Raw genomic sequence first — 112,266 nt, 5'->3', positions numbered from 1 at the left:
AGGACAACCGCCCATGGAGAAGACTGACGATATGCCGGCGGCCTCCCCCGCTGACTCCTTGAGCGGGCTGCGCGCCGAGATCGACCGTATCGACGCGCACATGCATGCGCTGCTGATCGAGCGCGGCGAGATCATCGACCGGCTGGTCGAGGTCAAGCGCTCGCGGGGAGCGGAGAGCGGCTCGGCCTTCCGCCCGGCGCGCGAGGCTTCCATGATGCGGATGATCGTCGACCGCCATCGCGGTATCCTCCCCGTCGATACGGTGGAAGGCATCTGGCGCGTCATCATCTCGACCTTCACCTATGTGCAGGCGCCCTATGCGGTGCATGCCGACCTCTCCTCCGGCGAGGCGCCGATGCGCGACACGACGCGCTTCCATTTCGGCTTCACCGTGCCGCTGGCCACCCATATGGGCGCGGCGGGCGTGGTGGCGTCGGTGGCGAGTTCCAAGGGCGATCTCGGCCTGGTGCCGGCCTTCTCCCCGCCCGGCGGTCATGCCTGGTGGACCGCGCTGGAAGGCGAGAGCGCGCCCAAGATCATCGCCCGCCTCCCCTTCGTCGAGCGCGCGGACCATCCCGCCGGCCTGCCGGTGTTCTGCATCGCCCATCCGGTGACCGAAGGCGCGGCGGCGGAGGTCGAGACCTGGAGCGTACGCGTCGCCGGCTGGAACGCCCATGCCGCCCGCGCCATCGCCCCGCTGGCGGACGTCATCGCGGTGCCAGATCGCGGGCTCGACGGCGCGGCGCTGCTGGTGTCGATCCCGCTTCAGCCGCCCGGCGGGCTGGAAGCCGTGCTCGGCGCCTTGCGCGCGTCCGGCGCCTCGGTGCGTTCGGCGGCCCTCGTCGGCAGCCACGCCAGCCGCTATACCCATTCGCCGCAGGGTTGAACCCACCCCGCCGCGCCTGCCCTTTCCCCATCTGGAGCCGTTTGATGTCCTCCGCCATGTCCTCCGCCGCATCCGTCCCGTCCCGTCCCGTCCCGCGTCCGGGCGTGCTGGCGATCGAGGCTTATGTGCCGGGCAAGGCGCATGCCGGCGGCGCGGCCAAGGTCTACAAGCTCTCCGCCAATGAGAACCCGCTCGGCCCGAGCCCGAAGGCGGTCGCGGCGTTCCACGGTGCCGACGCACTGGAATTCTATCCCGACGGCAGCGCGACCAAGCTGCGCGAGGCGATCGGCAAGACCTATGGCCTCGATCCCGCCCGCCTCGTCTGCGGCACCGGCTCGGACGAGCTGATCACGCTGCTGGCTCTGGCCTTTGCCGGTCCCGGGGATGAGGTGCTGTATTCGCAATACGGCTTCCTGGTCTACCGCATCGCCACGCTGGCCGCAGGCGCGACCCCGGTGATCGCCCCCGAGCGCGACTATCACAGCGACGTCGACGCCCTGCTGGCGGCGGTGACGCCGGCGACGCGCGTGGTGTTCCTCGCCAACCCGAACAACCCCACCGGCACCTATCTGCCCTTCGACGAGATCAAGCGGCTCCAGCAGGGCCTGCCGCCCAACGTGCTGCTGGCGCTCGACGCCGCCTATGCCGAATATGTGCGCCGCAACGATTACGAGGCCGGCATCGAGCTGGTGGCGACCTGCCAGAACGTCGTCATGCTGCGCACCTTCTCGAAGATCCATGGGCTCGCCGCGCTGCGCGTGGGCTGGATGTACGGGCCGGCCGAGGTGATCGACGCGGTGAACCGCGTGCGCGGCGCCTTCAACGTGTCCGCCGCCGGCATCGCCGCCGCGACCGCCGCGATCGAGGACGCCGCCCATGTCGAGGCGGCGGTGGCGCATAATGAGCGCTGGGGTTCGTGGCTCACCACCGAGCTGATCGCGCTGGGCCTCAAGGTGACGCCGAGCGTCGCCAATTTCCTGCTGGTGCATTTCCCGCTGGAGCCGGGCAAGACCTCGAAGGAGGCCGACGCCTTCCTGATGGAACGTGGGCTGATCCTGCGCCGGGTGGATTCCTACGGCATCCCGACCGCGCTGCGCCTGACCATTGGCACGGAAGAGGCCAACCACGCGCTGGTCGCGGCGCTGCGTGACTTCATGGGTGGTTCCCATGGTACTTGATCCGCCGCTGCCGCGCCCGCTGGTCGGCCGGCTGGTCGTCATCGGCATCGGGCTGATCGGCTCCTCGATCCTGCGCGCGGTGCAGGCCCGCGCGCTGGCGGGGGCCGCCGTCGCCTATGACGCGAGCGAGCCGGTGCGGGCCCGCGTCGCCGAGCTGGGCGTTGCCGACGAGGTCGCCGTCACCCCCGCCGAGGCGGTGACGGGGGCCGATCTGGTCATATTGTGCGTGCCGGTCGGCGCCATGGCCGCGGTCGCGCAGGCGATCGCCCCGCATCTGAAGCCGGGCGCCATTGTCTCCGATGTCGGCTCGGTGAAGGGCGCGGTGCTGAAGGCACTCTCCGCCCATCTGCCGGAAAACGTGCACATCGTGCCGGCGCATCCGGTCGCGGGCACCGAATATTCCGGCCCCGATGCCGGCTTCGCCACGCTGTTCCAGAACCGCTGGAGCATCGTCACCCCGCCGGACGGCGCGGATGAGGTCGCGGTGGCGGCGGTAAGCGCGTTCTGGCAGGCCATGGGTGCCAATGTCGAGACCATGAGCGCCGAGCACCATGATCTGGTGCTCGCCATCACCTCGCATGTGCCGCATCTGATCGCCTACAACATCGTTGGCACGGCGGCGGACCTCGAAGAGGTCACCCAATCCGAGGTCATCAAATATTCCGCTGGCGGCTTCCGCGACTTCACCCGCATCGCGGCGTCCGACCCGACCATGTGGCGCGACGTCTTCCTCAACAATCGCGAGGCGGTGATCGAGGTGCTCGGCCGCTTCACCGAGGATCTGATCGCGCTGCAGCGGGCGATCCGCTGGAATGAGGGCGACACGCTGTTCGACCTGTTCACCCGTACCCGCGCCATCCGCCGCTCGATCATCGAGATCGGTCAGGAAACCGCTGCGCCTGACTTCGGCCGCGAGCGCAAATAGGGGCGTCGACCTCAATGGTTGGCGTGCCCTCCCCGTGAGGAAGAGGGCACGCATGCCTCACCCGCCATTCGCCGCATAGACCCGGAGCCGGTGGCCGTCGGGATCGAGCGCGACGAAGGAGCGGCCGAAGTCGAGGTCGGTGGGCGGCAGCGCGATCGGCACGCCCTTGGCGGCCCAGCACTCATAGGCGGCATCGACCGCTGCCCGGTCCTCGACCGCGAAGCCGATCTCGTTGCCGCCGGCGCGCAGATGCGGCGTCGGCTTCACCCCGTCGCGCCGCCACAGGCCGAGCTGAACACCGGGCGCCAGCGGGAAGGACACGAAATCCGGGCCGGATTCGATCGGGTCACGCTCCAGCACATTGCCGTAGAACCGGGTGCTGGCGCGGGTATCGCTCACATAGAGCAGAATTTTGCTGGCGTGCTGCATGAAGAGGTCCCCTTGAAGAGGGGAACATATCGCGCCATGCTGCCAGAAACTGTCAGCAGTCAACGGTGCCTTATTCCTGACCGTGGTCCGGCATGTCGTGCTTCACGAGCTTCCATTGCCGGATGAGCTCCGGCCGCCGCGTCGGGTAGCGGAGCGGGGCCATCTCGGCGCTGGCAATGCGGTCGGTGCGGAAGCTGCGGAACGCGCCGCGCAGCTCGCACCAGCCGATCAGCAGCCGCACCTGATCGAAGAAGGCGAGGGCGAAGGGCCAGATCACGCGCTCGCTCGGCGTCCCGGCGGCGTCGCAATAGGTGAGCTGCAATTTGTGCTCGGTGCGGATCGCCTTGCGCAGCAGCGCGGCGTCGATGATGTCGGCCGGAATGTCAGGTCCGGGAACGATGAACAGCGAATTGGCGTCCATCTCTTCGCGCAGATCGGCCGGCAGCACCGCGCCGATGCGCGCCAGCGCCGAGCGGGCGGCTTCCGCCAGCGGGCCGTCGCCGCGCCCCGCTACCCAGCGCGAGCCGAGCACCAGCGCCTCGATCTCTTCCGGGGTGAACATCAGCGGCGGCAGCAGGAAGCCGGGGCGCAGCACATAGCCGACGCCCGGCTCGCCCTCGATGGTCGCGCCCTGCGCCTGCAGGCTGGCAATGTCGCGATACAGCGTGCGCAGGCTCACCCCGATCTCGGACGCGAGCACGCGCCCGCTCACCGGATGGCGGTGGCGGCGCAGCACCTGCACCAGGTCGAAAAGCCGTTCGGAACGCGACATGGCGCGAGGATAGCACGGCTACTGACGGAAACTGGCAGCGGAAAAGCCATGTTCGGGTGCGATAGCGACCGTTCCCGCCACAGGAGACACGCCATGACATTTTCCGCCCGTTCTGCGGCCCTCGCCCTGCCGCTCGTCGTCAGCGCCGCGCTGGCGGTGCCGGCCTTCGCGGTGCCGGCCGAGGCGAAAACCGAGGTGACGCAGGCGCTGGTCGGCCGGGTCTGGGTCGAGGAGAAGCCCGGCAACGGCCTGCCGGGCGTGATGCGCATCTTCCTCGCCGACGGCACGCTGGTCATGGATTCGTGCTGGGAGACCTACACGCTGCGCAAATGGCAGCGCACCGGGCCGGACAGCCTCGCCTGGGACGAGGAAGGCGCGCGGCTGACCGCGAAGGTCGCGATGCCGGCAAAGGATGTGCTGGTGCTGAAGGTGAAGGCCGGGCGCGACACGCTGGAGCAGCGCTATGTCGCCGCCACCGCGCCCTATCTGTGCCCGGATATGAAGCGTTGAGCGCGGCACCGGCGAGCTTCGAGGCCGGCCGGCGCCCTCGCATGACGCAGGGATGCGGAAGATCGTCATCCCGGCCCGGCCGCCTCGGCCGTCCGGGATGACGCGTTTCAGCGTTGGGCGATGTCACCCCGTGGTCGGCATCACGAACTGGGCGCCCTCGCGGATGCCGGTCGGCCAGCGGGCGGTGGTGGTCTTCATCTTGGTGTAGAAGCCGACGCCCTCCATGCCGTAGACGTTGCGGTCGCCGAACACCGAGCGCTTCCAGCCGCCGAAGGAGTGGAACGCCACCGGCACCGGGATCGGCACGTTGATGCCGATCATGCCGGCCTTGGCGTCGCGGTCGAAGGCGCGGGCGGCGTCGCCGTCGCGGGTGAAGATGGCGGCGCCATTGCCGTATTCATGGTCGTTGACCAGCTTGAGCGCGTCGTCATAGCGGTCGACGCGCACCACCGAGAGCACCGGGCCGAAGATCTCTTCCTTGTAGATCTTCATGTCCGGGGTGACGTTGTCGAACAGGCAGCCACCGAGAAAATAGCCGTTCTCGTAGCCCTGCAGCTTGAGGCCGCGCCCGTCCACCACCAGCTCGGCGCCCGCCGCCACGCCGTCATCGACATAGGCCGAGACCTTGGCGAGGTGCTCCTTTGTCACCAGCGGGCCCATCTCGCTGTCCTTGTCGAGGCCGGGGCCGACCTTGAGCGAGCGCACCTTGGGAACGAGCTTCTCCATCAGCGCGTCGCCGACGCCGCCCACCGCCACGGCGACCGAGACCGCCATGCAGCGCTCGCCGGCCGAGCCGTAGCCCGCGCCCATCAGCGCATCGACCGTCTTGTCGAGATCGGCGTCCGGCATCACCACGAGGTGGTTCTTGGCGCCGCACAGCGCCTGGGCGCGCTTGCCGTTCGCGCAGGCGGTCCGGTAGACATATTCGCCGATCGCGGTGGAGCCGACGAAGCTCACCGCCGCCACATCCTTGTGGGACAGCAGCGCGTCGACCGCCACCTTGTCGCCCTGCACCACGTTGAACACGCCGGCCGGCAGCCCGGCCTCGGCCAGCAACTCGGCGAGCATCAGCGAGGGGGTCGGGTCCTTCTCGGAGGGCTTGAGCACGAAGGCGTTGCCGCAGGCCAGCGCCACCGGGAACATCCACATCGGCACCATAACCGGGAAGTTGAACGGGGTGATGCCGGCGACCACGCCTAGAGGATGGCGGGCCGAGAATACGTCGACGCCGCGCGCCACCTGCTCGGTGAAGTCGCCGCGCATGAGATGGGGAATGCCGCAGGCGAACTCCACCACCTCGATGCCGCGCATCACCTCGCCCTTGGCATCCTCGAAGGTCTTGCCGTGTTCCTTGGTGATCGCGGTCGCCAGCGCGTCGATGTCGCGCTCCAGCAGGCTCTTGAACTTGAACATGATGCGGGCGCGGGTGAGCGTCGGCGTGTCGGCCCAGGCCGGGAACGCCCTGGCCGCAGCGGTCACGGCCTCGTCCACCGTCGCCCCGGTGGCCAGCAGCACCTCGCCCGACTGCGCGCCGGTCGAGGGATCGAACACCGGCGACGAACGCCCGGCGGTGCTGAGGGCGGTGGTAACGATCTTGCCGTCGATGTAGTGCCCGATGACCGCCATGCGCTGCTCCCGCTTGCCTGAAGGCGTGATTGTGTGACGCTGTTGTGCGTTGTGAAACTTCCCACTTCAACGGCCAGTTTCACCCATCCGTTGTGCAGCCATGCCGGAACTGCTATCGGCCGGGAATGGATTGGGATCATCTGCGCATCTTCCTCGCGGTGGCGCGGGCCGGCCAGATGCTGGCGGCGGCGCGCCAGCTCGGGCTGGATCACGCCACGGTCGGCCGCCGGCTTGCCGCGCTGGAGGCCGGGCTGGGGAGCAAGCTCATCGAGCGCCGCACCACCGGCAGCGCATTGACCCCTGCCGGCGAGCGGCTGCTGCTCCATGCCGAGCGGGTGGAGACCGAGATGCTGCAGGCGCAGTCCGCGCTCGGCAATGTCGACCTCGCGCTGGCCGGCACGGTGCGGATCGGCGCGCCGGACGGCTTCGGCACCTATTTTCTCGCGCCCCGCCTCGGCGCGCTGGCGGAGGCGAATCCCGGCCTCACCATCCAGCTCGCCCCGCTGCCCCGCAGCTTCTCCCTGCCCAAGCGCGAGGTGGACATCGCGGTCACGCTCCAGCGCCCCTCCGAGGGCCGGCTGATCGCGAGAAAGCTCACCGATTACAGTCTGGGGGTCTATGCCAGCGGCGATTATCTGGCCCGCACCGGGCCGGTGGAGAGCCTCGCGAGCCTGAAGGACAGGCTGCTGGTCACCTATGTGTCCGATCTCGTCTATTCACCGGCGCTGGATTATTTCGAGGCGTTCCGCGAGGTCGAAGCGCGCCGGCTGGAGTGTGCCAGCGTGGTCGGGCAGATGGAGGCGGTGCGCGCGGGAGCCGGCATCGGCATCCTGCACGACTATGCCGCGCGCGGACATGACGAACTGGTGCGGCTGCTCCCGGAACTGAGCTTCCGCCGCGCCTACTGGCTGGTCACCCATGCCGATATTCACGACCTCCGGCGTATCCGCGAGGTCGAGAACTTCATCGTGGAGGCGGTGCGCGCGGCGCGCGGCCGGTTCGTCAGTGCCGAAGACGGCGGGCCATAGGCTGGCGTCAGCCGAACCGATACTCCGTCACCTGCCGGTAGGTCTCGCCCGGCCGCAGCCAGGGCGAGGGGAAGCCCGGCTGGTTCACCGCATCGGGAAAGTTCTGCGCCTCGAAGCAGATGCCGGCGTGTGGCCCGTGGGTCAGCCCGCCGAGGCCATGCGCGGTGGTGACGAGATATTGCCCGTCATACATCTGCAGTCCCGGCTCGGTGGTCCAGACTTCCATGGTGCGCCCGGTGACGCTGCTGCGCGCGCGGGCGGCGAAGCGCGGCTCGGCGCCGCCCGCCGTGCCGTCGAGCACGAAGTTCATGTCGTAGGCGGCCGGGTCGGCATCGAGCCGGCGGGGGCGGCGGAAATCGAAGGCCGTGCCCGCGACCGGGGCGATCTCGCCGGTCGGAATCTTCAGCTCATCCACCGGCGTGTAGCTCGCGGCGGCGATCTCGACCTCCAGCTCGCGCACCGAGGTCTCGGGGTCGAGCGTGAAATAGGAATGGTGCGCCAGATTCACCGGCGTCGGCGCGTCGGTGGTCGCCTCCATCACCACGCGCAGCGTGCCGGGGGCGATCAGCGAATAGGTGCAGCTTGCGGCAAGCGTGCCGGGATAGCCTTCCTCGCCGTCGCCGGAGCGATAGGTGAGGGTGACGCTGGCGGCGTCGAGCGCGCCGATTTCCCAGGCCCGGCGCGAGAAACCGCGCCAGCCGCCGTGAAGATGGGTGACGCCGCGCTCGTTGAGGCCGAGCTGGTGCTCCTGTCCGTCGAGGCTGAAATGACCGGCGCGAATCCGGTTGGCGACGCGCCCGCAGGTGGCGCCGACCGAAGACAGGTTGGCGAGATAGGAATCGAGGTCGTCATAGCCGAGCACGACCCGGCGCAGCGTTCCGCCGGCATCCGGCACCTCAAGGTCGCGCAGCACCGCGCCGAATGTGAGCACCCGCGCCCGCGCCCCGGACGGGCCGGCCAGGGCGATGTCGTTGATCGGCACGCCGTCGGCTTCGCCGACCTGCCGCGCTTCTCCGGGAGCGGGTGATCCGGCCGCCAGGGAGAGGATTTCGTTCATCGCGTGCCTTTCCCCATATGGCCGCCCGCCATATCGCGCATGGCCGTATCGCCCGTACCCGTATCGCCAGCGTCCACGTCGCCGTGCCGGGTCTCGCCCGCGCGTTGCCGGTCGAGGAAATCGAGCAGCGAATCGCAGGCTCCGAGAATATGGTCGCGGGTGAGCCTTGCCGCCAGCGCGGCGTCGCGCGCGATGCACGCGTCCAGAATGCCCTGATGCTCGCGCCGGGCCCGATCCATGCCGGCGGTGAGCACCAGCTGGGCGCGCAGATAGCGGTCCACCCGGTCGAGCGCGGTCGAGATGGTCTGGAGATAATAGGGCCGGCCGGCTTCTTCATAGAGCGCGTAATGAAAGCTGCGGTTGAGGTCGCCCCAGCGCGCGCCGTCGGTCTCGGTCGCGAAAGCGCGGGCGAAGCGCCGCGCCTTCTCCAGCGCGTCGTCGGTCATGCGGGCCACCGAATAGCGCAGGATCTCCGGTTCCAGCAGCGCGCGGAACTCGAAGATTTCGCGGATTTCGTCGATGGAAAGCCGGGCGACCACGGCGCCACGGTAGCGCTGGGTCGAAACCAGACCCTGTTCTTCAAGCCGGGTGAGGGCCTCGCGCACCGGGATGCGGCTGACATTGAACATGCGGGCGATGTGGTCCTGACGGAGCGCCTCGCCCTCTTTCACGTCGCCCTGGGCAATGGCCTCGCGCAGCGCCTCGAAGATCACTTCGGACGCGGAGGCCATCTGGCCGATATCGGTTGCCTTGAGCTTCATGCTTTCCCCTTCCGCCTCGCCTGCCCGTAGAACAGAACGCGGCGATACGGATTCTTGCCCGCTCGCGAAGGAATCCGCAACGGATTGGCAAAAAGGATATTGCAAATTGGATCCAAAAAATAGATGCTCTCGTCAACCGCGGGCTGCCCTGATCTGAGATGCGGGCCGGCCGATCAACCGACAGGAGCTGCTGCCATGTGGTCTGGTGTCCTTCCCGCCGTCACCGCCAAGTTCACCGAGGACGACCGGCTCGACTTCAAGGAAATGGAGCGCTGCTTCGCGCTGCAGATCGCGGCCGGCGTCGACGGGCTGATCGTCAACGGCTCGCTCGGCGAGGGGCCGATGCTCTCCCATGACGAACGGCTCGACGTGCTCCATGTCGCGCAGTCCGTCGCCGGCGGCCGGCCGGTGCTGATGACCATTGCCGACGCTTCCACCCGCGACTGCGCGAGCCTCGCCGCCCGCGCCGCAAAGGCCGGCGCTTCCGGTCTGATGGTGGTGCCGAGCCTCGTCTACCACACCAACCCGAAGGAGACGGTGGCGACGCTTTCCGCGGTGGCCGCCCGCGCCGATCTTCCGGTGATGATCTATTCCAACCGCATCGCCTACCGGGTCGACGTGACGCTGGAGATCATGGAGCAGTTGGCGAAGGATGAGCGCTTCGTTGCGGTGAAGGAATCCTCCGACGACATCCGCCGCACCGTCGAGATCCAGAACCGCTTCGGCGACCGCTTCGACGTGTTCACCGGCGTCGACAATCTCGCCTTCGAGGCGCTGGCGCTCGGTGCCGTGGGCTGGGTCGCCGGCCTCGTCATCGCCTTCCCGGAGGAGACGGTCGCGATCTACCGGCTGATGAAGGCCAAGCGCTATGACGAGGCGCTGGCGATCTATCGCTGGTTCCGCCCGCTGCTCGACCTCGATGTCTCCACCTACTTGGTGCAGAACCTCAAAATGGTCGAGGCCATGGTGATCGGCACCAATGAGCGCGTGCGCGCCCCCCGCCTGCCGCTGGAAGGCGAGCAGCGCGCCAAGGTGGAGCAGATCGTCCGCGAGGCGCTGGCGACCCGCCCGCAGCTCGCCAAGGCCGCCTGACCGCATCGCTCTTCCCCCCCGCGCTCGAATCGGGTCAATCGCTCGATTCCCGCGCCGGGTCGCGGCGCGATGACGGGCGAAGGAGACAAGGCCGCATGAATGAGGACGTCGCCATTGTCGGGGCCGGCATTGTCGGCCTCGCGATTGCCCATCACCTGCAGAATGAAGGGCGGCGGGTGCGGCTGATCGAGCGCGGCGGGGTCGCGGAAGGCGCGAGCTTCGGCAATGCCGGCGCCTTCGCCTTTTCCGACATCATGCCGCTGGCCTCGCCCGGCATCCTGCGGCAGGCGCCGAAATGGCTGCTCGATCCGCTCGGCCCTCTGGCGATACCTCCCACCTACCTGCCGCGGATCCTGCCCTGGCTTGCGCGGTTCTGGCGCGCGAGCCAGATGGACCGTTTCCGCCAGTCCATCACCGTCCAGAGCGCGCTGATGCGCGTCGCTTCGCAGGCGATGGAACTGATGGTGCGCGATGCCGGCCTGTCGGCGAAGGTGCGGACCGACGGCAATCTCCAGCTTTATGAGAGCGAAGCCGAGCTTGCCGCCGCGCAGCCGGGCTGGGAGATTCGCGCGGCCGAGGGCATTCCGTTCCAGCATGTGCGCGGCGTGCGGCTCGCCGAGCTGCAGCCCGGCCTGTCGCCCCGCTTCATTGCCGGCACCTTTACGCCGCACTGGAAGACAGTCGACGATCCCTATCATTTCGCCCTCGCGCTGTTCGATCAGGTCATGGCGCGTGGCGCGGCCATCGAGCCCGGGGAGGTGGTGCGCATCGAGCCATCGGGCGCGACGGTGCGGCTGCATCTGGCGGACGGCGCCCATCTCACCGCCTCCCGTGCGGTGATCGCGGCCGGCGCTTGGTCGCGCCCACTGGCGCGGCAGCTCGGCGACGCCGTCCCGCTGGAGACCGAGCGTGGTTACAACACCACCCTGCCGCCGGGCGCCTTTGATCTGAGGCGCCAGCTCACCTTCGGCGGCCATGGCTTCGTGGTGACGCCGCTCTCCACCGGCATCCGCGTCGGCGGCGCGGTGGAGCTGGGCGGGCTGAAGCTCGCGCCGAACTACAAGCGCTCGGCCGCCATGCTGGCCAAGGCGGCCGCGTTCCTGCCGGGGCTGAACACCGAGGGCGGGCGGCAATGGATGGGCTTCCGCCCCTCGCTGCCGGATTCGCTTCCCGTCATCGGTCCGTCCAGCGCGTCGAGCCGGGTGCTCTATGCGTTCGGCCACGGCCATCTCGGCCTGACCCAGAGCGCGGCGACGGGACGGCTGATTGCCGATATCATTGCCGGGCGCACGCCGCCTTTCGACCTCTCCCCGCTACGGGCCAACCGCTTCTAGCCCCTCACGAGCACTCACCATGGCGCGACACAGCTTCTTCTGCATAGACGGCCACACCTGCGGCAACCCCGTGCGTCTCGTGGCCGGCGGCGGTCCGGTACTTCAGGGCGCGACCATGATCGAGAAGCGCGCGCATTTCCTCAAGGAGTTCGACTGGATCCGCACCGGCCTCATGTTCGAGCCGCGCGGCCACGACATGATGTCCGGCTCGATCCTCTATCCGCCGACGCGGCCGGACTGCGATGTCGCCATCCTGTTCATCGAGACGTCGGGCTGCCTGCCCATGTGCGGCCACGGCACCATCGGCACGGTGACCATGGCGATCGAGCACGGCCTCGTCACCCCGAAGACGCCGGGCGTGCTGATGCTCGACACGCCGGCCGGCGTGGTGAAGGCGGAATACCGGCAGGAGGGGCAATATGTGGAGGAGGTGCGCATCACCAATGTGCCCGGCTTCCTCTATGCGCAGGGCCTCACCGCGCAGTGCCCCGGCCTCGGCGAGGTGAGCGTCGATGTTGCTTATGGCGGGAATTTCTACGCCATCGTCGAGCCGCAGGACGCCTTCCGCGACATGGCGGATTTCACCGCCGGCGAGCTGATCGGCATGAGCGGCGCGCTGCGCAGGGCGCTGAACGAGAAATACGAGTTCGTGCACCCCGAAAAGCCGGAGATACGCGGCCTCTCGCACATCCTCTGGACCGGCGCGCCGGAGCACCCCGAGGCTCATGCCCGCAACGCGGTGTTCTATGGCGACAAGGCGATCGACCGCTCGCCCTGCGGCACCGGCACCTCCTCTCGGATGGCCCAGCTCGCGGCCTTGGGCAAGCTCAAGGTCGGCGACGAGTTCATCCATGAGAGCATCATCGGCTCGCTGTTCAAGGGCCGGGTCGAGGCGGCCGTGAAGGTGGGGGATCGCGACGCCATCATCCCCTCCATCGGCGGCTGGGCGCGCATGACCGGCTACAACACCATCTTCATCGACGACCGCGATCCGTTCGCGCATGGTTTCGTCGTCGTGTGAGGACCGACGTCGGCGGCGATAGATAGCCGGCTCATTCCCAGCGGGATGATGAGCGCCACGGCGCCCGTGAGGGAGGTTCCCATGCGTTCCACGAAAATCATCCACATCGTGGGCTGCCATGCCGAGGGTGAGGTCGGCGATGTCATCGTCGGCGGCGTCGCGCCCCCGCCCGGCGAAACCCTGTGGGCGCAGTCGCGCTTCATCGCCCGCGACCGGCGGCTGCGCGATTTCGTGCTGCAGGAGCCGCGCGGCGGGGTGTTCCGCCATGTGAACCTGCTGGTGCCGCCGAAGGACCCGCGCGCGGACGCCGCCTTCATCATCATGGAGCCGGAGGATACGCCGCCCATGTCCGGCTCCAATTCGATCTGCGTCGCCACCGTGCTGCTCGACAGCGGCATCGTGCCAATGACCGAGCCGGAAACCCGGCTGACGCTGGAGGCCCCGGGCGGGCTGGTCGAGGTCGTGGCGCAGTGCCGCAACGGCAAGGCGGAACGCATCCGCGTGGTCAACCATCCCTCCTTCGTCGATCGGCTGGGTGCTGCGCTGGAGGTGGAGGGGCTCGGCACGCTGACCATCGACATCGCCTATGGCGGCGACAGCTTCGTTATCGTCGACGCGCAGGCGCTCGGCTTCTCCATCCGTCCCGACGAGGCGAAGGACCTCGCCGAGACCGGCATGCGGATCGTGAAGGCGGCCAACCAGCAGCTCGGGTTCCGCCATCCGGTGAATGCCGACTGGAATCACATCTCGTTCTGCCAGTTCGCCGCGCCGCTGACCTATGAGGACGGCGTGGCGGTCGGTGCCAATGCGGTGGCGATCCGCCCCGGCAAGATCGACCGCTCGCCCACGGGCACCGGTTGTTCGGCGCGCCTCGCCGTGCTGCATGCGCGCGGCATGCTGAAGACCGGCGACGCCTATATCGGCCGCTCGATCATCGGCTCGCAATTCCACTGCCGGATCGAGGGCGAGACCCGGATCGGAGATAAGCCGGCTATTATTCCCTCGATCGAAGGCCGCGCCTGGATCACCGACACCCGCCAGCTCCTGCTCGACCCCGCCGATCCCTGGCCGGCGGGTTATCGCCTCGCCGACACCTGGCCGTTGTGGCGGGAGGGGTGATCCCGGCCTCCGCGAACGGTGTCACACCATGCGGTGGTGCGCGCATTTGCCGTGATCGGCGAGGATGTCGATCACCCGGCACTCGCCGACATGCCCGTGCGAACAACCCTCAACCATGCGCTCCAGCTCGGCGCGCAGCGCGGAGAGGCTGGCAATGCGCCGCTCCACCTCGATCAGCCGCTCGCGGGCGATGGCGTCGGCGGCGGCGCAGGACTGGTCCGGGGTTTCCTGCAGCGCCAGCAGGGTGCGGATCGCATCCACCTCGAAACCCAGCTCGCGGGCGTGGCGGATGAAGCTGAGCCGGTCGAGATCGGCCCGGCCATAGGAGCGCCGCCCGCCCTCGGTGCGCGGCGGAGGCGGCAGCAGGCCGATCTCCTCATAATAGCGGATGGTCGGCACCTTGACGCCGCTCGCATTGGCGGCGTCGCCGATGGTGAATTGCGCGTCCGGCATTTCGCCCTTGCTCCTCTAGTCGCTAGAGGAAGTAGGCTCGGCCCCGACATCTAGCAAGAGGGCCTGTCATGTCGACGCTGAAGAGCCGCTACCGGATCGAGGGCATGGATTGCGCCTCGTGCGCCGCCAAGATCGACACCGCGGTGCGGCGGGTGGCCGGGGTGGAGGAGGTGGCGGTTTCGGTTACCGCCGGCATCATGACCGTGGATCACGAAGGTGCGGACCTCGCTTTGGTGGAAAAGCGCGTCTCCAGCCTCGGCTACCGCATCGTCGCGCTGGCCGCGGCGCCCGCCCCTGCCCTGGCCGGGCACGCGCCGCACCATGAGCACGGCCCGTGCAGCGGGCACGATCACGACGACCACCACCACGCCCATGAGCATGCCCATCATGATCATGACCATGCTCATGGTGACGCCCACGAGCATTCCCCCGCCGCGACGCCGCCGACAGCGCAAGGCCATGACCACGCCCATATGGAGCCGATGGAAGGCGGCTGGTGGCGCACCGCCAAGGGCCGGCTGACTATCGGCTGCGGCGCGGCGCTGGTGCTGGCCTATGGCGTCGGCCATCTGTTCCCCGGCCTCGATTTGTGGGTGTTCACCGCCGCGATGCTGGTCGGGCTGGTCCCGATCGCCCGGCGCGCGATCATGGCCGCGCTCAACGGCACGCCGTTCTCCATCGAGATGCTGATGACCATCGCCGCCATCGGCGCCGTGTTCATCGGTGCCGGGGAGGAGGCCGCCATGGTGGTGTTCCTGTTCCTTGTCGGCGAACTGCTGGAGGGCGTCGCCGCCGGGCGTGCGCGCTCCTCGATCCGCGCGCTGACCGCGCTGGTGCCGAAGACCGCGCGCCTCATCGAGAACGGCCAGACCCGTGAGGTGCCGGCCGAGAGCCTTGCCGTCGGCGCGACGCTGCTGGTGCGCCCCGGCGAGCGCATTCCCGCCGATGGCGAGGTGCTGGAGGGCGCCGGTTCTGTGAACGAGGCCCCGGTCACCGGCGAAAGCGTGCCGGTCGCCAAGCAGGCGGGCGATCCCGTCTTCGCCGGCACGGTGAATGGCGAGGCGGCACTGACCATCCGCTCCACCACCGCGCCGTCCGACAACACCATCGCCCGCGTGGTGCGCCTCGTGGAGGAGGCGCAGGAAAGTAAGGCGCCGACCGAACGCTTCATCGACCGCTTCTCGCGCTGGTACACGCCGTTCGTGGTGGTGCTGGCGGCGCTGGTCGCCACCGTGCCGCCGCTGGCCTTTGGCGGGGCGTGGGACGAGTGGGTCTATAAGGGCCTCGCGATACTGCTCATCGGCTGCCCCTGCGCGCTGGTCATCTCCACCCCGGCGGCGATCGCGGCGGCACTGGCGGCGGGGGCAAAGCGCGGCCTGCTGATCAAGGGCGGCGCGGTGCTGGAGAATCTGCGCGGCGTCGATGTCGTCGCGCTCGACAAGACCGGCACGCTTACCGAGGGCAAGCCGGTGGTGACCGATATCATCGCTTTTGACGGTTTCGACGCGGCCGGCGTGCTGCGCCTCGCCGGGGCTCTGGAAGCGGGCTCGACCCATCCGCTCGCTGCCGCCATCCTTGGCGAGGCCGCCACGCGGGGCCTCGCTTTGCCGGCGGTGCAGCAGGCCGGCGTGGCGGGCGGCGAGGGGGTGAGCGGCGCCGTCGAGGGCCGCGCTTTGTTCCTTGGTTCGGCTAAAGCCGTGCAGGCCCGCGCCGGTCTCTCGCCCGCCCAGCAGGCCGCGATCGATGCCGCCACCGGCGAGGGCAAGAGCGTCTCCGTGCTGCTCGCCGACGGCGTGCTGGCCGGCGTCATCGCCATGCGCGACGAGCCGCGCGCGGACGCCGCCGCCGGCCTGCGCGCGCTGGGCACGCTCGGCCTGCGCACCATCATGCTCACCGGCGACAATCCACGCACCGCGGAAGCGATCGGCCGCGATCTCGGCATCGAGGTCCGCGCCGGGCTGATGCCGGCCGACAAGCAGCGCATCGTCAGTGAGTTGCAGGCGCAGGGATTGAAGGTCGCCAAGGTCGGCGATGGCATCAATGACGCGCCCGCGCTCGCCGCCGCCAATGTCGGCATCGCCATGGGCGGCGGCACCGATGTCGCGCTGGAGACGGCGGACGCCGCGATCCTGCACGGGCGCATCGGCGACCTCGCCGCCATGGTGAACCTCGCGCGCCGCGCCATGGCCAACATCCACCAGAACATCGCCATCGCGCTCGGGCTGAAGGCGGTGTTCCTCGTCACCACGCTGCTCGGCATCACCGGTTTGTGGCCGGCGATCCTTGCCGATACCGGCGCGACGGTGCTGGTGACGATGAACGCGCTCCGCCTGCTCGGCAGCGGCGGCAAGGCCTGAGGCGCGGCCGCTTCCCTTGGTGTCCCGCTCTTCACGCGGCGGGCAAACCGCGCTAGCAGCGGAGTATGACAGCCAGGAATGCGACGATGTTCGAGACGGCAGCGACCCCGACGGCGGCGATCGACCGGCTGGAGGCGCTCTATCATGAGGCCCGCGAGGCGTTGCGTGCCGATCTGCAGCGCTTCTTCGAGACCGGCCGATCGCCGAGCCCGGCCGAGCGCGCGCGCTACCGCTACCCGCTGCTGCGCGTGATTTATGAGCCGAACGGCGCCCGCCCGCTCGGTGCCCAGCGCGGCTATGCCAAATTCGCGGTGGCCGGCCTGCACCAGACCACGGTGACCCAGCCCGGCGAGTTCCGTGCCTATCTGCTGGACCAGCTCACCCCGCTGGTCGAGGAATATGGCGCGCGGATCGAGACCGGCCTCAGCGAACAGGAAATTCCCTACCCTTATGCCCTCGACGGCGGCGACGAACTCGGCCGCGGCGCGGTGACGGCCACCGAGCTCGCCCGGCATTTCCCGACGCCGCTGCTGTCTCTGGTTGGCGACGAGATCGCCGACGGCACGTTCGATCTGGTGGAGGGCGAGCCGCGCCCGCTCTCGCTGTTCGATGCGGTGCGCACCGATTTCTCGCTGCGCCGACTGGTGCACTATACCGGCACCGATTGGCGGGCGTTCCAGCCCTGGATCCTGCTGACCAATTACCACCGCTATGTTGACCAGTTCGTCCGGCTCGGGCTGGAGGAGGTAGCGGCGGGTACGGCACAGGCGCTGGTGGCGCCCGGTGGCGTGCGGATCGACCGCGACAGTCTCGACACCGGCGCGGTGGAGCGCGTGATGACCGCGCCGTGGCACCGCTACCAGATGCCGGCCTATCATCTCGTCCGCGCGGGTGGTGCCGGCGTGACGCTGGTCAATATCGGCGTCGGCCCGTCCAACGCCAAGACCATCACCGACCATCTCGCGGTGCTGCGTCCGCATTGCTGGCTGATGGTTGGCCATTGCGGCGGGCTGCGGCTGACCCAGACCATTGGCGATTATGTGCTGGCCCATGCCTATCTCCGGCAGGACGGCATTCTCGACGAACTGGTGCCGCCCGACATCCCGATCCCCGCGCTGGCCGAGGTGCAGGTCGCGCTGCAGCAGGCGGCGGGCGAGGTGACGGGGGAGGAGGGCGACCAGCTCAAGCGCCGCCTGCGCACCGGCACGGTGGTGACGCAGGACGACCGGAACTGGGAACTGCGCTGGACCCAGGAGCGCCGCCGCATCAACCTGTCGCGCGCCATCGCGGTCGATATGGAATCCGGCACCATCGCCGCGCAGGGCTACCGGCTTCGCGTGCCCTACGGCACGTTGCTCTGCGTCTCCGACAAGCCGCTGCATGGCGAGATCAAGCTGCCCGGCGCCGCCAACGCCTTCTATGAGCGCGCGGTGAGCGAGCATCTCAAGATCGGGCTCGCGGCGCTGGAGAAGCTCAAGGCCGCCGGCGCGATCATCCATTCGCGCAAGCTGCGCTCCTTCGATGAGCCCCCGTTCCGATGAGCGTGCGCCCGATCCTGCGCTGGCCCGATCCCAAGCTGCGCCTCAAGGCGGCGCCGGTGACGGCGTTCGACGCCGACCTGCGGGCGCTGGCCGACGATCTTCGTGACACCATGCGCGCCGCGCCCGGTATCGGCATCACCGGCCCGCATATCGGCGTGATGGCCCGCGTGGTGGTGCTGGAGCTTTCCGAGGCGAGCGGGGTGCGGGTGTATGTGAACCCGGTGGTGGAATGGACCTCGCCGGAGCAGACCCGGCACCCCGAGGGCAGCGTCTCCATGCCCGGCGTCACCGAGGAGGTGGAGCGCCCCGCGCGGGTGCGGATCGCCTATCAGGACCTTGATGGCGCGGCGCGGGTGGAAGAGGCCGACGGGCTGCTGGCCGTCTGCCACCAGCACGAGATCGACCAGCTCGACGGCATCTTCTGGCTGCACCGCCTCTCGCGCCTGAAACGCGAGCGGGTGATCAAGCGATTCGAGAAGCTGGGGCGCGCTTGACCATCATCATCCCGGAACGGCCGTCCGGCCGAATCCGGGATCGCTGCGGATTGACCCGTCATCCCGGCTCGTCGCTATGCTCCGGCCGGGATGACGACAGGCCGTGAAGCTTCACCCCTTCGCCAGCTTCTTCAGCCAGCCCTTGGCCTGCGCGCGCACGTTCTTGGGTGCGGTGCCGCCATAGGAGACGCGGCTTGCCACCGATTTCGTGACGGAGAGCACGCCGAACACCTCGTCGGTGATGCGCGGCTCCACCTCCTGCATGCGCGCCAGCGCCACCTTGTGCAGCGGCAGGCCATCCGCGCTCGCCAGCGCCACGATGCGGCCGGTGACGTGGTGCGCCTCGCGGAACGGCAGGCCGAGCACGCGCACCAGCCAGTCGGCGAGGTCGGTGGCGGTGGAATAGCCGGCGCCGGCGGCGTCCTTCATCTTCTTCTCGTCGGGCACCATGTCGCGCACCATGCCGCTCGTCGCCGCGATCATCAGCGAGAGCGAGGAGAACGCGTCGAACGCGCCTTCCTTGTCCTCCTGCATGTCCTTGGCATAGGCGAGCGCCAGGCCCTTCATCACCATGAGCAGCCCGGTGAAGGCGCCGGCGATGCGGCCGATCTTGGCGCGCACCAGCTCGGCGGCGTCGGGGTTGCGCTTCTGCGGCATGATCGAGGAGCCGGTGGTGAAGCGGTCGGAGAGCTTGAGCAGGCCGGTGAGCGGCGAGGTCCAGATCACGATCTCCTCGGCGAAGCGGGAGAGGTGCATCGCGCAGATCGCGGCGGAGGACAGCGCCTCCAGCACGAAGTCGCGATCCGAAACCGAATCCAGCGAATTCGCGGTCGGCCGGTCGAAGCCGAGCGTGCTGGCGGTGGCGAAGCGGTCGATCGGGAACGAGGTGCCGGCCAGCGCGGCGGCGCCGAGCGGGCATTCGTTGAGCCGCTTGCGGGCATCGGCGAAGCGCCCGCGATCGCGCGCGATCATCTCGACATAGGCCAGCAGATGATGGCCGAAGGTCACGGGCTGCGCGGTCTGCAGATGGGTGAAGCCGGGCATCACCGTGCCTGAATATTCGAGCGCCTTCTCGGCAAGCGCGCGCTGCAGCTCGGCGAGCTGGCGGTCCAGCGTGTCGAGCGTGTCGCGGACATAGAGCCGGAAATCGGTCGCCACCTGGTCGTTGCGCGAGCGCGCGGTGTGCAGGCGCCCGGCGGCGGGGCCGAGCAGCGTGGCGAGCCGGGATTCCACGTTCATATGGATATCTTCCAGCGCGCGCTGGAAGGTGAAATCGCCGGCCTCGATTTCTGACAGGATCGTGTCTAGACCGGCGACGATCTTTTCGGCATCAGAGGCGTCGATGATGCCCTGTGCCGCCAGCATTGCCGCATGTGCCTTCGAACCGGCAATGTCCTGCGCGTACAGGCGCTGGTCGAAGCCGATGGAGGCGTTGATCTCCTCCATGATGGCATCCGGGCCGGTCTCGAACCGGCCGCCCCACATCTTGTTGCTCATGCTCAGCTTTTCTCCGCGAGGACGGCCATGACCGAACGATCCCAGGACAACCCCGAGGATCGCCCCGGACCCCATGACGGGGCAGGGCGGGCAAGGCGCGGGCGCCTCGTCCTTCTGGTGGCGGGCGCCCTCGTCCTCGGCGCCGCCGCCGGGCTTGCAGGCGTATACGGGATCAACGGGGCGCCGCGCAACGCCGATGCCGGCGCGTCCGATGTGGCCGATGCGCCGACGCCGGTCGCGGCGGCGGGAGAGGCGGCGCAATGCAAGGCTGCCAGCGAGACCGCGCGCCGTATCGCGGCCCTGGCGACCGGGGAACTGGCGGCCTTCGCCCCGACCCTGACACCGACGCGGATTCCCGATCTCGCCTTCCTCGATCCCGAGGGCAAGCCGCTTCGCCTTGCCGACACCGGCGGCGAGGGCGATGGCAAGGGTTTGCGCCTCGTCAATATCTGGGCGACCTGGTGCGTGCCGTGCCGCACCGAGATGCCGGCGCTGGACGAGCTGGAGGGCACGCTCGGCGGCAAGGATTTCAGCGTGGTGGCGATCAATATCGACACCCGCGATCCTGAAAAGCCCAGGAAATTCATGGCCGAGACCGGCATCAAGCATCTCGCGCTCTACACCGATCCCAAGGCCGCCGCCTTCCAGGAGCTGCGCACGGTGGGGCGCGGCTTCGGCCTGCCGACCACCATGCTGATCGATGGCAATGGCTGCGAAATCGGCCACATCGCCGGCCCGGCGGAATGGGCGAGCCCGGATGCGGTCAAGCTGATCCGCGCCGCGCTGGGGCAGGAGGGCGCCGCGCCCTGACGCGCCGACCGGCCAATTCGGCGCGCCGCCGGCGGGTGATCGGACATGCATCAGCACAATCGATCGATCCCATGCCGAATATTCATGGCCGGATCGGGTGGCACCGGCAGGCGCGAGGCCGTAGATGGCGTCTTCCCGCGTGAGGAGCCGTCATCATGTCCGCCGCCAACGCCCGGTCCATCCCCGCAGGGCTTCAGCCGATGGGGCCGATGGACTGGGCCGCACTGGGACTGCTCTCGCTGATCTGGGGCGCGTCCTTCTTTTTCGGCAAGGTGGCGGTGGCGGAAATCCCGCCCTTCACCATGGCGTTCGGCCGGGTCGCGATCGGTGCGCTGGCGCTGTTCGTCATCGCGCGGGCGCGGGGCATCGGGTTCCAGCTCACGCCGCGGCTGGCGGCCGAGTTCGGTCTCATGGCGGTCATCGCCAATATCATTCCCTTCGCCTGCATCGCCTGGAGCCAGCAGCATCTGCCGAGCGGGCTGTCCTCGATCCTCAACGCCGCGACGCCGCTGTTCACGGTGCTGGTGGCGCAGGGCTTTACCCGCGACGAGAAATTCACCACCGGCAAGCTCATCGGCGTGGTGCTCGGTTTCATCGGGGTGGCGGTGATGATGGGTCCGGCGCTGCTCGGTCAGCTCGGCGGGCACAATCTGCCGGCGCAGCTCGCGGCGCTGGCGGCGACGATTTCCTATGGCTTCGCGGCGGTCTATGGCCGGCGCTTCCGCGGGCTGCCTTCGGTGGCGGTGGCGATGGCGCAGCTCACGGCGTCGAGCCTGATCATGCTGCCCTTCATCCTGGCGCTGGACCGACCCTGGACGCTGCCGGTGCCGTCGGCCCCTGTCATCGGCGCCTTTCTCGGGCTCGGCGTGCTCTCCACCGGCATCGCCTATATCCTGTATTTCCGCATCCTGGCGCGGAACGGGGCGACCAATATCTCGCTGGTGACGTTTCTCGTGCCGGTCAGCGCGATCCTGCTGGGCGCGCTGGTGCTCGGCGAGGCGCTGGAGCCACGCGAATTTGCCGGCTTCGGCCTGATCGCGCTGGGGCTGGCCGCGATCGACGGGCGGCCGGCGCGGTGGGTGGCGCGGGTTGCTTAGCCCCGCGGGGCCTGAGACCATCCTGGTTCCTCAACCGGGGATGGCTCCATGGCGACGATGAATATCCGGCTTCGCAGCATTCCCGATACCCACGCCGCCCTTGGCTGGGCCGGCGGGCACACGGTGGTGGTCGACCGCGCGCCGGGCAAGGCCGGCGGCATGGGGCTGGGTTTCAATGGCGGGGAGCTGCTCGGCCTCGCCATCGGCGGGTGCCTTTGCAATGATTTGCAGTATGTTGCCGCCGGGATGGGCATCGAGATCGTCTCGATCGAGGTCGATGTCGAGGTGAGCTTTTCCGGCGTCCCCCTGCTCGCCACCCATGCCGCCGTGCGGGTTCAGGTCGCCGCGACTGATTCTCAGGCCGATGTCGATGCGCTGATCGAGCGCGCCAAGGCCGATTCGACAGTGAGCAACTCGATCCAGCGCGGCGTCACCGTCGAGGTGGCGCGGGCCTGATCCGCCTCTACCGCGTCGGCACCGGCTTTTCGCCGCGATAGTCGTAGAAGCCGCGCTGGGTCTTGCGGCCGAGCCAGCCGGCCTCGACATATTTCACCAGCAGCGGGCAGGGGCGGTACTTGCTGTCGGCGAGCCCCTCATGCAGCACCTGCATGATCGACAGGCAGGTATCCAGCCCGATGAAATCGGCGAGCTGGAGCGGGCCCATCGGGTGGTTGGCCCCGAGCCGCATCGCGGTGTCGATGGCGTCGACCGAGCCCACGCCCTCATAGAGCGTGTAGATGGCCTCGTTGATCATCGGCAGTAAAATGCGGTTGACCATGAAGGCCGGGAAATCCTCGGCCACCGCATAGGTCTTGCCGAGCCGGGTCACGAAACCCTTGGACAGCTCGAAGGTCTCGTCCTCGGTGGCGATGCCGCGCACCAGCTCGACGAGCTGCATGATCGGCACCGGATTCATGAAGTGGATGCCGATGAAGCGCTCCGGCCGGTCGGTGGTGGCGGCCAGCCGCGTGATCGAGATCGAGGAGGTGTTGGTGGCGAGGATGGTCTCGGGCTTGAGATAGGGGCAGATGGAGGCGAAGATCTTGCGCTTGATCTCCTCCTTCTCCACCGCCGCCTCGATCAGCAGGTCGACATCGGCCAGCGAGTTCGGCTGGTCGGAGCCGGTGATGCGGGCGAGCGCGGCCTGCCGCTCCTCGTCGCTGTACAGGCCCTTGGCGACCTGGCGCACCATGTTGCCGTTGATGGTGGCGAGGCCGGACTTGATGCGGTCGGCTTCGAGATCGTTCAGAACGACGTCATAGCCGGCGAGGGCGCACACATGCGCGATGCCGTTGCCCATCTGGCCGGCACCGATGATGCCGATGCTCTTGATCTCGAAACTCATGGTCCGGCGGTCCTGCCCCTCGCTGATGCCACCACTATAGAGCGGCCTCAGCCTTTTGCCTTAGCTATTTCCGCCGTCAGTTCCGGCACGATCTGGAACAGGTCGCCCACCAGGCCGAAATCGGCGATCTGGAAGATCGGGGCATCCTCGTCCTTGTTGATGGCGACGATGACCTTGGAGTCCTTCATGCCGGCGAGGTGCTGGATGGCGCCGGAAATGCCGACCGCGACATAGAGGTCGGGCGCCACCACCTTGCCGGTCTGGCCGACCTGCCAGTCGTTCGGGGCATAGCCGGCATCGACCGCCGCGCGCGAGGCACCGACCGCCGCGCCGAGCGCATCGGCCAGCGGCTCGATCACGGCGTGGAAATTTTCCTGCGAGCCGAGCGCGCGCCCGCCCGAGACGATGAGCCGGGCGCTGGCGAGTTCCGGCCGGTCGCTCTGGGCGATGTCCTCGCCCTTGAAGCGCGACAGCGCGGGGTCGGCCGCCACGGCAACCGGGCGGACCGCGGCGGAGTTGCCCTCGCCCGCCGCCGCGAAGGAAGCGGTGCGCACGGTGATGACCTTCGTCGCCTCGCCCGAGCGCACGGTCTGGATCGCGTTGCCGGCATAGATCGGGCGCTCGAACGTGTCGGGCGCCACCACCTTGATGATGTCGGAGACCTGCATCACGTCGAGCAGCGCAGCGACGCGCGGCAGCACGTTCTTGCCGACCGCGGTGGAGGGGGCGAGGATCGCGTCGTAATCGCCGGCGAGTGAGACGATCAGCGCGGCCACCGGCTCGGCGAGGCGGTGGGCATAGAGCGGGGCGTCGGCCAGCAGCACCTCGGCCACGCCGTCGAGCTTCGCGGCGGCCTGCGCGGCGGCGTCGGCACCCGCGCCGACCACCAGCACATGCACAGGGGCGCCGAGCGCCAGCGCGGCGGTCAACGCGCGGGCGGTGACGGGATTGAGCGTGGCATCGTCGTGCTCGGCCAGCAGCAAGGTCGCCATGTTCAGAGCACTCCCGCCTTCTTGAGGTTGTCGACCAGTTCAGTGGCGGAGGCCACCTTGATGCCGCCGCTGCGTCCGGCGGGCTCGGTGGTGGAGAGCACGGCGAGCCGCGGCGCGATATCGACGCCGAGTTCGGCCGGGGTGGTCTCGGCGATCGGCTTCTTCTTGGCCTTCATGATGTTGGGCAGGCTGGCATAGCGCGGCTCGTTGAGGCGCAGGTCGGTGGTGACGATCGCCGGCAAATTGAGGCTGACCGTCTGCAGGCCGCCATCGATCTCGCGCGTCACCTCGACCGTGCCGTCAGCGGGCGCGACCTTGGAAGCGAAGGTACCCTGCGGCCAGCCCAGCAGCGCGGCCAGCATCTGGCCGGTCTGGTTGCAGTCGTCGTCGATCGCCTGCTTGCCGAGAATGACGAGGGCGGGACCTTCCTGCTCGACGATCTTCTTCAGCAGCTTGGCGACGGCGAGCGGCTCGATCCCGGCCTCCTCGGTCTTCACCCAGATGCCGCGATCGGCGCCCATGGCGAGGGCGGTGCGGATGGTCTCATCGGTCTTGGCGGGGCCGACCGAGACGGCGACCACCTCGGTGGCGGTGCCGGCTTCCTTGAGCCGCAACGCCTCCTCGACGGCGATCTCGTCGAACGGGTTCATCGACATCTTGATATTGGTCAGCTCGACACCCGAGCCGTCCGCCTTGACGCGGATCTTGACGTTGTAGTCGACCACCCGCTTCACGGGCACAAGGATCTTCATTTTTCACTCTCCCGCCCACCGGCAGGAGCCGGGGTGGGCAGCCGCAATGTCTGAGCCTGGCGATGCCGCCGCGTGCGCACCGGCGAGAGGGAAGTCCGCGCGAAGCATCGACCGTCGGAAAACGCGGGGAAACTATGGACAGGCCCCAGTCGTGTCAACGTGGCCGTTGGTCGTTCCGGCGGGTGGAATCGTCGCCGCCCGCGCCGGGTCCCGCTTCAGACCGGCGGCGTGCCGCGGGGCGAGCCGTCGCGCGTCATCACCCAGAGCGGAACGCCGCGCCGGCGCATGAAGATCACCAGCACCGCGCCGGCGGCGAGTCCGCCAATATGTGCCCACCAGGCGGTTTCCGGGTCGGTGGTGGTGGCGAGGTTCCAGAGCTGGAACGCGATCCAGGCGCCGAGCGGCCAGATCGCGGGAATCCGCAGCGGCACGCGCAGGAACATCAGCACCCAGATCCGCACATTGGGGTGCAGCATGAGATAGGCGCCGACCAGGCCGGATATGCCGGCCGAGGCGCCCACCAGCGGCGAGGCCGAGTCCGGCATGGCCAGCGAATGGGCGAGCCCGCCGGCTATGCCGCACAAAAGGTAGAACACGAGGAAGCGGGCATGGCCGAGCGCGTCCTCCACATTGTCGCCGAACACCCAGAGGAAGGCCATGTTGCCGATGAGGTGCAGCCAGCCGCCATGCAGGAACATGTAGGAGACCAGCGTCAGCTCGGGCGGCAGCTTCACATATTCGGCCGGCAGCACGGCGGCATGGTTCACCACGGCCGGGATAGCGCCGTAGCCGAAGGCGGTGGCGATGTCGATCTCCGGCCGCCAGCCCTGCTGCACCAGCACGAAGACGAGGACATTGGCCGCGATCAGGCCCCAGGTCACATAAGCGTGGGTGATCTCTTCCAGCGGGTTGTCGTCGTTGATCGGCAGCAGCATGGCGGCCTCTAGCCCCCGCGCCCGGCCGCCGGCACCCAGAGCACATCGCCGCCCGCCGCCGCATTGGCGACCCGGCTCATGACGAACAGAAGGTCGGAGAGCCGGTTAAGATATTTCACCGCGGCGGGCGAGACGATCTCGCCGGGCTGGCCGGACAGCTCCACCACCAGGCGCTCGGCGCGCCGGCACACGGTGCGCGCGACGTGCAGATGCGCGGCGGCGGGGCTGCCCGCCGGCAGCACGAAGGAGCGCAGCGGCTTCAGCCCGGCATTGAGCCGGTCGATGTCGCGCTCGATCAGCTCGACCTGCGCGGGCACGATCCGCAGCGGCTCATAGGCGAGGGCCTCGCCGGTCTCGGGGGTGGCGAGGTCGGCGCCGAGGTCGAACAAATCGTTCTGGATGCGCGCCAGCGGGGCGTCGATCGCCGCCAGCGCGCCGGTGTGAAGCCGGGCGACGCCGATGGTGGCGTTGGTCTCGTCCACCGTGCCATAGGCGCTCACGCGCAGATCATATTTGCGCCGGCGCTCGCCGGTGCTGAGCGCGGTGGTGCCGTCATCGCCGGTGCGGGTGTAGATGCGGTTGAGAACGACCATGACGGCCCCCGGTACTCGGTTCCTGCCCTCAGCCCAATCGCATCAGGACGATGACCAGCAGCGCCACGCACAGCGCCACCGCCTGCAGCAGCACGCGCCACTGCATCAGCTTCTGCGAGCGCAGCGGCGAGCCGCCCCGTGCCATATTGGCAAGGCCGAGCACCAGTACGACCGCCACCGAGCCCATGGCGAGCGGCAGCACGGCGAATTTGGCGATGGTGAGCATGTCCATCGGGAAACGGTACCTTCAGAAAGCGGCGGCAGCCGGGCACGACCTCAATTGATCTGCCGGCTCAGTTCAGCCCGAGAATGGCAGCATTCAGCGCGGTCGCATAGGAGACCCACAGCAGATAGGGAGCGAGCAGCACCGCTGCCATGCGGTCGATGCGCATGCAGGCCAGCATGGTGGCGAGAATCGCCGTCCACAGCGCGAGGATCACCACCAGCGCCGCGCCGATCGCTTCCAGCCCGAAGAACACCGGCGACCACAGCGCGTTGAGCGCGAGCTGGAGGAAGAACAGCGTCACCGCCTGCCGCCGCTGCGGCGAGGGCGCGTGGAGCTGCCACAGCCGCCACAGCACCACGGCCATCAGGACGTACAGCGTGGTCCAGGCGATGGGAAACACCCAGTCCGGCGGCGTCCAGTCCGGCTTGGCAAGCGTCGCGTACCAGGTCGGGATCTTCGGCGTGGTGACCATCGATCCCAGCGCCCCGACGCCGAGGCACAGGCCGACCGCCAGCACGAGGCGGAAAAAGGAGAGCGTCTTCATCGGGTCTCCAGAAAGGTGGCGTTGCCTGTCAGTATGACCGAAACCGCGCGGGCGATCATCCCGTCGCCGCGCCACTCTGCCACGGAGCGCCGCGCCGGGCCTCGCCCCGGCCCGCCAACTCGCGGAACGAGGCGGAGGCACCATCGAGCCGGGCCGTCCATTGCGGGTCCGGCACCTGTCCGGCGATGGCCCGGTCATAGGTCTGCAGCAGGCAGGCAATGGAGATCGGCTCGATCAGCGCGCGCTTGAGGCTCCAGGCGAGCACGGCGGCAAAGGCCACGCCGAAGCCGGAAAGGCCCCCCGGCATCGCATAGGCCAGCGCGATCGCCGGGCCGAGCAGCAGCAGGAAAATCAGGATCGCGAGGGCGTATTCCATCAGCGCGATCCAGATGCCGTTCTTGAGCAGCATCCCCGCATTCTGGGCGTAGAGCACCAGCGCGTCGCGGGCGCTCTCGCCCGGCGGGGCCTCGCCATGGCGGATGATGTAGGCGAGGATCACCTCGTCGACGAGGCCGAGGCTGACGCGCAGCACCGCATGGATGAAGCGCGAGAGCTGGCCGCCGTCGGGCACCCAGAACAGCAGCAGGCCGGCCAGCCCCACCAGCGCGGCAATGGCGCCGCGGAGCAGTATGTCGAGCCCGAACAGCAGGTTCACCTCGATGAAGCGCGCCTTCACGATCCCGATGGCATGGCCGATCTGGCCCTGCCCCGCCGGCAGGCCCTGCCCGCGCAGCCGGGCATCGAGCGCGGCGACATGGCCGGCCTTCACCAGATAGAGGATATAGGCGCGCACCCACCACAGCACGCCGGCCACCATGAAGAAGCCGGCGAAGCCGCCGAGCGCGGCCCCGGTCAGCGCGCCGTCGTCGAAAGCCGAGCCGATGCCCCAGCCGGCGCCGATGCCGAGCCCGGCGCCCAGAACATAAAAGACGGCGATGCCGAGATAGACCGCGAGGCGCAGCAGCACGAAGGGCAAGGTGCGCGCCACCAGCGCGAGACTGGTCCGAAACGAGAAGTCCCACATGGCGGTTCGCGCTCCGGGCGGCGGGTGGTGGCGCATCGTCGCCGCCCGGCGTGCGGCAGGCAAGTCCCTGCCGGCAGAACGGCCGGCGGCCGATGCCTGCCGGCCGTTCACACCCGCCGGAGGGTCAGGCCGCCAGCAGTTTCTCGATCTCGTAGACTGGCAGCTTCACCATGTCGCGGTCGATCTCGGCGAGGATCGCCTGCTTGACGCCCTCGCCATAGAGCGGGCGCAGCATGCCGAGCGCGCGGGGCGAGGCGACGAGGATGAGCGCGGAGGTCTCGCCGCCGGCGATGGCGGCATCGAGCCGGCCGGCGACGCCGCGCAGGAATTCGCGCTCCGCCTCGTCGTGCCAGTCCGTGGTCTCGACCGAGGAACGCGCGGTGCCGACCGACTGATGGACGCGGCCGGGCGCGTCGGTGCCCTGTTCGCTGGCCGGCGGGTTCTCCTGCTCGTGCACTTCATGGGTGCGCAGATTGGGGAAGGTGGCGTCGCCCTTGTTGCACAGGATCAGCGCCTTGCGGCCGTCGCACACCACGACCCAGGTTCCCGCGGCGATCTTCATCCTGTCATAGCCGGTGCTCATGCGATCCTCCTCTTGCGTGTTGTCGCGCGTGTATTGGGCGCCGATCGCGGCCCGCGCGCCTTGAAGAAGATCAAGACGCAGGGAGCGGTGCGGGTTCCCGACGCGCGGTCACAAGCTGACGATGAGAGGAGGCTGCGGCTCAGTAATGGCCGTGGCGGTAGCGGCGGATCGCGGCGTTGAGTTCGCCGCCATACACGAAGATCGAGGCGGTGGTGTAGAGGAAGATCAGCGCGATCATCACCGAGGCGAGGCCGGCATACATGGTGACGTAATTGCCGGCGAATTCCGCCAGATAGCGCCCGAACGCCGCGCCCGCCGCCAGCCACAGGCCGAGCGTGACCAATATGCCCGGCAGCACGTCCGCCAGCTTCCGGCGGCCGGAGGGTAGCCACATATGCGCGACCACCAGCGCCACGATCAGGATCACCGACGTCGCGCCATAGCGCAGGAAGGTGATGATCCAGCCGAACGGCTCCAGAGCCGGCATCCAGCGCACCGCCGTCAGCCACAGCACGGGGCCGAGCACCACGAGGAAGGACAGCGCCAGCAGCCCCGCCGCGCCGACCAGCACATAGCCGATCGATTCAAGGCGCAGCCAGTACCAGGAGCGCATTTCCTTGACGCCATAGGCACGGTTCAGCCCGATGCGCAGGCTCTCGATACCGTTCGAGGAGAAGTAGATCGCGAGCAGCACGCCGAGCGTCAGCACGTCGGTGCGCACCTGGGTCAGCACGTTCTTGATCTCGCCGCCAATGGGCGCGGCAACCTGCGCCGGCCAGGCTTCCAGCATCAGCTCGACCGTCTCGTCGGCCAGATTCTTGAAATCGAAGAACGCGGCGAGCGAGGTGACGAAGATCAGGAACGGGAACAGCGACATCAGCGCCGAGAGCGCGATGTGGCTGGAAATCGCCCAGCCGTCATCCTCGACGAAGCGCCAGAATGCATCCCATGCGATGTCCCAGACACGCAGCACGCGCGACCATCTCCCCGGGTATTGACCGTTCCGTTCGACGTGACATCGGATGTCGCGCGGCAAATGGCAAGCTCGATCGGGCGGCGTGGTAAAGCCCGGAGGTAAAAAGCCCGCCGCGCCTTCCGGCGGATCGCGCTTCAATGGGCCGGCTGCAATTGGATTTGGCGCTCCGCCTTCCCATTGTGGTAGATAGGGCGCCTTCCGGTGCCGGGAAGCCGGCGCCGCACCTTGTGACCGCAGCCTTCGAGTCGAGCCGATGTCCGCCACCACGCTTCGTGCCGTATCCACCTCCCCCGACAATGTGAGCGCCGTGATGGCCGAGATCGGGCGCCGCGCCCGTGCCAGCGCGCGCCGGCTCGCGCTCGCGCCGCCGGAGGTCAAGCGGCAGGCGCTGCTCGCGGCGGCCGAGGCGATCCGCCGCAATGCGCCGGCCATCCTCGCGGCCAATGCGGAGGACGTCGCGAGCGCGAAGGCCGCCGGCATCAGCGGCTCGATGCTCGACCGGCTGACGCTGAACACCGCGCGGCTGGAAGCCACCGCCGCCGGCGTCACTGAGATCGCCGAGCTGACCGATCCGGTCGGCAAGATCACCGAGAGCTGGCAGCGGCCGAACGGGCTGGTGATGGAGCGCGTGCGCACCCCGCTCGGCGTGGTCGGCGTGATCTATGAGAGCCGGCCCAACGTCACCGCCGATGCCGGCAGCCTGTGCCTCAAGGCCGGCAACGCGGTGATCCTGCGCGGCGGGTCGGACAGTTTCCATTCCAGCCGGGCGATCCATGCCGCCATGGTCGAGGGCCTGGTCGAGGCCGGCCTGCCCGCCGATTCGATCCAGCTGGTGCCCACGCGCGACCGCGCGGCGGTGGGCGCGATGCTGGCCGGGCTCGACGGCAATATCGACGTGATCGTGCCCCGCGGCGGCAAGAGCCTGGTCGCCCGCGTGCAGAGCGAGGCGCGGGTGCCGGTGTTCGCCCATCTCGAAGGGCTGGTGCACATCTATGTCGACAAGGCCGCCGAACTCGCCAAGGCGCTTGAGGTGGTGAAGAACGCCAAGATGCGCCGTACCAGCGTGTGCGGGGCCGCCGAGACGCTGCTGGTCGACCGCGAGGCCGCCGGCGTGCTGCTGAAGCCGCTGGTGACCATGCTGCTCGACGAGGGCTGCGCGGTGCGCGGCGACGAGGCGGCGCAGGCGGTCGATCCGCGTGTCACCCCGGCGACCGAGGAGGACTGGCGCACCGAATATCTCGATGCGGTGATCGCGGTGAAGCTGGTGGACGGGCTGGACGCCGCCATCGAGCATATCGAGACCTATGGCTCGCACCACACCGACGCCATCCTCACCGAGGATGAGCAGGCGGCGTCGCGCTTCCTCGCCGAGGTGGATTCCGCCATCGTGGTGCATAACGCTTCGACCCAGTTCGCCGACGGTGGCGAGTTCGGCTTCGGCGGCGAGATCGGCATCGCCACCGGGCGCATGCACGCGCGCGGGCCGGTGGGCGCCGAGCAGCTCACCTCGTTCAAATACCGGGTGCGCGGCACCGGCCAGATCCGCCCATGACCGGACGCCTCGCGGCGGGCGCCGCGCCGCCGGAGGCGCTGCGTCTTCCTCCCGTCGCGCCGCGCATGCGGATCGGGCTCTATGGCGGCACCTTCAACCCTGCCCATGCCGCCCACCGCGCCGCGAGCCTGCTGGCGCTGAAGCGGCTGCGGCTCGACAAGGTGTGGTGGCTGGTCACGCCCGGCAATCCGCTGAAGGACAATAGCGGCCTGCCTCCGCTCGCCGGGCGCATCGAGCAGGCCCGCGCGGTCGCCCACCATCCCGCCCTGGTGCCGACCGGCTGCGAGGCGCTGCTGGGCACGCGCTACAGCTACGACACGGTGGCCGCGCTGGTGCGGCGCTTTCCGCAGGTGGATTTCGTCTGGCTGATGGGCGCGGACAACCTCGCCTCTTTCCATCGCTGGCAGCGCTGGCGGGCGCTGGCCGAACTGGTGCCGATCGCGGTGATCGACCGGCCGGGCTCCACCTTCCGCGCCATGGCCTCGCCGGCGGCCAGCGCACTGGCGCCGTGGCGGCTCGACGAGCGTCAGGCGCCCCGCCTCGCCGGCCTTCAGGCCCCGGCCTGGCTGTTCCTCCACGGGCTGAAATCGCCGCTTTCCTCAACCCTGTTGCGCGAGGCTGCGGGGCGGAATGACGTTCCATCGGGTGCGAATGCCCCTAAATGCGCCACGACGGTTGAAAAACATGCCGTTTCGGCATTATCTTAAAAGGGCATGAACGGCGCGGAGTATCCGCTGCCCGCTATGCATGTTGACGAGAGGATTCGGACCCCTGTCCACCATGGCGCTCTCAGCGGCCGCCTCCAGCCCGGCGACTGCCCCTGTCTCCGAGCCGCGCTACGACGCGGAGGAGATACTGGCTCTTGTGCTCACCCGTCTCGACGAAGACAAGGCCGAGGACATCATTTCCATCGAACTGCGCGGCAAGACCACGATCGCCGACTATATGGTCGTGGCGTCTGGCCGTGCGCAGCGTCACGTCGGCGCCCTTGCCGAGCACCTCGTCGAGGCGCTCAAGGGACGCGGCGTGAAGAACATCCGCGTCGAGGGCTTCCCGGCCTGCGACTGGGTGCTGATCGATGCCGACGATGTCATCGTCCACATCTTCCAGCCGGAAGTGCGGAGCTTCTACAATATCGAGAAGATGTGGTCCGGCGCCCATGCCGACGCGTCTTCCAAGATGCCGCGCGGCTGAGCCCGAAGGGTGCGGCTTCTGGTCTGTGCCGTGGGCCGGCTCAAAGCCGGACCCGAACGGGAGTTGTGCGCGCGCTATATCGAGCGCACCCGCAAGGGTGGCCGGGCGCTCGGCCTGAGCGGCCCGGACATCGCCGAGATCGGCGAAAGCATGGCGCGGCGCGCCGATGACCGCATGAGCGAGGAAGGCACGGCCCTCCTCGCCGCGCTTCCCGAGGAAACCGCGGTGCTCGCGCTCGACCCGCGCGGCACGGAACTCTCCAGCGAACAGCTCGCGGCCGATGTCGCCGCGCTGCGCGACCGGGGCGTGCGCGCGCTGTCCTTCCTGATCGGCGGCGCGGACGGGCTGAGCCCGGAGGTGCGCGAGCGGGCCGACCGGCTGGTCGCCTTCGGTCGTGCCACGTTTCCGCACCAATTGGTGCGTGTGATGCTCGCCGAGCAGATCTATCGCGTGACGACGATCCTCGCCGGCCATCCCTATCACAAGGCCTGAGCCGGATTCACATACCGCGTCACGGCGCTGAGACACGACTTGCCACCCGAACCGCCTGCCGGCAATGTCCGCGCAGCAGGATACGAGCCCGATCATGATGAAGAACCCCAGCAAGGCCGCTGCCGGCCGCATGGATGATCTCGGCCGCGCAGGCCTGTTGAGCCGCCGCTCGTTCCTTGCCGGCTCCGCCCTCGGTCTGGGCGCGCTGGGGCTTGGCGGCTGCGCGTCGATGGACGGCATGAGCCTTGCCGAGGCGCAGAAGGTCTACGGGCCGCTGCCGGAGGAGAAGTTTCCGATCCCCGGCGTCGATCTCTCCAAGGTGGACCGGAAATATTTCCGCCGGACCGTCGCCTATGCCTCCGACGAGGAGCCGGGCACGATCATCGTCGACCCGGCCAATTACTACGTCTACCGCATCGAGGGCGACGGCAAGGCGACCCGCTACGGCGCCAATGTCGGCCGCGACGGGTTCCGCTGGACCGGTGACGCCTATGTCGGGCGCAAGAGCGAGTGGGCGACCTGGACGCCGCCGAAGGAAATGATCAAGCGCCAGCCTGAAGCGGCCAAATATGCCGGCGGCATGCCCGGCGGCCTCGACAATCCGCTCGGCGCGCGCACGCTTCATCTCTATCAGAACGGCGTCTACACGCTCTACACCATCTACGCGACCAGCGCGCCCGAGACGATCGGCTCCGGCATCACCAGCGGCTGTGTCGGCCTGCTCAGCCAGGACATGATCGATCTGTATGACAAGACCCCGGTCAAGACGAAGGTCGTCGTCCTGCCGGCGTGACGATCCCGATCCGGCGCGCTCGGCGGTGCCGGCCTCCGGGCGGGAGAACGCCGGACGACCTGAACGAACGCGCCTTCCGTTAAGCGGCCATTAACCGACGCAGCCTCTCCTGATCCGATGCTCTTCCCGCCCGCCCGCCTGCGCTTCCCGCCGCCCCGCCGCCCGCGCCCGCGTGGCGGCCGAAGGGTCGTGCTGGCGCTTGCCCTCATCGCCGCATGGTCAAGCTTCGCGGCGGCTCAGGAGCCGGGCGCGACCTCCGGCGAGACGGACGCCGCCCGCGCCCAGCGGGAGCGCATCGAAAAGCTCGACGCCGACATGAAAGGCAGCGCGGCCGAACAGGCGCGGCTGCAGCAGGAAATCGCCGCGCTGCGCGGCGACCGCGCCAAGCTCACCAGCGCGCTGATCGACACCGCGGTGCGGGTGCGCGAGGTCGAGGAGAAGCTCGATGCCAGCGAGCAGCGCCTGGTGATTCTCGGCCGCGAGGCGCAGGACATCCGCGAATCGCTCGATGCCCGCCGCTCGACCCTCGCCGAGGTGCTGGGCGGGCTGGTCCGGCTTGGCCGCCTGCCGCCGCCCGCGCTGCTGGTCCGCCCCGATGACGCGCTGGATTCGGTGCGCTCGGCCATGCTGCTCGGCGCGGTGCTCCCGGAACTGCGGGCCGAGACCGATCTTCTCGCCGTCGAACTCGCCGCGCAGGAGCGCGTGCGCCGCGAAACCGCGAGCGCGCGCGACGCTCTCGCAGAATTGAAACTCTCGCTCGCCGAGGAACGCCGGCGCACCAGCGCCCTGATCGAGGAGCGCCAGGCCTCGCTGGCGGCCGGCGAGGCCGCGCTGGCCGAGGAGAAGGCGCGGGCCGAGCTGCTGGCCGCCGAGGCGGGCAATGTGCGCGAGCTGATGGCGCGCATGGAGACCGAAATCAAGGCCGCGCGGGAGGCCGCGGAGGCGGCACGGGCGGCGATCGCCAAGGAAAATCAAGGGCCTGCTGACAAGTTGGCTGCCCTGTCCAATCCGGGGCGCCTGACGCCGGGCATTCCGTTCGAGGAGGCCAAGGGCCTGCTGCACCAGCCGGCGGGCGGCACCGTGCTCAAGCAGTTCGGCACGCCCGATGCATATGGCGGGGCGGAGAAGGGGACGTCCTTCGGCACCCGCCTGCAGGCCCAGGTCTCGGCGCCGAGCGACGGCTGGGTGGTCTATGCCGGCCCGTTCCGCTCCTACGGACAGCTATTGATCATCAACGCGGGCGGCGGATACCATATATTGCTGGCGGGGATGGATAAGATAACGGTCGGTCTGGGTCAGTTCGTGCTGGCCGGCGAACCGGTGGCTGTGATGGGCAATGGCCCGCAGCTGGTTTCGTCGGTCGGCCTTGGAACCGCCCAACCTATTCTTTACGTCGAGTTCCGTAAGGACGGAAATTCGATCGATCCCACGCCCTGGTGGGCGACGAGCGAGAGCGAGAAGGTTCGCGGATGATGCGTAGGACGTCAGTATTTCTCATGGGTGTGGCGGCCGGTGCCATCGTCGCGGTCGGCGTTTCGCAGCCTCGTCTGCTGCTGGAGCCGGGCAAGGCGGTCGCGGCCGCTTCCGATACCTATCGGCAGCTCAACCTGTTCGGCGACGTGTTCGAGCGGGTGCGCGCCGACTACATCGAGAAGCCGGAGGATTCCAAGCTGATCGAGGCGGCCATCAACGGTATGCTCTCCTCGCTCGATCCCCATTCCGCCTATCTCGACCTCAAAGAATATCGCGACATGCAGGTGAACACCCGCGGCCAGTTCGGCGGGCTGGGCATCGAGGTCACGATGGAGGACGGCCTGGTCAAGGTCGTCGCCCCGATGGACGAGACGCCGGCCGCCAAGGCGGGCATCCAGGCCGGCGACCTCATCGCCAAGCTGGACGGCGAAGACGTCAAGGGCATGACGCTCAGCCAGGCGGTCGAGAAGATGCGCGGCGCGGTGGCGACCCCGATCAAGATCACCGTCATCCGCAAGGGCGAGGACAAGCCGCTCGAATTCACGCTGGTGCGCGACCTGATCAGCCTCAACACGGTGCGCTCGCGCGTCGAGGGCGAGGATATCGGCTATATCCGCATCTCGCAGTTCGCCGATCCGACCTCGGACGGGCTGAAGAAGGCGATCGCCGACCTGACGGCCAAGATCGGCGAGGACAAGCTCAAGGGCTTCATCATCGACCTGCGCAACAATCCCGGCGGCGTGCTGCCGCAGGCGATCGAGGTCTCCGACGTGTTCCTCGATCGCGGCGAGATCGTCTCGACCCGCGGCCGCGACCCGAACTCGACCGAGCGCTACAACGCCCGCCCCGGCGACCTCGTTAAGGGCAAGCCGGTGATCGTGCTGGTCAATGGCGGCTCGGCCTCGGCGTCGGAAATCGTGGCCGGCGCCCTGCAGGACCACAAGCGGGCCACCATTCTCGGCTCGCTCTCCTTCGGCAAGGCCTCGGTGCAGTCGGTGATCCCGGTCTCCGGCAATGCCGCGATCAAGCTGACCACGGCGCGCTACTACACGCCGTCGGGCCGCTCGATCCAGGCCAAGGGCATCCAGCCCGACATCGAGCTGATCCAGGACGTCCCCAAGGACGTGAAGGAGAAGGCCGAGGCCGCCGGCATCGAGACCACGCGCGGCGAAGCCTCGCTCAAGGGCCACCTGAAGAATGGCGAGGACGAGAAGACGGGTTCGCCCGCCTATGTGCCGCCGGATCCCAAGGACGACACGCAGCTCCAGCTCGCCATCGACCTGATGCATGGCGTGCAGAAGAACGCCGCCTATCCGGCCGATCCCAAGGCCGCCGTCCCCAACTGAGGACGTCGGGCACGCGCCGCAGGCCGATCCGCAGATAACGACCCCGCCCGGCACCGGGCGGGGTTTTTCTTTGTCGCAAGTTGTTGCCCGCGCGCCACGATTCCGGGTTCGCCTGCCCCGATGCTGCCTTGGTCCGGGGCGATAAGGCGGCATGGACATGCTTCGCAACACCACCGCGCCGCGCCTCCCGATCCTCGTTGACGACGACCGGCTTGCGGGTGGCCCCCTCGGGCGCGACGCCGGTCGCGACAGCGACCATAACCGGGCGGCGGTCGCGATCTTCGGGATTGCCGGCCTCGCCATGGTCGGGGTGCTGTTCTGCTGGCTGTCGGCGCGCGGGTCCGAGCCCGGCTGGACGGATCACCCCGCCCTGATGCTGCCGGGCGGGGCGCCGGTGCCGGCCGATGCGCCGATGCTGCGCCCCGGCTTCGATGCGGGTGCGGGCGGCGACGTCACGCTGCTGGATCCGGCCGAGAGCACGCGGGCGCGGCTGACCGCGGCACCGCTGCCGCTGCTCGCCGGCCAGCCCGTGACGCGCTGAGCGCGACACGCTACGCATCGGCGTCATCCTCGCCTATCATGATGCCTCTTTCCGCTTCAGCCGGTGCCGCCCCGCCATGACTCCTTTCGCGAACCTGCCCTACCGCCCCTGCGTCGGTGTTCTTCTGGTCAATCGCGACGGGCTGGTCTTCATCGGCCGGCGCAGCGGCGGCTCCGAGCATGTCGACGCCACCCATAGCTGGCAGATGCCGCAGGGCGGGATCGACGAGGGCGAGAGCCCGGCGGAGGCGGCGCAGCGCGAGCTGTATGAGGAGACCAATGTGCGCTCGGTGGAGCCGCTCGCGGAGGCCGCCGACTGGCTGGCCTACGACCTGCCCGAGCCGGTCGCGCGCGAGGCCTGGAAGGGACGCTATCGCGGGCAGACCCAGAAATGGCTCGCGCTGCGCTTTACCGGACCGGACAGCGAGATCGACGTGCGCCACCCCGGCGGCGGCAAGCACAGGCCGGAATTTCTGGAATGGCGCTGGGAGCGGCTGGAGCGCATTCCGGCGCTGATCATCCCGTTCAAGCGCGCGGTTTATGACCGGGTGGCCGGCGAATTCGCCGCGCTGGCGGTGCCGGCAGCCTGACCTTCCGATTTTCGGCACGCGGATCGATTAACCGTGATCGCCGCAAATCGTGCGAACGAACGTTCGTTCTTGACTCGGGTCTTGCTTCCGCCATAGATGCGAACGAACGTTCGCTCTCTATGGAGCCCGGAGCTATTGATGGTCGCCCTCGCCACTGCCCCGAAAGCCGATCCCCGCCGCCGTGTCCTTGACGCGGCGATCGCCTGTTTCACGCGGAACGGCTTTCACGGCACCAGCATGCATGAGATCTGCGCCGAGGCGAGCATGAGCCCCGGTGCGCTCTACCGCTATTTCCCGTCCAAGGACGCGATCATCATCGCGATCGTCGAGGAGGAGCGGACGCTGCGGGCGCGCCTGATGGAGCATCTGGAGAGCGCGCCGGATTTCGTCGGGGCGCTGACCGCCATGGGCACGCAGCTCTTCACCGGCGAGATGGAGATGGTCTGCGCCGAGCTTGGCCCGGAGATCGCCGCCGAGGCGATGCGCAATCCCGCGCTGAAGGTGATGTTCGACGAGGTCGAGGCCGAGATGGACCAGTCGATGCGGCGCGCGCTGCTGGCGGCGCAGGCGCGCGGCGAGGTCGATGCCGGCCTCGATCCCGACGCGGTGCTGGTGATGATCAACGCCATCGGCGACGGCCTCATGCTGCGCAACCGCCTTTCCCCCGAATTGCCGCTTGGCGAGATGATGCCCGTTCTGGGCGATCTGATCCGCCGCATGCTGGCCCCCCGCACCACCACTGCCACGGACGCCCGGTCATGAGTGTGAAGTCTCCCTCCGTTCGCGGGCGCGTCGTGCTTGCCCTGGGCCTGACCGCTGTCGTGGTCGGGTTCGGTTATCTCGCCTTTGGCGACCGGGTGGCGGACGGGCTCGGCCTGTCCGATACCGCGCAGGCGACGCCGAGCGTGCCCGAGCCCGCGCAGGTGCGCGGCATCTCGATTTCGGTGGTGCCCGCCGCGCGGCGCGAGGTCACCGAGAAGCTGCCGGTGACCGGGACGCTGGTCGCGCGCGAGGAAATCATGGTCGGTCCGGAAATCGACGGCTACCGCATCATGGAGATTCTCGTCGACGAGGGCGACCGGGTGGAGAAGGGGCAGGTTCTGGCCCGGCTGTCGCGCGACATGCTCGACACGCTGCTGGCGCAGAACACGGCGAACGCCGCCAAGGCGCAGGCCGCCATCGCCCAGCAGAAGGCCTCGCTCGAACAGGCCATTGCCCAGCGCATCGAGGCCGAGGCCGCCGTCGAGCGCGCGCGCACCCTGATCAAGACCGGCGCCACCTCGCAGGAAGTGCTGGACCAGCGCGAGCGCGCCGTGAAGGTGGCGAGCTCGCAGGTGACCGCGGCGCAGGAAATGGTGACCGCCGCCGAGGCCGAAGCCGACCAGATCAAGGCCGTGCGCGACGAGCTGCTGGTCCGGCTGGCCCGTACCGACATCAAGGCGCCGGAGGCCGGCATCGTCTCGGCCCGCGCTGCCCGGCTCGGCGCCATCGTGCTCTCGGCCAATGCCGAGCCGCTGTTCCGCATCGTCAAGGACGGCGCCATCGACCTCGACGCCGAGGTGCCCGAATCCATGCTGCCGCGCATCGCCACCGGCATGAAGGTCGCGGTGGTGCCCGCCGGATTCGAGACGCCGGTGATGGCCGATATCCGCCTCGTCGGCGCCAAGGTCGATCCGGCCACCCGCCTCGCCCGCGTCGCGGTGGCCATGCCGGCGGATGAGCGCCTGCGTCCCGGCGCCTATGCGCGCGGCACGATCGAAGTGGCGCGCCGCGAGGGCGTGGCCCTGCCGCAATCGGCGGTCCAGTTCAGCCCGCAGGGCACCTTCGTGCTGGTGGTGGCCGATGAGCGCGTCGAGCAGCGCCCGGTGAAGACCGGGCTGCAGGGCGAAGGCTTCGTCGAGATCGTCGAAGGTCTGACGGAGGGCGAAAGCGTCGTGGCGCGCGCCGGCGGCTTTCTGCGTGACGGCGACCACGTGACCCCGGTGCCGGTCGATCCGGCCTCGCTGTCCGCAAGCGCGAAGGGTGGCGCCTGATGGCTCTCAACATCTCCGCCTGGTCGATCCGCAAGCCGGTTCCCTCGATCGTGCTGTTCGTGGTGCTGACCGCGCTCGGCCTCTACACCTTCGGCAATCTGCCGATCACCCGCATGCCGAATATCGACGTGCCGATCGTCGCCGTCACCGTCGCCCAGCCCGGCGCGGCGCCGAGCGAGCTGGAGACCCAGGTCACCAAGCGCGTGGAAACCGCCATTGCCGGCGTGCAGGGGGTGAAGCACATCACCTCTTCCATCACCGAGGGCGCCTCTGTCACCACGGTCGAGTTCCAGCTCGAGACCCAGGTCGACCGCGCCGTGAACGACGTCCGCGACGCGGTGACCGGCATCCGCTCCGAGCTGCCGCAGAACATCGAGGAGCCGCTGATCCAGCGCATCGATGTCGAGGGCATGTCGATCGTCACCTATGCCGCCTCGGCCCCGGCGATGACGCCGGACGAATTGTCGTGGTTCGTGGACGATACCGTCATCCGCGCGCTGCAGGGCGTGCGCGGCGTCGCGCAGGTCAAGCGCGAGGGCGGCGTCGACCGCGAAATCCGCATCTCGCTCAATCCCGACCGGCTGGCCGCGCTCGGCGTGACGGCGGCGGACGTCAACCGCCAGCTCGCCGCCACCAATGTCGACCTTGCCGGCGGACGCGGCGAGATCGGTTCGCAGGAACAATCGGTGCGCACGCTCGGCGGCGCGCTGACCGTGAACGACCTCGCCCAGACCCATATCGCCTTGCCGGCGACCGCCACCTCCTCGGCGCGCCAGGTGCGGCTCGCCGATCTCGGCACCGTGACCGACGGCGCGGCCGAGCCGCGCATCTTTGCCCGGCTCGACGGCAAGCCGGTGGTGGCGTTCGGCATCTACCGCGCCAAGGGCTTTTCCGACGTCGTGGTCGCCGACCGGGTGGCGGAAGCGCTGGCCGCGCTGGAGAAGGCGCATGAGAATGTCGACATCACGCTGATCGACTCCACGGTGAAATACACCCAGGCCGACTATGAATCGGCCATGCACACGCTGGTCGAGGGCGCGATCCTCGCGGTGATCGTGGTGCTGCTGTTCCTGCGCGACTGGCGCGCCACCATCATCTCGGCGCTCGCCATCCCGCTGTCCATCCTGCCCACCTTCTGGGTGATGGACATGCTCGGCTTCTCCCTGAACGGGGTAAGCCTGCTGGCGGTGACGCTGGTGACCGGCATTCTGGTCGACGACGCCATCGTCGAGATCGAGAACATCGTGCGCCATATGCGCATGGGCAAGAGCGCCTATCGCGCCGCCATCGATGCCGCCGACGAGATCGGCCTCGCCGTGGTCGCGACCACGCTGACCATCGTGGCGGTGTTCATGCCGGTGAGCTTCATGGGCGGCATTGCCGGGCAGTATTTCCGGCAGTTCGGCATCACGGTCGCGGTGGCGGTGCTGTTCTCGCTGGCCGTCGCCCGGCTGCTGACCCCGATGCTCGCCGCGTATTTCATGCGCGATTCCGGCCATCGCGAAAAGCCGGACGGCCTGATCATGCGGTTCTATGTCCGGCTGCTGAAAGCGTCGGTGAAGCATCGCTTCATCACCACGGCCGGCGGCATCCTGCTGTTCATCGGCTCGATGTGGCTCTCCACCCTGCTGCCCTCGGGCTTCATTCCCAATGCCGACGTGTCGCGCTCGGTGCTGGTGCTGGAGCTGCCGCCGGGCTCGACGCTCGCCAGCACGCAGAAGGTGGTGGACGAGATTTCCAACGAGCTGCGCCAGCAGCCGGAGGTCGCCAGCGTGTTCGCCACCGCCGGCGGCGGCGCCAGCGCCGGGCCGGTGAACGCGGCCGGCGAGGTGCGCAAGGCGACCATGATCGTCAATCTGGTGCCGCGCGCCGAGCGTAACGACACCCAGAAGCAGTTCGAGATGCGCATGCAGGAGGAGATCGCGCGCATTCCCGATCTGCGGTTCAACTTCGGCGCCTCCGGCGGCGCCGGGCCGGGCGGGCGCGAATTCACCATCATCCTGTCGGGCTCCGATGGCGCGCAGGTCGAGGCGAGCGCGCTGGAGCTGGAGCGCGAAATCCGCGCCACGGTGAAGGGCCTGACCAACGTCGTCACCTCGGCGGCGCTGGAGCGCCCGGAAATCCGCGTGGTGCCCAAGCTCGCGGAAGCCGCCGAACTCGGCGTCTCGGTGGCCGACATCGCCGACACGGTGCGCATCGCCACCATTGGCGACGTGTCGCAGAACCTCGCCAAATTCTCCGCCGGCGACCGTCAGGTGCCGATCCGCGTGCAGCTCGACGAGGAGGCGCGGGCGACGCTCGCGACCTTCGAGACCCTGAAGGTGCGCACCGCTTCCGGCGCGGCGGTGCCGCTGTCCTCGGTGGCGGACCTCGTCTTCGGCTCGGGCCCCTCCAGCCTCGACCGCTACGACCGCGCGCGCCGCGTCGCCATCGAGGCGGATCTGGCCGGCGCCACCCAGCTCGGGGAGGCGCTCGCCGAAGTCTACGCGCTGCCCGCCGCCAGGAACCTGCCGGCCGGCGTGACGCTGACGCAGAGCGGCGATGCCGAAATCATGGCCGAAGTGTTCAGCGGCTTCGCCACCGCCATGGGCGCGGGCGTGATGATGGTGCTGGCGGTGCTGGTGCTGCTGTTCGCCAATGTGCTGCAGCCCATCACCATTCTGGTCGCGCTGCCGCTGTCGGTGGGCGGCGCCTTCATCGCGCTGCTGCTCACCAATAATGCGATGACGCTGCCGGTGGTGATCGGCTTCCTGATGCTGATGGGCATCGTGACCAAGAACGCGATCCTGCTGGTCGACTTCGCCATCGAATCGGTGGCGGCGGGCCATGACCGCACCACCGCGCTGATCGAGGCCGGCCGCAAGCGCGCGCAGCCGATCGTGATGACCACGATCGCGATGGCGGCGGGCATGGTGCCGTCCGCCATCGGGCTCGGCGAGGGCGCCGCCTTCCGCGCGCCGATGGCGATCGCGGTGATCGGCGGCCTGCTGGCCTCGACCCTGCTGTCGCTGGTGTTCGTGCCGGCGGTGTTCACGCTGATGGACGATCTCGGCCGCCTGTTCGGCCGGATCTTCGGCCGCTTCGTCGGCGCCCGCGACGAGGCGGAGGACGAAGAAGCCGCGCCGCCGACATCCGTGCTGCCGACGGTCCACCGCATGCCGCCGCCGCCCATGGCGGCGGAGTAGGAGCCATCGCGCCCATGGCGGCGGAGTAAGACCGGGAGCGCCCCGGCCCCCTCTCGCGACCGAGAGGGTCGGGGCGGCCTCTCCCCGGCGGGGAGAGGGAATGAACGCGGTCCGCTTGTGGGCGCCCGCGCTATTGCAGCGGCGTCTCGTCGCCATCGCCGCTGGTGCGCGCCAGAGACATCTGCGTCACCGCGATCAGCATATCGGCGCGGGCGCCGAGATCCGGGGCTTCCAGCAGCGCCTGCTTCTCGCGCGCGCCGAAGGGCGACATCATGGCGAGCGCATTGACCAGCGCCTCGTTCGGCGCGTCCTTGATGCTCTCCCAGTCCGCCTCAAGACGGTTGGCGTCGAGATAATTGGCGAGGGTGCGCAGCAGCGTGCTGCGATCCACCTTGTCGGCGCCGGAATCGGGCGTGAAGTCGCTGGCGAACGGGTCGTAGTCGACCCGGGCCTGACGGTACGGGGTTTCGACGTCGAGCTCCTCGACCACGCGGAAGCGTGAAATGCCGGAGAGATTCAGCAGATAGCGCCCATCGCCGCTTTCCGCGATCTCGGTGATGCGCCCGACGCAGCCGACCGAGGCGAGCCCGGAGCGGCCGAGGCCGCGGATCGCCGCCGGCGCCGGCTGGATCATGCCGATCAACCGCGTGCCCTTGAGCGCGTCGTCGATCATCTCGACATAACGCGGCTCGAAGACGTTGAGCGGAAGCTGGCAGCGCGGCAGCAGCAGCACGCCGTCCAGCGGGAATACCGGGATGATTCCGGGGAGCTCGGAGGGGCCCTCATAGGGCCGGTTGATCGGCATGGGGGCTCCTCCCCTCAAGAGCGGCGCGGCCGGGCGGGAGCCCGGCTCACGCGAACAGGATGGAGGACAGGCGGCGCCGGCCGAGCAGCGTCATCTCGTCGGCCGGACCCCATGCCTCGAAAAACTGCACGAGCTGCTTGCGCGCACCGTCCTCGTTCCAGTTGCGGTCGCGGCGCACGATGGTGAGCAGCTGGTCGATCGCCTCCTCGCGCTTGCCATGGGCATTGAGCGCGACGGCAAGGTCGAAACGTGCCTGATGATCGAGCGGATCGGCGGCGACCCGGGCTTCGAGGTCCTTGACGTCGCCCAGCGCGGCGGCGGCCTCTTCCAGCTCGATCGCGGCACGCACGGCGGCGATGGCGGCGTCGTTCGCGCCCTTTTCCGGCACCTTGGCGAGGATCGCCTTCGCCGCGTCCAGCGAGCCGGCGGCAAGCTGGGTGCGGGCGAGGCCGGCGAGGGCCTTCAGGTTCTCGGGCTCCTCGGTGAGGATATGAGCGTACAGCTCGCTGGCGCCCACGAGGTCGCCCTCGTCAAGCGCGGCATCGGCGCTGAGCAGGATTTCCTCGGCGCTGTCGGGCGCGCCGGCGGTGAGGCGATCGACCAGCGCTTTGATCTGGCCTTCGGGCTGGGCGCCCATGAAGCCGTCGACCGGCTGGCCGTTCACGAAGGCATAGACCGTCGGCAGCGACTGGATGCCGAGTTGCTGGGCGACGGCGGGATGCTCGTCCGTGTTCATCTTGGCGAGGCGCACCTTGCCCTTGGCGGCGCGCACCACCTTTTCGATGACCGGGGTGAGCTGCTTGCAGGGGCCGCACCACGGCGCCCAGAAGTCCACCAAGACCGGGCGCTTGCGCGATTCCTCGACCACGTCCTGCATGAAGCTCTTGGTGGTGGTGTCGATGACGATATCGTCGCCGCCCGCCGCGCCGGGGGCGGGGTTTTCCGCAGGCTGGTTCAGCAGCATGACGTCTCCTGGCAATGCTCGCTCGCGCTGGTCGCGCCTCAAAGATGGTCGGTCGGGCCGCAAATGCAACCGTACGGAAGCCCGGCGTTCACGCGTCGGCCTCGCTTCGGCACGGGACGGCGAGGATCAGCGGCTCGTGCCCGGTGTCGCGCAGGAAGCGGATCAGGTCGGCGCTGGCGATGGTGGTGGTCGCGGTGTTCACCAGCGGATGGCAGTTGACCGTCTCATGCGCCATCAGCCCGGCATCGAGCACCACGGTGACGCGGCCCTGGCGGTCGTTGACCGGACCGAAGGCGGTGACGGCGCCGGGCTTCACGCCCAGCACCTCCTCCAGCAGTTCCGCGCTGCCGAAGGACAGCCGGCTCGCCGCGCCGAGCGGCTGGTGCAGGCTCTTCAGGTCGACCTTCGCCTCCTCCTCGACCACGACGAGGAAGAGATTGCCCTTCTTGTCCTTCAGGAACAGGTTCTTGGTGTGGCCGCCGGGAATGTCGCCGCGCAGCGCCTGCGAATCCTCCACGGTGAACAGCGGGGGGTGCTCGACGGTGCGGGTGGCGATGCCGAGCGCCTCAAGGCGGGCCAGCAGGGCATCACGGGAGAGCGGGGCGGTATCGGGCATCGGCGAACCTCTCGGATTGCCGCGCTTCTAAGCCGTCGAGCCATGCACGGGCAAGGGGTCTGGCGTGCGTGGACCATCAATCCGGTTGACAGGAACCGGCGGCCGATCCCACATCGCGGGACGTCAGTTACCAGAAATCGAGCGGCAATCATGCGTCCAGTGATCGGCATCATCTCCGATGTGAAGGCCAATGGCGGCCAGGTCGTGCACGGCGTCACCGAGAAATATGTCTATTCGGTCGCCAAGGGCGCGCAGGCGCTCCCCGTTCTGCTCCCCGGCACGGTCTCGGCGGTGGATGCCGACATGGCGCCTGAGCGGCTGGTGGTCGACGAGGTGCTGGAACTGGTCGACGCGATCTTCCTGCCCGGCAGCCCGTCCAATGTCGCCCCGCATCATTATGGCGACGCGCCCCATGATCCGCCGCTGCCTTCCGACCCGCACCGCGACGATCTCTCGCTGCCGCTGATCAAGGCGGCGCTGGAGCGCGGCGTGCCGATCTTCGGCGTGTGCCGGGGCTTTCAGGAGATGAACGTCGCGCTCGGCGGCACGCTGTTCCAGAAGCTCTACGAGCAGCCCGGCCGCTTCGACCATCGCGAGGACACGCGCCTCGACATCGCCATGCAATATGCGCCGGTGCACGAGGTGCTGCTGGAGCCGGGCGGGCTGCTGGCCGGCCTCGCCGGCGCCTCCACCTGGCGGGTGAATTCGCTGCACGGGCAGGGCGTGGCTCAGCTCGCCCCCAACGCCACCGTCGAGGCGCGCGCGGCGGACGGCACCATCGAGGCGTTCCGCATCGCCGATGCGCCGGGCTTCAATCTCGCGATCCAGTGGCACCCGGAATGGCGGTTCTGGGACGACCGGCTGTCGAGCGCGGTGTTCACCGCCTTCGGCGCGGCGGCCCGGCTCCATGCCGAGCGGCGTCGCGGTGGGCGCCGGCTGAACGCGGCCGAATAGCGCCGTCGATTGGCGCTGTCAGTCGAGCTGCGCGCGCAGATGGCCGATGCCGTCGCGTATGTCGGCCTCGATGGCGGCGCGCAGCCCTGCCTCGTCGCGGGCCTTGAGCGCGGCCAGCGCCTCGGCATGGCGATCGACCGGGTAATGCGCGTCGAGATCGGCCAGCGCCATGCGCATGAACGGGCCGATCTGCAGCCAGACCGATTCGATCAGGGGCAGCAGCACGCTGTCCGCCCGCCCGCCATAGAGCGCGGCGTGGAAGGCCAGATTGGTCTCGATGATCGCTTCGGTGTCGGCATCGGCCACCGCCTGGTCGGACGCGCGGTTGAGCACGGCGAGCCGGCGGATGAAGGCGTCGTCGGTGAGCGCCAGCGCCCGGGCGGCGGCCTCGCTTTCCAGCAGGGTGCGGGCGGCCACCAGTTCGTCGAAGCGCTGCGCGGTCATCTCCGGCACCCGCACGCGCCGGTTATCGAGCAGCACCAGCGCCCGCTCTGCCACCAGCCGGGCCAGCGCCTCGCGCACCGGCATGGCGGAGACGCCCATCGCCTCGGCGAGGCCGCGTATCGTCACCGCCCGGCCCGGCGGGAAGCGCCCGGCCATCACGGTGCGCCGCAGCCGCCGGAACACCCATTGCTGCACGGTTTCGCCGTGCAGGCGGGGCGGGTCGGCGATTTCGAGCGGCGTCGGGTCCATGGGTATCGATCCTAACGTCCGATACCGCCGCGCGACAGGCCCGGCGCGGTATCGCCGGTGGCGCGACGCGAGATTGTCAGCTTCGACGGCTACAAAATTCGATCGGGCGGCTATATCTCATCCCCGACGCCGCCGTGCCACACCTCTTCCGGAGCTCCCATGGCCGAGAAACCGCACCTGCCGCCCGCCGCTTCCCATCATGCCGGCCACGAGCTGGATCCCAAGCTGCTGGAAATTCTGGTATGCCCGGTGACCAAGGGTCCGCTGGATTATGACCGCGCGGCCCATGAACTGATCTCGCGCGCCGCCCGCATCGCCTACCCGATCCGTGACGGCATCCCGATCATGCTGGCCGACGAGGCCCGCCCCCTCACCGACGCCGAGCTGGCCGGGCGCTGAGCGCCGGTCCCCTTGAGCCTCCACAGGAAGCGACGCATGTCCGATCTCTCCGCCTTCCCGATCACCCGGCGCTGGCCGGCGACTCATCCCGACCGCTTGCAGCTTTATTCCTTCCCGACCCCGAACGGGGTGAAGGTCTCGATCATGCTGGAAGAGATCGGCCTGCCCTATGAGGCGCACACCATCAAGATCGGCGCCAACGAGACCTGGACGCCGGAATTCCTGTCGCTGAACCCCAACGGCAAGATTCCCGCGATTCTCGATCCCGACGGGCCGGGCGGCAAGCCGATCGCGCTGTTCGAATCCGGCGCGATTCTGGTTTATCTCGCGGAGAAGACCGGCAAGCTGCTGCCCGCCGACCCGGTGGCGCGCTACGAGACGCTGCAATGGCTGTTCTTCCAGATGGCGGCGGTCGGCCCGATGTTCGGCCAGCTCGGCTTCTTCCATAAATTCGCCGGCCGCGACTACGAGGACAAGCGCCCGCTGGAACGCTACCGCGCCGAATCGCAGCGCCTGCTCGGGGTGCTGGAGGCGCGGCTGGCGGGTCGCGACTGGATCATGGGCGACGATTACACCATCGCCGACGTGTCGCTCATCGGCTGGGTGCGCAACCTTGTCGGCTTCTACGAGGCGGCGGAGCTGGTGGATTATGGCAGCCTGACCCATGTGCCGGCCTGGCTGGCGCGCGGCCTCGCCCGCCCGGCGGTGCAGCGCGGGCTGGAGATTCCGCCGAGGGCGTGAGGGCTACAGCCGCTCCACGATCCAGCGCATCTGCGGGTCGTGGATGCCCAGTTCGACGAGGTGGCGGTCGGTGGCGGTGACGTAATCGGCATTGGGCCCGCCCACGCCGTGACCCTGCCGCACCAGATGCAACCGCTCCTCCGGGGTGAGCCGGCCGGCATATTGGGCGTGGCCGCGATCGACCAGGAAGACGAGGGCCGGCACGGCACGTCCGCTGCCGTCCCTCAGCCAGACCCGCTGGGTGGCTTCGCGGTAGATCTTCGTCACCTGCTCGCGCTCGCGCAGATAGTCGAGCGTCGCCCCGGCCTTGTCGCGCCCGACCCGGAACGCCATGCCGATGCAGCTTCCCCCGCGATCCAGCCCGAGCACGAGGCCGGGCCGCTCCGGCGTGCCGCGCCAGTGCACCGACAGCACGCAGAGCGAGCGATGCGCCCCGAGCAGCCGGCCCGGCGCGCGTTCCTCATAGTCGAAGCCCGGATTCCACATCAGCGAGCCATAGCCGAACACCCAGAGGTCCTCGGCGGGCGGGGCGGGATCGCGCAGGGTCATGATCTAATCATCACGGGTGGCTCATGAGCGGAAGAGGCCTGTTGCCGGCGGTTCCGGCCCGGCGGCCGCCGAGACTAGCCGCCTTTGCCGCTCGGCGGAATCACCCTGTCGACCGGATAAGGCACTTCCCTCAACGGTTTGAGCATAATCCGGCCGTATCGCGCCGCGATCATGACCGCGCTGGCTCCCGGCGGTTTGCACGGCGGGCCGGGCGTTCTACGGTGGGGCCGGCCGGCAGCCCGCCGCCTTGAGGAGACCAACGCATTGAGCCTTTCCGACATGCCGCCCGAGTTCCGCCATGCCGATGCACCGGATGCGGGACCTGAGACGCCCGCGCCCCGGCGCCGTCCCGCCTGGTGGGTCGCCCTGCCGGCGCTGGCGCTGGTCGCCGCGGGGCTGGCATGGACCGGGGCCTGGTACTATGCCGCCGGCCGCGCCGAGCGCGAGATCGACAACTGGATCGTGGCGGAAGGCGCGCGCGGGCGCGACTGGAGCTGCGGCAATCGCACCATTGGCGGCTATCCGTTCCGCTTCGAGCTGAGCTGCGACGGGCCGAGCGTGGTGCTGCAGGGGCCGACCCAATGGACCTGGAAGGCCGCCCGCGTTCACGCAGTGGCGCAGGTCTGGAATCCCCGGCACATCATTGCCGAGTTCACAGGTCCGGCGACGCTGAGCGAGGCGGCGACCGGGCGCACCATCACCGCCGGCTGGACCCTGCTGCAGGTCAGCGGTGCCGGCACGGGGCAGCGGCTGGAGCGTTTCTCGCTCGCGGCCAATGACTACACATTGGCCGAAGGCGGCGCGACCATCCTGTCCGCCCGCCATCTCGAACTGCATCTGCGCCAGCATCCGGGCGAGGCGGCGAATGGGGCGCTCGACATCGCGATGGAGGTGGACGACGCCACCGGCATGGCGCTGATGGGCGGCGCGCCGGCGGCCGGGGCGCAACCGGCGGCGCCGGTCGACGCGCTGCTTCAGGCCACGATCACCGGCGTGCCGGAGCTTGCCATCCTGCCGGTCGAAGCGCGGCTGCTGAAATGGCAGGCCAATGGCGGGCGGGTGAAGATCGATCAGGCGCGGATCAGCGCCGGCGGCGGGATGATGGCCGCCATGGGTGAGCTGGGGCTTGACCCGCAGCGCCGCCTCGACGGCATGGTCACGGTTTCCGTGGTCGAGGCCGGCAAGCTGCTGCCGGTGCTGGCGAGCGCGGGACTGATGCCCGATTTTCTAACCGCGCTGGCGCCGGTGCTGGGCGCGGCCGGCATGCCGACACAGGTCGACGGCGCGAATGCCAGCGCCTTCCCGTTCGTGTTCAGGAACGGGCGGGTGGCGCTGGGCATCCTGCCGCTCGGCAAGATCGGCCCGGTGTTCTGACCGGAAGGGAGCCCGGTCAGCCCAGCGCGAAAATGGTGGCGCCGGTATCCGCCGTGCCCACCGTCCCGCGGAACGCGCCGAACAATTCGCGCCCGACGCCCCAGTGCGAGGGCTCCAGATCGGCCGGCGCCGGGGTGCGGGCCGCCCATTCGGCCGGGTCGACCAACACGGTGAGCGTGCCGGCCACGGCGTCGAGCCGCACGATGTCGCCCTCGCGGATCAGCGCGATCGCTCCGCCATCGGCGGCTTCCGGCGTGACATGGATCGCCGCCGGCACCTTGCCCGAGGCGCCGGAGAGCCGGCCGTCGGTGACGAGGGCGACCTTGTTGCCGCGATCCTGCAGCACGCCGAGCGGCGGCATCAGCTTGTGCAGTTCCGGCATGCCGTTGGCCTTGGGGCCCTGGTAGCGCACCACGGCGACGAAATCGCCCTTGAGGTCGCCCGCCTTGAACGCCTTCTGCAGTTCCTCCTGCGAATGGAACACCTTGGCCGGCGCCTCGATGATGTGGCGCTCCGAGGCGATGGCGGAGGTCTTGATCACCGCGCGGCCGAGATCGCCCGAGAGCAGCTTGAGCCCGCCGGTGGCCTGGAACGGCGCCTTGGCGCCGCGCAGCACGGCCTCGTCGCCGCTGGTCGGGGTGCCGTCGCGCCAGGCGAGGCTGCCGTCCGGGGCCAGCGCCGGCTCCTGCGTGTAGGCGTCGAGGCCCGAGCCCCACACCGTCTCGACATCGCGATGCAGCAGCCCGTCGCCGAGCAGCTCGCGGATGACGAAGCCCATGCCGCCGGCGGCGTGGAAATGGTTCACGTCGGCCTTGCCGTTGGGGTAGACGCGGCACAGCAGCGGGGTGATGTCGGCGAGGTCGGAGAAATCGTCCCAGGTCAGCTTGATGCCGGCCGCCGCCGCCATGGCGACGACGTGCAGCGTGTGATTGGTGGAGCCGCCGGTGGCGTGCAGGCCGACCACGCCGTTGACGAAGGCCTTCTCGTCCAGCATGCGCCCGACCGGGGCATAGCCATTGCCCAGCGCGGTGATCGCCATCGCCCGCTCCGCCGCGGCCGTTGTCAGCGCGTCGCGCAGCGGCGTGTTGGGGTTGACGAAGGAAGACCCGGGCAGATGCAGGCCCATGATCTCCATCATCATCTGGTTGGTGTTCGCCGTGCCGTAGAAGGTGCAGGTGCCCGGCCCGTGATAGGAGAGCGATTCAGCCTCCAGCAGGGCATCGCGGCCGACCTTTCCTTCCGCGAAGAGCTGGCGGATCTTGGCCTTCTCGTCGTTCGGCAGGCCCGAGGTCATGGGGCCGGCGGGAATGAACACCGCCGGCAGATGGCCGAAGGACAGCGCGCCGATGACGAGGCCGGGCACGATCTTGTCGCAGATGCCGAGGAACACGGCGGCGTCGAAGGTCTGGTGCGAGAGCGCGACGGCGGTCGCGAGCGCGATCACGTCACGCGAGAACAGCGACAGCTCCATGCCGGCCTCGCCCTGGGTGACGCCATCGCACATCGCCGGCACGCCGCCGGCCACCTGCGCCACGCCGCCGGCCGCGCGGGCAGCGGCGCGGATCAGATCGGGATAGTGCTCATAGGGCTGGTGGGCGGAGAGCATGTCGTTATAGGCGGTGACGATGGCGAGGTTGGCACCCGAGCCCTCGCGCAGCATCGCCTTGTCGCCCGGCCCGCAGGCGGCGAAGCCGTGGGCCTGGTTGGCGCAGCCGAGCTTGGCGCGGCTCGGCCCCTTCTCGGCGGCGGCCGCGATCCGGTCCAGATAACGCGAGCGGTTGTCATGGGAGCGCTTGACGATGCGCTCCGTCACCTCGCCGAGACGGGCGTTCACGCTGGACGGAGTGGCGGAGGCTGCCATGCGGATCTCCTTCATGGATTCGGTTCGGCATTCGGGATGCCCGTCACGGGCACCAGAAAATTTCGGGCGGGCGCGGGGCGCGCAGCACGGCGCGCACCGGCATATCGGTCTCCGGCCCGTCCTTGAGCGCGGCGGCGAGCACGGGCCGCTTGGCGTCCCCCTCGATATGGAGCGCCAGGCGGTCCGCCGCCAGCAGCAGCGGCAGGGTCATGGTGACGCGCGGCTCGCCGGCCCCTTCCGCGCGCATCGGCAAGAGGCCGAGCGTGCCATCGGGGTCCAGCGCCCGCTCCAGATTGTCGCCGCCGGGAAAGAACGAGGCGGTGTGGCCGTCCTCTCCCATGCCGAGCACGGCGCAGGCGAGTGGCCAGTAGAGAATTTCCAGCGCCTCGTCGAGCGCGAACAGCCCGTCCTCCGGCGTCGCGGCATCATTGGCCAGGGGCACGAAGCGCGCGGCGCTCGCCGGGCCCTTCATCAGATGCTCGCGCACCAGCCGGGCGTTGGAGCGGTCCGAGGTCTCGCGCACCCAGCGCTCGTCCACCAGCGTGATGCCGATCTTCGACCATGGCAGGTCTTTCGCCGCCAGCGCCTCGAAGAAGCGCAGCGGGGTGCGCCCGCCGGAGACGGCGAGGCTCGCCCCGCCATCCTTCGCCAGGCGCGCCACCAGCGCCGCGCCGACATAATCGGCGAGCGCCGAGGCCAGCGCCCCGCCGTCCGGGAATTCGTGAAGCGTCGGCGCGGTCATGGCCGTCCTCCAGCCACAGGCGCGGTCACGCGCCGTCCTCCAGCCGCAGGCGCGGTCACGCGCCGTCCTCCAGCCACGTGCGGCCGTCGCGCTCGATCAGCGCGATCGAGGCCGACGGGCCCCAGGTGCCGGCGGTGTAGGGGCGCGGGGGCTCCTTGGAATTGCGCCACGCCTCGAGGATCGGGTCGACCCATTCCCACGCCGCCTGCACCTCGTCGCGGCGCATGAACAGGGTCTGGTTACCGCGCACCACGTCGAGGATCAGCCGTTCATAGGCGTCGGGATTGCGGACCTTGAAGGCCTTGGCGAAGCTCATGTCGAGCGGGACATGGGTGAGGCGGATGCCGCCCGGGCCGGGATCCTTGATCATCAGCCACAGCTTCACGCCCTCGTCGGGCTGCAGGCGGATGACGAGGCGGTTGGATTCGATCGGCCCGGCATTTTCGTCGAACACGGAATGCGGTACCGGGCGGAAACTGACCACGATCTCCGAGACGCGGGAGGCGAGGCGCTTGCCGGTGCGCAGATAGAACGGCACGCCGGCCCAGCGCCAGTTCGCCACTTCGGCCTTCACCGCCACGAAGGTTTCGGTCTGGCTGCGCGAGGAGCCGAGTTCTTCGAGATAACCCGGCACGGCGCCGCCGGCCGACGCGCCCGCGCGATATTGCCCGCGCACCGTCACCGCGCCGACTTCGTTCTCGCTGACCGGCTTCAGCGCGCGGAGCACCTTGAGCTTCTCGTCGCGCACCGCGTCGGCGTCCAGCGAGGAGGGCGGCTCCATCGCCACCATGCACAGCAGCTGGAGAATGTGGTTCTGCACCATGTCGCGCATGGCGCCGGCGGTGTCGTAATAGCCCGCGCGCTCCTCGACGCCGAGCGCCTCGGCGACGGTGATCTGCACGTGGTCGATATGGGCGTTGTTCCACAGCGGCTCGAACAGCGCATTGGCGAAGCGCAGGGCCATCAGGTTCTGGACCGTTTCCTTGCCCAGGTAATGATCGATGCGATAGACGCGATCTTCCGGGAAGATGCGGCCGATCTCGTCATTGAGCGCCAGCGCCGAGGCGAGGCTCTTGCCGATCGGCTTCTCGATCACGACGCGCCCGCCCTCGGCCATGCCGTATTTGCCGAGCTTCTCGCAGATCGGGCCGAACAGTTCCGGCGCGGTGGCGAGATAATAGACGCGGATGCGATCGCCTTGCCCGGCCATGCAGGCGGTGAGGTTGTCCCAGCCGGATTCGTCCGCCGCGTCCGCCGCGATATAGCTGAGCCGCGCGAGGAAACGGTCCACTTCCGGTCCGCCGAGTTCGTCGGCGGGAATGTGGTCGGTCAGGGCCTTGTGGGCGAAGGCACGGAACTCCTCGTCGGTCATCGCGCGGCGCGAGGTGCCCACGATATTGGCCTCGGGCGGAAGCTGCCCGTCGAGGTCGCGGTGGAACATGGCCGGTATCAGCTTGCGCCGGGAGAGGTCGCCCGTGGCCCCAAAAACGGTGAGCACGAAGGGAGCGACCGGAATTACGCGGCTGGTCATCGTCTGGCGTCTCCTTGACAATCGCGCCGGGGAACCGGTCGGCGCGGGCATTCCGGTCCTGTCGCCTGAGGTGCGTACATCATCATCCCTAGCCTGGAATTCCTAGCAAGAACGATTCCGCGGGGATCGAACCGCGAGGGTATGGCGGGGCGTCGGCCCGGAGCGGCGGGAATCGCTGTCCCCGGATCCCCGCATCCTCTGCCCCACGCGCGCGACATTCAATCCCACCACCATGCAGCGCGTGTGAAGGGGCGCAGGCCTCCTGCCGTGGCGGTAGCTGAATGATGTAAACGTGAGCGCCGGAGCACAGACAAACGGCGAAAAGACTTGAAACATCGTACATTTCGAAACTAATCTTGAGCTATCGTCGAGATAGATCACGCAGCTCAGCGCATGCAAAGGCAGCGTCGCATGATGAAGAGACGCCTCGACACGCACCTCGCTTTGGTCTTCGGTGTCACCGTCACCCTGGCGCTGGTCGGCATCATCTACTTCGTGAACAACCGCGCGGCAGCCATTCTCGAGGGCGCGACCTCGACGATGTTCGCGCAGATGACCAACCAAAGCCGCGCCAGTATCGACGACAGCTTCTCCAACCTGAACCTGATGACCGCGATGTTCGCGGCCGATCCGCAGGTCCAGAGCCGCACGCCGGAGAACGAGCAGGCGCTGGTGCGGCAGTTCAGCCTGATCATGAAGGCCAAGCCGTTCACCTCCGCGATGTATGTCGGCTATGACGATGGCGGCTTTATCCTGCTGCGCCAGCTCTCCTCCCCGGTGGCGCGGCGCAACCTCAGCGCCCCGGACACGGCCAGCTACCTTTTGCAGACCATCCGCAACACCGCGCAGGGACGGGAAACGCGGCTCGTGTTCCTCGACGCGGCGCTCGATCCGGTCGGGGAGCTGGACCGGCCTGATTTCTTCTACGATCCCCGCAATCGGCGCTGGTATTATGACGCCTTCGCCAGCGACGGCGCGATCCTGACCGACCCGTACCGCTTCTTCGCCACCGCCGAGAGCGGGGTCACCATCGCCCGCCGCATCGCCAGCAACCGGGGCGTGATGGCGATCGACCTCAGCCTCGCCGACCTGTCGCAGGCGCTGCGGCGGATGAAGAACACGCCATCCTCCGAACTCATCATCACCGACCCGAACGGCGCCGTGATCGCCGCCAGCAACCCCGCCGCCGAGCTGCCGACCGCCTTCCAGAACTCGCCCTCGCGCGGGCGGGTCACCGATGTCGCCTCGACCGTGGTGCCGACCATGCTGACCGCCGTGCGCGACCATAGCGGGGGCGACAAGACGTCGGTCATCAGCGACAACGGGCGCGCCTGGACCATGCATGTCGCCCCGTTGCACTCCGGCCAGTGGACCTTCGCCATGGCGGTCGCCATGCCGCAGGACGAGATCATGGCGGGCGTGCGCCAGATCGTCACCACGCTGGGCTGGATCAGCCTCGGCCTCATTCTGGTGGTGATCCTCGCCATCCGCTACACCGCGACGGCGGTGAGCCGCCCGCTGGTGGCCATCGCCGAGGAAGCCGCCGCGATCCAGTCGTTCAATTTCCAGGATCTGCCCGGCAATACGCGCTCCTCGGTGACCGAGATCGATACGCTGTCGCGCGCGATCCAGAATGCGCGGCTGACGATCCGGCGTTTCATCGAGATCGGCCGCGCCCTGTCCGCCGAGCGCGACCCGGACCGCCTGACCCGCCGGCTGCTGCAGGAAACCATCAGCATCACCTCGTCCGAAGCCGGCTTCATCTTTCTGAGCGAGGATAATGGCGCGACCTTCCTGATGCTGGGTGACCGTTCCGAGCGCCTTGCGCCGGCGGACGATGAGGGATCGGACGAGCCGGCCGCGGAGGAGCTTGGCCTGCTGACCGACGCCGCGTCCGGCACGGCGGCCCGCCTGATCCATGCGCTGCGCCGCCGCGACGTCACCCATTTCGACATCGCCGATCCCGCCCATGACGACATGCTGGCGCCGCTCACGCGCAGCCGGCCGCTCGCGGCCGGGCAGGTGCTGCGCTGCTCGGTGATCCCGCTGCTGAACCGCGCCGACGAGGTGATCGGCGGCCTGCTATTGTGCTCGCCCGCCCGCGAGGACGCGCCGATTCCCTATGAGAGCCTCGACCTGGCGCGGGCGCTCTCCGGCAATGCGGCGGTGGCGATCGAGACCACGCTGCTGCTCAAGTCGCGCAAGAAGCTGCTCGACGCCGTGATCCGTATGATCGCGCTCGCGACTGACGCCAAGTCGCCCTACACCAACGGCCATTGCCAGCGCGTGCCGCTGATCACCCACGCTTTGGCGCAGGCGGCCTGCGACAGCCGCGAGGGGCCCTATGCCGATTTCAACCTGACGCCCGAGGAATGGGAAGCGGTCGACGTGGCGAGCTGGCTGCACGATTGCGGCAAGCTGACCACCGCGGAATATGTGATCGACAAGGCCACCAAGCTGGAGACCATCACCGATCGCATCCACGAAATCCGCATGCGCTTCGAACTGCTCAAGGCGCAGGCGGAGACGGCGTACTGGCAGGCGCTGGCCAAGGGCGGCGACGAGGCCCAGCTTCGCGCCGTCCGCGACGGCGAATGGCATGAACTGGACGAGGATTTCGCCTTCGTCGCCTCCTGCAACGAGGGCGGCGAATTCATGGAACCGCACAAGATCGAGCGGCTGTACCAGATCGCGCGGCGACGGTGGACCCGCACGCTGAGCGACCGGATCGGCATTTCCAGCGAGGAGCGCCGGCGCAGGGAGCGCGTGGCCGAGCCGTCGCTGCCGGTTACCGAGCCGCTGCTTGCCGACCGGCCGGATCACATCGTCGACCATTTCTCCAACCAGCTCGACGATTTCGAGGCCAAGGCCGGCTTCAGCCTCAAGCGGCCGGACCACCGGCTCAATCTCGGCGAACTGCACAATCTCTCGATCGGTCGCGGCACGCTCACCGAGGAGGAGCGCTACGAGATCAACCGCCACATCACCCGCACCATCCTGATGCTCGAAGGCCTGCCGCTGGCCGGGCCGCTGGCCAATGTGCCGGAATATGCCGGCGGGCATCACGAGAAGATGGATGGCACCGGCTATCCGCGCGGTCTCGTGCGTGACGAACTGAGCCCGGTGGCGCGGATGATGGCGATCGCCGACGTGTTCGAGGCGCTGACCGCCGGCGACCGACCCTACAAGAAGGCCAAGACGCTGAGCGAGGCGATCCGCATCATGGGCTTCATGAAGCGCGACGGCCATCTCGACCCGGACCTGCTCGACCTGTTCCTGCGCTCCGGAATCTGGCGCGACTATGCGCGCGAGCATCTTTCCCCCGGCCAGATCGACGAGCCGGACGTCGATGCCGTGCTCGCCATGCACCCGGTGCAGCGCGCGGCGTGATCCCGTGACCTGACAGCGGCGGCGCGTGGCTCTAGTCTCTGCCTCCCCCGCGCCGGCCGACGCCGGCGAGAACAGGATTCGGGCGGAAACAGGAGAGAACGCGGATGAACCTGCGCAAGAAGCTGATGGTCGCGCCGGGCGCGAAGGTGCGGCTCAAGAAGTTCGACCCGGCCTTTCGCGGCGACTACGGCTCAGCCGAGGATGCCCGCAAGGAGCTCGCCCGCAACGTCGCCCGCCTCGCCGACCTCCAGCAGAAGCTCTATGGCGAGAAGAAGCACGGGCTGCTGATCGTGCTGCAGGGCCTCGACGCCGCCGGCAAGGACGGCACGTGCTGGCATGTGGTTTCGGCGATGAGCCCGCTCGGCACCACCGTCACCAGCTTCAAGCAGCCGACCGAGGAGGAGCTGCGGCACGATTTCCTGTGGCGCGTGCATCCCCACACGCCCGGCCGCGGCCAGATCGCCGTGTTCAACCGCTCGCATTACGAGGACGTGCTGGTGGTGCGCGTGCATGAGCTGGTGCCGAAGGCGGTGTGGTCGACGCGCTATGACCGCATCAACGAGTTCGAGCGGCTGCTCGCCGATTCCGGCATCACCATCCTCAAATTCTTCCTCCACATCTCGCCCGAGGAACAGCTGGAGCGCTTCCGCCAGCGGCTGGAGGACCCGGCGCGGCAATGGAAGATCAGCGAGGCGGATTACAAGGAGCGCGCCTATTGGGACGATTACACCGAAGCCTATCAGGATCTTCTGGAGAAGACCTCGACGCCGCACGCGCCCTGGTTCGTCATTCCCTCGAACCATAAATGGTTCCGCAACCTCGCCGTGTCGGAGATCATCGAGGCCACGCTCGACGATCTCGATCTGAAGCTGCCGAAGCCCACGGTCGACCTCGATCGCATCCGCGCCGACTATCACGCGGCGGTGGCGCGCGGGCCGGCGGACGCTGACACCGGCGGAAAAGACCGCTAGAGCCTTTGCCGATCAGATGGACCCATCTGATCAAAGAGGACATGTTCCAGCGATCCAGAGCCTTTCCCGGTCCGGCCGATTCGCCGGGTCGACAAGGGCGAGGGCAGGCAATGAACGGCGTTGGCTACGGGCGCTATCGCAAGGGTGAAGCCCGATGGACCTGACGATCCTGATCTTCCTGCTGGTCTATGTCGCGATGGGCGTCGGCAAGCTGCCGGGCTTCAAGGTCGACCGCACCGGGGCGGCGATCATCGGCGCCATGGCCATGATGAGCGCGGGCAGCATCAGCCCCGCCGCGGCCTGGAACGCCATCGACTATCGCAGTGTCGGCATGCTGTTCGGCCTGATGGTGGTCTCCGCCGCCTTCGTCGTTTCCGGCTTCTATGGCTGGGCGGCGCGGGGCATCGCCACGCTCAGGGTGAGCCCGCCGGTCCTGCTCGGCGTGCTGGTCGCGGCGGGCGGCCTGTTGTCGGCGGTCCTGACCAATGACGTGGTGGTGGTGGCGATGACGCCGCTGCTGGTCTCGATCACGCTGGCGCGCGGGCTCAACCCGGTGCCGTTCCTGCTCGCCTTCTGCTTCGCCGCCAATAGCGGCTCGGCCGGCACGCTGATCGGCAGCCCGCAGAACATGATCGCGGCGCAGGGGCTCGGCCTGAGCTTCAACGGATTCCTTCGCGTCACCGCCCTGCCGGCGCTGGCGTCGCTGCCGATCGTGTGGGGCATCGTCGCGCTGCTCTATCGTGGAAAATGGGCGCTCGCCGCCCTGCCGCCAGGGCAGGGTTCGCAGATTGCCGCTCCCGCGCCCGCCGCGCCGCCGCCGCCGCTCGACCGCTGGGAAACGGCGAAGGCGGGGCTGGTGACGCTGGCGGTGATCGCCGGGTTCATCTTCTCCGACGTCTCGCGCGAGCTGATCGCGCTCACCGGCGCCGGGCTGTTGCTGCTCAACCGCCGGATTTCCTCGCGCGACATGCTGGGGCATGTCGATGGCGACCTGCTGCTGCTGATCGTCGGCCTGTTCGTGGTGAACGCGGCGCTGGCCGCCACCGGCCTCCCGCAATCGCTGCTGGCGGAGTTCCGCGCCGCGGGCTTCGATCTCACCCAGCCGCTGACCCTGTTCCTGGTGGGCGGCGCGTTGAGCAATGTGGTGGGCAACAATCCGGCGGTGATGCTGCTGGTACCGTTTCTCGAAGCCGGCGCCGATCACGCGGCGCTGGGCGCGGCGCTGGCGCTCGGCACCGGGTTTTCCAGCAACCTCATCGTGTTCGGCAGCCTTGCCGGCATCATCGTGGTGGAACAGGCGGCGGCGCAGGGCGTGACAATCTCGTTCCGCGAGTTCTCCCGCGCCGGGGTGCCCGTCACCCTCGCCTGCATGCTGGTCGCGGCCGGCTGGGTGCTGCTGCTCGGCTGAGCGGGCGCCGCCGGGAAGAGGCGCTACGCCCGCCGCCCGGCCGAGGGCGACCCTCTCACGCCTCCGGCGCGGCCTCTTCCTGCTCGTCCAGCAGGATGGCGCCCATGGACGAGACCAGGATCATGAAGCCGGTGCCGAGCACCCAGGAGAAATACCACGGCCCGCTCTCGCCCAGCAGCACCGCGATCACCACGGCGAGCGCCATGAGGAACAGGAAGAAGCAGTAGCGTAACAGCATGATGCGATCCTTCCGCGTGCTTAGAGGGCATGTTCCGAGGAGTCGACATGCGCCTTGTCGACCTTGCCGCGCATCACCCAGAACGCCCAGCTCGTGTACCAGAGGATGAGCGGCATGAAGATCAGGGTGAAGCCCAGCATCCAGCTCAGCGTACGCTCGCTCGATCCGGCGTTCCAGATCGTGAGGCTGTGCGAGGGGTTGGTGCTGGAGGGCATCATGAAGGGGAACATGGCCGCCCCCACGGTGGCGATGATGCCGATCCAGGCTAGCGCGCCGAACCACCAGGCGAAGAGCGGCCGCCGGGCGTTGAGCGAGAGCACGCCGAGCAGCGCGCCGATATAGCCGAGCGCCGGCGCCGCCCACAGCACGGGGTGATTGTTGTAATTGGTGAGCCAGTGGCCGGCCGCGCGTTCCACGCTCTGGTGCAGCGGGGTCTGTGCCAGCGCGGGGTCGGGCCCGCTGACCAGCATATAGCCCTCCAGCCGGGTCAGCCACAGCCCGCCAATGGTGAACAGCACCATGGCGAGGATGCCGGCAAGCATGGCGGCGCGCCGGGCGCGCTCCTGCACCGGGCCGTCGGTGGCGTTGGTGAGGATGGCGCCGCCCATATAGACCGACATCGACACCGCCATCGCGCCGCACAGAATGGCGAACGGGTTGAACAGGGCGATGAAGCTGCCGGTGTAATACGAGGTCAGGCGCCAGTCGAAGTGGAACGGCACGCCCTGCAGCATGTTGCCGACCGCGGCACCGAACACCAGCATCGGCAGGAAGCCGGAGAGGAACAGGCACCAGTCCCAATTGTTGCGCCAGGTCGGGGATTCGCGCTTGCTGCGATATTCGAAGGCCAGCGGGCGCACGATCATGCTCCACAGCAGCAGCAGCATGACCACGTAGAGGCCCGAGAAGGCGGTGGCGTAGACCAGTGGCCATGCCGCGAAGATCGCGCCGCCGCCGAGGACGAACCATACCTGATTGCCGTCCCAGTGCGGGGCGATGACGTTGATGGCGACGCGGCGCTCGCTGTCGGTGCGGCCGACATGGCGCAGCAGCGTGCCCACGCCCATGTCCATGCCGACCATGATGGAGATGCCCATCAGCAGCACGCCGAGCAGCAGCCACCAGATGATCTTGAGAGCGAGATAGATTTCCATGACAGGCTCCTCCTCTCTCGATCAATAGGCCGGAACGGCGGAGGCGTGGGGCGAGGCGCCGGGAGGCGCGCCGTCATCGGGTCCCTTCCGGATGAAGTGGACCATGAGATAGACCTCGATGATGGCGAAGATGGTGTAGAGCAGCACGAAGCCGGCTACAGAGAACGCCATGTAGGTGACGCTGTGGGTCGAGGCGGAGAGCCAGGTCGGCAGCACCTCGTAGACCGTCCAGGGCTGGCGGCCCATCTCGGCGACGATCCACCCCGCCTCGCAGGCGATGTAGGGCGCCGGAAGCATCAGCAGCGAGGCCCACTGGAACCAGCGCAGCCTGTGCACCTTGTTGGACAGGGTGAGCATGCTGGCCAGCACGAAATAACCGAGCATCAGCACGCCGAAGCCGACCATGGCGCGGAACGCCCAGAAGATGATCCAGACCTCGGGCAGCGTGTCGAGCGCCGCGCGGTCGACATCGGCGTCGGTGATCCTGGTCAGGTCGCCATCGGGCGCGTAGCGCTGCACCAGCAGGCCGTAGCCGACATCGGCGCGATGGGCGTTGAACTGGGCGAGGGCGTTGGCGTCGGTCGGATCGGCGCTCAGCGCCATCATCGCCTGCACCGCCGGCACGCCGTTCCGGATCCGGCCCTTGGCCTGCTCGACCAGCTGGTCGGCGGCGGCGACCTCCTGATCCAGCGAATGGGTGACGAGCAGCGAGAGCATGCCGGGAATCTGGATCGCCCAGAGATTGCGCTGCTCGCTCTGCGAGGGGAAGGCGATGACGTTGAACGCGATCGGCGGCGCCTCGGTCTTCCACAGCGCTTCCATCGCCACCAGCTTGGTGGGCTGCACGCGCGCGGCGAAATAGCCGAGCGAATCGCCCAGGGTCAGCGTGCCGGCGGTGCCGAGCATGCCGAACAGGGCGGCGATGCGGAATGAGCGCCGGGCGAAGTCGAGATGCCGGCCGCGCAGCATGTAGAAGGCGCTGATGCTGCACATGAACACCGCCGCGGTCACGAAGCCGGCGAGGCTGGTGTGCACGAATTTCGACTGCGCATCGCTGTTGAAGAACAGCAGGAAGAAGCTGTCCAGCTCCATGCGCATCGTCACCGGATTGAACGAGGCGCCCTGCGGGTGCTGCATGAAGCTGTTGGCGACCAGGATCCACAGCGCGGACAGGTTCGAGCCGAGCGCCACCAGATAGGTGACGAACAGGTGCTGCGCCTTGGAAAGCCGTTCCCAGCCGAACACCATCAGGCCGATGAAGGTGGATTCCATGAAGAAGGCCATCAGGCCCTCGATGGCGAGCGGGGTGCCGAAGGTGTCGCCGACGAAGCTGGAATAGTAGGACCAGTTGGTGCCGAACTGGAATTCCATGGTGAGGCCGGTGGCGACGCCGAGGGCGAAGTTGATCAGCAGCAGCTTCGACCAGAACTGCGTCATCTCGCGATAGATCGTGCGCCCGGTCACCACATAGACCGTCTCCATCGTGGCGAGCAGCACGGTCAGGCCGAGCGTCAGCGGCACGAACATGAAGTGGTAGAGGGCTGTGGCAGCGAACTGCAGGCGGGAAAGATCGACGACAAGGTCATTGACCATCAGGGACACTCTCGCTGCGGATCGAAACCGATCCGGATACGACCGCTGGCGAGCTGGGAACCCTTCCGGAATCCCCCCCGAAATTCCGCTCCACCTGTTACCTATAGTGCCGGTGCCCTGCGACGATGGCAAGACTGACAATGGTTCTAAACTTTTCGGATCGCATTGACTTCATTATCAAGTTCGCCCGATCCGGTCTTTTACCACCCTCGGCCTGACGGTTTTTAAATACCTCGTACAAGGCGCCCGTCGGTCAGGCGGACGGTGTCGTCGACGAGGTCGCGGACCTCTTCCGGACGGTGGGTGATCACCAGCAGGGTGCGCCCGGCCATCGCGTCCATGACGGCCTCCATCAATGCCCGCCCGGTGGGAGCGTCGAGACCCTCGGTCGGTTCGTCGAGGATGAGGATGGACGGATCGCGCAGCAGAACCCGCGCCAGCGCCAGCCGGCGGGCCTGTCCGAGCGAGAGCCGCACGCCGCCCTCGCCGATCCAGCTGTCGTAGCCATGGGGCTGGGCGGCGATGAAATCGTGGAGCTGGGCCGCGCGCATCGCCCGCTCCATCGCCGCCATGTCGGCGTCGGGCGCGGCGACCAGCAGGTTCTCGCGCACGCTGGCGTTCAGAAGCTGCGTGTCCTGCGACAGCACGCCGATGAGGCGGAACAGATCGTCCTGCCGGTAGGCCCGCAGATCGTGCCCGCCGAAGCGGATCTCGCCGCCTTCATAGTCCCAGAACCGCAGCAGCACCCGCGCGAGCGAGGTCTTTCCGGCGCCGCTCGGGCCGATCACCGCGACGCGCCGGCCGGCGGGGATGTCGAGGTCGATGCCGTCGAGAACGAGCGGGCCCGCCGCGTCATAGCGCATGCGAACGCCGTGGAAGTGGATCGACGAGTCGAGCGGGGTCGGCGACGGCGTGGTGACCGGGGCGATCGCCGGCACCTCATCCGCCAGCGCGAAGATGCGCCGCGCGGCGGCCGCGATCTCGCCGACACGCTGCATCGCCAAGGGTAGCGGGGCCACCGCTTCAAAGCTCGCAAAGGCGGCGAGCGCCAGCATCGGCACCTGCTCCGGGGCCAGCGTGCCGGCGCCGGCCGCGAGCATGGCGAGCGCCGCCGCGCTCCACGTCGCGAGATTGGCGCACAGCCCGACCATGCCCTCCGACAGGCTGCCCAGCCGCGCCACGCGGGACTGATGCGCGCCGAGCCGTTCCGAAACCCCGGCGATGGTCTCGGCCATCCGCTCCTGCGCGCCCTGGACGCGCAGGTCCGTCATGCCCTGCAGGGCGTCGACCAGCGCCACGCGCAGCGCGGCCCGCTCGCGGATCACCTGCGCGCCGGGGGTGGACGCGGCGCGGTACACCAGCCCCGGCACCAGCGCCCCGGCGACCAGCAGCAGGGCGAGCACCACCATCGCCACCGCCGGGCTGAACAGGGCCAGCACCGCGACCACCACCGCCGTGCCGACCAGCGCCACCACCAGCGGCGAATACAGCCGCAGATAGGCGTGCTGCAGCGTGTCGATATCGGCCTGGATACGCGAGACGAGGTCGGCGCCGCGATGGTTCTGGAGCTGCGCCGGGGCCAGCGGCACCAGCTTGCGGAACAGCCAGACCCGTAGCCGCGCCAGCAGACGGAACGTCGCCTCGTGCGAGACCACGCGCTCGGCATAGCGCCCGCCGGTGCGCAGGATCGCGAAGGCGCGGATGCCGGCGGCGGGCAGGAAATAGTTCATGAGCACGCCGGCCATGCCCGCGGTCGCCATGGCGGCGATGAACCAGCCGGCCACCGCCATCAGCGCCACGCTGGCGAGCACGGTGATGCTGGCGAGCAGGGCGCCGAGCAGCATCCAGCCGCGATAGGGCCGGAACAGCGCCAGCAGGCGCAGGAGAACCTTCAGATCATTCATGACCGGCCTCCGTCCCGCTCGAAACCACCCCAGTCTCGGCCACCCCAGTCTCGGCCACCCCAGTCTCGGCCACCCCAGTCTCGGCCACCTCCGCCTCGGCCAGCCCGGCGGAGGCCAGCAGCGCGGCATAGCGCGTGTCGCCGGCGGCCAGCGCCTCATGCGTGCCGTGCTCGACGATCCGGCCGGCCTCCATCACCGCGATGCGCCGGGCGAGCCGGACGGTGCGCAGCCGGTGGGCGATCACCAGCACGGTGCGGTGCTCCGCCAGACGGGCCACGGCCCTGGTCACCAGCGCCTCCGACGCCGCGTCGAGCCCGGTGGTGGCCTCGTCCATCAGCACCACGGGGGCGTCCTTGAGGAAAGCGCGGGCGAGCGCGATGCGCTGCGCCTGCCCGCCGGAGAGCGTGAGGCCGTGCTCGCCGAGCGGCGTGTCGTAGCCCTCCGGCAGCGCCATGATGAAGTCGTCGGCCTCGGCGAGGCGGGCGGCGTCGCGGACGCGCTCCAGCGGCGCCTCCGGCAAGGCGAGCGCGATGTTGTCGCGCACCGTGCCGGCGAACATGTGTGGGCGCTGCGGCACCAGCGCGACATGGGCGAGCCAGTGTTCGCTGTCCATGGTGGCGAGGTCGTGCCCGGCGATCAGGATGCGCCCGCCTTGCGGCCGCTCCAGCCCGAGCAGCAGGGCGAGCAGCGTGCTCTTGCCCGCCCCGCTCGGCCCGACCAGAGCGGTTACCGCGCCCGCTTCCAGCGTCAGGCTCGCGCCGTCGAGGGCGGTGCGGCCCTGCGGATAGGCGAAGCTGACATCGTCGCAGGCGATCTCGATGCGCGCCGGCAGCGCCGGGCGGGCCGTGCCGTTGGCGGGCGGTTCCGTCTCCAGAATCGCCACCAGACGTTCCGACGCGCCGATCGCCTCCATGCGGGCATGGTAATCGGCGCCGAGCTGGCGCAGCGGGGCGTAGAATTCCGGCGCCAGCAGCAGGGCGAAGAAGCCGGCCTCGAAGCCCATATGGCCATAGAGAAGCCGGAAGCCGATCAGCACCGCCACCAGCGCGATGCCGACGGTCGCGAAGAATTCCAGCATCAGCGACGACAGGAAGGCGACGCGCAGCACCTTCATCGTGCTGCGGCGGTATTCCTCCGAGACATAGGCGAGCACGCCGGCCTCGCGCTCGGTGGCGTTGAACATCTTCAGCGTGGTCAGGCGCTGCAGCGCGTCGAGCAGGCGCCCGCCGAGCTGGGTGAGGCGGCGCCATTGCCGCTGGTTCAGCTTTTCGGTGCCGAGCCCGATCAGGATCATAAAGACGGGGATGGTCGGGCCGGTGACCAGCAGGACCACGCCGGATATCCAGTCGCGGGGCATCACCACGACGAGGATCAGCGCCGGCACCACGGCGAGCGAGAGCATGTGCGGCAGGTAGCGCGTGTAATAGGGCTCCAGCGCCTCCACGCCGTCGAGCGCGGCGGTGGTGAGTGCGCCGCTGGCATGGCGCCGGACATAGGACGGCCCCAGTGCCTGGAGATGGCGCAGCAGCCGGTCGCGGATCGCGGCCTTGACCGCCGCCCCGGCGCGGATCGCGGCGCGGTCGGCGCCCTGGGCGAGGGCGAAGCGCAGCAGGTAGAGCGCCACCAGCGGCAGCAACCAGGGCAGGGCCTGCGCGAGCGTTCCGCCCTCGGTCACGATCGGCGAGATGGCGGCGGCGAGCAGCCAGGCCTGCGGCACCACGAGGCAGCCGGCCAGCGCGCCGAACATGCCGGCCCGCCTCAGCGCCGGCCCGGCGAGCGGGCGTTGCGCGCGCAGCCAGCGCTCCAGCTTTCGGCGCGCCGTCCGGCCCTGTTCGGGAGTGCCGTCCTCGGAATGGTCGGGCGTCTGGGTCATGCGTGCGGGCGGCCTTGTCCTGCGCCAGACCCGGCGGCGCGACCGGGCCGGTGCCCTGTTTAGCGGGCCGGCCGGGAACTGGGCCACAAAAAATCGTGTGCCGGCTGCGACACCGTGCGCCGGCGCAGGTTTCGCGCGGGCGGGAAAAGGCACGGCCCCGGCCGGGGTGCGGCCGGGGCCGATCAGCAGAGGCGGCCGGCCACGCCACCCATGTCGGGCGGGTGGCCGGCCGGTATCAGCTTCCGCCCACCATCCGGGCGAGATAGACCCAGAACGGCGCGGCGACGATGAAGCCGAGCACGCAGACCGCCAGCGTCGAGGTGCCGGTCCGGGTGTAGACCTGGAAGCGGCTGGAAATGATGATGCCCGAGAAGGCCGGCGGCAGGGCGACGCTCAGCACCAGCATCTGCAGGATCGTCGCGTCGAGGCCGCAGGCCCAGCCGGCGAGCAGGAACACGCCCGGCATCAGGATCAGCTTGAAGGCGGTGTTGTAGGCCACTTCCCAGTCCAGCTCGATCTTGTAGGCCGAGAGGGTGAGGCCGGCGGCGAACACCGCGACGCTGGAATTGGCCTGCGCCAGCAGGTTGAAGGTCGGGTCGAACTGATCGGGAACGCGCACGCCGATCACCACCAGCGCCACGGCGAGCACCGGCACCCACACCACCGGCTCCTTCATCGCCGCCAGCAGCGCGTTGCCGTGGGGGGCGCCATCGGCGGTCTTCTCGCCGCCGCCGCCGGCATTGAGCAGATACAGGCCGATCGGGATGGTCACGGCGTTGACCACGATGGCCACGATGGCGATCACCAGCCCGGTCTCGACGCCGGTGCCGTAGAGCGGATCGAGCACGGCATAGCCGAGGAAGCCGATGGTCGGCGAGCCGGCGATCAGCGCGCAGACCGCGCCTTCCGCCTTGGAGCGCTTGAAGAACCATTGCAGCGTGAAATAGGAGAGCATGAACAGGAACACGAGGCCCACCAGCGAGATGGCGCTGAGCGTCGCGTTCTCGACCAGCATGGCGCGGTCGGCCTTCACGATCGAGACGAACAGTGCCGCTGGCAGCGCGAAGTCGAGCACCAGCTTGTTCAGGACGCGGGCCTGGTCTTCCTGAAACACGTTGCGCTTGCCGGCGGCATAGCCCAGGGCCATCACGGCAATGATCGGTATCAGGTCCGACACCAGCATCTTCGACATGAATTCTTCCATGTCCGCTCCCCCTTATGTTCTGAGTGCCGCATCCAGGATGCCGGAAACTCGAAATGCGAAATCTGTGGCGACCGTCGCGCCGGTATCACGCCGGTCTTACCCCGCGTGATACCGCAATTTATACCGAACCTCGTTCAGGAAAGGTGCACGGGGCGGACATCCGATGGGGACATCCGCCCGTTGCGGGGCGCTAGCCCTTGACCACGGGTTGGCGGGTGGCGCGGAGCGAGGACATGAGCGGATCGCCGATATCGAGATGCCCCTCCACCAGATGGCGCGGCGTCAGCGCGAGCCAGTTGTTGAGCGAGACGTCCCGGTACTCGGCGGTGTGGAACACATTGAGCACGCGCACCGGCTCGTCGCCGGTGTTCTCGATGTAATGGGCGAGCGTCTTGGGGACGTAGCCCACGTCGCCGGCCACGAAATCGAAGGTCCGTGCGTTGCTCACCGCGTCGAACACGGTCATGCGGGCCTTGCCGCTGATGTAGTACTGGATTTCGTCCGCGTCCGGGTGCCAGTGGATCTCGCGCATGCCGCCCGGTTCGAGGTCGATGAACAGCGCGGCGAGATTGGTGACGCCGAAGCTGTGCGAATCGACCACCGTGGTCGCGCCGCCCGGATAGGGGGTCGGCGCGACCTTCGAGGCGCGGAACACATATTTGTCGGTGAAGGAAACCGCGCCCAGCTCCGAGCGCACCTGTTCGAGCGGCGGCGGCACCGGCTGGCGGAAGATGTACTTCTCCGAGGCCGGGATGCCCTCGAACGCCTCGACCGGGACGCCGAAATTCTTCGCCAGAACCTCGCGGGGGGTGTGGGCGAACAGTTCGGTCACCAGCAGGGTCTGGTTCTCGGAGAAATTGCCGTCGTTGAACACGAGGACGAATTCGGTGCCTTCCTCGAGGCCCTGGATCGCGTGCGGGAAGCCGGCCGGGGCGAGCCACAAATCGCCGGGCTCAAGGTCCTCGATCAGGGTCTGGCGCTGGTCGTCGATCAGGTAGAAGCGCACCCGGCCCTTCAGCACATAGGCCCACTCGGCTTCCTTGTGCCAATGCAGCTCGCGCACCACGCCGGCGGGCAGGCGCATGTTGACGATGGCCAGTTCCTTGAGCGAGCCCATTTCGCGCTGCGTGACCTCGCGGGCCCAGCCGCCATCCTCCAGCCGGTTGTGCGCCATGGCGAAGGGGAATTTGAGATTGGGGATGCCGCCATTGTCGGTGGCCGGCGGCAGGAAGATGTCGGGGTTCTGAGCCTCGACCACGAGGTTTCGCGGACCGACGATGTCGGCGCCCTTGCTGCCCCGGATCGGTTGCGGATTCGGCGTGTTGCTCATGGCGACCTCTACTGGATAAACCAAATAAAAATTCAGGACATGGACGGCCCGTGACGGGTTTTCCTGGAAAACCCGCGCCGCTCGCGCCGTCTTTCAAGATCGACGCGAGATGTGGCTCGCGATCGACATTGAGACTATTCCGACGTCTCCACCGGATCCGCCGCTCGCCGTCCGGTCCCACCGAACATGACAAGGTTCGCGACCAATTGAGACTGGCGTTGCACGCCCATTTTCTGAAACACACGCTTGAGAACCACCCGCGCGGTTCCTTCCGTGATGCCGAGCTCGGCGGCTGACTGGCGCAGGCTGTGCCCCGCCCCCAGTTGCGCCGCCAGCCGGGCCTCGCCGAGCGTGAGACCGAACACGTTGCGGATCACGGTCGGGTCGATGCTGCGCTCGCCATTGAGTGTCTGCACCAGCACCACGACCCGCTCCCCGCGCGGCACCGCGCCGATCCGGTCCGCGGAGGCGCCGACCAGCGGCAGGATCCACGCCACCAGCGGCGCCTCGCCGGTCGGCGTCGACAGTGTGATCGGCTGGGGGCCTTCCTTCTGGTCGTCGGCATCGCCGAGCGCGCTGCGGACCGCCGCGCTGAAGACCGCGCGCTCGCGCTCGGCCACCGGTACCAGCCGGCCATCCTCCTCGGTGAAATAGCGCCCCATCAGGCCGAGAGCCTGCCGGTTGATGTGCACCGGCCGCTGCTCCGGGTCGAGAATGAAGGTCGGGCGGTCCAGCGAATCCAGCGTGCGGGTCAAGGTGTCGTTCAAGGACTGCCCGTCGACGAGGCGCGCGGAAATGCGCAGCGACTGTTCGACATGGCGCGACAGCCGCTGCAGCGCGTCCATCTCGGCGCGGGTATAGGGACCCTTTTCGCGGGCGCGCTGCACCAGCAGCCCGGTGGGCGCGCCGAAATCGGAATGGATGATGGCGGCCATGTTCCAGCCAAGGCCGACGCTGGGCAGGAAATCAACATAGAACGGGTGGGTTTCGATCTCCTCGGGGGTGGCGACATCCTGATCGCGGTAGACGTCGCCGACCCTGTAGGCCGCCTCGTTGAGCCGCTCCAGCCAGATGTTGCGCGCCATCCAGGGCGAGGTGCGCACCGCCTTCATCGCCTGGTCGAGAGAGGTGGAGTTGAGCACCATCACCCAGTCCGTCCCGCCTCTCGCGGTGATGAAGCTGCCATCCGAATCGCAGAGCGAGGCCACTCCGTCCAAGGCGTCCAGCCAGTGCTGCGGGCTCAGAGTCGCTTGGTAAATACGGTAGACGGCATTACTAAAGGTAAGCACGGCTCGATCTCGTTCTGGGGATACCTCCAGCAAGACTGCCGCAAGGCCGCCGTTCTGTCCACCATGCAATGCGTTCAAGACACGGCATAATTTCCAGCGAATACCCATCAACTCGAATTATGTTCTGTATCCCATATGAGATATGCCTCAATGCACCGCGATGTTCGTGTGGTGTCGACGCTTATTTCTTTCGCGGATATTTAGAACTCATTGAATAAGTTCCCGCGTAGCGCGTGCCGGGCCTCCCCGCGCGTGCACCTCCGCGGAACGGGGTCGTTGCACGGGCGCAAGACGGGCCGGACAATCCGTCGCGCCGCGTGCCATTCCGTTGCCTACCGCGTTGCAAAAACGGCGTGGCAGTGGTTTTGTCGGGTGACCATTGTTTTGGGGTCAGACAACTTTTTGCACGAAATGCATTTGTCTCGGGGGCGTATTTAATGAAGATCGTCATGATCGGCTCGGGCTATGTCGGGCTGGTATCTGGTGTTTGCTTTGCCGACTTCGGTCATCAGGTCATCTGCGTCGACAAGGACGCCTCGAAGATCGACGCGCTCAACAGCGGCCGGCTTCCCATCTACGAGCCCGGCCTCGACGATCTCGTGGCCAAGAACGTGCGCGAGCAGCGCCTGTCCTTCACCACCGATCTCGCCGGCCCGGTGGGCGAGGCGGATGCGGTGTTCATTGCGGTGGGCACGCCCTCCCGGCGCGGCGACGGCCATGCAGACCTGAGCTATGTCTATGGCGCGGCCCGCGAAATCGCAGCGGCGGTGAAGGGCTTCACCGTGGTGGTCGACAAGTCGACCGTGCCGGTGGGCACCGGCGACGAGGTGGAACGCCTGATGCGCGAGGCCAATCCGGCGGCGGATGTCGCGGTGGTCTCCAACCCGGAATTCCTGCGCGAGGGCGCGGCGATCGGCGATTTCAAGCGCCCGGACCGCATCGTCATCGGCACCACGGACGAGCGCGCCAAGGCGGTGATGACCGATGTCTATCGGCCGCTGTTCCTCAATGCCTCGCCGCTGATCTTCACCGACCGCCGCACCGCCGAGCTCATCAAATACTCCGCCAACGCCTTCCTCGCGATGAAGATCACCTTCATCAACGAGATCGCGGACCTGTGCGAGAAGGTCGGGGCGGACGTGCAGCAGGTGGCGCGCGGCATCGGCGCGGACAACCGCATCGGCTCGAAATTCCTGCATGCCGGCCCCGGCTATGGCGGCTCGTGCTTCCCCAAGGACACGCTCGCTCTGGTGAAGACCGCGCAGGACAATGACAGCCCGGTGCGGCTGATCGAGACCACGGTGGCGATCAACGACCAGCGCAAGCGCGCCATGGCCCGCAAGGTGCTGCGCGCGGTGGGCGGCGACCTCTATGGCAAGAAGGTCGCCGTGCTCGGCCTGACCTTCAAGCCGAACACCGACGACATGCGCGAGGCGCCCTCCATCTCCATCATCCAGGCGCTGCAGGATGCGGGGGCCAAGGTGAGCGCTTATGACCCGGTGGGCATGGAGCAGGCCAAGCCGCTGCTGCCGACCAACATCGCCTATGCCGAGAGCGCCTATGAGGCGGCGGCCGATGCGCACTGCATCGTCATCGTCACCGAATGGGACCAGTTCCGCGCGCTCGACCTGCCGCGGCTTAAGGACGGCGTGGCCGATCCGGTCCTCGTCGACCTGCGCAACATCTACCAGCCGGAAGACATGGCGCGCCACGGCTTCCGCTATGTCAGCATCGGCCGCGCCGGCGCCTGATCACTCCGGCCCGTCGCGGGCCTCGATCCTGCCGATCCTCGCCCCTCGCGGCCCGCCGCGGGGGGCGAGTGCGTTTTGAGCCGCCAATTCAGGCCGTGCCGGCGATGCGCGCGGCCGCATAGGGTCGGCGATTGCCTTGGCGACGGGCCGAACGTACGGTCCGAATGCCGGCGCACAAGGCGGCCGATCTGTCCTTGAAACCTCCGCGCCTGTGGGCCGGCCCACCTCGTTCAGCCGCGCGGGCCGTTGGACAGACGAGGCCTCGATACCGCAAACTGACCATGCCGCCCCATCGGCCGCCGGAAAAATGAGGCATCGGGGCCAGTGAGGCGCGGCGAAATCTTTGCTGCAAGCGCGAAGACCGGTATGGTGGAGGACGGCGCAGCGCATTTTGGCTGCACCCGTCGAATTATTGCGAAATTTGTATTTTTGGGACGCCCATCTATGCCCTGTAAGGTACTTCATGTCAGTGAAGCGTTCGGCGGCGGTATCGTATCTTCACTCTATTCGTTTGCGGACAGCACACCCGAGATCGACCATCACCTGCTGGTTTGCGAACGGCAGGACCAGCCGCTGTCCAAGGACCTTTCTGCCCGGTTTTCCTCGATTTCGGGCATGCGGCGCGGCTTTGTCGGCGCGGTGATCGACATTCGCCGCAAGGTGGAGGAGGTCGAGCCGGATTTCGTGCACCTTCATTCCAGCTTTGCCGGCGTCTATGGCCGGATGGCGGGTATCGACCCCTCGCGGCTGGTCTACTCCCCCCACGGCTTTAGCTTCCATCGCCGCAGTGCCAATCCGGCGCTGCGAGGCATCTATTTCGTGGCTGAGAAGATGCTGAGCTCGCGCTCGGCCGCCTTCGCCGGTGTGAGCCTCAAGGAGGTGGAGCTGGCGCAGCGCATGAATCCGCGCACCCGCAGCGTCTTCATCCCCAACACCACCGATTTCGACCATGGCCCGATCCGGCATTTCGAGAATGACGGCCACGCCCATGTGGTCAGCATGGGCCGCCTGTGCCCGCAGAAGGACCCCGGCTTCCTGCTGCAGATCCTGAAGCGGCTGCCGGCGGGGGTGCGCGACAAATTCACCTTCACTTGGGTCGGCGGCGGCGATGAGCAGATGACGGCGGCGCTGAAGGCGGCCGGCGTCCATGTCACCGGCTGGGTGAACCATGCCGAGGCCCACGCCTATCTCGCCGAATGCGACCTCTATCTGCACGTCGCGGCGTGGGAGGGGTTCCCGATGACGGTGATCGAGGCGGCGGCGCTGGGGCGGCCGATCATCGTGCGGAATATCTCGGCCTTTTCCGGCTTCGACCTGCCCGCCGACGCGCTGGTCGATTCGCCGGCGGCGGCGGCGGAACGGCTCGGGGCCTGGGTTGATTCGCCGGACGCCCGCTCCGGCACCTACGACATGATCGGCAATATCCGCGACATCTGCTCCAAGGACCGCCAGCGCGCCGCGCTGAGCGACCTCTATCGCGCCGGCCTGGCGTAACGCGCCCGAGCCGATCCGCGACGCCGTGGGGGCGTCAGGGTCGGCATGGACGACGCCGATGGGAGGCGTGTCGCCCGGAAACGAAATCGAGCGAGGGGCGGTGGATTACGCCGCGTTGAATGGGGCGCCCGGGCCGGCGAAGCGGTCTTCGTCAGTTTTGCGCAGAGCCAGCGCGCTCCCCGTCGTGATCCAATGCCGCCGCCCAGAATAGTTCGGCGTGCCGCCGCCAGATGCTCTCGACGGCGGTCAGGCTTGGCGATCGCCCTTTGATCGCCAGCGCGGCGGAGCTTGCGACGCCCCGTGCCACGGCCGTGAGGCCGAAGAGGTGATGGTAGAGCGGCTGAGCGTCGCGTGTCTCCTCCATCAGGGCATGAGCGAGCCGCCCATCCCGGAATCTCTTCAGTCGCCCCAGGATGGCCTTGCCCTCGCGGGACCTCGCGAAGACGTCATAGCGGGCGATCGCGCCTTCAATGGCCGTCATGCAAGCCGCGACGTGCATGTCCTCCAGATCCGGCTGCATCGGCGTCCATCGCCGCGCGCGCTTGATCAGCGCGCCCTGGTTTCGCTTCTGCTTGAGCAGCCGCACCATGAGCGGGAGCGAGGCCACATCGCGCGTGTTCGGGTGACGGCTGAGGGTGCCGTGATCAAAGAGCCGGGCGAGCGATGTGGCGAGGCTTAGCGTCAGGCTCTGCTGGATGGTGCGATAGACCACAGCGCCCGGCCGCGCCGTGTTCGCGGTAGCGGTCACGAGATCATTCGCGGCGGCGAGCGATGTCCCGGCGGCAAGTGCGATCTGCACGTCCTCCAGGATCAGCGGCGCCATGCGCTCAAGCCGGCGCAGCGCCTCGACATTCGTGATCCGAACCGGCCTGCGTTTCTTCGCCATCCTGTCACCCGAATCAAATCGGCTCGCGGGCGATGAGAGCATCCGGGGAGGTGGCGACGAAATCCCCTGAGTCCGATGGGGCTGATCGGAGCGCGATGTCGGGCACTGAGCGCCGCGTGTCGCCGGTCTATCTGACTTGTCGGGGGAGATTTGGTGGAGCCAGGCGGAATCGAACCGCCGACCTCTTGAATGCCATTCAAGCGCTCTCCCAACTGAGCTATGGCCCCACCGGGGGTCGCCGGGCGGGCGCTTCCCCGCCGGAGCGGTTCGTCGCCTTGGGTGTCTCACCCGGCTTGTCGCGCCGGCATCAGCCGGTGCGGACGGTCGTAAAGCACATGGCGGGAGAGACTGCAACCCCTCTCGTGAAAGAGGGAAATTCTCTCCACAGCCGTCAGCTCTCCTCGTCGTCCTCGAGGCCGTCGCCGATCAGGTCGGTAACGTCGTCGTCGCCATCCTCGTCTTCTTCGAGGAAGGTGTCGTCGTCGTCGTCGCTATCGACCTCGTCGTCGATCTCGATGTCGTCATCCGTCGGCGCCGCCTTGGTGGGGGTGCCGGCGGCTTCCTCGTCGGCGTCCTCCAGCGAGACCAGCTCGACGTCGGGCGTCTCCTCCGCCTCGGTCTCCGTCTCGACGACGGAGGCGCGTGCCGGTTCGGCGCGCCCGCGGGTTACGGGAGCGGTGATCGGGACGATCTGGCCGGTATAGGGCGAGATCACCGGATCCTTGTTTAGGTCGTAAAACTTCCGCCCGGTGACGGGACAGATGCGCTTGGTGCCGAGTTCGGATTTCACCACTGTTTCGTAACCTCGGAAGGTGGTGATTGAAGGGAGGCTCCCATTGAACCGCGAGTTTGGCGGAGTCAAGACGCAATCGCATGGCGTGGCGACATTGACGGGCTCATGGTAGGAAGCGCCGCGACAAACCTGCCCATCGCCCGACCACCGAAAAGAGGCCCGATCGCATGACCGACACGCTTTCGCCGTCCACGGCTCAGACCGCGGCTCCTCCCGCTCACGGAGCCGGCGCGCCGGTTCCGGCGCTGGCGCGTCGCTCGGGTCCGCTGAAGGGCCGGGCCCGCGTGCCGGGCGACAAGTCGGTCTCGCACCGCGCGCTCATCTTCGGCACGCTCACTGTCGGCGAGACCCGCATCTCCGGCCTGCTGGAAGGCGAGGACGTGCTGAATACCGCCAAGGCCTGCGCCGCGCTCGGCGCGGTGGTGGAGCGGGTCGGCGAGGGCGAATGGCGGGTCAAGGGCGTGGGCGTCGGTGGACTGCGCAGCCCCGAGGGGCCGCTCGATTTCGGCAATGCCGGCACCGGCTCCCGGCTGATGATGGGCGTGGTGGCCGGCAACCCGATCATCGCCACCTTCGACGGCGATGCCAGCCTGCGCCGCCGCCCGATGCGCCGCATTCTCGATCCGCTGGAGCAGATGGGTGTCGAGGTTCTGGACGCCGCCGAGGGCGGGCGCCTGCCGGTCACGCTCAAGGGCCCGCGCGACCTGATGCCGATCATCTATGAGAGCCCGGTGGCCTCGGCGCAGATCAAGTCCGCCGTGCTGCTCGCCGGCCTCGGCGCGCCGGGCGAGACCACGGTGATCGAGAAAGAGGCGAGCCGCGACCATACCGAGCGCATGCTGGCCCATTTCGGCGCCGATGTGCGGGTCGAGCCCTATGGCGAGCATGGCCGCAAGGTCACGCTCAAGGGGCGGCCCGAACTCAAGCCGGCGCCGGTGCGCGTGCCATCCGATCCGTCTTCCGCCGCGTTTCCGCTGGTCGCCGCGCTCATCGTGCCGGGCTCCGACATCGTGATCGAGGGTGTGATGACCAATCCTCTGCGCACCGGCCTGCTCACGACGCTGAAGGAGATGGGCGCGGACATCACGCTGCTGAACGAGCGCATCGAGGGCGGCGAGAGCGTCGCGGACCTGCATGTGCGGCATGCCTCGCTGACGGGCGTCGTGGTGCCGGCCGAGCGCGCGCCCTCGATGATCGACGAATATCCGGTTCTGGCGGTGGCGGCCGGCTTCGCGCAGGGCACGACGCGGATGCGCGGGCTGTCCGAATTGCGGGTCAAGGAATCCGATCGGCTGGCGGTGGTGGCGGCCGGGCTTGAAGCCACGGGCGTCGTGCATCGCATCGAGGGGGACGATCTGATCGTCGAGGGCCGCGGCGTGGTGCCCGGCGCGGGGCCAGTCGCGACCCATATGGACCATCGCATCGCCATGAGCTTCCTGGTGATGGGGCTGGCGAGCGAGCAGCCGGTGACCATCGACGACATCAGCTTCGTCGCCACAAGCTTCCCCGCCTTCACGCCGATCATGCGGGCGCTCGGCGCGGTGATCGAGGAGACGCCGGCCTCATGACCATCGCCATCGACGGCCCGGCCGCCTCGGGCAAGGGCACGCTGGCGCGCCGGCTGGCCGCCCATTACGGGCTGCCGCATCTCGATACCGGCCTGCTCTATCGCGCGGTCGGGGCGGCGGCGCTGGCGCGCGGTGTCGCCTTCGACGACGCCGACGCGCTGGGCGAAATCGCCGCCGGACTGGATGTCGCCGCGCTCGATGCCGAGGCGCTGAAGGCCGGGCCGGTGGGCGAGGCGGCCTCCAAGGTCGCGGCGGTGCCACAGGTGCGCGCCGCGCTGCTCCGGCTTCAGCAGGATTTCGCCCGCCAGCCCGGCGGGGCGGTGCTGGACGGGCGCGACATCGCCACGGTGATCGCACCGGAGGCGCAGGTGAAGATCTTCGTCACCGCCAGCCCCGAGGTGCGGGCCGAGCGGCGCTACCGCGAGTTCGTCGGCCGGGGCGAGACGGCGAGCTATGACGAGGTGCTGGCGGATATCCGCCGGCGCGACGCGCGCGATTCCGGCCGTGCCAGCGCGCCGCTGGTGCGGGCGCCCGACGCGGTGCTGCTCGACAACAGCGCGCTGGATCGCGACCAGAGCTGGCAGGCGGCGCTGGCCATCGTCGAGGCGGCGCGCCAGGAAAGGGAGAGCCGGACATGACCGAGGAAGCGGAGAGCGAGCGGCTGGCGCGCGGCCGGGCGCGGCTGAAGGAGATCACCGGCCAGAGCGGCGAGAAGGTGATGGCGGCGCTGGCCGACATCGCGCCCGATTTCGCGCGCTACATCTTCGAGTTCGGCTATGGCGACGTCTATTCGCGCCCCGGCCTCGACCTGCGCACCCGCATGCTGGCGACCGTGGCCGGGCTGGTGGCGCTCGGCCATGCCCAGCGCGAGCTGGAGGTGCATATCGGTTCGGCGCTGAATGTCGGGGCCACCCGCGAGGAAGTGGTCGAGACCATCATGCAGATGGCGCTCTATGCCGGCTTTCCCGCGGCGCTCGATGCGCTGCTCATCGCCAAGGACGTGTTCGCCGCCCGCGACGGCCTGTGATGCGCCGCCTGCTGGTCATCGGCATCGGTGTCGGCAATCCCGATCACCTGACCTTTCAGGCGGTCGCGGCGATGAACCGGGCGGAGGTCTTCTTCCTGCTGGACAAGGGGGAAGCGGCCGCCGAACTCGTGCGGCTGCGCGAGGAACTGCTCGCCCGGCATATGCGCGGACCCTACCGCATTGCCCGCGCCGCCAGCCCGAAGCGCGACGCATCCGGCCCGTACAAGGCGGGCGTCGCCGACTGGCACGCGGCGCGCGCGGCGCTGGTGGGCGAGATGATCGCGCGCGAACTGCCCGAGGACGGCACCGGCGCCTTCCTGGTCTGGGGCGACCCGGCGCTCTACGATTCCACCTTGCGCCTTCTCGACATGGTGCGGGCGGCAGGGACGGTGGCGTTCGAGACCGAGGTGTTTGCCGGCATCAGCGCGGTGCAGGCGCTGACCGCCGCGCACGGCATCGTGCTCAACATGATCGGCGATCCGGTGGTGATAACGACGGGGCGGCGCGGCCTCGACGATCTGCGGCCCGACGCCACGCTGGTCGCCATGCTGGATGACGGATCGGGGCTGCGCGCGCTGATGGAGCGCGGCGACGTGCTCGACATCTGGTGGGGCGCCTATCTCGGATCGCCCGACCAGATGCTGGCGGCCGGGCGGCTGAGCGAGGTGGGCGAGACCATCTTGGCGCGGCGCGCCGAAGCGCGGGCGCGCAAGGGCTGGATCATGGATGTGTGGCTGGTGCGGCCGGCGCACCTGCCGCCAGCCTCGACGCCGGACGGCGCGGGCTGTCCTTGATGCGGACCGGCGCGGCACCGAATCGCTGCTGGCGCTGCTGGTAGAAGGCGATGAACCCCTCCGGCGGCAGCGGCTTGGCGAACAGCCAGCCCTGCGCCAGCTCCACGCCGCGTTCGTTGAGGTAATCGGCCTGGTCCTGCCGTTCGACGCCCTCCGCGACGATCAGCAGGTTGAGCGTCTTCGCCATGTCGATGATGTGCGGGGTCACCGAACTGGTCGCCGCGCCCCTGCCGATGGTGTCGACGAAGCTCTTGTCGATCTTGAGCGCGTTGAGCGGCAGGGTCTGGAGATATTGCAGGCTGGAATAGCCGGTGCCGAAATCGTCGATCGCGGTGCCGTGGCCGATGCGCCGCGCTTCGATCAGCGTCCGCCGCGCGCCCTCGACATCGATGAAGCCGCGCTCGGTGGCCTCCAGCAGGATCTGCTCGGGCCAGATGCCGGTGTGGTCCAGCGCGGCGGCCAGCACCGGCAGGAAGCGCCCGGTGCTGATGTCTTCGGCACACAGATTGATCGTGACATGGAGCGAGCGGTTCGCGACCAGCATCTGGTTGAGATCGAACACCACCCGTTCGATGACCTGATCGGTGATCGGCCTGATCAGGCCGGAGGTCTCGGCGAGCGGGATGAACTCGTCGGGCCGCGCCATGGTGCCGTCGGGGCGGCGCCAGCGCACCAGAGCCTCCGCGCCGATGCAGCGCCCGGTCTCCAGCTCGATGATGGGCTGGTAATGAACCACGAATTCGCGGTGGCGGACCGCCGCGGCCAGCTCGCTCAGCGCCGAATGCCGCCGGCGGGTCAGCCAGAAGATCACGCTGCCGCTGCAGGCGGTGATGATCACCACCAGCCACAGCAGCATCGGGCTTTCGGCGCGGACATAGGCCGTCAGGCCGATCGCCGGTTCCGTGGCGATCACCGTCCACCCGTCCTGCCGGACGACGGCATAATTGACGTCGTTCTCGGTGCCCGTTCCCTCGCGCGACGCCAGCGTCTGGACATTGATGGCGGCGTCCCGGTCGCGGGCGGCGATGAGCTGTCCGTCATCGGCCAGCAGCATCACCGAAATTCCGGGCGCGATCGCGTAGCCGAGCAGCAGCGAGGGATCGATGAGGATGGCATGGTCGCCGAACCCCAGCGCGATCACATCGACCTGCGGCGCGAAGCGGGACTGCACGCCGATATGGATGCTGACGCCGTCGGGACGCGTGACGTCGGGCGCGCTCTGGCGGCGCTGATCGTCGAAAAGCCCGAAGGCCGAACAGCGAAACACGCCGTCATGAACATAGGCGACGCCGACCGTGATCGGCGAGCTCACCATGAGCTGGCGCATGTGCCGGATATGCTGGTCCGAGCAGGGCGCATAATCGGTGGCGGCCATGGAGCGCAGGGCCGCCGTGGCCGAGCTGTAGATGTCCCCGGTGTGTTGGATCACCGCCTGCGCGGTGGTGGCCAGCGTCGCCCGCTGGCCCGCCGTGTCGACGCGCCAGGACAAGTAGACCGCGCCCACCGCGGCGGGAACCGAGCCCGCGAGAGCCAGCAGAGCGCTCAGGCCGAGGGCACGCAGACGCTTTGGCCGGATGCCGCCCGTCACGTTGAGCAGCCGCCCACGCAAGATGCGCCGAAACCAGCGTTTTGCGGAAAGCCGAGCTGGGCTTGCATTGTACATCGGCGTCGCGGCCCGGCTCCCGTCCTCTCGATCGCCATACAATCCGACATGTGCCGGTGAAAGGAAAGCGCGATCCGGCCGCCGCCCAGCCTCCCGTTTCCACCTCGTCAACGCCTTGCCTTGGCACGCATCCGGCGCTATATCCACGCGCGTCCGGGTGTCACACATGTCAGTGCGGCGGCCAGGCGGGCCGGGAATGCGGCAGACGCATTTTCGAAGCTTGGAGGCATGCCCGCCCTTGCCGCGCTTTCGGCGCCGGATCATCGAGAGTGGAATGGCAGGGCTTCTGCGCCTGGCATCGTCCGCCTCTCCTTCGACATATCCTGTCGCGCGTGTCACGGCCAATGCGCCGGGCCTTCGTCTTACCGCGAAGGCTGCGCCGGAAATGCCAAGTTCCGGTGCCCGTGGCACAGCGCGACATCATCAACCCCGTGCCGGCGCTTTGGCCATCAGGAGTTTAAATGTCCGCTACTCAAACCCTCGCTTCGGCGCGTGAAGATTTCGCCGCGATGCTCGAAGAGAGCTTCGGCCAGACCGAACCGGCCGAAGGTTCCGTCGTCAAGGGCATCGTCGTCGCGATCGAGAAGGACCTCGCCATCATCGACATCGGTCTGAAGACCGAAGGTCGCGTGGCGCTGCGCGAGTTCGCCGGCCCCGGCCGCGACCAGCAGATCCAGGTCGGCGACGAAGTCGAAGTCTATCTTGAGCGTGTCGAGAACGCTCTCGGCGAGGCCGTTCTCTCGCGCGACAAGGCGCGCCGCGAAGAGAGCTGGGTCCGCCTCGAGAAGGCGTTCAACGCCACCGAGAAGGTCACCGGCGTGATCTTCAACCAGGTCAAGGGCGGCTTCACCGTCGATCTCGACGGCGCCGTGGCCTTCCTGCCGCGTTCGCAGGTCGATATCCGTCCGATCCGCGACGTCGGCCCGCTGATGCACAACCCGCAGCCGTTCCAGATCCTCAAGATGGATCGCCGCCGCGGCAACATCGTGGTGTCGCGCCGCACGGTTCTCGAAGAGACCCGCGCCGAGCAGCGTCACGAGCTGGTGCAGAACCTCGAAGAGGGTCAGGTCATCGACGGCGTGGTCAAGAACATCACCGATTACGGTGCGTTCGTTGACCTCGGCGGCATTGACGGCCTGCTGCATGTCACCGACATCGCCTGGCGCCGCGTGAATCACCCGACCGAAGTGCTGAACATCGGCCAGACGGTCAAGGTGAAGATCATCAAGATCAACCACGAGACCCACCGCATCTCGCTCGGCATGAAGCAGCTGCTCGGCGATCCGTGGGAGGGCATCGAGGCCAAGTACCCGGTCGAGGCCCGCTTCAAGGGTCGCGTCACCAACATCACCGACTACGGCGCGTTCGTCGAGCTGGAGCCGGGGATCGAGGGCCTGATCCACGTCTCCGAGATGAGCTGGACCAAGAAGAACGTTCACCCCGGCAAGATCGTCGCCACCTCGCAGGAAGTGGAAGTCGCGATCCTCGAGGTCGATCCGGTCAAGCGTCGCATCTCGCTGGGTCTCAAGCAGACCCTGCAGAACCCGTGGGATGCCTTCGCCGAGAAGTATCCGGCCGGCTCCACGGTCGAGGGCGAGGTCAAGAACAAGACCGAGTTCGGCCTGTTCCTGGGCCTCGACGGCGACGTCGACGGCATGGTCCACCTCTCGGACCTCGACTGGAACCGTCCGGGCGAGCAGGTCATCGACGAGTTCAAGAAGGGCGACGTGATCAAGGCGGTCGTTCTCGACGTGGATGTCGAGAAGGAGCGCATCTCGCTCGGCGTGAAGCAGCTCGCCGGCGACCCCTTCCAGGACTCGGGCGAGATCAAGAAGGGCGCGATCGTCACCTGCGAAGTTATCGACGTGAAGGATGGCGGCGTTGAGGTGAAGATTGCCGGCACCGACATGTCGACCTTCGTCAAGCGCTCGGAACTGGCCCGCGACCGCGGCGACCAGCGTCCGGACCGCTTCGCCGTCGGCGAGAAGTTCGATGCCCGCGTCATCCTGTTCGACCGCAAGGCCCGCAAGGTCCAGGTGTCGATCAAGGCGCTGGAGATCGCCGAAGAAAAGGAAGCCGTGGCTCAGTTCGGCTCGCAGGATTCGGGCGCTTCGCTCGGCGACATCCTGGGCGCCGCGCTCAAGAAGGCCAACGAGAAGGCCGAGTGATCCATCACGGCGCGAGGGCCCACGCCCTCGCAGCCGGACGGTGAAAACGAAGCGGCCGGCGTGGCGACACGCCGGCCGTTTTGCGTTGGAGCTGCCCCTTTGTTGGAGCTGCCCTTTCGTCCGGGCTGGCCATTTGCCCAGGCCCGGCGGTTTATCTGGGGTGAGGTGGGCGAGTCAGCGTCGTGCCGTCGCGCGACTTGGCAGCGTCATGGCGATGACACCGGCGACCACGGCAATGAGACCGAGCCAGGCGGTCGGGGGCAGGGCCTCGCCGAGGAAGACGGCGCTGATGCCGACCCCGATCGGCACCCGCAGATAGGCCTGCGCGGTGGCGCCGAGCGCGCCCAGCGTCTGCACCAGGCGAAAGAACAGTACGAAGGCCAGCGCGGTGGAGAACAGCGCCAGCGCGACCAGCGCCGCGAGCGAGGCGGCGGAGGGCGACAGGGTCCATGGGCGGTCGACGACGAGGCTTGCGGGAAGCAACAGCGCGGCGCCGCAGATCATCGAGCCCGCTGCCGGCATCATCGGGTCCAGCCCCTGGAAGCGGGCGGAATACAGCGCGCCGCCGCCATAGCACAGCGTGGCCGCCAGCACGGCGAGCTGCGGCAGAAGCTGCCCGCCCAGCCCGTGCAGCGCCCCGGCGCCGACCGTGAGGCAGGCGCCGGCGAGCCCGCTCGCCACCCCGAACAGCCGGAGCCCGCCCACCGCCTCGCGCCGGCCGATCACACGCGCGATCAGGAACGCGAAGATCGGCGTTGTGGCGTTGAGGATCACCGCCAGCCCGGCGTCGAGCCTTGTCTCGGCCCAGGCGATGAGGGTGAAGGGCACCACGCTGTTCAGGCAGGCCTGGATGAGAAAATAGCGCCACGTCGCTCGCCCCGCCGGCATCCGCAACCCGCGCGCATGCAGCACCGCCAGCAGCACCGCGCCGGCGAGGAGCGTGCGCCCGGCCATGAAGGTGAGCGGGGGAAGGGTCTCCACGCCGACCTTGATGAAGCTGTAGGACGCCCCCCACAGGGTGGAGAGCAGCAGCAGCAGCGCCAGCTCGCGGGGCAGGGAGGGAGCCGGAACGGTGGTGGGATCGCCGACGGGGGTGGCAATGGGAGGGGAACCGGGCGTGGAACTTGGCGTGATCATGGTGTCCTCGAAGGCGACGCGTGGGGAAAGGATACCGGCGGGGTGGCAACCTTCTAGCGCGGCGGGACGGCGGGATGCTTCGGCCGTGGCCGAAACGTCGCCGGCTGACGGTCCGCCCGTGCGCTGCTAGGCTGGGGCCATGTCATCGATCGTCTCGGGCAACCAGATCGCAGAGATCGCCGCGCTTCTCGGCGACCCCGCCCGTGCCAACATGCTGCTGGCGCTGATGGGCGGGCGGGCGCTGACCGCCGGCGAGCTGGCGCGCCATGCCGGTGTGAGCGCGCCCACCACCAGCGGGCACCTGGCGAAGCTCGCCGGCGCGCGGCTACTGACGCCCATGCGGCAGGGGCGCCACCGTTATTACCGTCTGGCCTCCCGCGAGATCGCCGAGGTGGTGCATGCGCTGATCGTGGCGGCGGGCGCCGGCCCGGCGCGCCATCGCCCGGCGGGACCGCGCGACGCGGCGCTGCGGCTGGCACGCACCTGCTACGACCATCTGGCGGGCCGGCTGGCGCTGGCCCTCGCCGATGCGCTGCAGGACCGGGGGCTCGTGATGCAGGACGATGGCGGGGCGTGGATCACGCCGGCCGGCCGGGTCTTCCTCGAAGGTTTCGGGCTCGATCTCGAGGCCGGGGCTTCCTCGCGCCGTCCGCTGTGTCGCACCTGCCTCGACTGGAGCGAGCGCCGTCCGCATCTGGCCGGCCGGCTCGGCGCGGGCCTGCTGCACCGGCTGCGGGAACTGGACTGGGTGGCGGACCTGCCCGACACTCGCGCCCTGCGCCTCACCCGCTCTGGCGAGCGAGGGCTGGTGGAGCGCTTCGGCCTGCGCCCGGACTGGCGCTGCGAGGTGGTCGCGCCGGGAGGCGGCGGAGAGGGCTGAACGTCAGCCGCGTTCCATCTTGCTTCGCATATTTGCGGAACGGGTGCGATCGGCTGGGCACCTCGATCTGGCGACGAATCGGACCGCCTTTCGTCGTTGCCCGAAACCGTTCCACCTGTCGGCGGCGGCCATACGCGTCGTGAGAGGGCTACGATGTGTGGAGCGGGCCGCGCCGGCTTGCCGCACCCGCCCGCTCACCTCACCCGCGCGGGATTCCCCACCGCCGTCGCCCCGGCCGGCACGTCCTTCGTCACCACCGCGCCCGCGCCGATCACCGCGTCGTCGCCGATGGTCACGCCCGGCAGGATGATGGCGCCGCCGCCGATCCAGACATTGCGGCCGATCTTCACCGGTCGGCCGAATTCGAGGCCGGTGGCGCGGGTCTGAGGGTCGCGCGGGTGGTCGGCGGTGTAGATGTGCACGCCGGGCGCGATCTGGGTGGCGTCGCCGATGGTGACCTCCACCACATCGAGGATCACGCAGTCGAAATTGAGGAACACCCCGGCACCCAGCCGGATGTTGAAGCCGTAATCGCAATGGAAGGGCGGGCGGATGGTGGAGCCTTCGCCCATCGCGCCGAGCCGCGCGCGCAATATGGCGTCGCGCTCGGCCTGCGGCTGGCCGAGGGAGGCGTTGAAGCGCGCCATGAAGGCCGCCGCTTCCGCCTGCGCCGCCTGAATCTCGGCGTCGCCGGCGTGGTAGAGTTCGCCGGCGAGCATCTTCTGCATCTGGCTGCGGGTGGGTGTGGCGCTGTCGGACACGAGAGGTTCTCCGCGTTGGATCGCTGGGGGAACCTTCCTCGCCGGACCACGACCTTCGAGGCAAAACACGTTTGGTTTCGTGCTGATACGCGGAGCGCGCGTCAGTCGAGGTCGACCCAGCCGCGCAGCTCGCGCTTCACCACGGCCTCCAGAACCGCCATGCCGCCGTCCGAATCATTGAGGCAGGGGATGAAGTGGAACTTCTCGCCGCCATTGTGCAGGAAGATCTCGGCATTCTCGCCGCCGATCTCCTCCAGCGTCTCCAGGCAATCGGCGACGAAGCCGGGGGTGATGACCGCGAGCCGTTTCACGCCGGATTTCGCCAGCGCCTCCACCGTCTTGTCGGTGTAGGGCTGGAGCCATTCCTCCTTGCCGAAGCGCGACTGGAAGGTCAGCTTCAGCTTGCCCTCCGGCCAGCCGAGCTTCTCGCGCACCAGCCGCGTGGTCTGGTGACAATAGCACTGATAGGGGTCGCCCTTCGCGAAATAGCTTTTGGGAATGCCGTGGAACGAGGCGAGTACCAGTTCCGGCTCCCAGTCGAGCTTGGCGAGTTCCGTGGTGATGGAATTGGCCAGCGCCTCGATATAGGTCGGCTCATCGGGCCAGTGCGGGGCGACGCGCAGCACCGGCTGCCAGCGCATCTTCTTGAGCTGGTCGAAGGCGGCGTCGCACACGGTGGCCGAGGTGGCGGCGGCATATTGCGGATAGAGCGGCACCAGCAGGATGCGCTCGCAGCCAATTTTCTGCAGCGCCTCGATGCGCGAGGCGATGGACGGGGTGCCGTAGCGCATCGCCCAGTCGAAGACGAGGCGCTGGTCGAGCGGGGCGAGCGCGGCGGAAAGCTTCTCGGACTGCGCGCGGGTGATGGTGCGCAGCGGGCCCTCGTTCCGCTCCTTGTTCCAGATCGTCTCGTAATCCTTGCCCTTGGCCTGCGGGCGCCGGGACAGGATCACGACGTTCAGCAGGAACCACCACAGGACGCGGTTGACCTCGATGACGCGGCGGTCGGAGAGGAATTCGCGCAGATAGCGGCGCATCGACCAGTAATCGGTGCCGTCCGGGGTGCCCAGATTGACGATGAGCACGCCGATCCGCCCATAGGCGACCGGCGGGTGGCCGGCGGGCAGGGTGGAGTTGAGGGAATCGGCGCCGCGCGGCACCGGAACGGCCTTGTTCATCGGCAAACCTCGCCTGAAGGATCGGCGGAGCTTATAGGCCCTCGCGCCGGGCTTTCCAACCGGCGCGAAGGTCGCGGGACGCGTGCCCGTTCATCGCCGCGCCGGACCGGAAGGCGGTCGCGTCGCGGCCATCGGCGTCACGCCGTTTCGACGCGACGCCGTGGCAATGCCCGCCCTCAGCGCACCAGGATGTTGCGGAACTGCCAGGGGTCGGACGTGTCGATGTCCTCGGGGAACAGGCCGGGCCGCCCGTCGAGCGGGGTCCAGTCGGTGTAATAGCCCTTCAACGTGCCGAGATAGGGCTTCTGGACCTCAAGGCAGCGCTGGAAGTCCATCTCGTCGGTCTCGACGATGCCGGCCTCGGGGTTCTCGATCGCCCACACCATGCCGGCCAGCACGGCGGAGGATACCTGAAGCCCGGTCGCGGTCTGGTAGGGCGCCAGGTTGCGGGTTTCCTCGATGGTGAGCTGCGAGCCGTACCAGTAGGCATTCTTCTCATGGCCGAACAGCAGCACGCCCAGCTCGTCGCGGCCGTCGACGATCTCGTCCTCGGTGAGGATGGTCCATTCGTCCTGGAACCGGCCCTCATTGCCGAACATCTCATGCCAGGACAGCACGGCGTCGTTGCAGGGGTGGTAGGCGTAATGGCAGGTCGGCCGGTACGACACCTGCGCGCCGTTGCGCACGGTGAAATAATCGGCGATCGAGATCGACTCGTTATGGGTGACGAGGAAGCCGTGCTGGGGCCCGAGGCTCGGGCACCAGGTGCGCACCTTGGTGGCGGCGCCGGCCTGCATCAGGTAGATCGCGGCGCCGGAACCGAAATTGTGGGTGTGGCCGTTCGCCGGCATCCACTTCTCATGGGTGCCCCAGCCCAGCTCCGCCGGCTGCAGACCCTCCGAGACGAAGCCCTCCACCGACCAGGTGTTGATGAACTTGCCGAAGGGGCGCGGATCGCGGGCGCGCTGGGTGTCGCGCTCGGCGATGTGGATGCCCTTGACGCCGGCGCGGGCCATCAAATCGGCCCAGCCCTCGCGGGTGACGGGGATGGTGAAATCGAGGCCGGTGTCGGTCGCGATGTCGACGAGGGCCTGCTTGACGAACCACGACACCATTCCCGGATTGGCGCCGCAGCAGGACACGGCGGTCAACCCGCCGGGATTCTCGCGCTTGGCCTTGAGCATGGATTCGCGCAGCGCGTAATTGGAGCGGCTGGCCGGGGTGGCGTCCTTGTCGAAATAGAAGCCGAGCCACGGCTCCACCACGGTATCGATATAGAGCGCGCCGCATTCGCGGGCGAAGGTCATGATGTCGACCGAGCCGGTATCGACCGACAGGTTGACGAGGAAGCCGCGTCCGCCCGTGGTGAGCAGCGGCCCCAGAATCTCCCGGTAATTCTCCCGCGTGATCGCGGTCTGGAGAAAGCGGATGCCGCGTTCGTCCAGCAATGCGCGATTATCGTCCTTGGGATCGATGACGGTCAGGCGTTCCTTGTCGAAGTCGAAGTGCCGCTCCAGCAGGGGAAGCGTGGCGCGACCGATCGAGCCGAAGCCGATCATCACGATGGGACCATCGATCTTTGCGTAGACAGGCCAAACCGACATTCTCGGGGGGACTCCTTTGGTTCCGAGGGTAATAAAATTACGGGCGCACCATGGGTGCCCAAACCTGCGCCGTCAATGGTGACGGGGGCGTGACGGTGCCTTCCGGCCCGGTACCGGCGTGCGGCCGGCAGGACGGAGCGATCGCGTCGGTCGGGTGCGGGCTGTCAGTCTTCGGCGGCGAGGATGTGGTTGCGCACCAGCGGATAGACCTGGCCCTGCCAGCGCCGGCCGGAGAACACGCCGTAATGGCCGACGCCGGCCTGCATGTGGTGACGGCGCAGATGCGGGCGCAGGCTGGAGCAGATGTCCTGCGCGGCCACGGTCTGGCCGACCGCGCAAATGTCGTCGCGCTCGCCTTCCACCGTGAGCAGCGCGGTGCGGCGGATGGCGCGGAAATCGATCTTCTCGCCGCGATAGGTCAGCTCCCCGCGCGGCAGGTCGTGCTCCTGGAACACCTTGCGAATGGTCTCCAGATAGAATTCCGCGGCGAGGTCCAGCACCGCGAAATACTCGTCGTAGAAATTCTTGGCGGTGTCGGCCTTGGCGTGCTCGCCCATGGCGAGGTTCTCGAACAGCTCGACATGGGCCTTGATGTGCCGGTCCATGTTCATCGCCATGAAGGCGCCCACCTGCACGAAGCCGGGATAGACCCGGCGCCCCACCCCGGGGAAGCCCGGCGGCACGGTGGAGATCAGGTTCTTCTCGAACCAGTCCATCGACTTTGAGGTGGCGAGTTCGTTGACCTTGGTCGGGTTGATGCGGGTGTCGACCGGCCCGGCCATCAGCGTGATCGAATGGGGCGTGGCCGGGTTGTCCTCCTGCGCCATCACCGCGGTGGCGGCGAGCACCTGCACGCAGGGCTGGCACACGGCGAGCGCGTGGGCGCCCGGCCCGATGATCTCCAGGAAGCGGATGACGTGCTCGACATAATCGTCGAAGCCGAAGGCGCCTTCGCTGAGCGGCACGTCGCGGGCATTGTGCCAGTCGGTGATGTAGACGTCGTTCTCGGGCAGCAGCGTCTTCACCGTGCCGTGCAGCAGCGTGGCGAAATGGCCGGAGAGCGGCGCCACCACCAGGATGCGCGGCTGCGGCTGGTCGACATCCTTCCTGAAGTGCAGCAGCGAGCCGAAGGGCAGGCGCGCCACCACTTCCTCGATCACCTCCACCTCGCGATTGCCGACCTCGACCGTGCCGATGCCAAAGGCGGGCCGGGAATGGGAGAGGCTGACGCGCTCGAACATCTCAAGCGCGGCGGTGATGTTGCGCAGCAGGGCATTCTGGTGGACGAAGCCGGCCCCCCAGCCGGCACCCCACGCCGTGTTCATCATGCGTCGCGACACCCGAGCCGCGCTGCGCAGCGGGTCGAGCAGGTCGGCCTGAGCCTGATAGGCGGCATAAATCATATGCTTGAGGCTCGTGCGCGTGAGGCTCTTGGAGCGAAGGCCGGAACGGGACGCCCGCGGCCGAGGCTAGAACAGTTACGGGGTGCCGACGATACGACGATTGTCGCGCTTTCGTCATGCAAATCCTGCGAGCATCGCGCCGGCCGGCGCGCGCGATCGCGGACCGCATCCGGGATGGCACGAATAGTGATTGCCGATGCCGCGTTCATCTTCCCTCGCTGACCCGACAGGACCTTCTCACATGCCCGCCCCGACTTCCGCATCCAAGCCCGCATCCGGATCGGGGGCGACGTCCGCCAAGGCGAAGGCGCCCGCCGCGACCTCGGCTGCCGGCACCAAAGCCGCCGCCGCCAAGAAGCCGAAGGCCGCAGCGCCAACGCCGGATGCCGTGCTGACGCTGAGTAGCAAGAACTATTCCTCATGGTCGTTGCGCGGTTTCCTGCTGTGCCGGATGGCGGGGCTGGAGATCGCCGAGGCGCGTGTCTCGGCCGACGATCCCAGCATCCGCGCCGAGCTGCTGCTGCAGTCTTCGTCTTTCCTGGTGCCGCGCCTCGACCATGACGGCCTGCGCATCTGGGACACGCTGGCCATTGCGGAATACCTGCACGAACTTAAGCCAGATGCCGGGCTGCTGCCCAACGATAAGGCAGCGCGCGCGCATTGCCGCTCGATCAGCGGCGAGATGCATTCGGGCTTTGCCAATCTGCGCTCGGCCTTGCCGATGAACATCAAGGCGCGCCATCCGGGCTTCAAGGTCTGGACCGGGGCGCAGGCGGACATTGCGCGCATCCTCGCCATCTGGTCGGAGTGCTTCGAGACCTATGGCGGGCCTTATCTGTTCGGCAAGACGCCGACCATGGCGGACGCGATGTACGCGCCGGTCTGCTCGCGCTTCACCACCTATGACGTGAAGCTGGACGCCGCCTCGAAGGCCTACTGCGCGCATATGCTCGCCCACCCCGCCATGGTGGAGTGGAGCGAGGCGGCGGTCGAGGAGCCGGACGAGATGGAGGAGCTCGACGTCGAGTTCTGACCCGTTTGAGGGGAACCCGGCGGCGCTCGACCCCATCCCGTCCGAGGGGGCGGAGGGACGCGGCGCCTCGCGTCCGCGCTCGATCCTTCGCAGGAGAACGCAGGACAGGGCTCGACGCCTCCCTCCGATGGGAATGTCTCACATGAACGGTGCCTTCCCGGCCGCTGTCGCGCGGCCGGGACGTCGAAACTGGGGCCCGGCGGGAAAGCCGCCGGGAACGTCCCGCCTCACGCGATGCGCTTCAGCGCGCCTTCTTCCTCACGCACGATCAGATCGCTCAGGCTCGGGCTCGCGATTTCCGCGCCGGTCGCGCTGACCAGGCCGCGCGCGCCGGAAAGCGCGCCGGGGGTCAGCTCCAGCCCGAGGAAGCGGCTGCGGTCGAAGGCGCCCGGCAGCCACAGGCCCTCGGTCCGCGCGGCGTCGAAGCCGAAGCGGGCGTAATAGGGCGCGTCGCCGACCAGCAGGATCGCGCCATGGCCGAGCCGGCTCGCCTCGCAGATCGCGGTGGTCATCATCGCGCCGCCCAGGCCAATGGAGCGGAACCAGGGATGGATGGCCAGCGGGCCGAGCAGCAGCGCCGGGCGCGCCGGGCCGGCCGTGACATGCCACAGCCGCAGCGTGCCGACCACGCGCCCGTCCGCGCCATGTGCGGCGAAGGCGAGGCCGTCGGCCGGAAGGCGGCCTTCGCGCAGGCGCTCCGAGGTCTTGGCGAAGCGCGCGGCGCGGCCGAAGGACAGGTCGAGCAGCGCCTCGCGCTGGGCGATGTCGGCCGGGGTCTCCAGCGAGATCACGGGCGCGGGGGCGGCGACCACGGGGGTGGCCAGCGGGGCGACGACGTCGGTGGCGGCGAAGTTGTAGGTCATGGCGGCCTCAAACACCCGGATCGTCGGGCAAAAGAGGTGAAAGGGAATTGTGAAAGTCCCGTGCGGCGGGGTTGTTCCGCTCTAGCGGCTTGGTTCCGCCCGTCACGATGGCCTGAACGCTCGTTCAGGATGCCCTTGCCGGCGAGGCCGCCGGCGGAGCAGGACCGCCCCTCGGCCCGCCGGGCCGAAAGGCGCCCGGACCGTCCCCGGTCCGGGTCACAGGTGATCTGAGCTCGGCCTTTTGGCCGGGTGGCTCAGATCACGTAGGATCGGAGCGGGTCGAAACCGTTGAACGCCACCGCCGAATAGGTGGTGGTGTAGGCGCCGGTGGCCTCGATCAGCACCTTGTCGCCGATGGCGAGCGAGACCGGCAGGTAGACCGGCTCCTTCTCGTACATCACGTCGGCCGAATCGCAGGTCGGGCCGGCGAGAACGCAAGGCTCGGTCGCATCGCCGTCGCGCGGGGTGCGGATCGGGTAGCGGATCGATTCGTCCATGGTCTCGGCGAGGCCGCCGAACTTGCCGATGTCGAGATAGACCCAGCGCACCGTGTCGGTGTCGGACTTCTTCGAGATCAGCACCACTTCCGCCTCGATGAGGCCCGCGCCGCCCACCATGCCGCGGCCCGGCTCGATGATGGTCTGCGGGATCGAGTTGCCGAAATGCCGCGACAGGGCGCGGAAGATCGCCTCGCCATAGGCTTCCGCCGCCGGCACGTCCTGCAGGTAGCGGGTCGGGAAGCCGCCGCCGAGATTGACCAGGCTCAGCGAGAAGCCGCGCAGCGCGCATTCGTTGAAGATCGCCGAGGCGGAGGCGAGGGCGCCGTCCCAGGCTTCGACGTTCTTCTGCTGCGAGCCGACATGGAAGGAGATGCCATGGGCCTCGAGGCCGAGGCGATGGGCATGCTCCAGCACGTCGACCGCCATGTCGGGCTCACAGCCGAACTTGCGGGAGAGCGGCCATTCGGCGCCGGCGCCGTCGCACAGGATGCGGCAGAACACCTTGGAGCCGCTGGCGACGCGGGCGACCTTCTCGACCTCTTCCGTGCAGTCGACCGAGAACAGGCGCACGCCCAGCTCGAAGGCCCGCGCGATGTCGCGCTCCTTCTTGATGGTGTTGCCATAGGAGATGCGGTCCGCGGTCGCGCCGGCGGCCAGCGCCATCTGGATCTCGGCCACCGAAGCGCAGTCGAAGCACGAGCCGAGCTCGGCGAGCAGGCTCAGGATTTCCGGGGCGGGGTTCGCCTTCACCGCGTAGAAGACGCGGGTATCCGGCAGCGCGCGCGCAAAGGCGGCGTAGTTGGAACGGACGACGTCCAGATCGACGACGACGCAGGGACCATCCTCACGTCGGTTGCGCAGGAACTCGCGGATACGGTCGGTCATGGCGCTCTCCACAAACCTTCAAAGCTTCGACCCAGGACGATGGATGCGAACACCCGCGCGCGGCGTGAATGTGCCGCGCTCGTGGCGAGAATGCGCATCCGTTCGCCGGCCGCACGGTTTTTGCCGCAAGGCCGGATGGAATGGAGCCGTGGCACGGATGCGTTCGGGGGCGCATGTGGAGAGCGCTCACGTTCGTCCGATGCCATCGCTTGGTACGGGAGACCCGACCGCACGCCCGGCAAGAAGTAGTGCCTCTTCAGTGTCGCCGACCTTTGGAGGGCCGACTGAGACTAAAAAAGCCCGCTACGTCGTTGCTTCAAGTCACGTTCCCCGCTGAGAGCGAGGTGCGCCGGTTTCGCCTCCGGCTACCGATCTTCCTGGCGACTTTCCGGCCTCTTGTCCGGACTTCCGCCGATCGGCACGCGACCACAGGCACGTGCGAATATTGGGCGAGGGGTGATGTATGGATTTACGCCGTCACATGCAAGCGGGTTTTTCAAGTTTTTTCGGTGCGCCGGCTAAGTGTCGGGCCGGGATGCCGAAAACGACAATGGCCGGGGGGTGCCCGGCCATTCAAACCTCTCGGATGTTTCGCGCGAGGGCGCGGCCGGTCTCAGCCCTCGACAAAGGGCTCGATGCTCTTGGCCTTCATGATGAAGCGGTAGACGCCGTAGACCGCCAGCGCGGCGAAGATGCCCTCGAAGATCAGTTCCCAGATCAGGCTCGCCTCGAACAGGGCGGCGATCGCCCAGCCGGCAGCGAGGCCGGCGCCGATCAGCTCCGCGCCGAGCAGGATGGTGGCGCTCACCACCGTGCTGACATTGTCCCAGCGAATGCGTCGGCCCGTGCTCATCAGTTCCATTCCGCTTAATTGGCGGGGCGCAACCTGCTATGCCGCGCCGCGCGGGTCAAGCCACGCGGCTCACGTCGCGGGGATCCGCCACGATAACAGGTCCGGGAGAGCGTTGATGGCAGGTCAGGTTCACGAGAGCGTTCATGCCGGGCGAGGCATGGTGGCGGCGCCGCACTGGGCGGCGGTGGAGGCCGGGCGCGCCGTTCTCGAGGAGGGCGGCAACGCGGTCGAGGCCGCGCTTGCGGCTGCGGCGGCCATCGCGGTGGCCTATCCCCACATGACCCAGTTCGGCGGCGATGGCTTCTGGCTGATCCGCGAGCCCTCGGGGCGTGTCCGCTATATCGAGGCGACCGGCTATGCCGGCGCCCGCGCGACGCCCGCGCTGTATCGCGACGCCGGCTATGACGCGATTCCCCCGCGCGGCCCGCTCGCCGCGCTCACCGTTCCCGGCCAGGTCGGCGGCTGGCAACTCGCGCTGAACAGCGCGAAGGCCCATGGCGGGAAGATGCCGGTGCGCCGGCTGCTGGAGGCGGCGCGCGATCACGCCCGCGCCGGCATCGCCGTCAGCGCCTCGCAGGCCGGGCTGACCGCCGAGAAGCTGGAGGAGCTGAAGGACGTGCCGGGCTTCGCCGCCATGTTCCTGAAGGACGGCAAGGCGCCCGAGACCGGCGAGGTGATGCGCTTCGAGCGTGTGGCGGACATGCTGGAGCATCTGGGAGCCGCCGGGCTCGACGATTTCTATCGCGGCGATATCGGCCGCGAGATCGCCGCCGACATCGAGCGCGCCGGTAGCCCGATCACGCGCGCGGATCTCGAAGCCTACCGTGCTGTCGAGCGGGCGCCGCTGCACCTCAAGGGCCGGCACATGGAGCTGTGGAGCTCGGCCCCGCCGACGCAGGGGCTCGCCACGCTGATGATCCTCGGCATTTTCGAGCGGCTGGGCATCACGGAGCCCGAGGGCTTCGCCCATGTCCACGGGCTGATCGAGGCCACCAAGCGCGCCTTTCTGGTGCGCGACCGGGTGGTGACCGACCATGACCGCCTCACCCATGACCCGTCCCGGTTCCTCACCCCCGAGCGGCTTGCCAGTGAGGCGGCGGCCATCGATCCGCGCCGGGCGGCGCCCTGGCCGCAGCGTGCCGCACCGGGCGACACGGTATGGCTCGGCGCTGCCGATTCGAGCGGGCTGATGGTGTCCTATATCCAGTCGATCTACTGGGAGTTCGGCTCGGGTCTGGTGCTGCCCGGCACCGGCGTGCTCCTGCAAAATCGTGGCTCCAGCTTCTCGCTCGACCCGAAGGCGGTGAACCCGCTGGAGCCGGGCCGCCGGCCGTTCCACACGCTCAATCCCTGCATGGCCGCGCTGCCGGACGGGCGGGTGGTCTCCTTCGGCTGCATGGGCGGGGAAGGCCAGCCGCAGACCAATGCCGCCGTGCTCAGCCGCTACGCCCTGTTCGGCGCCCCGCTCGGCGAGGCGGTGGCGCGCCCGCGCTGGGTGCTGGGCCGCACCTGGGGATCGCAGACCGTGAACCTGCGCGTCGAGGGCTCGCTCGATTCGTCGGTGATCGACGCGCTGGCGCGGGCCGGTCACGATGTCGAGATCGTCGAGGACCTGCGTTCGCCGATGATGGGCCATGCCGGTGCCGTCGTGCTTCATGCCGGAAAAGGCGGGCTTGAGGGCACGCACGACCCGCGCGCCGATGGCGGGGCGGCAGGTATCTAGCCCCGGCTTCACGGTACGGTCACATCCTCATGCGAGAGGCGCGGCGAGGAAGCAGGACCCATGGAATCGATTCTGACCAATGCCCGCCTCGTTCTGGAGGATCGCGTCGTCACCGGCACGCTGGTCCATGAGAACGGCACCATCCGCGCGGTCGACGAGGGGCGCTCGCATCTGGCGTCGGCGCGCGACTGCGAAAGCGCGTTCCTCGCCCCGGGCCTGATCGACCTGCACACCGACGCGCTCGAAGGCCATTTCCTGCCCCGCCCGAAAGTTGTGTGGCCCGATGCCCGCGCCGCCGCGCTCGCTCATGATGCGCAGATGGCCGGCGCCGGGGTCACCACCGTGTTCGACGCGATCTGCGCCGGCGGCTTCGACCAGGCCAAGGCGGAGCGGCGCGCGCTGTATCCGGTGATGCTCGGCGTGATCGAGGAGGGCGCCGCGCGCGGCCTGTTCCGCATCGAGCACCGGGTGCATCTGCGCTGCGAGCTTACCGATCCGGCGCTGCCGGAGCTGGTGGAGGCCGCGATCGCGCATCCCGAGCTCGGCCTCGCCTCGCTGATGGACCACACGCCCGGCGCGCGGCAATGGCGCAATGTCGAGCATCTCAAGGTCTATCTCTCCGGTGTCGGCAAGAACGCGCACGAGATCGACGAGGAACTGACGGCCCGCGCGGCGCGCGGGCGCGCAGCGGTGGCCGGAAATTACGACGCCATGGTCACGCTGTTTTCCGGCAGCGGCATCGTGCTCGCGAGCCATGACGACACCACCCCAGCCCATGTCGCCGAGGCGGTGGAGGCCGGCTGCACCATTTCTGAATTCCCGACCACGGTGGAGGCGGCGCGGGCCGCGCGGCAGGCCGGGCTCGCCACCATTGGCGGGGCGCCGAATGTGGTGCGCGGCTTCTCGCATTCCGGCGGCGTCTCGATGCGCGATCTGGCGGGCGAGGGGCTGCTCGATGCGCTCGCCTCCGACTACGTCCCGGCCAGCCTGTTGCAGGGCGCGGTGTCGCTGACCCGGACCTCGCGCCTCGATATGGCGCAGGCTCTGGCTCTGGTCACCAGCGCGCCCGCGCGGCTGGCGGGACTTGAGGATCGCGGCCGGCTGGCGCCGGGGTTGCAGGCCGATCTGGTGCGGTTCTCCCTGATCGAGGACACGCCCGTCGTGCATGAGGTCGCACGGCAGGGGCGGCGCGTGTTCTGATGCGAATGACACATCATGACTGACTCCCGCTTGGCCGAACCCCGCTACGCGATCTATTTCGCCCCGCCGGCACAGAGCCCGCTCTGGCGCTTCGGCTCCTCGATCATCGGCTACGACGCCGAGACCGGCCGCGATCTGAGCCCACCCGCCATGCGGCGCTTCGAGGCGCAGGACTGGCGCGAGGTGACGAGCGAGCCGCGCCGCTATGGCTTCCACGGCACGCTGAAGGCCCCGTTCCGCCTCGCGCCGGGCCGAGAGGAGGCGGAGCTGCGCGCCGTCTGCCAGCGCTTCGCCGGGGACCGGGCGCGCTTTGCCTGCGCGGGGGTGCAACTGGTCACGCTCGGTCGGTTCCTGGCGCTGAAGACGGTCTCGACCTGCGCGGCGCTGGATCGGCTGGCGGCGAGCGCGGTGACCGCGTTCGACGAGTTCCGCGCGCCGATGTCGGCGTCGGAACGCGAGAAGCGGCTGCGCGCGCCGCTCACCGCGCGCCAGCAGGAATATCTCGACCGCTGGGGCTATCCGTATGTGTTCGACGATTTCCGCTTCCACATGACGCTGACCGGCCCGCTGGACGAGGAAACCCGCGCCCGCGCGCAGGCGGAACTCGCCGCGCTGTTTGCCCTGAGCGGCGCCGATGGGCCGCTGATCGTCTCCGAGATCGCGCTCTATCGCCAGGAGGACGGTCCGTTCCGGGTGCTGGCGCGCTACCCGTTCGGGAGCTGAGGCGATGAAGCTCGGCCTGGAGCCCGTGATCGACCCGAGCGCGCAGGTCACGGCCTCGACGCTCGGCCGCTACACGCAGGTCGGCGCGCGCACCAAGCTTCTGGAATGCGAGCTGGGCGACTATTCCTATGTCGTCAACGATTCCGACATCGCCTATGCCCGCATCGGCCGCTTCGTCTCCATCGCCGCGATGACGCGCATCAATCCCGGCAACCACCCGATGCAGCGCGCCAGCCAGTCGCATTTCACCTACCGCGCCTCGGCCTATTTCGACGATGCGCAGGATGAGCCCGATTTCTTCGGCTGGCGCCGCGCGCAGCCGGTGATCATCGGCCATGATGTCTGGATCGGCCATGGCGCCATCGTGCTGCCGGGCCGCCACATCGGCGACGGCGCGGTGGTCGCGGCCGGAGCGGTGGTGACCAAGGACGTCCCGGCCTATGCCATCGTTGCCGGGGTGCCGGCGCGGGTGGTGCGGATGCGCTTTCCCGACGCCATCGCCGCCCGCCTTCAGGCGCTGGCCTGGTGGGACTGGGAGCATAGCCGGCTGCGCACCGCCCTGGAGGATTTTCGCGGGCTGTCCACCGAGGCCTTCCTGGAAAAGCACGGCGGCTGAAAGCGTTACCCGCTACCTCCCGGCCGCTCCCGCGCCCCTCTCCCCTTGCCACTCCGCCGCATGGCCTTTACTTCCTGAACGGGCAGGCGAAGGAAAGAGGCGGACGGCCACATGGCAAATCGCGCGATCGAGGTCGACGAGGTGCTCTCGCGGCGCAGGTTGCGGCGGCGCCTCACTTTCTGGCGCCTGTTCGCGCTTCTGGTTCTGGTGCTCGGCGGGGCCGGGCTGTTCGCCTATATGAATGAGGGCGCGCTGCTGCCGCGCTCCACCGCCCATGTCGCCCGCGTGAAGATCGGCGGCGTCATCCGCAACGAGCGCGAGCGGCTGGAGTTGCTGGAGGCGATCGGCCGTTCCGGCGCCCGGGCGGTTATCCTGTCGATCGACAGCCCCGGCGGCACCGTGGTCGGCTCGCAGGCGCTTTATGACGGGCTGCGCCGTCTGTCCGAGCGCATGCCTATCGTGGCGGTGGTCGACGGTATCGCGGCTTCCGGCGCCTATATCGCCGCCATGGGCGCCGACCATATCGTCGCCCCGCGCAACGCGCTGGTGGGCTCGATCGGGGTGATTTTCCAGTTTCCGAATTTCGCCGGGGCGATGAAGACGCTCGGCATCTCCTATGAGGAGATCAAATCCTCCCCGCTCAAGGCCGCGCCGAACATGTTCGAACCGCCGAGCGATGCCGCGCGCGCCGCCGTCGCCTCGCTGGTGAGCGACAGCTATGACTGGTTCCGCGAACTGGTGGCCGAGCGGCGTCTGCTTTCCGGCGACAAGCTCGCGGAAGTCACCGACGGACGCGTGTTCACCGCCCATCAGGGCCTGCCGCTGCGCCTTGTCGACGAACTGGGCGACGAGCGCACCGCCCGCGCCTGGCTCGCCCGCGAACGGCAGGTCTCGGCCGATCTGCCGGTGCGCGACTGGCGGACCGGGCGGACGGGAGACGAATTCGGCTGGTTGCGGGGGGCGTCGATCCGGCTTATGTCCTTGGTCGGCATGGAAGAAATCGGCGGGGTCCTGCTCGGCTCCGCTGAAGGCGCGGCCGTTCAGCTACGCCTTGACGGTCTATTGGCCCTCTGGCACCCTCATTGAGGGGAAGGCTGGGCCAAGTTTTTCGAAAATATGACGTTTTCGGATTTGCGGCGATCCGGGCGTAATCAAGGGGGCGGAGCGTCGATGATCAAGTCTGAGCTTGTGCAGCGGATTGCGGAGGCAAACCCGCACCTTTATCAGCGCGACGTCGAGAACATCGTGAATGCGATTCTGGATGAGATCGTGGCGGCGCTGGCGCGCGGCGACCGGGTGGAACTGCGCGGCTTCGGCGCGTTCTCGGTGAAGAGCCGCCCCGCCCGCACGGGTCGCAATCCCCGTACCGGCGCGCATGTCGCGGTGGACGGCAAGGCGGTGCCCTATTTCAAGACCGGCAAGGAAATGCGCGAGCGCCTTAATGACGGCGTCGACCTCGAATAATTTTTCCTGAACGCGTCTGCGCATCGAGCGGCCATCCCCTGGGGCGGCCGGGATTGACCTGCGGTGAGGCGGCGCTTCGGCCGCTGGAGAGCATGCTGTGCTGAAACGAATTCTGCTGATCGTCGTCGCCCTTCCGGTCTCGATCGTGCTGGTCATGCTGGCGGTCGCCAACCGGCATCGGGTCGCGCTGGTGATTGATCCGTTCGGCGGCGTGGATTCGCTCAGCGTGCAGGCGCCGCTCTACATCGTGGTGTTTACCGCGCTGATCCTCGGCGTGCTGCTCGGCGGCGTCGCGGTGTGGGTGAAGCAGGGCCGTTATCGCACGGCCGCTCGCCGTGCCGGCCGCGAGGTCCGGCGCGCCTCCGCCGAGCTGGACGCCGTGCGCAAGGCGACCGGCACCGCGCGCGATCTTCCCGCCTTGTCCGACCGGCGCAGCGCGGCCTGAGCGATGGCGTCGCTCGCTTTCGTCACGGCGGCGGAGATCGACGGCCTGCTGAGCTTCCCCGCGCTGATCGACGTGCTGGACGCCGCGTTTCGCCGCAACATCGTCACCCCGGTCCGTCATCACCACGCCATTGCCCGGCCCGACGCCGAAGCGACGCTGCTGCTGATGCCGGCCTGGACCGCTGAGGGCACCGACGACGACGTGCTCGGCACCAAGCTGGTCACCGTGTTCCCCGGCAATGCCGCGCGCGGGCTCGACAGCGTGACCGGTCTCTATGTGCTGAATTCCGCCGCCACCGGCGCGCCGCTCGCGGTGATGGACGGGCGCGCGCTCACTTTGTGGCGCACCGCCTGCGCCTCCGCGCTGGCCGCGCGCTATCTGGCGCGTCCGGATGCCTCCCGCCTCGCGGTGATCGGCGCCGGCGGTATGGCGCCCTATCTCGCCCGCGCCCATGCCAGCGTGCGGCCGATCCGCTCCATCGCGATCTGGAACCGTACCCTCGCGCGCGCGCAGGCGCTGGCCGCCGAGCTGCGGGCCGAGGGCTTCGACGCCCATGCCGAGCCAGACCGGGCGCGGGCGCTTCAGGAGGCCGACATCATCACCTCCGCCACGCTGTCATCCGATCCGCTGGTCGAGGGGCGCTTTCTGAGGCCCGGCCAGCATGTCGACCTGGTCGGCGGCTTCACCCCCGCCATGCGCGAGGCCGATGACGAGGCGATTCGCCGTTCCCGGGTCTATGTCGACACCCGCGCCGGGGCCGGCAAGGAGGCCGGCGACATCGTGGTGCCGCTCAAGACCGGCGTGCTCACGCCCGAGGCCATTCTCGGCGACCTGTTCGAACTCGCCGCCGGCACCGCGCCGCTGCGCATGAGCGATGACGATATCACGCTGTTCAAGTCGGTCGGCACCGCGATCGAGGACCTCGCCGCCGCCGAGCTGGTGTGGAAGGCGCTCAAGCGCGGCTGAGCCTGTGCGGCGTGCGCCCGCTCAGTGGCCGGGTGTTCCGCCCAGCGCCCGGGTGCGCGCGGCGTCGAGGCGCTCGATGATCGCCTTGGCGACCAGCGTGAACAGCGCCACCAGCGTCAGCAGCGTCGCCACCGCGAAGGCGGCGATGGCGTTGTTGTCCTGGTAGAGCAGTTCGATCTGCAGCGGCAGCGTGTTGGTCTGACCGCGTATGTTGCCCGAGACGATGGACACCGCGCCGAACTCGCCCATCACCCGCGCATTGCACAGCGCCGCGCCGTAGAGCAGGGCGAAGCGCACATTGGGCAGCGTCACCAGCGTCAGGATGCGCCAGCCGCCGGCGCCCAGCGTCACCGCCGCCTCCTCCTCCTCCGAGCCCTGGGCGATCATCAAGGGGATCAACTCGCGCGCGACGAAGGGGGCGGTGACGAACAGGCTCGCCAGCATGATGCCGGGCACGGCGAACATGATCTTGATGTCATGTTCCTGAAGCCAGGGTCCCAGCAGCCCCTGCGCGCCATAGACGAACAGATAGGCGACGCCGGCGATGATCGGCGAGATCGAGAACGGCAGCTCGACCAGCGCCACCAGCAGATTGCGCCCGGTGAAGCGGAACTTGGCGATGCACCACGCCGCCGCGATGCCGAAGCCGACATTGACCGGCACCACCACCACCGCGACGAACAGGGTGAGCCAGATCGCGTGCCGCGTGTCCTCCGAGGCGAAGGAGGCGAGATAGGCCGCCCAGCCATGGCTCAGCGCATGGGCGAAGATGGCGGCAAGCGGGGCGATCACGATAAACGCCGTCACCAGCAGCACGCCGCCGATCAGCAGCCGGCGGGTAAGCGCGCCGTCGCCGACCCGGATGCGGGCGCGGGTATGGGCCGGCGTCTGCGGTTCGGTGGCCATCGCGTTCAGTCCCCCGTCCCGATGCGGCGCTGCTGCCAGAGCTGGATCATGTTCACCACGAACAGCATGAGGAAGGCGAGGCCGAGCAGCGTGGCGGCGATCGCGGCGGCGGCGGGGTAGTCATATTCCTCGATGCGGATGAAGGTCAGCAGCGACACCACCTCGGTGCGCCCCGGCAGATTGCCCGCGATGAAGATGATGGCGCCGAACTCGCCGAGCGAGCGGGCAAAGCACAGCGAGGCCCCGGTGAGGAAGGCCGGGAAGATCGCCGGGAAGATCACCCGCGCGAAGATCCGCCGGTCCGAGGCGCCGAGCGTAGCGGCCGCTTCCTCGACATCATGGGCGAGGTCCTCCAGCACCGGCTGCACCGTGCGCACCACGAAGGGGATCGAGGTGAAGGCCATGGCGAGCGCGATGCCGAGCGGGGTGTAGGCGACATCGATGCCGATCGCCGCGAGCGGGCCGCCGAACCAGCCATTCTTCACGAACAGCGCGGAAAGCGCGATGCCGGCAACGGCGGTCGGCAGGGCGAAGGGGATGTCGACCAGCGCATCCAGCAGCCGCTTGCCGGGAAATTCGTAGCGCACCAGCACCCAGGCCAGCGCCAGCCCGTACACCGCGTTGAACAGGGTGGCGCCGGCGGCCGTGGCCAGCGTCAGTCGGAAGGCCGCCGCGGTGCGTGTGCCGGAGAGGATCGCGACATAGCGGTCCCAGCCAATATCCAGCGCCTGCCACACCAGCGCGCCCAGCGGCAGCAGCACGATCAGGCTGAGATAGGTGAGGGTGATGCCGAGGGAAAGCGGGAAGCCCGGCACGACACGGTTCACGGCGGCGATATCCTCATTCCGGTCGGGTCCCTGTCGAAAATGGCAATGGCCGGCTCCAGGCCCGGCGCCGCGTTCAAACGAACATGGCCGGGACAACCCGGCCATGCCGCAATCAGGAGAGGATGTCCAGCCTCGCGGCGGCATCCTGCGTCAGGCTGCAATGCGGCTCAGGGGGCCACGAACAGTTCGTCGAGCTTGCCGCCGGAGGCGAAGTGGGTCTTCTGCGCCTTGTCCCAGCCGCCGAACACGTCCTCCACCTTGACGAGGCGGACCGGGGCGAACTTGTCCTTGTTGGCCGCGGCGACCTCCGGATCGACCACGCGGTTGTTGAAGCCGGCGGCGATCTTCTGGCCTTCCGGCGAGTAGAGGAACGTCAGATACTCGGTCGCGATCTCGCGCGAGCCGCGCTTGTCGACCACCTTGTCGACCACGGCGACCGGGAACTCCGCCAGCAGGCTGACTTCCGGCACCACGACGGTGAAGTTCTTGTCCTTATAGGCGTCCTTGACGTTGATCACTTCGGCTTCGAAGGAGATCAGCACGTCGCCCTGGTCGCGCTCGACGAAGGAGGTGGTGGCGCCGCGCCCGCCAGTGTCGAACACCACGACATTGGAGAGCAGCTTCTTGGCGAAGGCGTCGGCCTGCGCGACGTCGCCGTTGAACTTCTCCAGCGCATAGGCATAGGCGGCGAGATAGGTGTAGCGCGCATTGCCCGAGGTCTTCGGGTTCGGGAACACCAGCTTCACGTCGTCGCGCACCAGGTCGTCCCAGTTCTTCACGCCCTTGGGGTTGCCCTCGCGCACCAGGAAGGCCGGGAAGGAGTACCAGGGAGAGGAGGCGTTCGGCAGGCGGGACTGCCAGTCCTTGGCGACATAGCCCTTGTCGGCAAGGAAGGTGATGTCGGTGATCTGGTTGAAGGTCACCACGTCGGCCTCAAGGCCCTCGACGATGGAGCGCGCCTGCTTCGAGGTGCCGGCATGGCTCTGGTTGATCTTGAGGTCCTTGCCGGTCTTGGCCTTGTAGACCGGCTCGAATGCCTTGTTCTCGGCCTCGAACAGTTCGCGGGCGATGTCATAGGAGGCGTTGAGGAGGCTGTTCGGCGCCTGCTGCGCATGGGCGGCGCCGGCGCCCAGAAGGGCGGTGGCAAGCGAGGCGGAAAGCAAGAGGCGGCGCGTGAGGCGCATGGAACTTCTCCGGGTCGGCGGCCGATGGCCTATTCACGAAATCTCAGGTGAAATTTCTAATTTCACAGTCAAACGTGAGTAGCACGTCCATCGCCATGACGGAAGGGCATAAACGCATGCGCTCGCCTAGCCCCCTCAATCCGTGCTAGGTGCAGGCCTTGAGGAGAGAGCCGCCGTGTCCATCGACATCAAGATCTGTGGCCTGAACACATGCGAGGCGCTGGACGCCGCGCTGGCGGCGGGCGCCGATATGGTGGGCATGGTCTTTTTTCCCAGAAGCCCCCGCCATCTCGACCTCGCCACCGCGGCAAAGCTCGCCGACCGCGCCCGCGGGCGCGCGACGATCGTGGCGTTGACCGTCGATGCCGACGATGCCGCGCTCGCCGCCATCGTCGAGGCCGTGCGCCCGGATGCGCTCCAGCTCCATGGCACGGAGACGCCCGCGCGCGTCGCCGACATCCGCGCCCGTTTCTCGCTGCCGGTGATCAAGGCGGTGGGCATCGCCACGCAGGCCGATGTCGCGCGGGCGATGGCCTATGCGGAGGTCGCCGACCGGCTGCTGCTCGACGCCAAGGCGCCGCCCGGTGCGGCGCTTCCGGGCGGAAACGGCCTGCCTTTCGACTGGAATCTCATAGCCGGCCTTGACCTCGCAAAGCCCTTCATGCTGTCAGGTGGCCTGACCCCGGAGAATGTGGACGAGGCGCTGCGCCTCACCCATGCCCCGGCGGTGGATGTTTCCTCCGGCGTGGAAAGCGCGCCCGGCGTCAAGGACCCGGCACGGATCACCGCCTTCATCCGGGCCGTGCGGGCCGCCGCCGCGACCGACCACGCAACCGCAGCCGGAAAGCCGGCGCTCTCTTCCAACCAGACGGGCATCGCTTCGTGAACGTTCCCAATTCCTTCCGCACCGGGCCTGACGAGAACGGGCATTTCGGCATATTCGGTGGCCGTTTCGTTGCCGAAACGCTCATGCCCCTGATCCTCGATCTGCAGACCGCCTATGAGGATGCCAAGGCCGATCCCGCCTACAAGGCGGAGATGGAGGCCGGGCTGAAGCATTATGTCGGCCGGCCGAGCCCGCTCTATTTCGCCGAGCGCTTCACCGAGCATCTCGGCGGCGCCAAGATTTACTTCAAGCGCGAGGAGCTCAACCACACGGGTTCGCACAAGGTGAACAACGTGCTGGGCCAGATCCTGCTCGCCCGCCGCATGGGCAAGCCGCGCATCATCGCCGAGACCGGGGCGGGCCAGCACGGCGTCGCCACCGCCACGCTCTGCGCGCGCTACGGGCTGAAATGCGTGGTCTATATGGGCGCGGTCGACGTCGCCCGGCAGGCGCCCAACGTGTTCCGCATGAAGATGCTCGGCGCCGAGGTGGTTCCGGTAAAGTCCGGCTCCAGCACGCTGAAGGACGCCATGAACGAGGCGCTGCGCGACTGGGTGACCAATGTGCACGACACGTTCTACTGCATCGGCACCGTCGCCGGCCCGCATCCCTACCCCGCCATGGTCCGCGACTTCCAGTCGATCATCGGCCACGAGACCCGCGAGCAGATGCTGGAGGCCGAGGGCCGGCTGCCGGACAGCCTGATCGCCTGCATCGGCGGCGGCTCCAACGCCATGGGCCTGTTCCACCCCTTCCTCGACGATCCTTCCGTGAAGATCTGGGGCGTCGAGGCCGCCGGCCACGGCATCCCCTCCGGCCAGCACGCCGCCTCGCTCACCGGCGGGCGCCCCGGCGTGCTTCACGGCAACCGCACCTATCTGCTCATGGACGATGACGGCCAGATCGCCGAGGCCCATTCCATCTCGGCGGGCCTCGATTATCCCGGCATCGGGCCGGAGCATAGCTGGCTGCACGACACCGGCCGCGCCACCTACATCTCGGCAACGGACCAGGAAGCGCTGAACGCGTTCCAGCTGGTCTCGAAGCTGGAAGGCATCATCCCGGCGCTGGAGCCGGCCCACGCGCTGGCCAAGGTGATCGAACTCGCGCCGACCCTGCCGAAGGATCACCTGATGGTGGTCAACCTCTCCGGCCGCGGCGACAAGGACATTCCGCAGGTGGCGGAGATTCTGGGGACCAAGATATGAGCCCGCGTTTTGAGGCGCGCTTCAAGGCCTGCGCCGCGGAAGGCCGCGCCGCGCTCGTCACCTTCATCACCGCCGGCGACCCGGACCGTGAGACCTCGCTGGCGCTGCTCAAGGCGCTGCCGGCGGCCGGGGCCGACATCATCGAGCTCGGCGTGCCGTTCACCGACCCGATGGCCGACGGTCCGGCGATCCAGGCCGCGGGCCTGCGCGCGCTCAAAGCCGGTCAGACGCTGGCCAAGACCATCGAGATGGTGCGCGAATTCCGCAAGGACGACGCCACCACGCCGCTGGTGCTGATGGGCTATTACAACCCGGTCTATATTTACGGCGTCGACCGCTTCCTCAAGGACGCGAAGGAAGCCGGCGTCGACGGCCTGGTGGTGGTCGACCTGCCGCCGGAAGAGGATGGCGAGCTGTGCCTGCCCGCGCTCAAGGCCGGGCTCGCCTTCATCCGCCTTGCCACCCCGACCACCGACGACAAGCGTCTGCCGGCCGTGCTCGCGAACACGGCGGGCTTCGTCTACTACGTCTCGATCGCCGGCATCACCGGTGCCGCGACGCCGGACGCCGACCGCGTGAAGCAGGCGGTGGCGCGCATCAAGCGCCACACCACCCTGCCGGTCGCTGTCGGCTTCGGGGTGAAGACCCCGACGCAGGCCGCCGAGATCGCGGGCGGGGCGGATGGCGTGGTGGTCGGCTCGGCGCTGATCGACGCGTTGCGCGCCACGCTTGGGGAGGGCGATACCGCAACGCCGGCGACGGTTCCCGCGGTCACCTCGCTGGTGAGTGCGCTGGCGCAGGCGGTGCGTGGTGCGCGCCGTGCCGCTGCCGAATAGCGGGCGACGCCTTTTCATCGCCCATCTCGCGCATTAGATGATGCGGCGGCGCGTCCGGGAGAGCCCTTCCGGGCGCCGCCGCGACCCCTTTAGCCGGAGCTAGCCCGTTGAACTGGATCACCAACGTCGTTCGCCCGAAGATCAGCAGCTTCCTGAACCGTCGGGAAGTGCCGGAAAATCTCTGGGTGAAATGTCCCGAAACCGGGCAGATGGTGTTCCACAAGGATCTGGAAGCCAATCTGTTCGTGGTGCCCGGCTCCGGCTTCCACATGCGCATGGACCCGACGTCGCGGCTGCGCTCGCTGTTCGACGGCGGCAAGTGGTACGACGTGGCGCTGCCCTCGGTCGTGCCCGATCCGCTGAAATTCCGCGACGAGAAGCGCTACACCGACCGCCTCAAGGATGCCCGCACCAAGACCGGCGCGCAGGACGCGGTGAAGGTCGGCTTCGGCAAGCTCGATGGCCTGCCGGTCACCATCGCGGTGCAGGATTTCGGCTTCATGGGCGGCTCGCTCGGCATGGCGGCGGGCGAGGCCATCGTCACCGGCATGGAGACCGCCGTCTCGCGCGGCACGCCCTTCATCATGTTCGCCTGCGGCGGCGGGATGCGGATGCAGGAAGGCATTCTCTCGCTGATGCAGATGCCGCGCACCACCTGCGCGGTGCAGGCGCTGCGGGAAGCGGGCCTGCCCTATATCGTGGTGCTGACCAACCCGACCACGGGCGGCATCACGGCGTCCTACGCCATGCTGGGCGACATCCACATCGCCGAGCCCGGCGCGCTGATCTGCTTCGCCGGCCCGCGCGTCATCGAGCAGACCATTCGCGAAAAGCTGCCGGAAGGCTTCCAGCGTGCGGAATATCTGCGCGACCATGGCATGATCGACCTCGTGGTGCATCGCCACGAGATGCGCGCCACGCTCTCGCGGCTGAGCCACCTGCTGATGCGCGCGCCCGCTCCCGGCGCCGCAAAGCCGAAGCCCTCCGAGATGCAGGCGCTCGAAGCCAACGCATCCGAGCCGAAGCCGGTGAAGGCCGAGGCCGTTCCGGCGTCGGCGACTTCGGCTTCCGACGCGCCGCTGCCGCCCGTCGTTCCCGTGGCCTGAGGCGGCGGCGATCATGCCTTCCGCCTTCCCTGCCGCCTCCGGCCCGTTCGGTTCCGGGGCGCGGGGGCGCCCGCAGGTCGATGCGCTGTTCGAGCGCCTGCTTGCGCTGCACCCCAAGCTGATCGATTTGTCGCTGGACCGCATGTGGCGGCTGCTGGAGCGGCTTGGCCATCCCGAGCGCCGTTTGCCGCCGGTGATCCAGGTCGCCGGCACCAATGGCAAGGGCTCCACCGTCGCCTTCATGCGCGCGGTGCTGGAGGCTTCCGGGCGCCGTGTTCACGTCTACACCTCTCCGCATCTGGTGCGCTTCAACGAGCGCATCCGGCTCGCCGGCCGTCTGGTGAGCGACGAGGCGTTGGGCGAGGCGCTGGCGCGCGCCGAGCGGGCCAATGAAGGCGAGCCGATCACCTTCTTCGAGATCACCACCGCCGCCGCCTTCCTGCTGTTCGCCGAAGTGCCGGCGGACATCCTGCTGCTGGAAGTCGGGCTGGGCGGCCGGCTCGACGCCACCAATGTGGTGGAGAGCCCGCTGGCGAGCGTCATCACCCCGGTCTCGATCGATCACGTCGATTTCCTCGGCGAGACCATCGCCGAGATCGCGGGTGAGAAGGCCGGCATCATCAAGCGCGGCGTGCCGGTGATCATCGGCCGGCAGCTTCCCGAGGCGCTGGCGGTGATCGAGCGGCAGGCGGCGCGGCTGCGGGCGCCGCTGCACATCGCGGGCGAGCAGTATCAGGCCTATGAGGAGGGCGGGCGCCTCATCGTCGCCGACGAGGACGGGCTGGTCGACCTGCCCCGTCCGCGCCTCGTGGGTCCGCACCAGATCGAGAATGCCGGGCTGGCGGTGGCCGCGCTGCGGGTCGCCGGGCTCAAGCTGCCGGTGTCGGCCTTCGAGGAGGGCGTGCGTGCGGCGGAATGGCCGGCGCGGCTCCAGCGGCTCGGCCACGGCCCGCTGACCCTGCGCGCGCCCGAGGGCGCGGATATCTGGCTGGATGGCGGCCACAACGCCGCCGGCGGCCAGGCGCTCGCCGGCGCGCTGGCCGATATCGAGGACCGCGCGCCGCGCCCGCTGGTGCTGGTGGTCGGCATGCTGGGCAGCAAGGATTCGTCCGCCTTCCTCGCCCCCTTCGCCGGGCTGGCGCGCGAGGTGATCGCGGTGCCGGTGCCGGGCGAGCACAAGGGCCAGCCGCCGGAAGCCGTGGCGGCGGCCGCGCGCGCGCACGGGCTGAACGCCTCGGTGGCGAGCAGCGTGGGTGCGGCGCTGGAAGGGCTGGGGACGGTGCCGGTCGGGCCGGCGCCCCGCGTGCTGATCTGCGGCTCGCTCTATCTGGCGGGCGCGGTGCTCGGCGAGAATGGCAGCGTGCCGGAATAGGCGGAAGCCGGGCCTTGTGAGGTCATCCCGGCCGCAGCGACGCGTCGAGCCGGGATCGCCTTAAGATGATTGGCGCACGATCCCGGAGATGGCCTCTCGGCCATTCCGGGATGACGTGACGGGCTCAGCGCGGCGCCAGGATCATGACCATCTGCCGGCCTTCGAGCTGCGGCTCGGATTCGACCTTGGCGAGGGTGGCCAGCTCTTCCTTGACCTTGTTGAGCAGCTTGTAGCCGAGTTCCTGATGGGCCATCTCGCGGCCGCGGAAGCGCAGGGTGACTTTCACCTTGTCGCCTTCCTCGAAGAAGCGGTGGATGGCCTTCATCTTCACGTCATAGTCATGCGTGTCGATGCCCGGGCGCAGCTTGATTTCCTTGATCTCGACGACGTGCTGGCGCTTGCGCGCCTCGTTGGCCTTCTTCTGGTTCTGGTACTTGAAGCGGCCATAGTCGAGAATCTTGCAGACCGGCGGCACGGAATTCGGAGCGATCTCGACGAGGTCGAGGCCAGCTTCCTGAGCCATGACGATGGCATCGCGAGTCGGCACGACACCACGGTTCTGGCCGTCCTGGTCGATCAGCTGGACATCGCGGATGCGGATATCTTCGTTGACGCGCGGGCCTTCCTTTTCCGGCGCGACGGGTCTCATGGGGCGACGAATGGCGGTTTTCTCCTCTGCCGTTTCGCTTGGCTCGTTCCACCGCGCCCAGAGATTTGCCGGCCGGCATGCTTGCGCGCGTGTAAAACGGTCGCAGAACATCGTGACAAACCCGGCAGAAGTCAACGGCGTTACGCAAGGGAAATCGCGTCGGAACGACGTTAAAAACGCTCGGGCGGCGATGGGGTCGCCGTGCTCTGGCCGCGTGGGGTATCAAGCTGTAGTGAAAATGGGTCGTATTTCCCGAATCGCAAGGCGCATCGGCGGCTTGCGTCGACATTATGCCAGTAAGGACGTGCCGCGATGAACGCTGAAATCCCCGCTTCCGAGCCGCAATTCCTCTCAGTGGGTGAGGAGGAGCGGCGGATCGCCGTGCGCGTGACGCCGGGTGTCTCGACGGAGGCGGCGCCGGGCGTCGTGTGGTGCGGGGGGTTCCTGTCCGACATGAAGGGCACCAAGGCGCAGCATCTGGCGCAGTGGGGCGAGGCGAGCGGCCGGCAGGTGGTGCGCTTCGATTATTCCGGCCATGGCGAATCCGGCGGCGCCTTCGAGGACGGCACGATCTCGCACTGGGGCGCCGAGGCGCTGGCGGTGTTGGACGCCTTCACGTCCGGCCCGCAGATCGTGGTCGGCTCCTCCATGGGCGGCTGGGTGGCGCTGCTGGTGGCGCGGGCGCTGGCGGCGCGGGGCGAGAGCCACCGGCTTGCCGGGCTGGTGCTGCTCGCGCCGGCGCCGGACTTCACCGAGGAGCTCATGTGGAAGGCGATGCCCGACGACGTGCGCGCCGCCATTCTTCATGACGGCAAGTGGCTGCGTCCGTCCGAATACGGCGCCGCGCAGCCGATCACCCGCGCGCTGATCGAGGATGGGCGGCAGAACCTCGTGCTCGGCGCGCCGTTTTCGGTCGGCTGTCCGGTGCGCATCCTGCAGGGCGTGGCGGATGCCGACGTGCCGTGGCGCCATGCGCTGCGCCTCGTCACCTGCCTGGCCGAGGACGATGTGGTGCTGACCCTCATCAAGGATGGCGACCACCGGCTGTCGCGGCCGGAAGATCTGGCGCGGATGATCGCGGCGGTGGAAGAGATCACCTAGGCGCGGCTTCAGCCCGGCGCGAGCTTGAGGAAAATGACTTCCGTCGCATCATAGCGCCGGCGCTCCATTTCCTCGAACCCCTCGGGCGCGGTGAACGCCGCGTCCACCGCCTCCTCGACGATGACCAGTGCCTCCGGCGCCAGCCAGCCGCCGGCCAATGCACCGGCAAGCGCCTGTTCGGCAAGGCCCTTGCCATAGGGCGGATCGCAGAACACGAGGCTGTAGCGCTCGCCGCCGGCGGTGGGGCCGAGCTTGGTGGCGTCGCGGCGGAAGATGCGGGTGCAGCCGCCCAGCCCCAGCGCCTCGACATTGGCCCGGATCAACGCGCGCGGTTCCGTCGCGTCCTCGACGAACAGGGCGAACGCCGCCCCGCGCGAGAGCGCCTCAATGCCGAGCGCGCCGGTGCCGGCGAACAGGTCCAGCACCTTGGCGCCGTCCGCCGCATCGTCATAGGCATGGGCGAGCACGTTGAACAGCGCCTCGCGCAGCCGGTCCGTGGTCGGACGCGTGGCGTTGGAAGAAGGGGTCTTCAGGGCGCGCCCCCTGAAGCGCCCGCCGACGATGCGCATCGCTCAGGTCCCGCCTCAGCCGCGCGGCGGCCTGCCGCCGGAAGGCTTGCCGCCGGAAGGGCGCCCGCCGGGCTTTCCACCGGATGGCCGGCCACCCGAAGGCTTTCCGCCCGGCTTGCCGCCGAATGGGCGTCCGCCCGACGGTTTGCCGCCGGGACGCGAGGTGCCCGGACGCGAGGCGCCGGTCTTGCCGGCAAACGCGCCGGGTTCCTTGCCACCGAAGCTCTTCGCTCCGTAGTTCTTGCCGGCCGGCCGGCCCGCGCTGCGCGGGCGCTCGGCCCCCTCGTCGTCGCGGGGCGGGCGCGAACCGGGCTTGCCGCCCGCCGGCCGCTCGCGGAACGAGCCTTCGGATTTTACCCGGCCGCTATAGGGCCGGTCGCTGGATTCGCCACGGAACGAACGTCCGCCCTCGGGGCGCGGAGTGCGCTCGCGGAACGGACGCTCGGCACGCTCACCTTCGGGACGCGGGGTGCGCTCACGGAACGGGCGCTCCGAACGCTCGCCCT

The 112,266-nt window shown here is 68.5% G+C and carries 106 protein-coding genes, 1 tRNA gene and 1 pseudogene; 57 read left to right on the top strand and 51 right to left on the bottom strand.

What is annotated here, in order from left to right; translation table 11 throughout:
- Nucleotides 1-13: 13 nt before the first annotated feature.
- The 3 genes from MKI84_RS15900 to MKI84_RS15890 are packed head-to-tail and all read left to right on the top strand — an operon-like array spanning nt 14 to nt 2,989.
- Complete coding sequence (locus MKI84_RS15900; RefSeq protein WP_241621135.1) at nt 14-886, top strand: chorismate mutase; 873 nt, start codon at nt 14-16, stop codon at nt 884-886.
- Nucleotides 887-942: 56 nt separating this feature from the next.
- Nucleotides 943-2,064 (top strand): histidinol-phosphate transaminase, encoded by a 1,122-nt coding sequence (gene hisC, locus MKI84_RS15895; protein ID WP_241621267.1) that lies wholly within the window; start codon nt 943-945, stop codon nt 2,062-2,064.
- On the top strand, nt 2,054-2,989 hold the full coding sequence (locus MKI84_RS15890) for a prephenate/arogenate dehydrogenase family protein (protein WP_241621133.1): 936 nt from the start codon (nt 2,054-2,056) through the stop codon (nt 2,987-2,989). The genes hisC and MKI84_RS15890 overlap by 11 nt, the downstream gene beginning before the upstream one ends.
- A gap of 57 nt (nt 2,990-3,046) precedes the next feature.
- Here the strand turns inward: MKI84_RS15890 and MKI84_RS15885 are convergent, their stop codons facing one another.
- Together MKI84_RS15885 and MKI84_RS15880 are read right to left on the bottom strand one after the other, a co-directional pair.
- Nucleotides 3,047-3,418 carry a VOC family protein gene (locus MKI84_RS15885; protein WP_241621131.1) on the bottom strand — a complete coding sequence of 124 codons (372 nt, stop codon included), beginning with the start codon at nt 3,416-3,418 and terminating at the stop codon, nt 3,047-3,049.
- 70 nt (nt 3,419-3,488) lie between these two features.
- Complete coding sequence (locus tag MKI84_RS15880) at nt 3,489-4,190, bottom strand: helix-turn-helix transcriptional regulator (RefSeq protein ID WP_241621130.1); 702 nt, start codon at nt 4,188-4,190, stop codon at nt 3,489-3,491.
- A 93-nt stretch (nt 4,191-4,283) separates the two neighbouring features.
- Between MKI84_RS15880 and MKI84_RS15875 the strand changes: the two genes are divergently transcribed.
- Nucleotides 4,284-4,700: a hypothetical protein gene (locus MKI84_RS15875; RefSeq protein WP_241621128.1), complete on the top strand. Its 417-nt coding sequence runs from the start codon at nt 4,284-4,286 to the stop codon at nt 4,698-4,700.
- Between the two features lie 123 nt (nt 4,701-4,823).
- Here the strand turns inward: MKI84_RS15875 and MKI84_RS15870 are convergent, their stop codons facing one another.
- Nucleotides 4,824-6,326: a CoA-acylating methylmalonate-semialdehyde dehydrogenase gene (locus MKI84_RS15870; RefSeq protein ID WP_241621127.1), complete on the bottom strand. Its 1,503-nt coding sequence runs from the start codon at nt 6,324-6,326 to the stop codon at nt 4,824-4,826.
- A gap of 125 nt (nt 6,327-6,451) precedes the next feature.
- Here MKI84_RS15870 and MKI84_RS15865 point away from each other — a divergent pair, with 125 nt between their 5' ends.
- Entirely contained in the window at nt 6,452-7,354 is a 903-nt protein-coding gene (locus MKI84_RS15865) for a LysR family transcriptional regulator (protein ID WP_241621125.1), read from the top strand.
- 7 nt (nt 7,355-7,361) lie between these two features.
- Here MKI84_RS15865 and MKI84_RS15860 read toward each other — a convergent pair whose 3' ends face one another.
- Nucleotides 7,362-8,411 (bottom strand): aldose epimerase family protein, encoded by a 1,050-nt coding sequence (locus tag MKI84_RS15860; protein ID WP_241621123.1) that lies wholly within the window; start codon nt 8,409-8,411, stop codon nt 7,362-7,364.
- Complete coding sequence (locus MKI84_RS15855; RefSeq protein ID WP_241621121.1) at nt 8,408-9,172, bottom strand: GntR family transcriptional regulator; 765 nt, start codon at nt 9,170-9,172, stop codon at nt 8,408-8,410. The genes MKI84_RS15860 and MKI84_RS15855 overlap by 4 nt, the downstream gene beginning before the upstream one ends.
- Before the next feature lie 195 nt (nt 9,173-9,367).
- Between MKI84_RS15855 and MKI84_RS15850 the strand changes: the two genes are divergently transcribed.
- The 4 genes from MKI84_RS15850 (at nt 9,368) to MKI84_RS15835 (ending at nt 13,738) form a co-directional block, all read left to right on the top strand.
- Entirely contained in the window at nt 9,368-10,264 is an 897-nt protein-coding gene (locus MKI84_RS15850; protein WP_241621120.1) for a dihydrodipicolinate synthase family protein, read from the top strand.
- Nucleotides 10,265-10,359: 95 nt separating this feature from the next.
- On the top strand, nt 10,360-11,598 hold the full coding sequence (locus MKI84_RS15845; protein WP_241621118.1) for an NAD(P)/FAD-dependent oxidoreductase: 1,239 nt from the start codon (nt 10,360-10,362) through the stop codon (nt 11,596-11,598).
- A gap of 19 nt (nt 11,599-11,617) precedes the next feature.
- Nucleotides 11,618-12,619 carry a 4-hydroxyproline epimerase gene (locus tag MKI84_RS15840; protein WP_241621117.1) on the top strand — a complete coding sequence of 334 codons (1,002 nt, stop codon included), beginning with the start codon at nt 11,618-11,620 and terminating at the stop codon, nt 12,617-12,619.
- An 81-nt stretch (nt 12,620-12,700) separates the two neighbouring features.
- Nucleotides 12,701-13,738, top strand: coding sequence for a trans-3-hydroxy-L-proline dehydratase (locus tag MKI84_RS15835; protein ID WP_241621116.1), 1,038 nt, complete (start codon nt 12,701-12,703; stop codon nt 13,736-13,738).
- Between the two features lie 21 nt (nt 13,739-13,759).
- Here the strand turns inward: MKI84_RS15835 and MKI84_RS15830 are convergent, their stop codons facing one another.
- Nucleotides 13,760-14,191 carry a MerR family transcriptional regulator gene (locus MKI84_RS15830; RefSeq protein ID WP_241621113.1) on the bottom strand — a complete coding sequence of 144 codons (432 nt, stop codon included), beginning with the start codon at nt 14,189-14,191 and terminating at the stop codon, nt 13,760-13,762.
- Nucleotides 14,192-14,259: 68 nt separating this feature from the next.
- Here MKI84_RS15830 and MKI84_RS15825 point away from each other — a divergent pair, with 68 nt between their 5' ends.
- The 3 genes from MKI84_RS15825 to MKI84_RS15815 all read left to right on the top strand — a co-directional run bounded on the left by MKI84_RS15825 (nt 14,260) and on the right by MKI84_RS15815 (nt 18,583).
- Entirely contained in the window at nt 14,260-16,548 is a 2,289-nt protein-coding gene (locus MKI84_RS15825; RefSeq protein ID WP_241621111.1) for a heavy metal translocating P-type ATPase, read from the top strand.
- A gap of 65 nt (nt 16,549-16,613) precedes the next feature.
- Nucleotides 16,614-18,089 carry an AMP nucleosidase gene (locus tag MKI84_RS15820; protein ID WP_425353853.1) on the top strand — a complete coding sequence of 492 codons (1,476 nt, stop codon included), beginning with the start codon at nt 16,614-16,616 and terminating at the stop codon, nt 18,087-18,089.
- On the top strand, nt 18,086-18,583 hold the full coding sequence (locus MKI84_RS15815) for a peptide deformylase (protein WP_241621107.1): 498 nt from the start codon (nt 18,086-18,088) through the stop codon (nt 18,581-18,583). The genes MKI84_RS15820 and MKI84_RS15815 overlap by 4 nt, the downstream gene beginning before the upstream one ends.
- A gap of 111 nt (nt 18,584-18,694) precedes the next feature.
- On the opposite strand, the gene argH is transcribed toward MKI84_RS15815, so the two are convergent.
- On the bottom strand, nt 18,695-20,080 hold the full coding sequence (argH, locus tag MKI84_RS15810; protein ID WP_241621106.1) for an argininosuccinate lyase: 1,386 nt from the start codon (nt 20,078-20,080) through the stop codon (nt 18,695-18,697).
- A 27-nt stretch (nt 20,081-20,107) separates the two neighbouring features.
- Here argH and tlpA point away from each other — a divergent pair, with 27 nt between their 5' ends.
- The 3 genes from tlpA to MKI84_RS15795 all read left to right on the top strand — a co-directional run bounded on the left by tlpA (nt 20,108) and on the right by MKI84_RS15795 (nt 22,443).
- The gene (gene tlpA, locus MKI84_RS15805; RefSeq protein ID WP_241621104.1) at nt 20,108-20,890 is read left to right on the top strand and encodes a thiol:disulfide interchange protein TlpA; all 783 of its coding nucleotides are present in this window, start codon (nt 20,108-20,110) and stop codon (nt 20,888-20,890) included.
- Between the two features lie 155 nt (nt 20,891-21,045).
- The gene (locus tag MKI84_RS15800; RefSeq protein ID WP_241621102.1) at nt 21,046-21,987 is read left to right on the top strand and encodes a DMT family transporter; all 942 of its coding nucleotides are present in this window, start codon (nt 21,046-21,048) and stop codon (nt 21,985-21,987) included.
- A 48-nt stretch (nt 21,988-22,035) separates the two neighbouring features.
- On the top strand, nt 22,036-22,443 hold the full coding sequence (locus tag MKI84_RS15795; protein ID WP_241621100.1) for an OsmC family protein: 408 nt from the start codon (nt 22,036-22,038) through the stop codon (nt 22,441-22,443).
- Nucleotides 22,444-22,450: 7 nt separating this feature from the next.
- Here the strand turns inward: MKI84_RS15795 and MKI84_RS15790 are convergent, their stop codons facing one another.
- The 10 genes from MKI84_RS15790 to MKI84_RS15745 all read right to left on the bottom strand — a co-directional run bounded on the left by MKI84_RS15790 (nt 22,451) and on the right by MKI84_RS15745 (nt 29,954).
- Nucleotides 22,451-23,332, bottom strand: coding sequence for a 3-hydroxybutyryl-CoA dehydrogenase (locus MKI84_RS15790; RefSeq protein WP_241621098.1), 882 nt, complete (start codon nt 23,330-23,332; stop codon nt 22,451-22,453).
- Between the two features lie 47 nt (nt 23,333-23,379).
- On the bottom strand, nt 23,380-24,324 hold the full coding sequence (locus MKI84_RS15785; RefSeq protein WP_241621096.1) for an electron transfer flavoprotein subunit alpha/FixB family protein: 945 nt from the start codon (nt 24,322-24,324) through the stop codon (nt 23,380-23,382).
- A 2-nt stretch (nt 24,325-24,326) separates the two neighbouring features.
- The gene (locus tag MKI84_RS15780; RefSeq protein WP_241621094.1) at nt 24,327-25,076 is read right to left on the bottom strand and encodes an electron transfer flavoprotein subunit beta/FixA family protein; all 750 of its coding nucleotides are present in this window, start codon (nt 25,074-25,076) and stop codon (nt 24,327-24,329) included.
- A gap of 215 nt (nt 25,077-25,291) precedes the next feature.
- Nucleotides 25,292-26,011 carry a rhomboid family intramembrane serine protease gene (locus MKI84_RS15775; protein WP_241621092.1) on the bottom strand — a complete coding sequence of 240 codons (720 nt, stop codon included), beginning with the start codon at nt 26,009-26,011 and terminating at the stop codon, nt 25,292-25,294.
- A gap of 8 nt (nt 26,012-26,019) precedes the next feature.
- Entirely contained in the window at nt 26,020-26,604 is a 585-nt protein-coding gene (locus tag MKI84_RS15770) for a cob(I)yrinic acid a,c-diamide adenosyltransferase (RefSeq protein ID WP_241621090.1), read from the bottom strand.
- Nucleotides 26,605-26,632: 28 nt separating this feature from the next.
- Nucleotides 26,633-26,836 (bottom strand): twin transmembrane helix small protein, encoded by a 204-nt coding sequence (locus tag MKI84_RS15765; RefSeq protein ID WP_425353852.1) that lies wholly within the window; start codon nt 26,834-26,836, stop codon nt 26,633-26,635.
- Between the two features lie 61 nt (nt 26,837-26,897).
- Nucleotides 26,898-27,374 (bottom strand): TspO/MBR family protein, encoded by a 477-nt coding sequence (locus tag MKI84_RS15760; protein ID WP_241621088.1) that lies wholly within the window; start codon nt 27,372-27,374, stop codon nt 26,898-26,900.
- Nucleotides 27,375-27,429: 55 nt separating this feature from the next.
- Complete coding sequence (locus tag MKI84_RS15755) at nt 27,430-28,398, bottom strand: hypothetical protein (protein ID WP_241621086.1); 969 nt, start codon at nt 28,396-28,398, stop codon at nt 27,430-27,432.
- Nucleotides 28,399-28,522: 124 nt separating this feature from the next.
- Complete coding sequence (locus MKI84_RS15750) at nt 28,523-28,981, bottom strand: baeRF12 domain-containing protein (protein WP_241621085.1); 459 nt, start codon at nt 28,979-28,981, stop codon at nt 28,523-28,525.
- A 139-nt stretch (nt 28,982-29,120) separates the two neighbouring features.
- On the bottom strand, nt 29,121-29,954 hold the full coding sequence (locus MKI84_RS15745; protein ID WP_241621083.1) for a YihY/virulence factor BrkB family protein: 834 nt from the start codon (nt 29,952-29,954) through the stop codon (nt 29,121-29,123).
- Between the two features lie 256 nt (nt 29,955-30,210).
- On the opposite strand from MKI84_RS15745, the gene MKI84_RS15740 reads away from it, so the two are divergent.
- From MKI84_RS15740 to MKI84_RS15685, 12 genes are all read left to right on the top strand, one after another.
- Nucleotides 30,211-31,509, top strand: a complete 1,299-nt coding sequence (locus tag MKI84_RS15740; RefSeq protein ID WP_241621082.1) for a glutamate-5-semialdehyde dehydrogenase — start codon at nt 30,211-30,213, stop codon at nt 31,507-31,509.
- A complete protein-coding gene (locus MKI84_RS15735; RefSeq protein ID WP_241621080.1) occupies nt 31,506-32,216 on the top strand; it encodes a nicotinate-nucleotide adenylyltransferase in 711 nt (236 codons plus the stop codon). The genes MKI84_RS15740 and MKI84_RS15735 overlap by 4 nt, the downstream gene beginning before the upstream one ends.
- A gap of 73 nt (nt 32,217-32,289) precedes the next feature.
- Nucleotides 32,290-32,703, top strand: a complete 414-nt coding sequence (gene rsfS / locus MKI84_RS15730) for a ribosome silencing factor (RefSeq protein WP_241621078.1) — start codon at nt 32,290-32,292, stop codon at nt 32,701-32,703.
- A gap of 9 nt (nt 32,704-32,712) precedes the next feature.
- Nucleotides 32,713-33,195, top strand: a complete 483-nt coding sequence (gene rlmH, locus MKI84_RS15725) for a 23S rRNA (pseudouridine(1915)-N(3))-methyltransferase RlmH (RefSeq protein WP_241621076.1) — start codon at nt 32,713-32,715, stop codon at nt 33,193-33,195.
- Between the two features lie 94 nt (nt 33,196-33,289).
- Nucleotides 33,290-33,988: a L,D-transpeptidase gene (locus MKI84_RS15720; protein WP_241621074.1), complete on the top strand. Its 699-nt coding sequence runs from the start codon at nt 33,290-33,292 to the stop codon at nt 33,986-33,988.
- Nucleotides 33,989-34,177: 189 nt separating this feature from the next.
- Nucleotides 34,178-35,461 carry a murein hydrolase activator EnvC family protein gene (locus MKI84_RS15715; protein ID WP_241621072.1) on the top strand — a complete coding sequence of 428 codons (1,284 nt, stop codon included), beginning with the start codon at nt 34,178-34,180 and terminating at the stop codon, nt 35,459-35,461.
- Nucleotides 35,458-36,807 carry a S41 family peptidase gene (locus MKI84_RS15710; RefSeq protein ID WP_241621070.1) on the top strand — a complete coding sequence of 450 codons (1,350 nt, stop codon included), beginning with the start codon at nt 35,458-35,460 and terminating at the stop codon, nt 36,805-36,807. The genes MKI84_RS15715 and MKI84_RS15710 overlap by 4 nt, the downstream gene beginning before the upstream one ends.
- A gap of 151 nt (nt 36,808-36,958) precedes the next feature.
- Complete coding sequence (locus MKI84_RS15705; RefSeq protein ID WP_241621068.1) at nt 36,959-37,348, top strand: hypothetical protein; 390 nt, start codon at nt 36,959-36,961, stop codon at nt 37,346-37,348.
- Between the two features lie 76 nt (nt 37,349-37,424).
- Nucleotides 37,425-37,937 (top strand): RNA pyrophosphohydrolase, encoded by a 513-nt coding sequence (locus tag MKI84_RS15700; RefSeq protein WP_241621067.1) that lies wholly within the window; start codon nt 37,425-37,427, stop codon nt 37,935-37,937.
- A 138-nt stretch (nt 37,938-38,075) separates the two neighbouring features.
- On the top strand, nt 38,076-38,699 hold the full coding sequence (locus MKI84_RS15695) for a TetR/AcrR family transcriptional regulator (protein ID WP_241621065.1): 624 nt from the start codon (nt 38,076-38,078) through the stop codon (nt 38,697-38,699).
- Nucleotides 38,696-39,970, top strand: a complete 1,275-nt coding sequence (locus MKI84_RS15690) for an efflux RND transporter periplasmic adaptor subunit (RefSeq protein ID WP_241621064.1) — start codon at nt 38,696-38,698, stop codon at nt 39,968-39,970. The genes MKI84_RS15695 and MKI84_RS15690 overlap by 4 nt, the downstream gene beginning before the upstream one ends.
- On the top strand, nt 39,970-43,155 hold the full coding sequence (locus tag MKI84_RS15685; RefSeq protein ID WP_241621062.1) for an efflux RND transporter permease subunit: 3,186 nt from the start codon (nt 39,970-39,972) through the stop codon (nt 43,153-43,155). Before MKI84_RS15690 ends, MKI84_RS15685 begins: the two co-directional genes overlap by 1 nt.
- A gap of 130 nt (nt 43,156-43,285) precedes the next feature.
- Here the strand turns inward: MKI84_RS15685 and MKI84_RS15680 are convergent, their stop codons facing one another.
- From MKI84_RS15680 to MKI84_RS15670, 3 genes are all read right to left on the bottom strand, one after another.
- Nucleotides 43,286-43,960, bottom strand: coding sequence for an LON peptidase substrate-binding domain-containing protein (locus MKI84_RS15680; RefSeq protein WP_241621060.1), 675 nt, complete (start codon nt 43,958-43,960; stop codon nt 43,286-43,288).
- A gap of 46 nt (nt 43,961-44,006) precedes the next feature.
- Nucleotides 44,007-44,924 (bottom strand): thioredoxin, encoded by a 918-nt coding sequence (trxA, locus tag MKI84_RS15675; protein WP_241621059.1) that lies wholly within the window; start codon nt 44,922-44,924, stop codon nt 44,007-44,009.
- Between the two features lie 88 nt (nt 44,925-45,012).
- Nucleotides 45,013-45,540, bottom strand: coding sequence for a prolyl-tRNA synthetase associated domain-containing protein (locus MKI84_RS15670; RefSeq protein WP_241621057.1), 528 nt, complete (start codon nt 45,538-45,540; stop codon nt 45,013-45,015).
- Between the two features lie 150 nt (nt 45,541-45,690).
- Between MKI84_RS15670 and MKI84_RS15665 the strand changes: the two genes are divergently transcribed.
- A complete protein-coding gene (locus MKI84_RS15665) occupies nt 45,691-46,494 on the top strand; it encodes a gamma-glutamyl-gamma-aminobutyrate hydrolase family protein (RefSeq protein ID WP_241621055.1) in 804 nt (267 codons plus the stop codon).
- A gap of 18 nt (nt 46,495-46,512) precedes the next feature.
- On the opposite strand, the gene MKI84_RS15660 is transcribed toward MKI84_RS15665, so the two are convergent.
- The gene (locus MKI84_RS15660; protein ID WP_241621053.1) at nt 46,513-47,187 is read right to left on the bottom strand and encodes a GntR family transcriptional regulator; all 675 of its coding nucleotides are present in this window, start codon (nt 47,185-47,187) and stop codon (nt 46,513-46,515) included.
- A gap of 159 nt (nt 47,188-47,346) precedes the next feature.
- Between MKI84_RS15660 and MKI84_RS15655 the strand changes: the two genes are divergently transcribed.
- Entirely contained in the window at nt 47,347-47,586 is a 240-nt protein-coding gene (locus MKI84_RS15655; protein WP_241621052.1) for a Trm112 family protein, read from the top strand.
- 36 nt (nt 47,587-47,622) lie between these two features.
- The gene (locus MKI84_RS15650) at nt 47,623-48,327 is read left to right on the top strand and encodes a glutathione S-transferase N-terminal domain-containing protein (RefSeq protein ID WP_241621050.1); all 705 of its coding nucleotides are present in this window, start codon (nt 47,623-47,625) and stop codon (nt 48,325-48,327) included.
- Between the two features lie 3 nt (nt 48,328-48,330).
- On the opposite strand, the gene MKI84_RS15645 is transcribed toward MKI84_RS15650, so the two are convergent.
- Nucleotides 48,331-48,876 (bottom strand): gamma-glutamylcyclotransferase, encoded by a 546-nt coding sequence (locus MKI84_RS15645; protein WP_241621048.1) that lies wholly within the window; start codon nt 48,874-48,876, stop codon nt 48,331-48,333.
- A 264-nt stretch (nt 48,877-49,140) separates the two neighbouring features.
- On the opposite strand from MKI84_RS15645, the gene MKI84_RS15640 reads away from it, so the two are divergent.
- The gene (locus MKI84_RS15640; RefSeq protein ID WP_241621047.1) at nt 49,141-50,250 is read left to right on the top strand and encodes a DUF2125 domain-containing protein; all 1,110 of its coding nucleotides are present in this window, start codon (nt 49,141-49,143) and stop codon (nt 50,248-50,250) included.
- A 16-nt stretch (nt 50,251-50,266) separates the two neighbouring features.
- Here MKI84_RS15640 and edd read toward each other — a convergent pair whose 3' ends face one another.
- The 3 genes from edd to zwf are packed head-to-tail and all read right to left on the bottom strand — an operon-like array spanning nt 50,267 to nt 54,384.
- On the bottom strand, nt 50,267-52,111 hold the full coding sequence (edd, locus tag MKI84_RS15635) for a phosphogluconate dehydratase (RefSeq protein ID WP_241621045.1): 1,845 nt from the start codon (nt 52,109-52,111) through the stop codon (nt 50,267-50,269).
- Between the two features lie 43 nt (nt 52,112-52,154).
- Nucleotides 52,155-52,853, bottom strand: coding sequence for a 6-phosphogluconolactonase (gene pgl, locus MKI84_RS15630; RefSeq protein ID WP_241621043.1), 699 nt, complete (start codon nt 52,851-52,853; stop codon nt 52,155-52,157).
- A gap of 55 nt (nt 52,854-52,908) precedes the next feature.
- Nucleotides 52,909-54,384 carry a glucose-6-phosphate dehydrogenase gene (gene zwf / locus MKI84_RS15625; protein ID WP_241621041.1) on the bottom strand — a complete coding sequence of 492 codons (1,476 nt, stop codon included), beginning with the start codon at nt 54,382-54,384 and terminating at the stop codon, nt 52,909-52,911.
- Nucleotides 54,385-54,795: 411 nt separating this feature from the next.
- Between zwf and MKI84_RS15620 the strand changes: the two genes are divergently transcribed.
- The 3 genes from MKI84_RS15620 to MKI84_RS15610 all read left to right on the top strand — a co-directional run bounded on the left by MKI84_RS15620 (nt 54,796) and on the right by MKI84_RS15610 (nt 60,153).
- Nucleotides 54,796-57,774 carry an HD domain-containing phosphohydrolase gene (locus MKI84_RS15620; protein WP_241621039.1) on the top strand — a complete coding sequence of 993 codons (2,979 nt, stop codon included), beginning with the start codon at nt 54,796-54,798 and terminating at the stop codon, nt 57,772-57,774.
- Nucleotides 57,775-57,878: 104 nt separating this feature from the next.
- Nucleotides 57,879-58,745, top strand: a complete 867-nt coding sequence (locus MKI84_RS15615; RefSeq protein ID WP_241621037.1) for a polyphosphate kinase 2 family protein — start codon at nt 57,879-57,881, stop codon at nt 58,743-58,745.
- Between the two features lie 154 nt (nt 58,746-58,899).
- On the top strand, nt 58,900-60,153 hold the full coding sequence (locus MKI84_RS15610) for an ArsB/NhaD family transporter (RefSeq protein ID WP_241621035.1): 1,254 nt from the start codon (nt 58,900-58,902) through the stop codon (nt 60,151-60,153).
- A 55-nt stretch (nt 60,154-60,208) separates the two neighbouring features.
- Here MKI84_RS15610 and MKI84_RS15605 read toward each other — a convergent pair whose 3' ends face one another.
- The 8 genes from MKI84_RS15605 to MKI84_RS15570 all read right to left on the bottom strand — a co-directional run bounded on the left by MKI84_RS15605 (nt 60,209) and on the right by MKI84_RS15570 (nt 70,738).
- A complete protein-coding gene (locus tag MKI84_RS15605; protein WP_241621033.1) occupies nt 60,209-60,391 on the bottom strand; it encodes a cytochrome bd oxidase small subunit, CydX/CbdX family in 183 nt (60 codons plus the stop codon).
- Between the two features lie 20 nt (nt 60,392-60,411).
- On the bottom strand, nt 60,412-61,545 hold the full coding sequence (cydB, locus tag MKI84_RS15600; RefSeq protein WP_241621031.1) for a cytochrome d ubiquinol oxidase subunit II: 1,134 nt from the start codon (nt 61,543-61,545) through the stop codon (nt 60,412-60,414).
- Between the two features lie 21 nt (nt 61,546-61,566).
- A complete protein-coding gene (locus MKI84_RS15595) occupies nt 61,567-63,138 on the bottom strand; it encodes a cytochrome ubiquinol oxidase subunit I (RefSeq protein ID WP_241621030.1) in 1,572 nt (523 codons plus the stop codon).
- 224 nt (nt 63,139-63,362) lie between these two features.
- Nucleotides 63,363-65,042, bottom strand: a complete 1,680-nt coding sequence (cydC, locus tag MKI84_RS15590; RefSeq protein WP_241621029.1) for a thiol reductant ABC exporter subunit CydC — start codon at nt 65,040-65,042, stop codon at nt 63,363-63,365.
- Nucleotides 65,035-66,915, bottom strand: a complete 1,881-nt coding sequence (gene cydD, locus MKI84_RS15585; protein ID WP_241621028.1) for a thiol reductant ABC exporter subunit CydD — start codon at nt 66,913-66,915, stop codon at nt 65,035-65,037. The genes cydC and cydD overlap by 8 nt, the downstream gene beginning before the upstream one ends.
- A gap of 235 nt (nt 66,916-67,150) precedes the next feature.
- Complete coding sequence (gene yfdV, locus MKI84_RS15580; protein WP_241621026.1) at nt 67,151-68,107, bottom strand: transporter YfdV; 957 nt, start codon at nt 68,105-68,107, stop codon at nt 67,151-67,153.
- 202 nt (nt 68,108-68,309) lie between these two features.
- Nucleotides 68,310-69,449, bottom strand: a complete 1,140-nt coding sequence (locus MKI84_RS15575; RefSeq protein ID WP_241621025.1) for a cupin domain-containing protein — start codon at nt 69,447-69,449, stop codon at nt 68,310-68,312.
- 134 nt (nt 69,450-69,583) lie between these two features.
- The gene (locus MKI84_RS15570) at nt 69,584-70,738 is read right to left on the bottom strand and encodes a helix-turn-helix transcriptional regulator (protein WP_241621023.1); all 1,155 of its coding nucleotides are present in this window, start codon (nt 70,736-70,738) and stop codon (nt 69,584-69,586) included.
- 437 nt (nt 70,739-71,175) lie between these two features.
- Between MKI84_RS15570 and MKI84_RS15565 the strand changes: the two genes are divergently transcribed.
- Entirely contained in the window at nt 71,176-72,489 is a 1,314-nt protein-coding gene (locus MKI84_RS15565) for a UDP-glucose dehydrogenase family protein (protein WP_241621020.1), read from the top strand.
- 444 nt (nt 72,490-72,933) lie between these two features.
- The gene (locus tag MKI84_RS15560) at nt 72,934-73,983 is read left to right on the top strand and encodes a glycosyltransferase (RefSeq protein WP_241621018.1); all 1,050 of its coding nucleotides are present in this window, start codon (nt 72,934-72,936) and stop codon (nt 73,981-73,983) included.
- 151 nt (nt 73,984-74,134) lie between these two features.
- Here the strand turns inward: MKI84_RS15560 and MKI84_RS15555 are convergent, their stop codons facing one another.
- The 3 genes from MKI84_RS15555 to MKI84_RS15545 all read right to left on the bottom strand — a co-directional run bounded on the left by MKI84_RS15555 (nt 74,135) and on the right by MKI84_RS15545 (nt 75,662).
- Complete coding sequence (locus MKI84_RS15555) at nt 74,135-74,869, bottom strand: AbiU2 domain-containing protein (RefSeq protein ID WP_241621017.1); 735 nt, start codon at nt 74,867-74,869, stop codon at nt 74,135-74,137.
- A 151-nt stretch (nt 74,870-75,020) separates the two neighbouring features.
- A tRNA-Ala gene (locus tag MKI84_RS15550) sits at nt 75,021-75,096 on the bottom strand.
- Between the two features lie 164 nt (nt 75,097-75,260).
- Nucleotides 75,261-75,662 (bottom strand): TIGR02300 family protein, encoded by a 402-nt coding sequence (locus MKI84_RS15545; protein WP_241621015.1) that lies wholly within the window; start codon nt 75,660-75,662, stop codon nt 75,261-75,263.
- A gap of 167 nt (nt 75,663-75,829) precedes the next feature.
- Here MKI84_RS15545 and aroA point away from each other — a divergent pair, with 167 nt between their 5' ends.
- Genes aroA through cobF form a run of 4 tightly spaced genes read left to right on the top strand, consistent with a single transcriptional unit; the run spans nt 75,830 to nt 79,051 of the window.
- A complete protein-coding gene (gene aroA / locus MKI84_RS15540) occupies nt 75,830-77,230 on the top strand; it encodes a 3-phosphoshikimate 1-carboxyvinyltransferase (protein WP_241621013.1) in 1,401 nt (466 codons plus the stop codon).
- Entirely contained in the window at nt 77,227-77,868 is a 642-nt protein-coding gene (gene cmk, locus MKI84_RS15535) for a (d)CMP kinase (RefSeq protein WP_241621010.1), read from the top strand. The genes aroA and cmk overlap by 4 nt, the downstream gene beginning before the upstream one ends.
- Complete coding sequence (locus MKI84_RS15530) at nt 77,865-78,257, top strand: carboxymuconolactone decarboxylase family protein (protein ID WP_241621008.1); 393 nt, start codon at nt 77,865-77,867, stop codon at nt 78,255-78,257. Before cmk ends, MKI84_RS15530 begins: the two co-directional genes overlap by 4 nt.
- The gene (gene cobF / locus MKI84_RS15525) at nt 78,257-79,051 is read left to right on the top strand and encodes a precorrin-6A synthase (deacetylating) (protein ID WP_241621006.1); all 795 of its coding nucleotides are present in this window, start codon (nt 78,257-78,259) and stop codon (nt 79,049-79,051) included. The genes MKI84_RS15530 and cobF overlap by 1 nt, the downstream gene beginning before the upstream one ends.
- Here the strand turns inward: cobF and MKI84_RS15520 are convergent.
- Nucleotides 78,978-80,660, bottom strand: coding sequence for an EAL domain-containing protein (locus tag MKI84_RS15520; protein WP_241621004.1), 1,683 nt, complete (start codon nt 80,658-80,660; stop codon nt 78,978-78,980). The genes cobF and MKI84_RS15520 overlap by 74 nt on opposite strands.
- A gap of 515 nt (nt 80,661-81,175) precedes the next feature.
- On the opposite strand from MKI84_RS15520, the gene rpsA reads away from it, so the two are divergent.
- On the top strand, nt 81,176-82,882 hold the full coding sequence (gene rpsA, locus MKI84_RS15515) for a 30S ribosomal protein S1 (protein WP_241621001.1): 1,707 nt from the start codon (nt 81,176-81,178) through the stop codon (nt 82,880-82,882).
- A gap of 174 nt (nt 82,883-83,056) precedes the next feature.
- Here the strand turns inward: rpsA and MKI84_RS15510 are convergent, their stop codons facing one another.
- Nucleotides 83,057-84,019, bottom strand: a complete 963-nt coding sequence (locus MKI84_RS15510; protein ID WP_241620999.1) for a DMT family transporter — start codon at nt 84,017-84,019, stop codon at nt 83,057-83,059.
- A 139-nt stretch (nt 84,020-84,158) separates the two neighbouring features.
- On the opposite strand from MKI84_RS15510, the gene MKI84_RS15505 reads away from it, so the two are divergent.
- Complete coding sequence (locus MKI84_RS15505) at nt 84,159-84,899, top strand: ArsR/SmtB family transcription factor (protein WP_241620996.1); 741 nt, start codon at nt 84,159-84,161, stop codon at nt 84,897-84,899.
- Nucleotides 84,900-85,093: 194 nt separating this feature from the next.
- On the opposite strand, the gene MKI84_RS15500 is transcribed toward MKI84_RS15505, so the two are convergent.
- From MKI84_RS15500 to MKI84_RS15485, 4 genes are all read right to left on the bottom strand, one after another.
- Nucleotides 85,094-85,627: a sugar O-acetyltransferase gene (locus MKI84_RS15500; protein ID WP_241621263.1), complete on the bottom strand. Its 534-nt coding sequence runs from the start codon at nt 85,625-85,627 to the stop codon at nt 85,094-85,096.
- 134 nt (nt 85,628-85,761) lie between these two features.
- Nucleotides 85,762-86,838, bottom strand: a complete 1,077-nt coding sequence (gene hemH / locus MKI84_RS15495) for a ferrochelatase (protein WP_241620994.1) — start codon at nt 86,836-86,838, stop codon at nt 85,762-85,764.
- A 176-nt stretch (nt 86,839-87,014) separates the two neighbouring features.
- A complete protein-coding gene (locus tag MKI84_RS15490; protein WP_241620992.1) occupies nt 87,015-88,442 on the bottom strand; it encodes a homospermidine synthase in 1,428 nt (475 codons plus the stop codon).
- Between the two features lie 164 nt (nt 88,443-88,606).
- Nucleotides 88,607-89,845: a polyhydroxyalkanoate depolymerase gene (locus MKI84_RS15485; RefSeq protein ID WP_241620991.1), complete on the bottom strand. Its 1,239-nt coding sequence runs from the start codon at nt 89,843-89,845 to the stop codon at nt 88,607-88,609.
- A gap of 241 nt (nt 89,846-90,086) precedes the next feature.
- Here MKI84_RS15485 and MKI84_RS15480 point away from each other — a divergent pair, with 241 nt between their 5' ends.
- Nucleotides 90,087-90,878, top strand: coding sequence for a glutathione S-transferase (locus tag MKI84_RS15480; RefSeq protein ID WP_241620989.1), 792 nt, complete (start codon nt 90,087-90,089; stop codon nt 90,876-90,878).
- 227 nt (nt 90,879-91,105) lie between these two features.
- On the opposite strand, the gene MKI84_RS15475 is transcribed toward MKI84_RS15480, so the two are convergent.
- The 3 genes from MKI84_RS15475 to MKI84_RS15465 form a co-directional block, all read right to left on the bottom strand.
- On the bottom strand, nt 91,106-91,741 hold the full coding sequence (locus tag MKI84_RS15475; protein ID WP_241620987.1) for a GNAT family N-acetyltransferase: 636 nt from the start codon (nt 91,739-91,741) through the stop codon (nt 91,106-91,108).
- Between the two features lie 254 nt (nt 91,742-91,995).
- Complete coding sequence (locus tag MKI84_RS15470; RefSeq protein WP_241620985.1) at nt 91,996-93,126, bottom strand: type III PLP-dependent enzyme; 1,131 nt, start codon at nt 93,124-93,126, stop codon at nt 91,996-91,998.
- A gap of 613 nt (nt 93,127-93,739) precedes the next feature.
- Complete coding sequence (locus tag MKI84_RS15465) at nt 93,740-93,979, bottom strand: hypothetical protein (protein ID WP_241620982.1); 240 nt, start codon at nt 93,977-93,979, stop codon at nt 93,740-93,742.
- Nucleotides 93,980-94,094: 115 nt separating this feature from the next.
- Between MKI84_RS15465 and MKI84_RS15460 the strand changes: the two genes are divergently transcribed.
- The 8 genes from MKI84_RS15460 to lhpI all read left to right on the top strand — a co-directional run bounded on the left by MKI84_RS15460 (nt 94,095) and on the right by lhpI (nt 101,116).
- Nucleotides 94,095-95,702, top strand: coding sequence for a gamma-glutamyltransferase family protein (locus MKI84_RS15460; protein ID WP_241620980.1), 1,608 nt, complete (start codon nt 94,095-94,097; stop codon nt 95,700-95,702).
- Between the two features lie 60 nt (nt 95,703-95,762).
- Complete coding sequence (locus MKI84_RS15455) at nt 95,763-96,902, top strand: alpha-D-ribose 1-methylphosphonate 5-triphosphate diphosphatase (RefSeq protein WP_241620978.1); 1,140 nt, start codon at nt 95,763-95,765, stop codon at nt 96,900-96,902.
- A gap of 15 nt (nt 96,903-96,917) precedes the next feature.
- Nucleotides 96,918-97,625 carry a DUF1045 domain-containing protein gene (locus MKI84_RS15450; RefSeq protein WP_241620976.1) on the top strand — a complete coding sequence of 236 codons (708 nt, stop codon included), beginning with the start codon at nt 96,918-96,920 and terminating at the stop codon, nt 97,623-97,625.
- 4 nt (nt 97,626-97,629) lie between these two features.
- Nucleotides 97,630-98,241: a DapH/DapD/GlmU-related protein gene (locus MKI84_RS15445; protein ID WP_241620974.1), complete on the top strand. Its 612-nt coding sequence runs from the start codon at nt 97,630-97,632 to the stop codon at nt 98,239-98,241.
- A 111-nt stretch (nt 98,242-98,352) separates the two neighbouring features.
- Nucleotides 98,353-99,327: a signal peptide peptidase SppA gene (gene sppA / locus MKI84_RS15440; RefSeq protein WP_241620972.1), complete on the top strand. Its 975-nt coding sequence runs from the start codon at nt 98,353-98,355 to the stop codon at nt 99,325-99,327.
- Nucleotides 99,328-99,411: 84 nt separating this feature from the next.
- Nucleotides 99,412-99,705, top strand: coding sequence for an integration host factor subunit beta (gene ihfB, locus MKI84_RS15435; protein WP_029351613.1), 294 nt, complete (start codon nt 99,412-99,414; stop codon nt 99,703-99,705).
- Between the two features lie 97 nt (nt 99,706-99,802).
- Nucleotides 99,803-100,150 (top strand): LapA family protein, encoded by a 348-nt coding sequence (locus tag MKI84_RS15430; RefSeq protein WP_241620970.1) that lies wholly within the window; start codon nt 99,803-99,805, stop codon nt 100,148-100,150.
- A gap of 3 nt (nt 100,151-100,153) precedes the next feature.
- Nucleotides 100,154-101,116, top strand: a complete 963-nt coding sequence (gene lhpI, locus MKI84_RS15425; RefSeq protein ID WP_241620968.1) for a bifunctional Delta(1)-pyrroline-2-carboxylate/Delta(1)-piperideine-2-carboxylate reductase — start codon at nt 100,154-100,156, stop codon at nt 101,114-101,116.
- A 21-nt stretch (nt 101,117-101,137) separates the two neighbouring features.
- On the opposite strand, the gene cysW is transcribed toward lhpI, so the two are convergent.
- From cysW to cysP, 3 genes are all read right to left on the bottom strand, one after another.
- A complete protein-coding gene (gene cysW / locus MKI84_RS15420; RefSeq protein ID WP_241620966.1) occupies nt 101,138-102,022 on the bottom strand; it encodes a sulfate ABC transporter permease subunit CysW in 885 nt (294 codons plus the stop codon).
- Nucleotides 102,023-102,027: 5 nt separating this feature from the next.
- Nucleotides 102,028-102,849: a sulfate ABC transporter permease subunit CysT gene (gene cysT, locus MKI84_RS15415; protein ID WP_241620964.1), complete on the bottom strand. Its 822-nt coding sequence runs from the start codon at nt 102,847-102,849 to the stop codon at nt 102,028-102,030.
- A gap of 167 nt (nt 102,850-103,016) precedes the next feature.
- Entirely contained in the window at nt 103,017-104,033 is a 1,017-nt protein-coding gene (gene cysP / locus MKI84_RS15410; RefSeq protein ID WP_241620962.1) for a thiosulfate ABC transporter substrate-binding protein CysP, read from the bottom strand.
- A gap of 175 nt (nt 104,034-104,208) precedes the next feature.
- Here cysP and MKI84_RS15405 point away from each other — a divergent pair, with 175 nt between their 5' ends.
- From MKI84_RS15405 to MKI84_RS15385, 5 genes are all read left to right on the top strand, one after another.
- Nucleotides 104,209-104,919 (top strand): phosphoribosylanthranilate isomerase, encoded by a 711-nt coding sequence (locus MKI84_RS15405; protein ID WP_241620960.1) that lies wholly within the window; start codon nt 104,209-104,211, stop codon nt 104,917-104,919.
- Nucleotides 104,916-106,127 (top strand): tryptophan synthase subunit beta, encoded by a 1,212-nt coding sequence (trpB, locus tag MKI84_RS15400; protein ID WP_241620959.1) that lies wholly within the window; start codon nt 104,916-104,918, stop codon nt 106,125-106,127. Before MKI84_RS15405 ends, trpB begins: the two co-directional genes overlap by 4 nt.
- On the top strand, nt 106,124-106,963 hold the full coding sequence (trpA, locus tag MKI84_RS15395) for a tryptophan synthase subunit alpha (protein ID WP_241620956.1): 840 nt from the start codon (nt 106,124-106,126) through the stop codon (nt 106,961-106,963). The genes trpB and trpA overlap by 4 nt, the downstream gene beginning before the upstream one ends.
- A gap of 107 nt (nt 106,964-107,070) precedes the next feature.
- Nucleotides 107,071-108,069, top strand: a complete 999-nt coding sequence (gene accD, locus MKI84_RS15390; RefSeq protein ID WP_241620954.1) for an acetyl-CoA carboxylase, carboxyltransferase subunit beta — start codon at nt 107,071-107,073, stop codon at nt 108,067-108,069.
- A 13-nt stretch (nt 108,070-108,082) separates the two neighbouring features.
- A complete protein-coding gene (locus MKI84_RS15385; RefSeq protein ID WP_241620952.1) occupies nt 108,083-109,441 on the top strand; it encodes a bifunctional folylpolyglutamate synthase/dihydrofolate synthase in 1,359 nt (452 codons plus the stop codon).
- 124 nt (nt 109,442-109,565) lie between these two features.
- Here MKI84_RS15385 and infC read toward each other — a convergent pair whose 3' ends face one another.
- Nucleotides 109,566-110,090, bottom strand: coding sequence for a translation initiation factor IF-3 (gene infC, locus MKI84_RS15380; RefSeq protein ID WP_241620950.1), 525 nt, complete (start codon nt 110,088-110,090; stop codon nt 109,566-109,568).
- A gap of 312 nt (nt 110,091-110,402) precedes the next feature.
- Between infC and MKI84_RS15375 the strand changes: the two genes are divergently transcribed.
- Nucleotides 110,403-111,191 (top strand): alpha/beta hydrolase, encoded by a 789-nt coding sequence (locus tag MKI84_RS15375; RefSeq protein ID WP_241620948.1) that lies wholly within the window; start codon nt 110,403-110,405, stop codon nt 111,189-111,191.
- Nucleotides 111,192-111,199: 8 nt separating this feature from the next.
- Here MKI84_RS15375 and rsmD read toward each other — a convergent pair whose 3' ends face one another.
- Nucleotides 111,200-111,760 (bottom strand): 16S rRNA (guanine(966)-N(2))-methyltransferase RsmD, encoded by a 561-nt coding sequence (gene rsmD / locus MKI84_RS15370; RefSeq protein WP_241620946.1) that lies wholly within the window; start codon nt 111,758-111,760, stop codon nt 111,200-111,202.
- A gap of 15 nt (nt 111,761-111,775) precedes the next feature.
- Nucleotides 111,776-112,266, bottom strand: a pseudogene (locus tag MKI84_RS15365) (pseudouridine synthase); the annotation flags it as partial.

Source organism: Ancylobacter gelatini (assembly GCF_022601675.1).
In the GTDB taxonomy this organism is placed as follows: domain Bacteria; phylum Pseudomonadota; class Alphaproteobacteria; order Rhizobiales; family Xanthobacteraceae; genus Ancylobacter; species Ancylobacter gelatini.
Note: the sequence above shows the minus strand (reverse complement) of the source record. Positions and strands in the feature narration are given on the sequence as shown.

Coding starts and splice junctions, on each gene's coding strand:
- MKI84_RS15705 (WP_241621068.1), top strand. CDS start 36,959: ATGGACATGCTTCGCAACACCACCGCGCCGCGCCTCCCGATCCTCGTT.
- MKI84_RS15620 (WP_241621039.1), top strand. CDS start 54,796: ATGATGAAGAGACGCCTCGACACGCACCTCGCTTTGGTCTTCGGTGTC.
- MKI84_RS15690 (WP_241621064.1), top strand. CDS start 38,696: ATGAGTGTGAAGTCTCCCTCCGTTCGCGGGCGCGTCGTGCTTGCCCTG.
- MKI84_RS15615 (WP_241621037.1), top strand. CDS start 57,879: ATGAACCTGCGCAAGAAGCTGATGGTCGCGCCGGGCGCGAAGGTGCGG.
- MKI84_RS15790 (WP_241621098.1), bottom strand. CDS start 23,332: ATGAGTTTCGAGATCAAGAGCATCGGCATCATCGGTGCCGGCCAGATG.
- MKI84_RS15605 (WP_241621033.1), bottom strand. CDS start 60,391: ATGCTGTTACGCTACTGCTTCTTCCTGTTCCTCATGGCGCTCGCCGTG.
- trxA (WP_241621059.1), bottom strand. CDS start 44,924: ATGCTGCTGAACCAGCCTGCGGAAAACCCCGCCCCCGGCGCGGCGGGC.
- MKI84_RS15685 (WP_241621062.1), top strand. CDS start 39,970: ATGGCTCTCAACATCTCCGCCTGGTCGATCCGCAAGCCGGTTCCCTCG.
- MKI84_RS15880 (WP_241621130.1), bottom strand. CDS start 4,190: ATGTCGCGTTCCGAACGGCTTTTCGACCTGGTGCAGGTGCTGCGCCGC.
- MKI84_RS15645 (WP_241621048.1), bottom strand. CDS start 48,876: ATGACCCTGCGCGATCCCGCCCCGCCCGCCGAGGACCTCTGGGTGTTC.
- MKI84_RS15665 (WP_241621055.1), top strand. CDS start 45,691: ATGCGTCCAGTGATCGGCATCATCTCCGATGTGAAGGCCAATGGCGGC.
- MKI84_RS15700 (WP_241621067.1), top strand. CDS start 37,425: ATGACTCCTTTCGCGAACCTGCCCTACCGCCCCTGCGTCGGTGTTCTT.
- hisC (WP_241621267.1), top strand. CDS start 943: ATGTCCTCCGCCGCATCCGTCCCGTCCCGTCCCGTCCCGCGTCCGGGC.
- cmk (WP_241621010.1), top strand. CDS start 77,227: ATGACCATCGCCATCGACGGCCCGGCCGCCTCGGGCAAGGGCACGCTG.
- MKI84_RS15485 (WP_241620991.1), bottom strand. CDS start 89,845: ATGATTTATGCCGCCTATCAGGCTCAGGCCGACCTGCTCGACCCGCTG.
- MKI84_RS15465 (WP_241620982.1), bottom strand. CDS start 93,979: ATGAGCACGGGCCGACGCATTCGCTGGGACAATGTCAGCACGGTGGTG.
- MKI84_RS15740 (WP_241621082.1), top strand. CDS start 30,211: ATGTCCGCCACCACGCTTCGTGCCGTATCCACCTCCCCCGACAATGTG.
- MKI84_RS15775 (WP_241621092.1), bottom strand. CDS start 26,011: ATGCTGCTGCCGATCAACGACGACAACCCGCTGGAAGAGATCACCCAC.
- MKI84_RS15375 (WP_241620948.1), top strand. CDS start 110,403: ATGAACGCTGAAATCCCCGCTTCCGAGCCGCAATTCCTCTCAGTGGGT.
- MKI84_RS15595 (WP_241621030.1), bottom strand. CDS start 63,138: ATGGTCAATGACCTTGTCGTCGATCTTTCCCGCCTGCAGTTCGCTGCC.
- MKI84_RS15695 (WP_241621065.1), top strand. CDS start 38,076: ATGGTCGCCCTCGCCACTGCCCCGAAAGCCGATCCCCGCCGCCGTGTC.
- MKI84_RS15795 (WP_241621100.1), top strand. CDS start 22,036: ATGGCGACGATGAATATCCGGCTTCGCAGCATTCCCGATACCCACGCC.
- argH (WP_241621106.1), bottom strand. CDS start 20,080: ATGAGCAACAAGATGTGGGGCGGCCGGTTCGAGACCGGCCCGGATGCC.
- edd (WP_241621045.1), bottom strand. CDS start 52,111: ATGGCAGCCTCCGCCACTCCGTCCAGCGTGAACGCCCGTCTCGGCGAG.
- MKI84_RS15610 (WP_241621035.1), top strand. CDS start 58,900: ATGGACCTGACGATCCTGATCTTCCTGCTGGTCTATGTCGCGATGGGC.
- MKI84_RS15560 (WP_241621018.1), top strand. CDS start 72,934: ATGCCCTGTAAGGTACTTCATGTCAGTGAAGCGTTCGGCGGCGGTATC.
- MKI84_RS15885 (WP_241621131.1), bottom strand. CDS start 3,418: ATGCAGCACGCCAGCAAAATTCTGCTCTATGTGAGCGATACCCGCGCC.
- cysW (WP_241620966.1), bottom strand. CDS start 102,022: ATGGCCACCGAACCGCAGACGCCGGCCCATACCCGCGCCCGCATCCGG.
- rsfS (WP_241621078.1), top strand. CDS start 32,290: ATGGCGCTCTCAGCGGCCGCCTCCAGCCCGGCGACTGCCCCTGTCTCC.
- MKI84_RS15900 (WP_241621135.1), top strand. CDS start 14: ATGGAGAAGACTGACGATATGCCGGCGGCCTCCCCCGCTGACTCCTTG.
- aroA (WP_241621013.1), top strand. CDS start 75,830: ATGACCGACACGCTTTCGCCGTCCACGGCTCAGACCGCGGCTCCTCCC.
- MKI84_RS15720 (WP_241621074.1), top strand. CDS start 33,290: ATGATGAAGAACCCCAGCAAGGCCGCTGCCGGCCGCATGGATGATCTC.
- tlpA (WP_241621104.1), top strand. CDS start 20,108: ATGACCGAACGATCCCAGGACAACCCCGAGGATCGCCCCGGACCCCAT.
- sppA (WP_241620972.1), top strand. CDS start 98,353: ATGGCAAATCGCGCGATCGAGGTCGACGAGGTGCTCTCGCGGCGCAGG.
- ihfB (WP_029351613.1), top strand. CDS start 99,412: ATGATCAAGTCTGAGCTTGTGCAGCGGATTGCGGAGGCAAACCCGCAC.
- trpA (WP_241620956.1), top strand. CDS start 106,124: ATGAGCCCGCGTTTTGAGGCGCGCTTCAAGGCCTGCGCCGCGGAAGGC.
- MKI84_RS15710 (WP_241621070.1), top strand. CDS start 35,458: ATGATGCGTAGGACGTCAGTATTTCTCATGGGTGTGGCGGCCGGTGCC.
- MKI84_RS15490 (WP_241620992.1), bottom strand. CDS start 88,442: ATGTCGGTTTGGCCTGTCTACGCAAAGATCGATGGTCCCATCGTGATG.
- cydC (WP_241621029.1), bottom strand. CDS start 65,042: ATGAATGATCTGAAGGTTCTCCTGCGCCTGCTGGCGCTGTTCCGGCCC.
- MKI84_RS15655 (WP_241621052.1), top strand. CDS start 47,347: ATGGCCGAGAAACCGCACCTGCCGCCCGCCGCTTCCCATCATGCCGGC.
- infC (WP_241620950.1), bottom strand. CDS start 110,090: ATGAGACCCGTCGCGCCGGAAAAGGAAGGCCCGCGCGTCAACGAAGAT.
- MKI84_RS15385 (WP_241620952.1), top strand. CDS start 108,083: ATGCCTTCCGCCTTCCCTGCCGCCTCCGGCCCGTTCGGTTCCGGGGCG.
- MKI84_RS15680 (WP_241621060.1), bottom strand. CDS start 43,960: ATGCCGATCAACCGGCCCTATGAGGGCCCCTCCGAGCTCCCCGGAATC.
- cydD (WP_241621028.1), bottom strand. CDS start 66,915: ATGACCCAGACGCCCGACCATTCCGAGGACGGCACTCCCGAACAGGGC.
- MKI84_RS15500 (WP_241621263.1), bottom strand. CDS start 85,627: ATGCAGAAGATGCTCGCCGGCGAACTCTACCACGCCGGCGACGCCGAG.
- MKI84_RS15830 (WP_241621113.1), bottom strand. CDS start 14,191: ATGCCGGACGCGCAATTCACCATCGGCGACGCCGCCAATGCGAGCGGC.
- MKI84_RS15825 (WP_241621111.1), top strand. CDS start 14,260: ATGTCGACGCTGAAGAGCCGCTACCGGATCGAGGGCATGGATTGCGCC.
- MKI84_RS15860 (WP_241621123.1), bottom strand. CDS start 8,411: ATGAACGAAATCCTCTCCCTGGCGGCCGGATCACCCGCTCCCGGAGAA.
- cysP (WP_241620962.1), bottom strand. CDS start 104,033: ATGCGCCTCACGCGCCGCCTCTTGCTTTCCGCCTCGCTTGCCACCGCC.
- MKI84_RS15840 (WP_241621117.1), top strand. CDS start 11,618: ATGGCGCGACACAGCTTCTTCTGCATAGACGGCCACACCTGCGGCAAC.
- MKI84_RS15765 (WP_425353852.1), bottom strand. CDS start 26,836: ATGGACATGCTCACCATCGCCAAATTCGCCGTGCTGCCGCTCGCCATG.
- MKI84_RS15470 (WP_241620985.1), bottom strand. CDS start 93,126: ATGACCGACCGTATCCGCGAGTTCCTGCGCAACCGACGTGAGGATGGT.
- cydB (WP_241621031.1), bottom strand. CDS start 61,545: ATGGAAATCTATCTCGCTCTCAAGATCATCTGGTGGCTGCTGCTCGGC.
- MKI84_RS15530 (WP_241621008.1), top strand. CDS start 77,865: ATGACCGAGGAAGCGGAGAGCGAGCGGCTGGCGCGCGGCCGGGCGCGG.
- MKI84_RS15770 (WP_241621090.1), bottom strand. CDS start 26,604: ATGGTCGTTCTCAACCGCATCTACACCCGCACCGGCGATGACGGCACC.
- MKI84_RS15575 (WP_241621025.1), bottom strand. CDS start 69,449: ATGAGCAACACGCCGAATCCGCAACCGATCCGGGGCAGCAAGGGCGCC.
- MKI84_RS15875 (WP_241621128.1), top strand. CDS start 4,284: ATGACATTTTCCGCCCGTTCTGCGGCCCTCGCCCTGCCGCTCGTCGTC.
- MKI84_RS15460 (WP_241620980.1), top strand. CDS start 94,095: ATGGCAGGTCAGGTTCACGAGAGCGTTCATGCCGGGCGAGGCATGGTG.
- MKI84_RS15835 (WP_241621116.1), top strand. CDS start 12,701: ATGCGTTCCACGAAAATCATCCACATCGTGGGCTGCCATGCCGAGGGT.
- MKI84_RS15815 (WP_241621107.1), top strand. CDS start 18,086: ATGAGCGTGCGCCCGATCCTGCGCTGGCCCGATCCCAAGCTGCGCCTC.
- MKI84_RS15670 (WP_241621057.1), bottom strand. CDS start 45,540: ATGCCCGATACCGCCCCGCTCTCCCGTGATGCCCTGCTGGCCCGCCTT.
- MKI84_RS15750 (WP_241621085.1), bottom strand. CDS start 28,981: ATGAGCACCGGCTATGACAGGATGAAGATCGCCGCGGGAACCTGGGTC.
- MKI84_RS15845 (WP_241621118.1), top strand. CDS start 10,360: ATGAATGAGGACGTCGCCATTGTCGGGGCCGGCATTGTCGGCCTCGCG.
- MKI84_RS15510 (WP_241620999.1), bottom strand. CDS start 84,019: ATGATCACGCCAAGTTCCACGCCCGGTTCCCCTCCCATTGCCACCCCC.
- MKI84_RS15475 (WP_241620987.1), bottom strand. CDS start 91,741: ATGACCTACAACTTCGCCGCCACCGACGTCGTCGCCCCGCTGGCCACC.
- pgl (WP_241621043.1), bottom strand. CDS start 52,853: ATGACCGCGCCGACGCTTCACGAATTCCCGGACGGCGGGGCGCTGGCC.
- MKI84_RS15870 (WP_241621127.1), bottom strand. CDS start 6,326: ATGGCGGTCATCGGGCACTACATCGACGGCAAGATCGTTACCACCGCC.
- MKI84_RS15505 (WP_241620996.1), top strand. CDS start 84,159: ATGTCATCGATCGTCTCGGGCAACCAGATCGCAGAGATCGCCGCGCTT.
- MKI84_RS15755 (WP_241621086.1), bottom strand. CDS start 28,398: ATGTGGGACTTCTCGTTTCGGACCAGTCTCGCGCTGGTGGCGCGCACC.
- MKI84_RS15865 (WP_241621125.1), top strand. CDS start 6,452: ATGGATTGGGATCATCTGCGCATCTTCCTCGCGGTGGCGCGGGCCGGC.
- MKI84_RS15565 (WP_241621020.1), top strand. CDS start 71,176: ATGAAGATCGTCATGATCGGCTCGGGCTATGTCGGGCTGGTATCTGGT.
- MKI84_RS15455 (WP_241620978.1), top strand. CDS start 95,763: ATGGAATCGATTCTGACCAATGCCCGCCTCGTTCTGGAGGATCGCGTC.
- MKI84_RS15450 (WP_241620976.1), top strand. CDS start 96,918: ATGACTGACTCCCGCTTGGCCGAACCCCGCTACGCGATCTATTTCGCC.
- MKI84_RS15555 (WP_241621017.1), bottom strand. CDS start 74,869: ATGGCGAAGAAACGCAGGCCGGTTCGGATCACGAATGTCGAGGCGCTG.
- cobF (WP_241621006.1), top strand. CDS start 78,257: ATGCGCCGCCTGCTGGTCATCGGCATCGGTGTCGGCAATCCCGATCAC.
- hemH (WP_241620994.1), bottom strand. CDS start 86,838: ATGAACAAGGCCGTTCCGGTGCCGCGCGGCGCCGATTCCCTCAACTCC.
- MKI84_RS15850 (WP_241621120.1), top strand. CDS start 9,368: ATGTGGTCTGGTGTCCTTCCCGCCGTCACCGCCAAGTTCACCGAGGAC.
- MKI84_RS15820 (WP_425353853.1), top strand. CDS start 16,614: ATGACAGCCAGGAATGCGACGATGTTCGAGACGGCAGCGACCCCGACG.
- MKI84_RS15660 (WP_241621053.1), bottom strand. CDS start 47,187: ATGGACCCGACGCCGCTCGAAATCGCCGACCCGCCCCGCCTGCACGGC.
- zwf (WP_241621041.1), bottom strand. CDS start 54,384: ATGACCAGCCGCGTAATTCCGGTCGCTCCCTTCGTGCTCACCGTTTTT.
- MKI84_RS15650 (WP_241621050.1), top strand. CDS start 47,623: ATGTCCGATCTCTCCGCCTTCCCGATCACCCGGCGCTGGCCGGCGACT.
- MKI84_RS15760 (WP_241621088.1), bottom strand. CDS start 27,374: ATGAAGACGCTCTCCTTTTTCCGCCTCGTGCTGGCGGTCGGCCTGTGC.
- MKI84_RS15800 (WP_241621102.1), top strand. CDS start 21,046: ATGTCCGCCGCCAACGCCCGGTCCATCCCCGCAGGGCTTCAGCCGATG.
- MKI84_RS15780 (WP_241621094.1), bottom strand. CDS start 25,076: ATGAAGATCCTTGTGCCCGTGAAGCGGGTGGTCGACTACAACGTCAAG.
- MKI84_RS15785 (WP_241621096.1), bottom strand. CDS start 24,324: ATGGCGACCTTGCTGCTGGCCGAGCACGACGATGCCACGCTCAATCCC.
- rpsA (WP_241621001.1), top strand. CDS start 81,176: ATGTCCGCTACTCAAACCCTCGCTTCGGCGCGTGAAGATTTCGCCGCG.
- yfdV (WP_241621026.1), bottom strand. CDS start 68,107: ATGTCGAAGATGCTGGTGTCGGACCTGATACCGATCATTGCCGTGATG.
- MKI84_RS15855 (WP_241621121.1), bottom strand. CDS start 9,172: ATGAAGCTCAAGGCAACCGATATCGGCCAGATGGCCTCCGCGTCCGAA.
- MKI84_RS15735 (WP_241621080.1), top strand. CDS start 31,506: ATGACCGGACGCCTCGCGGCGGGCGCCGCGCCGCCGGAGGCGCTGCGT.
- MKI84_RS15890 (WP_241621133.1), top strand. CDS start 2,054: ATGGTACTTGATCCGCCGCTGCCGCGCCCGCTGGTCGGCCGGCTGGTC.
- rsmD (WP_241620946.1), bottom strand. CDS start 111,760: ATGCGCATCGTCGGCGGGCGCTTCAGGGGGCGCGCCCTGAAGACCCCT.
- lhpI (WP_241620968.1), top strand. CDS start 100,154: ATGGCGTCGCTCGCTTTCGTCACGGCGGCGGAGATCGACGGCCTGCTG.
- MKI84_RS15480 (WP_241620989.1), top strand. CDS start 90,087: ATGCCCGCCCCGACTTCCGCATCCAAGCCCGCATCCGGATCGGGGGCG.
- MKI84_RS15445 (WP_241620974.1), top strand. CDS start 97,630: ATGAAGCTCGGCCTGGAGCCCGTGATCGACCCGAGCGCGCAGGTCACG.